This is a genomic window from Nonomuraea maritima (genome assembly GCF_900100395.1).
Classification (GTDB): domain Bacteria; phylum Actinomycetota; class Actinomycetes; order Streptosporangiales; family Streptosporangiaceae; genus Nonomuraea; species Nonomuraea maritima.
This window is the reverse complement of the sequence record NZ_FNFB01000001.1, coordinates 394,018-507,430: the sequence shown is the minus strand read 5'-3', so window position 1 is coordinate 507,430 and position 113,413 is coordinate 394,018. Positions and strand designations below refer to the sequence as shown.

General features: G+C 71.7%; 103 protein-coding genes and 1 tRNA gene (2 of these 104 running past the window's edge). 57 read left to right on the top strand and 47 right to left on the bottom strand.

All coding sequences use genetic code 11. The features are described 5' to 3' along the window. The 4 genes from BLR04_RS02405 to BLR04_RS02390 form a co-directional block, all read right to left on the bottom strand. A protein-coding gene (locus BLR04_RS02405) for a sensor histidine kinase (RefSeq protein ID WP_090759032.1) crosses the window boundary here: on the bottom strand, positions 1–562 show its start. Its footprint begins 782 nt before the window's first position; only the first 562 of its 1,344 coding nucleotides appear in the window; its start codon is at positions 560–562; its stop codon lies beyond the left edge, outside the window. Beyond that, the gene (locus BLR04_RS02400; protein ID WP_090759031.1) at positions 559–1,224 is read right to left on the bottom strand and encodes a response regulator transcription factor; all 666 of its coding nucleotides are present in this window, start codon (positions 1,222–1,224) and stop codon (positions 559–561) included. The genes BLR04_RS02405 and BLR04_RS02400 overlap by 4 nt, the downstream gene beginning before the upstream one ends. 11 nt (positions 1,225–1,235) lie before the next feature. After that, positions 1,236–2,549: an MFS transporter gene (locus BLR04_RS02395; protein ID WP_218128693.1), complete on the bottom strand. Its 1,314-nt coding sequence runs from the start codon at positions 2,547–2,549 to the stop codon at positions 1,236–1,238. A 111-nt stretch (positions 2,550–2,660) separates the two neighbouring features. Continuing rightward, positions 2,661–2,906 (bottom strand): DUF2630 family protein, encoded by a 246-nt coding sequence (locus BLR04_RS02390; RefSeq protein WP_090759029.1) that lies wholly within the window; start codon positions 2,904–2,906, stop codon positions 2,661–2,663. Positions 2,907–2,944: 38 nt separating this feature from the next. Between BLR04_RS02390 and ddaH (BLR04_RS02385) the strand changes: the two genes are divergently transcribed. Together ddaH (BLR04_RS02385) and leuA are read left to right on the top strand one after the other, a co-directional pair. Continuing rightward, positions 2,945–3,706 (top strand): dimethylargininase, encoded by a 762-nt coding sequence (ddaH, locus tag BLR04_RS02385; protein ID WP_090759027.1) that lies wholly within the window; start codon positions 2,945–2,947, stop codon positions 3,704–3,706. Positions 3,707–3,869: 163 nt separating this feature from the next. Beyond that, on the top strand, positions 3,870–5,576 hold the full coding sequence (gene leuA, locus BLR04_RS02380; protein ID WP_090759025.1) for a 2-isopropylmalate synthase: 1,707 nt from the start codon (positions 3,870–3,872) through the stop codon (positions 5,574–5,576). 216 nt (positions 5,577–5,792) lie between these two features. Here the strand turns inward: leuA and BLR04_RS02375 are convergent, their stop codons facing one another. Continuing rightward, on the bottom strand, positions 5,793–6,485 hold the full coding sequence (locus BLR04_RS02375; RefSeq protein WP_090759023.1) for a TetR/AcrR family transcriptional regulator: 693 nt from the start codon (positions 6,483–6,485) through the stop codon (positions 5,793–5,795). 118 nt (positions 6,486–6,603) lie between these two features. On the opposite strand from BLR04_RS02375, the gene BLR04_RS02370 reads away from it, so the two are divergent. The 3 genes from BLR04_RS02370 to BLR04_RS02360 are packed head-to-tail and all read left to right on the top strand — an operon-like array spanning position 6,604 to position 8,755. Then, positions 6,604–6,957 (top strand): YrdB family protein, encoded by a 354-nt coding sequence (locus BLR04_RS02370; protein WP_090759021.1) that lies wholly within the window; start codon positions 6,604–6,606, stop codon positions 6,955–6,957. A gap of 2 nt (positions 6,958–6,959) precedes the next feature. After that, positions 6,960–7,871 carry an NAD-dependent epimerase/dehydratase family protein gene (locus tag BLR04_RS02365; protein WP_090759019.1) on the top strand — a complete coding sequence of 304 codons (912 nt, stop codon included), beginning with the start codon at positions 6,960–6,962 and terminating at the stop codon, positions 7,869–7,871. Next, positions 7,868–8,755: a Gfo/Idh/MocA family protein gene (locus BLR04_RS02360; RefSeq protein WP_090759018.1), complete on the top strand. Its 888-nt coding sequence runs from the start codon at positions 7,868–7,870 to the stop codon at positions 8,753–8,755. Before BLR04_RS02365 ends, BLR04_RS02360 begins: the two co-directional genes overlap by 4 nt. On the opposite strand, the gene BLR04_RS02355 is transcribed toward BLR04_RS02360, so the two are convergent. From BLR04_RS02355 to BLR04_RS02340, 4 genes are read right to left on the bottom strand one after another with little or no spacing between them, the layout of a single operon-like run. Beyond that, complete coding sequence (locus tag BLR04_RS02355) at positions 8,739–9,563, bottom strand: trypsin-like serine peptidase (protein WP_176902897.1); 825 nt, start codon at positions 9,561–9,563, stop codon at positions 8,739–8,741. The genes BLR04_RS02360 and BLR04_RS02355 overlap by 17 nt on opposite strands. A 58-nt stretch (positions 9,564–9,621) precedes the next feature. Next, entirely contained in the window at positions 9,622–10,626 is a 1,005-nt protein-coding gene (locus BLR04_RS02350; protein ID WP_090759014.1) for an acetamidase/formamidase family protein, read from the bottom strand. Next, positions 10,623–11,990, bottom strand: a complete 1,368-nt coding sequence (locus BLR04_RS02345) for an APC family permease (RefSeq protein ID WP_090759013.1) — start codon at positions 11,988–11,990, stop codon at positions 10,623–10,625. The genes BLR04_RS02350 and BLR04_RS02345 overlap by 4 nt, the downstream gene beginning before the upstream one ends. A gap of 51 nt (positions 11,991–12,041) precedes the next feature. Further along, positions 12,042–13,121 (bottom strand): substrate-binding domain-containing protein, encoded by a 1,080-nt coding sequence (locus tag BLR04_RS02340; protein ID WP_090759011.1) that lies wholly within the window; start codon positions 13,119–13,121, stop codon positions 12,042–12,044. Between the two features lie 47 nt (positions 13,122–13,168). Here BLR04_RS02340 and BLR04_RS02335 point away from each other — a divergent pair, with 47 nt between their 5' ends. Next, the gene (locus BLR04_RS02335) at positions 13,169–13,615 is read left to right on the top strand and encodes a MarR family winged helix-turn-helix transcriptional regulator (protein WP_090759009.1); all 447 of its coding nucleotides are present in this window, start codon (positions 13,169–13,171) and stop codon (positions 13,613–13,615) included. A 162-nt stretch (positions 13,616–13,777) separates the two neighbouring features. Here BLR04_RS02335 and BLR04_RS02330 read toward each other — a convergent pair whose 3' ends face one another. Further along, entirely contained in the window at positions 13,778–15,055 is a 1,278-nt protein-coding gene (locus BLR04_RS02330) for a Glu/Leu/Phe/Val family dehydrogenase (protein ID WP_090759007.1), read from the bottom strand. Between the two features lie 214 nt (positions 15,056–15,269). Here BLR04_RS02330 and BLR04_RS02325 point away from each other — a divergent pair, with 214 nt between their 5' ends. Then, positions 15,270–16,823 carry an alkaline phosphatase D family protein gene (locus tag BLR04_RS02325; RefSeq protein ID WP_176902896.1) on the top strand — a complete coding sequence of 518 codons (1,554 nt, stop codon included), beginning with the start codon at positions 15,270–15,272 and terminating at the stop codon, positions 16,821–16,823. 5 nt (positions 16,824–16,828) lie between these two features. Beyond that, positions 16,829–17,548, top strand: a complete 720-nt coding sequence (locus BLR04_RS02320) for a class I SAM-dependent methyltransferase (protein WP_090759005.1) — start codon at positions 16,829–16,831, stop codon at positions 17,546–17,548. A gap of 120 nt (positions 17,549–17,668) precedes the next feature. On the opposite strand, the gene rocD is transcribed toward BLR04_RS02320, so the two are convergent. From rocD to BLR04_RS42225, 5 genes are all read right to left on the bottom strand, one after another. Beyond that, positions 17,669–18,883: an ornithine--oxo-acid transaminase gene (gene rocD, locus BLR04_RS02315; RefSeq protein WP_090759004.1), complete on the bottom strand. Its 1,215-nt coding sequence runs from the start codon at positions 18,881–18,883 to the stop codon at positions 17,669–17,671. A gap of 1 nt (position 18,884) precedes the next feature. Beyond that, positions 18,885–19,682, bottom strand: a complete 798-nt coding sequence (gene ddaH, locus BLR04_RS02310) for a dimethylargininase (protein ID WP_090759527.1) — start codon at positions 19,680–19,682, stop codon at positions 18,885–18,887. 127 nt (positions 19,683–19,809) lie between these two features. Then, positions 19,810–20,292, bottom strand: coding sequence for an Lrp/AsnC family transcriptional regulator (locus BLR04_RS02305; protein ID WP_090759002.1), 483 nt, complete (start codon positions 20,290–20,292; stop codon positions 19,810–19,812). Positions 20,293–20,417: 125 nt separating this feature from the next. Next, a complete protein-coding gene (locus BLR04_RS42230; RefSeq protein ID WP_090759000.1) occupies positions 20,418–21,137 on the bottom strand; it encodes a DUF5941 domain-containing protein in 720 nt (239 codons plus the stop codon). After that, the gene (locus BLR04_RS42225; RefSeq protein ID WP_090758998.1) at positions 21,134–22,669 is read right to left on the bottom strand and encodes a CDP-alcohol phosphatidyltransferase family protein; all 1,536 of its coding nucleotides are present in this window, start codon (positions 22,667–22,669) and stop codon (positions 21,134–21,136) included. The genes BLR04_RS42230 and BLR04_RS42225 overlap by 4 nt, the downstream gene beginning before the upstream one ends. A 152-nt stretch (positions 22,670–22,821) precedes the next feature. Between BLR04_RS42225 and recO the strand changes: the two genes are divergently transcribed. From recO to BLR04_RS02250, 9 genes are all read left to right on the top strand, one after another. Beyond that, positions 22,822–23,556: a DNA repair protein RecO gene (gene recO / locus BLR04_RS02290; RefSeq protein WP_090758996.1), complete on the top strand. Its 735-nt coding sequence runs from the start codon at positions 22,822–22,824 to the stop codon at positions 23,554–23,556. Then, positions 23,553–24,344: an isoprenyl transferase gene (locus BLR04_RS02285; protein ID WP_090758994.1), complete on the top strand. Its 792-nt coding sequence runs from the start codon at positions 23,553–23,555 to the stop codon at positions 24,342–24,344. Before recO ends, BLR04_RS02285 begins: the two co-directional genes overlap by 4 nt. A 314-nt stretch (positions 24,345–24,658) precedes the next feature. After that, positions 24,659–25,033 carry a hypothetical protein gene (locus BLR04_RS02280; RefSeq protein ID WP_090758992.1) on the top strand — a complete coding sequence of 125 codons (375 nt, stop codon included), beginning with the start codon at positions 24,659–24,661 and terminating at the stop codon, positions 25,031–25,033. 9 nt (positions 25,034–25,042) lie between these two features. Continuing rightward, the gene (locus BLR04_RS02275; RefSeq protein WP_090758990.1) at positions 25,043–25,924 is read left to right on the top strand and encodes a hypothetical protein; all 882 of its coding nucleotides are present in this window, start codon (positions 25,043–25,045) and stop codon (positions 25,922–25,924) included. A 13-nt stretch (positions 25,925–25,937) separates the two neighbouring features. Then, positions 25,938–29,162 carry a CHAT domain-containing protein gene (locus tag BLR04_RS02270; RefSeq protein WP_090758987.1) on the top strand — a complete coding sequence of 1,075 codons (3,225 nt, stop codon included), beginning with the start codon at positions 25,938–25,940 and terminating at the stop codon, positions 29,160–29,162. A gap of 101 nt (positions 29,163–29,263) precedes the next feature. Further along, positions 29,264–30,082, top strand: coding sequence for a helix-turn-helix transcriptional regulator (locus BLR04_RS02265; protein WP_090758985.1), 819 nt, complete (start codon positions 29,264–29,266; stop codon positions 30,080–30,082). A gap of 147 nt (positions 30,083–30,229) precedes the next feature. Beyond that, positions 30,230–31,096 (top strand): oxidoreductase, encoded by an 867-nt coding sequence (locus tag BLR04_RS02260; RefSeq protein ID WP_090758983.1) that lies wholly within the window; start codon positions 30,230–30,232, stop codon positions 31,094–31,096. Then, complete coding sequence (locus tag BLR04_RS02255) at positions 31,093–31,815, top strand: SDR family oxidoreductase (protein WP_090758981.1); 723 nt, start codon at positions 31,093–31,095, stop codon at positions 31,813–31,815. Before BLR04_RS02260 ends, BLR04_RS02255 begins: the two co-directional genes overlap by 4 nt. Positions 31,816–32,041: 226 nt before the next feature. Then, on the top strand, positions 32,042–32,461 hold the full coding sequence (locus tag BLR04_RS02250; protein ID WP_143021931.1) for a hypothetical protein: 420 nt from the start codon (positions 32,042–32,044) through the stop codon (positions 32,459–32,461). A 159-nt stretch (positions 32,462–32,620) separates the two neighbouring features. On the opposite strand, the gene BLR04_RS02245 is transcribed toward BLR04_RS02250, so the two are convergent. Then, positions 32,621–33,169 carry a CGNR zinc finger domain-containing protein gene (locus BLR04_RS02245; protein WP_090758977.1) on the bottom strand — a complete coding sequence of 183 codons (549 nt, stop codon included), beginning with the start codon at positions 33,167–33,169 and terminating at the stop codon, positions 32,621–32,623. A gap of 71 nt (positions 33,170–33,240) precedes the next feature. Here BLR04_RS02245 and BLR04_RS02240 point away from each other — a divergent pair, with 71 nt between their 5' ends. Further along, entirely contained in the window at positions 33,241–34,158 is a 918-nt protein-coding gene (locus BLR04_RS02240; RefSeq protein ID WP_245739968.1) for a DMT family transporter, read from the top strand. Here BLR04_RS02240 and BLR04_RS02235 read toward each other — a convergent pair. The 4 genes from BLR04_RS02235 to BLR04_RS02220 are packed head-to-tail and all read right to left on the bottom strand — an operon-like array spanning position 34,098 to position 37,061. Continuing rightward, positions 34,098–34,487: a Fur family transcriptional regulator gene (locus BLR04_RS02235; RefSeq protein WP_090758973.1), complete on the bottom strand. Its 390-nt coding sequence runs from the start codon at positions 34,485–34,487 to the stop codon at positions 34,098–34,100. The genes BLR04_RS02240 and BLR04_RS02235 overlap by 61 nt on opposite strands. Next, positions 34,484–35,356, bottom strand: a complete 873-nt coding sequence (locus BLR04_RS02230; RefSeq protein ID WP_245739998.1) for a metal ABC transporter permease — start codon at positions 35,354–35,356, stop codon at positions 34,484–34,486. The genes BLR04_RS02235 and BLR04_RS02230 overlap by 4 nt, the downstream gene beginning before the upstream one ends. Then, positions 35,356–36,135: a metal ABC transporter ATP-binding protein gene (locus BLR04_RS02225; protein WP_090759523.1), complete on the bottom strand. Its 780-nt coding sequence runs from the start codon at positions 36,133–36,135 to the stop codon at positions 35,356–35,358. The genes BLR04_RS02230 and BLR04_RS02225 overlap by 1 nt, the downstream gene beginning before the upstream one ends. Continuing rightward, positions 36,132–37,061 carry a metal ABC transporter substrate-binding protein gene (locus tag BLR04_RS02220; RefSeq protein ID WP_245739967.1) on the bottom strand — a complete coding sequence of 310 codons (930 nt, stop codon included), beginning with the start codon at positions 37,059–37,061 and terminating at the stop codon, positions 36,132–36,134. Before BLR04_RS02220 ends, BLR04_RS02225 begins: the two co-directional genes overlap by 4 nt. A gap of 543 nt (positions 37,062–37,604) precedes the next feature. On the opposite strand from BLR04_RS02220, the gene BLR04_RS02215 reads away from it, so the two are divergent. Continuing rightward, entirely contained in the window at positions 37,605–37,814 is a 210-nt protein-coding gene (locus BLR04_RS02215; RefSeq protein WP_090758969.1) for a hypothetical protein, read from the top strand. Between the two features lie 205 nt (positions 37,815–38,019). Here BLR04_RS02215 and fdhD read toward each other — a convergent pair whose 3' ends face one another. After that, entirely contained in the window at positions 38,020–38,853 is an 834-nt protein-coding gene (fdhD, locus tag BLR04_RS02210) for a formate dehydrogenase accessory sulfurtransferase FdhD (RefSeq protein WP_090758967.1), read from the bottom strand. Positions 38,854–39,054: 201 nt separating this feature from the next. After that, positions 39,055–40,032 (bottom strand): 2-dehydropantoate 2-reductase, encoded by a 978-nt coding sequence (locus BLR04_RS02205; protein WP_090758965.1) that lies wholly within the window; start codon positions 40,030–40,032, stop codon positions 39,055–39,057. A gap of 156 nt (positions 40,033–40,188) precedes the next feature. On the opposite strand from BLR04_RS02205, the gene BLR04_RS02200 reads away from it, so the two are divergent. The 7 genes from BLR04_RS02200 (at position 40,189) to BLR04_RS02170 (ending at position 49,605) form a co-directional block, all read left to right on the top strand. Then, positions 40,189–41,433, top strand: a complete 1,245-nt coding sequence (locus BLR04_RS02200; RefSeq protein ID WP_090758963.1) for a molybdopterin molybdotransferase MoeA — start codon at positions 40,189–40,191, stop codon at positions 41,431–41,433. Between the two features lie 66 nt (positions 41,434–41,499). Continuing rightward, positions 41,500–43,170, top strand: a complete 1,671-nt coding sequence (locus BLR04_RS02195; protein ID WP_425413421.1) for a thiamine pyrophosphate-binding protein — start codon at positions 41,500–41,502, stop codon at positions 43,168–43,170. Positions 43,171–43,182: 12 nt separating this feature from the next. Then, positions 43,183–44,406, top strand: a complete 1,224-nt coding sequence (frc, locus tag BLR04_RS02190; protein ID WP_090758960.1) for a formyl-CoA transferase — start codon at positions 43,183–43,185, stop codon at positions 44,404–44,406. Further along, positions 44,407–46,524, top strand: coding sequence for an acetate--CoA ligase family protein (locus BLR04_RS02185; protein ID WP_090758957.1), 2,118 nt, complete (start codon positions 44,407–44,409; stop codon positions 46,522–46,524). A gap of 164 nt (positions 46,525–46,688) precedes the next feature. Then, positions 46,689–48,095 carry an Nramp family divalent metal transporter gene (locus BLR04_RS02180; RefSeq protein ID WP_090758956.1) on the top strand — a complete coding sequence of 469 codons (1,407 nt, stop codon included), beginning with the start codon at positions 46,689–46,691 and terminating at the stop codon, positions 48,093–48,095. Then, positions 48,095–48,583, top strand: coding sequence for a hypothetical protein (locus BLR04_RS02175; RefSeq protein ID WP_090758954.1), 489 nt, complete (start codon positions 48,095–48,097; stop codon positions 48,581–48,583). Before BLR04_RS02180 ends, BLR04_RS02175 begins: the two co-directional genes overlap by 1 nt. Beyond that, positions 48,580–49,605, top strand: coding sequence for a TerC family protein (locus tag BLR04_RS02170; protein ID WP_090758953.1), 1,026 nt, complete (start codon positions 48,580–48,582; stop codon positions 49,603–49,605). Before BLR04_RS02175 ends, BLR04_RS02170 begins: the two co-directional genes overlap by 4 nt. Positions 49,606–49,661: 56 nt before the next feature. On the opposite strand, the gene BLR04_RS39500 is transcribed toward BLR04_RS02170, so the two are convergent. The 3 genes from BLR04_RS39500 to BLR04_RS02160 form a co-directional block, all read right to left on the bottom strand. Further along, positions 49,662–49,844 carry a hypothetical protein gene (locus BLR04_RS39500; RefSeq protein ID WP_143021930.1) on the bottom strand — a complete coding sequence of 61 codons (183 nt, stop codon included), beginning with the start codon at positions 49,842–49,844 and terminating at the stop codon, positions 49,662–49,664. 85 nt (positions 49,845–49,929) lie between these two features. Further along, positions 49,930–50,673, bottom strand: a complete 744-nt coding sequence (locus tag BLR04_RS02165) for a GntR family transcriptional regulator (RefSeq protein WP_090758951.1) — start codon at positions 50,671–50,673, stop codon at positions 49,930–49,932. Positions 50,674–50,927: 254 nt separating this feature from the next. Continuing rightward, on the bottom strand, positions 50,928–52,181 hold the full coding sequence (locus BLR04_RS02160; RefSeq protein ID WP_143021929.1) for an MFS transporter: 1,254 nt from the start codon (positions 52,179–52,181) through the stop codon (positions 50,928–50,930). A gap of 90 nt (positions 52,182–52,271) precedes the next feature. Between BLR04_RS02160 and sucC the strand changes: the two genes are divergently transcribed. From sucC to BLR04_RS02125, 7 genes are all read left to right on the top strand, one after another. Beyond that, positions 52,272–53,402 carry an ADP-forming succinate--CoA ligase subunit beta gene (gene sucC, locus BLR04_RS02155; protein ID WP_090758947.1) on the top strand — a complete coding sequence of 377 codons (1,131 nt, stop codon included), beginning with the start codon at positions 52,272–52,274 and terminating at the stop codon, positions 53,400–53,402. Then, entirely contained in the window at positions 53,402–54,283 is an 882-nt protein-coding gene (gene sucD, locus BLR04_RS02150; protein ID WP_090758945.1) for a succinate--CoA ligase subunit alpha, read from the top strand. Before sucC ends, sucD begins: the two co-directional genes overlap by 1 nt. A 16-nt stretch (positions 54,284–54,299) precedes the next feature. Continuing rightward, complete coding sequence (locus BLR04_RS02145; protein ID WP_090758943.1) at positions 54,300–55,064, top strand: hydroxypyruvate isomerase family protein; 765 nt, start codon at positions 54,300–54,302, stop codon at positions 55,062–55,064. After that, positions 55,061–55,921: a 2-hydroxy-3-oxopropionate reductase gene (locus BLR04_RS02140; RefSeq protein ID WP_090758941.1), complete on the top strand. Its 861-nt coding sequence runs from the start codon at positions 55,061–55,063 to the stop codon at positions 55,919–55,921. The genes BLR04_RS02145 and BLR04_RS02140 overlap by 4 nt, the downstream gene beginning before the upstream one ends. Then, positions 55,918–57,639, top strand: coding sequence for a glyoxylate carboligase (gene gcl, locus BLR04_RS02135; RefSeq protein ID WP_090758939.1), 1,722 nt, complete (start codon positions 55,918–55,920; stop codon positions 57,637–57,639). The genes BLR04_RS02140 and gcl overlap by 4 nt, the downstream gene beginning before the upstream one ends. Positions 57,640–57,648: 9 nt before the next feature. After that, complete coding sequence (locus tag BLR04_RS02130; protein WP_090758937.1) at positions 57,649–59,187, top strand: aldehyde dehydrogenase family protein; 1,539 nt, start codon at positions 57,649–57,651, stop codon at positions 59,185–59,187. Between the two features lie 114 nt (positions 59,188–59,301). Next, complete coding sequence (locus BLR04_RS02125) at positions 59,302–59,709, top strand: DUF3592 domain-containing protein (protein WP_176902895.1); 408 nt, start codon at positions 59,302–59,304, stop codon at positions 59,707–59,709. Between the two features lie 12 nt (positions 59,710–59,721). On the opposite strand, the gene BLR04_RS02120 is transcribed toward BLR04_RS02125, so the two are convergent. Next, positions 59,722–60,069 carry a DUF6703 family protein gene (locus BLR04_RS02120; RefSeq protein WP_090758933.1) on the bottom strand — a complete coding sequence of 116 codons (348 nt, stop codon included), beginning with the start codon at positions 60,067–60,069 and terminating at the stop codon, positions 59,722–59,724. 92 nt (positions 60,070–60,161) lie between these two features. Here BLR04_RS02120 and BLR04_RS02115 point away from each other — a divergent pair, with 92 nt between their 5' ends. The 5 genes from BLR04_RS02115 (at position 60,162) to ppdK (ending at position 65,663) form a co-directional block, all read left to right on the top strand. Further along, the gene (locus tag BLR04_RS02115; protein ID WP_090758931.1) at positions 60,162–60,449 is read left to right on the top strand and encodes an antibiotic biosynthesis monooxygenase family protein; all 288 of its coding nucleotides are present in this window, start codon (positions 60,162–60,164) and stop codon (positions 60,447–60,449) included. Positions 60,450–60,543: 94 nt separating this feature from the next. After that, on the top strand, positions 60,544–61,929 hold the full coding sequence (locus BLR04_RS02110) for a glycine--tRNA ligase (protein WP_176902894.1): 1,386 nt from the start codon (positions 60,544–60,546) through the stop codon (positions 61,927–61,929). Between the two features lie 171 nt (positions 61,930–62,100). Next, positions 62,101–62,370: a hypothetical protein gene (locus BLR04_RS41570; RefSeq protein WP_090758929.1), complete on the top strand. Its 270-nt coding sequence runs from the start codon at positions 62,101–62,103 to the stop codon at positions 62,368–62,370. Beyond that, complete coding sequence (locus tag BLR04_RS41565; RefSeq protein WP_176902893.1) at positions 62,313–62,879, top strand: hypothetical protein; 567 nt, start codon at positions 62,313–62,315, stop codon at positions 62,877–62,879. The genes BLR04_RS41570 and BLR04_RS41565 overlap by 58 nt, the downstream gene beginning before the upstream one ends. A 147-nt stretch (positions 62,880–63,026) precedes the next feature. Further along, complete coding sequence (gene ppdK, locus BLR04_RS02100) at positions 63,027–65,663, top strand: pyruvate, phosphate dikinase (protein WP_090759519.1); 2,637 nt, start codon at positions 63,027–63,029, stop codon at positions 65,661–65,663. 80 nt (positions 65,664–65,743) lie between these two features. Here the strand turns inward: ppdK and BLR04_RS02095 are convergent, their stop codons facing one another. Together BLR04_RS02095 and BLR04_RS02090 are read right to left on the bottom strand one after the other, a co-directional pair. Beyond that, positions 65,744–66,424: a protein-L-isoaspartate O-methyltransferase family protein gene (locus tag BLR04_RS02095; RefSeq protein WP_090758927.1), complete on the bottom strand. Its 681-nt coding sequence runs from the start codon at positions 66,422–66,424 to the stop codon at positions 65,744–65,746. A gap of 92 nt (positions 66,425–66,516) precedes the next feature. Then, the gene (locus BLR04_RS02090) at positions 66,517–68,010 is read right to left on the bottom strand and encodes a M48 family metallopeptidase (RefSeq protein ID WP_090758925.1); all 1,494 of its coding nucleotides are present in this window, start codon (positions 68,008–68,010) and stop codon (positions 66,517–66,519) included. A 78-nt stretch (positions 68,011–68,088) separates the two neighbouring features. Here BLR04_RS02090 and BLR04_RS02085 point away from each other — a divergent pair, with 78 nt between their 5' ends. Both BLR04_RS02085 and BLR04_RS02080 read left to right on the top strand, forming a co-directional pair. Next, positions 68,089–69,309 (top strand): deoxyguanosinetriphosphate triphosphohydrolase, encoded by a 1,221-nt coding sequence (locus BLR04_RS02085; RefSeq protein WP_090758923.1) that lies wholly within the window; start codon positions 68,089–68,091, stop codon positions 69,307–69,309. Positions 69,310–69,385: 76 nt separating this feature from the next. Next, positions 69,386–70,543, top strand: coding sequence for an NAD(P)/FAD-dependent oxidoreductase (locus BLR04_RS02080; protein ID WP_176902892.1), 1,158 nt, complete (start codon positions 69,386–69,388; stop codon positions 70,541–70,543). Here the strand turns inward: BLR04_RS02080 and BLR04_RS02075 are convergent. Then, positions 70,509–71,435, bottom strand: coding sequence for a M23 family metallopeptidase (locus BLR04_RS02075; RefSeq protein ID WP_176902891.1), 927 nt, complete (start codon positions 71,433–71,435; stop codon positions 70,509–70,511). The genes BLR04_RS02080 and BLR04_RS02075 overlap by 35 nt on opposite strands. A 205-nt stretch (positions 71,436–71,640) precedes the next feature. Here BLR04_RS02075 and dnaG point away from each other — a divergent pair, with 205 nt between their 5' ends. Both dnaG and rpoD read left to right on the top strand, forming a co-directional pair. Further along, complete coding sequence (gene dnaG / locus BLR04_RS02070; protein ID WP_090758918.1) at positions 71,641–73,485, top strand: DNA primase; 1,845 nt, start codon at positions 71,641–71,643, stop codon at positions 73,483–73,485. Between the two features lie 408 nt (positions 73,486–73,893). Beyond that, complete coding sequence (gene rpoD, locus BLR04_RS02065; protein WP_393491042.1) at positions 73,894–74,997, top strand: RNA polymerase sigma factor RpoD; 1,104 nt, start codon at positions 73,894–73,896, stop codon at positions 74,995–74,997. Between the two features lie 54 nt (positions 74,998–75,051). Here the strand turns inward: rpoD and BLR04_RS02060 are convergent, their stop codons facing one another. Then, positions 75,052–76,476 (bottom strand): GntP family permease, encoded by a 1,425-nt coding sequence (locus tag BLR04_RS02060; protein WP_090758914.1) that lies wholly within the window; start codon positions 76,474–76,476, stop codon positions 75,052–75,054. Positions 76,477–76,727: 251 nt separating this feature from the next. On the opposite strand from BLR04_RS02060, the gene BLR04_RS02055 reads away from it, so the two are divergent. Genes BLR04_RS02055 through BLR04_RS02045 form a run of 3 tightly spaced genes read left to right on the top strand, consistent with a single transcriptional unit; the run spans position 76,728 to position 79,669 of the window. Beyond that, on the top strand, positions 76,728–77,939 hold the full coding sequence (locus BLR04_RS02055; RefSeq protein WP_090758912.1) for a CaiB/BaiF CoA transferase family protein: 1,212 nt from the start codon (positions 76,728–76,730) through the stop codon (positions 77,937–77,939). Then, on the top strand, positions 77,940–78,866 hold the full coding sequence (locus BLR04_RS02050) for a hydroxymethylglutaryl-CoA lyase (protein ID WP_090758910.1): 927 nt from the start codon (positions 77,940–77,942) through the stop codon (positions 78,864–78,866). A 23-nt stretch (positions 78,867–78,889) separates the two neighbouring features. Next, entirely contained in the window at positions 78,890–79,669 is a 780-nt protein-coding gene (locus tag BLR04_RS02045; RefSeq protein ID WP_090758908.1) for an IclR family transcriptional regulator, read from the top strand. A 6-nt stretch (positions 79,670–79,675) separates the two neighbouring features. On the opposite strand, the gene BLR04_RS02040 is transcribed toward BLR04_RS02045, so the two are convergent. Genes BLR04_RS02040 through BLR04_RS40420 form a run of 7 tightly spaced genes read right to left on the bottom strand, consistent with a single transcriptional unit; the run spans position 79,676 to position 87,921 of the window. After that, complete coding sequence (locus BLR04_RS02040) at positions 79,676–80,488, bottom strand: transporter substrate-binding domain-containing protein (protein ID WP_090758906.1); 813 nt, start codon at positions 80,486–80,488, stop codon at positions 79,676–79,678. Next, positions 80,485–81,843, bottom strand: coding sequence for a hypothetical protein (locus tag BLR04_RS02035; protein ID WP_143021928.1), 1,359 nt, complete (start codon positions 81,841–81,843; stop codon positions 80,485–80,487). The genes BLR04_RS02040 and BLR04_RS02035 overlap by 4 nt, the downstream gene beginning before the upstream one ends. Further along, complete coding sequence (locus BLR04_RS02030; RefSeq protein WP_090758903.1) at positions 81,840–82,475, bottom strand: FHA domain-containing protein; 636 nt, start codon at positions 82,473–82,475, stop codon at positions 81,840–81,842. Before BLR04_RS02030 ends, BLR04_RS02035 begins: the two co-directional genes overlap by 4 nt. After that, on the bottom strand, positions 82,475–83,776 hold the full coding sequence (locus BLR04_RS02025; RefSeq protein WP_090758901.1) for a VWA domain-containing protein: 1,302 nt from the start codon (positions 83,774–83,776) through the stop codon (positions 82,475–82,477). Before BLR04_RS02025 ends, BLR04_RS02030 begins: the two co-directional genes overlap by 1 nt. After that, the gene (locus BLR04_RS02020; RefSeq protein ID WP_090758899.1) at positions 83,769–84,626 is read right to left on the bottom strand and encodes a PP2C family protein-serine/threonine phosphatase; all 858 of its coding nucleotides are present in this window, start codon (positions 84,624–84,626) and stop codon (positions 83,769–83,771) included. Before BLR04_RS02020 ends, BLR04_RS02025 begins: the two co-directional genes overlap by 8 nt. Beyond that, positions 84,623–86,761, bottom strand: a complete 2,139-nt coding sequence (locus tag BLR04_RS02015) for a serine/threonine-protein kinase (protein WP_090758897.1) — start codon at positions 86,759–86,761, stop codon at positions 84,623–84,625. Before BLR04_RS02015 ends, BLR04_RS02020 begins: the two co-directional genes overlap by 4 nt. Continuing rightward, on the bottom strand, positions 86,758–87,921 hold the full coding sequence (locus BLR04_RS40420) for a hypothetical protein (protein WP_090758895.1): 1,164 nt from the start codon (positions 87,919–87,921) through the stop codon (positions 86,758–86,760). The genes BLR04_RS02015 and BLR04_RS40420 overlap by 4 nt, the downstream gene beginning before the upstream one ends. A gap of 167 nt (positions 87,922–88,088) precedes the next feature. Here BLR04_RS40420 and BLR04_RS40415 point away from each other — a divergent pair, with 167 nt between their 5' ends. From BLR04_RS40415 to BLR04_RS02000, 3 genes are read left to right on the top strand one after another with little or no spacing between them, the layout of a single operon-like run. Then, complete coding sequence (locus tag BLR04_RS40415) at positions 88,089–88,247, top strand: hypothetical protein (protein ID WP_176902890.1); 159 nt, start codon at positions 88,089–88,091, stop codon at positions 88,245–88,247. Positions 88,248–88,279: 32 nt separating this feature from the next. After that, the gene (locus tag BLR04_RS02005) at positions 88,280–89,554 is read left to right on the top strand and encodes an amylo-alpha-1,6-glucosidase (protein WP_176902889.1); all 1,275 of its coding nucleotides are present in this window, start codon (positions 88,280–88,282) and stop codon (positions 89,552–89,554) included. After that, positions 89,551–90,024: a hypothetical protein gene (locus BLR04_RS02000; RefSeq protein ID WP_090758891.1), complete on the top strand. Its 474-nt coding sequence runs from the start codon at positions 89,551–89,553 to the stop codon at positions 90,022–90,024. The genes BLR04_RS02005 and BLR04_RS02000 overlap by 4 nt, the downstream gene beginning before the upstream one ends. 230 nt (positions 90,025–90,254) lie before the next feature. Here the strand turns inward: BLR04_RS02000 and BLR04_RS01995 are convergent, their stop codons facing one another. Next, positions 90,255–90,554, bottom strand: coding sequence for a YtxH domain-containing protein (locus tag BLR04_RS01995; RefSeq protein WP_425413420.1), 300 nt, complete (start codon positions 90,552–90,554; stop codon positions 90,255–90,257). Positions 90,555–90,693: 139 nt separating this feature from the next. Here BLR04_RS01995 and BLR04_RS01990 point away from each other — a divergent pair. Continuing rightward, positions 90,694–90,765: transfer RNA gene (locus BLR04_RS01990), tRNA-Asn, on the top strand. A gap of 703 nt (positions 90,766–91,468) precedes the next feature. Here BLR04_RS01990 and BLR04_RS01980 read toward each other — a convergent pair. From BLR04_RS01980 to cpt, 3 genes are all read right to left on the bottom strand, one after another. After that, positions 91,469–92,359: a DUF1963 domain-containing protein gene (locus BLR04_RS01980; protein WP_090758884.1), complete on the bottom strand. Its 891-nt coding sequence runs from the start codon at positions 92,357–92,359 to the stop codon at positions 91,469–91,471. 294 nt (positions 92,360–92,653) lie between these two features. Further along, the gene (locus tag BLR04_RS01975; protein ID WP_090759516.1) at positions 92,654–93,529 is read right to left on the bottom strand and encodes an aminoglycoside phosphotransferase family protein; all 876 of its coding nucleotides are present in this window, start codon (positions 93,527–93,529) and stop codon (positions 92,654–92,656) included. A gap of 59 nt (positions 93,530–93,588) precedes the next feature. Beyond that, positions 93,589–94,125, bottom strand: coding sequence for a chloramphenicol phosphotransferase CPT (gene cpt / locus BLR04_RS01970; protein ID WP_090758882.1), 537 nt, complete (start codon positions 94,123–94,125; stop codon positions 93,589–93,591). 335 nt (positions 94,126–94,460) lie between these two features. Between cpt and BLR04_RS01965 the strand changes: the two genes are divergently transcribed. Continuing rightward, complete coding sequence (locus BLR04_RS01965; RefSeq protein ID WP_245739965.1) at positions 94,461–95,591, top strand: nitric oxide synthase oxygenase; 1,131 nt, start codon at positions 94,461–94,463, stop codon at positions 95,589–95,591. Between the two features lie 72 nt (positions 95,592–95,663). Then, a complete protein-coding gene (locus BLR04_RS01960; RefSeq protein ID WP_090758878.1) occupies positions 95,664–96,437 on the top strand; it encodes an enoyl-CoA hydratase-related protein in 774 nt (257 codons plus the stop codon). 3 nt (positions 96,438–96,440) lie between these two features. On the opposite strand, the gene galK is transcribed toward BLR04_RS01960, so the two are convergent. Further along, positions 96,441–97,559, bottom strand: a complete 1,119-nt coding sequence (galK, locus tag BLR04_RS01955) for a galactokinase (RefSeq protein ID WP_090758876.1) — start codon at positions 97,557–97,559, stop codon at positions 96,441–96,443. Positions 97,560–97,602: 43 nt separating this feature from the next. Here galK and BLR04_RS01950 point away from each other — a divergent pair, with 43 nt between their 5' ends. Beyond that, the gene (locus BLR04_RS01950; RefSeq protein ID WP_090758874.1) at positions 97,603–98,400 is read left to right on the top strand and encodes a 1-aminocyclopropane-1-carboxylate deaminase/D-cysteine desulfhydrase; all 798 of its coding nucleotides are present in this window, start codon (positions 97,603–97,605) and stop codon (positions 98,398–98,400) included. Between the two features lie 54 nt (positions 98,401–98,454). Here the strand turns inward: BLR04_RS01950 and BLR04_RS01945 are convergent, their stop codons facing one another. The 3 genes from BLR04_RS01945 to BLR04_RS01935 form a co-directional block, all read right to left on the bottom strand. Next, positions 98,455–99,126 (bottom strand): DUF6766 family protein, encoded by a 672-nt coding sequence (locus BLR04_RS01945; RefSeq protein WP_090758872.1) that lies wholly within the window; start codon positions 99,124–99,126, stop codon positions 98,455–98,457. Between the two features lie 79 nt (positions 99,127–99,205). After that, positions 99,206–99,586: a hypothetical protein gene (locus tag BLR04_RS01940; RefSeq protein ID WP_143021927.1), complete on the bottom strand. Its 381-nt coding sequence runs from the start codon at positions 99,584–99,586 to the stop codon at positions 99,206–99,208. Between the two features lie 54 nt (positions 99,587–99,640). Continuing rightward, entirely contained in the window at positions 99,641–100,186 is a 546-nt protein-coding gene (locus BLR04_RS01935) for a hypothetical protein (RefSeq protein WP_090758868.1), read from the bottom strand. 123 nt (positions 100,187–100,309) lie between these two features. On the opposite strand from BLR04_RS01935, the gene BLR04_RS01930 reads away from it, so the two are divergent. From BLR04_RS01930 to BLR04_RS40410, 4 genes are all read left to right on the top strand, one after another. Continuing rightward, positions 100,310–104,122 (top strand): tetratricopeptide repeat protein, encoded by a 3,813-nt coding sequence (locus BLR04_RS01930; RefSeq protein WP_090758866.1) that lies wholly within the window; start codon positions 100,310–100,312, stop codon positions 104,120–104,122. A 108-nt stretch (positions 104,123–104,230) separates the two neighbouring features. After that, complete coding sequence (locus tag BLR04_RS01925) at positions 104,231–104,950, top strand: TetR/AcrR family transcriptional regulator (RefSeq protein ID WP_090758865.1); 720 nt, start codon at positions 104,231–104,233, stop codon at positions 104,948–104,950. Next, positions 104,947–107,439, top strand: coding sequence for a PEP/pyruvate-binding domain-containing protein (locus tag BLR04_RS01920; RefSeq protein WP_090758863.1), 2,493 nt, complete (start codon positions 104,947–104,949; stop codon positions 107,437–107,439). The genes BLR04_RS01925 and BLR04_RS01920 overlap by 4 nt, the downstream gene beginning before the upstream one ends. 56 nt (positions 107,440–107,495) lie before the next feature. Then, entirely contained in the window at positions 107,496–107,651 is a 156-nt protein-coding gene (locus BLR04_RS40410) for a hypothetical protein (RefSeq protein ID WP_176902888.1), read from the top strand. A 39-nt stretch (positions 107,652–107,690) separates the two neighbouring features. Here BLR04_RS40410 and BLR04_RS01910 read toward each other — a convergent pair whose 3' ends face one another. Further along, complete coding sequence (locus BLR04_RS01910; RefSeq protein WP_090758859.1) at positions 107,691–108,509, bottom strand: dioxygenase family protein; 819 nt, start codon at positions 108,507–108,509, stop codon at positions 107,691–107,693. Positions 108,510–108,713: 204 nt separating this feature from the next. Here BLR04_RS01910 and BLR04_RS01905 point away from each other — a divergent pair, with 204 nt between their 5' ends. After that, complete coding sequence (locus BLR04_RS01905; RefSeq protein WP_218128689.1) at positions 108,714–109,730, top strand: hypothetical protein; 1,017 nt, start codon at positions 108,714–108,716, stop codon at positions 109,728–109,730. 6 nt (positions 109,731–109,736) lie between these two features. Here the strand turns inward: BLR04_RS01905 and BLR04_RS01900 are convergent, their stop codons facing one another. Then, a protein-coding gene (locus BLR04_RS01900; RefSeq protein WP_090758857.1) for a caspase, EACC1-associated type crosses the window boundary here: on the bottom strand, positions 109,737–113,413 show its 3' portion. The gene runs 748 nt beyond the window's last position; the window shows 3,677 of its 4,425 coding nt (coding positions 749–4,425); its start codon lies beyond the right edge, outside the window; the stop codon is at positions 109,737–109,739.

Below are 113,413 nucleotides of genomic sequence, written 5' to 3'. Positions count from 1 at the left end.
TGACCGGCCGCAGGATCCAGCGGGCCAGCCGCCTGGCCGCGAACGCCGCGTACGCCAGCACGACCAGCGCCACGGCCGCCAGCGCGCCCCAGACCAGCGCGACGTCCAGCCGGGCCCGGCCGGCGGGCGCCTGCAGCAGCACCACGCCCGACAGCTGCGCGTCCCGGCCGGACGGCTCGGCCAGCAGCACGGTGTCCGGACCGAACGGCGTGACCAGCGGCAGCTGCTCGGTGGTGCGCCCGGCCAGCGCGAGCCGCACGGCCTCGCGGTCGTCGGTCTCGAACCGGCCCGCCGTGTAGAGGGCCACGCCGTCGCGGTCGCGGACGCGTACGGCGGCCCCGTACAGGTCGGCGTAGCGGTTCAGCTCGGAGGCCAGGCCGCTGCGGTCGTCGTCGCGGGCGGCCTGGTCGGCCAGCTCGGCGAACCGGGTGGCGTCGGCGCGGCGGTCGAGCAGCAGCCGGTTGGTGCGGTGGGAGGCGTAGGCGAGCCCCAGCGGCACCGCCAGTGCCGCCACGATGACCACGATCAGCGTGGTGAACGTGACCACCAGCCGGCTGTTCACGCCGGTGAGCCCAGTCGGTAGCCGGTGCCGCGCAGCGTCTCCACCAGCCCCGGCCTGCCGGTCTTGGCACGCAGGTTGGCCACGTGCACGTCGAGCGAGCGTGAGGCGGACAGCAGCGGGTCGCCCCACACCTCGTCGAGGATCTCCTCCCTGCCGCGCACCACGCCGGGCTCGCGGGCCAGCATCGCGAGCAGGTCGAACTCGCGTCTGGTCAGCGTCACCGCCTCACCCGCCACGGTGACCTGGCGCGCCTCCAGGTCGATGCGGACGTCGCCGACGCTCACCACGTCGTCGCGCCGCGGCCGGGGGCGGGTGCCGCGCCGCACCACCGCCTCCATCCGGGCCATCAGCTCGACCGTACGGAACGGCTTGACCAGGTAGTCGTCGGCGCCCGAGCGCAGGCCGCGCAGCACGGCCCGCTCCTCGGTGCGGGCGGTGACCACGATCAGCGGCACCGCGGATACCCGTCGCAGGCGGCGCAGCAGGTCGAGGCCGTCCATGTCGGGCAGGCCCAGATCGAGCAGGACGAACCCGACGCCGCCCGCCAGGCGCAGGGCCTCGACGGCGAGCCCGGTGCGGACCACCTCGTGGCCGTGGCGGGCCAGGGCGGTGCCGAGCGCCGAGGCGAGCCGATCGTCGTCTTCGACCAGGAGAACCCGCATGCCGCTCTAGGTTAGACGCGCTCGGCCACCGCCGCCTCGGCCGCCTGCTCGGCGCGGGAGAGGGCCACGTCCCTGGTCTCGCGCATCGTCAGGTAGACCACGAGGGACACGGCGGCGCAGCCGGAGACGTACCAGAAGAAGCCCGACTCGATGCCGCTGTCCTTGAACCACAGGGCGACGTACTCGGCGGTGCCGCCGAACAGGGCGTTCGCGATCGCGTACGGGAGCGCCACGCCGAGCGCCCGTACGTGCGTCGGGAACAGCTCGGCCTTCACCACGGCGTTGATCGACGTGTAGCCGGTGACGATGACCAGCCCGGTCAGCGAGAGCACCAGCCCGCCGCCGAACCCGCTGACGCCGCCGAGCGCCGTCATGAGCGGGACCGTGCCCACCATCGACCCGATCCCGAACGTGATGAGCAGCGGCCGCCGCCCGATCCGGTCCGACAGCGCCCCCGCCAGCGGCTGCAGGCACATGAAGACGAACAGCGCGCAGAAGCTCACCAGCGTCGCCGTCTCCTTGGCGAGGCCCGCGCTGTTCGACAGGTATTTCGTGAGGTACGTCGTGTAGGTGTAGTACGCGACCGTGCCGCCCATCGTCAGCGCGATGACGAGCACCGCCTCCTTCTTGTGGGCGAGCAGCTCGGCGATCGTGCCGCGCCTGGCGTTCTCGCTCGCGCGCTGCTCCTCGTCGTAGGCCTCGGTCTCCAGCAGGTTGCGGCGCAGGTAGAACACCACGGCGGCACCGAGCGCGCCCACCACGAACGGGATGCGCCAGCCGTAGGAGGCGAGCGTCTCGGCCGACATCGTGTTCTGCAGGACGATCTGCAGGCCGAGGCCGACGAGCTGGCCGGCGGTCATGGAGACGTACTGGAAGCTCGAGGCGAAGCCGCGCCGGCCGGGAGGGGTGGCCTCGGTGAGGTACGTGGCGCTGGCCGCGTACTCGCCACCGACGGACAGGCCCTGCAGCAGGCGGGCCACGACGAGGACGAGGGCGCCGGCGTAGCCCACGGACTCGTACGTGGGGGCGATCGCGATCAGCAGGGCGCTGGCCGACATCAGCGTGACGGTGAGGGTGAGCGCCGCCTTGCGGCCTTTCCTGTCGGCGTAGCGGCCGAGCAGCCAGCCGCCGAGCGGACGCATGAAGAAGCCCACGGCGAAGATGGCGGCCGTGTTGAGCAGCTTGGCGGTGTCGTCGCCCTCGGGGAAGAACGACGCGGCGAAGTAGACGGCGAAGCTGCTGTAGACGAACCAGTCGTACCACTCGACCATGTTGCCGACGGAGCCGCCGGCGACGGCCTTCCACGGCACGCGTGATTTGCTCACGGAGAACCTCCTGGGGGGTGTAGTCGCAGGTCAGAGCCTTACCCCAGAAGGTTGTTCGGGCAAGTGGGCCCGCCGGAGATCTAACCTCCGCTTAACATGCGGATCTCACGTTCACTGCCGGTAGTTCTCCACCTCGTCGGCGGGCCTGGGCGCCGCGTTGTCGGGGTCCTCTCCCACGCCGCGCCTCGCCCGGCGCTGCCGGAGCAGGTCCCAGCACCGGTCGAGGGCTGACTCCAGGTCCGCGATGCGTGCGCGTTCCTCGTCCGAGGTCACCTCTCCCTCGGAGAGCCGGGTACGCAGCTCGTGCTCCTCCGAGACCAGCGAATTGATCCTCGTGAGTATCTCGTCGTCCCGCATGCCCGTGACTCTACTCACCGCGTGATAGAACACGCCCTATGTACGGTATTGCGCTGGTAAGGAAGCCCGGCCCCCGTATCGCCGAGGGCATCGTCACCCACCTCCGGCGCGAGCCGGTCGACCCGGTTCTCGCGGAGTCCCAGCACGACGCGTACGTGGCCGCGCTGGCCGAGGCCGGCTGGCGGCCCGTGTACGTGCCCCCGGCCGACGACCTGCCCGACGGCCCGTTCGTGGAGGACACGCTGGTGGTGTCGGGGGGCCTCGCCGTCCTGACCAGGCCAGGGGCGGAGGAACGGCGGCCCGAGGTCGAGTCCGTCGCCCGGGCCGTACGGGAGCTCGGCATGAAGGCGGTCGCGATCGCGCGGCCCGGCACCCTCGACGGCGGCGACGTGCTGCAGACCGGATCCACCGTGTACGTCGGCAGGTCCGCCCGCACCAACGACGACGGCATCGCCCAGCTCGCCGCCCTGCTGCCGGAACGCAAGGTCGTGCCCGTGGAGCTGAAGGGCGTGCTGCACCTGAAGTCGGCCGTCACCGCGCTGCCCGACGGCACCCTCATCGGCGACCCGCGGCACGTGGACCTCCCCGACCTGCTCGTGCCCGAGGAGGAGGCGGGCTCCCACGTGGTGCCGCTGGGCGGCGACCGCGTCCTGATGGCCGCCTCCGCCCCCCGCACGGCGGCCGCGCTCGAGGCCCGCGGACTGTCCGTGACGACGGTCGACATCTCGGAGTACGAGAAGCTCGAAGGCTGCGTGACCTGTATGAGTGTGCTCGTCGCCGCCCAAGATCTCAGTATCTGAGATCAACGGCAGCGCATCCCGAGACGTCTGGTAACGTGCAAGACATGCTGCGCGGACTCCTTCTTAGCCGCCGCGGCGGGGGCCTCTAGGCCGGCTCCCTCGCCGCGGTGCGAGTCATGCGCGTCGGCCGCTTTCTTCAGCAGACCGACGAGGAGCATCCAGAATGACCGCCCAGCAGCCGAGCCGCATGCCGATCCAGCGCTACCAACCCTTCGAGCCGATCCGGCTGACCGATCGCACCTGGCCTGACCAGGTCATCACCAAGGCGCCCCGCTGGTGCGCGGTCGACCTGCGCGACGGCAACCAGGCGCTGATCGACCCGATGGACCCTCACCGCAAGCTCAAGATGTTCGAGCTGCTGGTACGCATGGGCTACAAGGAGATCGAGGTCGGCTTCCCGGCCGCCTCACAGACCGACTTCGACTTCGTCCGGCAGATCATCGAGGAAGACCGCATCCCCGGCGACGTGGTCATCCAGGTGCTGACCCAGGCGAGGCCCGAGCTCATCGAGCGCACCTTCGAGGCCATCGAGGGCGCCGAGCGGGCCATCGTCCACCTGTACAACTCGACCTCCACCCTCCAGCGCCGCGTCGTCTTCGGCCAGGACAAGGACGGCATCACCGCCATCGCCGTCGAGGGCGCCAAGCTGGTGAAGAAGCTGGCCGACGCCACCGACGTCGACGTGCACTTCCAGTACTCTCCCGAGTCGTTCACCGGCACCGAGCTGGAGTACGCGGTCGAGGTCTGCGACGCCGTCAACGACGTGTGGCAGCCCACGCCCGAGCGCAAGGTCATCATCAACCTGCCCGCCACGGTCGAGATGGCCACGCCCAACGTCTACGCCGACCAGATCGAGTGGATGCACCGCCACCTGCGGTACCGCGACTCGATCATCCTGTCGCTGCACCCGCACAACGACCGCGGCACCGCCGTGGCCGCCGCCGAGCTGGGCTACATGGCGGGCGCCGACCGCATCGAGGGCTGCCTGTTCGGCAACGGCGAGCGCACCGGCAACGTCTGCCTGGTCACGCTGGGCATGAACCTGTTCTCCCAGGGCGTCGACCCCGAGATCGACTTCAGCGACATCGACGAGATCCGCCGGGTCACCGAATACTGCAACCAGCTGCCCGTCCACCCGCGCCACCCGTGGGGCGGCGAGCTCGTCTACACCGCCTTCTCCGGCTCCCACCAGGACGCCATCAAGAAGGGCTTCGAGCACCTCGAACGCGACGCCGCGGCGGCGGGCGTGCCGGTCGACGAGTTCACCTGGGCAGTGCCCTACCTGCCGATCGACCCGAAGGACATCGGCCGCACGTACGAGGCGGTCATCCGGGTCAACAGCCAGTCGGGCAAGGGCGGCGTGGCCTACATCATGAAGGCCGACCACCAGCTCGACCTGCCGCGCCGGCTGCAGATCGAGTTCTCCAAGGTCGTGCAGGCACGCACCGACAGCGAGGGCGGCGAGATCACCCCCGCCCAGATGTACACGATCTTCCAGGACGAGTACCTGCCCAACCCGGCCAACCGGTGGGGCCGGATCAGCCTGATGGCCCACCGCTCCGAGTCGACGATCGACGGCAAGGACCGCATCAGCGCCGACGTACGCGTCGACGGCGAGATCCGCGAGATCGAAGGCGCGGGCAACGGCCCGATCTCGGCCTTCATCGACGCGCTCGCCGGCATCGGCACCCACGTCCGCGTCCTCGACTACGTGGAGCACGCGATGAGCGCGGGCAGCGACGCCAAGGCCGCCTCCTACCTGGAGTGCGAGGTCGACGGCAAGGTGCTGTGGGGTGTGGGCATCGACGCCAGCACCACCACCGCCGCGCTCAAGGCCGTGATCTCCGCGGCCAACCGAGCCGCCCACTGATCTCCCCCAGCCCGCCTTCCGGGCCCCGCACGATCTGCGGGCTCGCCCGGGCACTCGTGACGCGCCCACAAGGCACCTCACCCCCACCGCGCCCATAAGGCACCGGACACCACGCTCGACCGCGCCCTCCCACCAGGGGAGGCGCGGTCGAGCCGTTTTCATGCTCATCTCGCGGCTGTCGCGACGTCCGTGCCCCGAGCAGTGCCGGGGCAAGCGTCACTGAGCAAGGCCGAGGGTGGTGGCCGCCAGGCTCATGGCGTGGTCGAAGGCGCTGCGGTGGTGCTGGAGCGTGCCGGTGAACTGGCCGAAGACCTCGAAGCTGAGCCACCCGTACAGCGCGGTCCAGGACAGGACGGCCTGCCAGATCGCGCGGTCAGGAACGCCCGGCATGTGCTCGCGCAGCCCGGCGACGTCCGCGTCGAGCTCCGCGGGCGGGTCGGTCGCCGGCGGGGTGAGTGCGCCCGCGCTCCAGGCGTCGGAGACGATCCGGCCCAGCACCGCCACGTCGCGCACCCGGGCCGCGACGGTGTCCTGCGGGGCGTGGTAGCCGGGCACGGGGGAGCCGTAGAGCAGGGCGTACTCGTGCGGGTGCGCCACCGCCCAGTCGCGCAGGGCGTGGCAGGCGGCCATCCACCGTGCGCGGAAGTCGTCGCGCGGGCAGGCGGCCTCGGCCTGCTCGACGGCCTCCCCGACGGCGTTGTAGGCGTCGATGATCAGCGTGGTGAGCAGATCATCGCGGCTCGGGAAATAGCGGTAGATGGCGGACGACACCATGCCCATCTCTCGCGCAACGGCCCGCAGCGACAGGCCGCCGGCGCCTTCCGTGGCGAGCTGACGTCGCGCGATGTCGGTGATCTCCCGGGTGAGTTCCGCCCTGACACGTTCCCGGGCGCTGCGACTGGCTGTCATGCGTGCAGCCTAACAGAGCGGTGAAAGAAAACGAGAGCACTGCTCTTGACGATTGGCGCTCTGTTGAGAGAGCATTGCTCTCGAACGAGAACGCCACAGCCCTTCAGGAGCGCCCCTCATGCTTGCCGCCGCCAAGAACCTCAACGCTCTGCTGATGTTCGTGCTCGAAGTCGCCGTGCTCGCCTCCGTGGGGTACTGGGGCTTCACCGTGAGCTCCAACTGGGGCCTCAAGCTGCTGGCGGGCCTGGGCGCGCCGACGTTGTTCATCACCGTCTGGGCACTGTTCGCGGCGGGTGGCGGCGAGAACGCCATCTACCCGCTCACCGGCCTGGCGCGCGCCGCACTGGAGATCATCTGGTTCGGCGGCGGCGCCCTGGCTCTGTACGCCGCGGGCAGGACCGTTCCCGCGGTCGTCCTCGCGGCCCTCTTCGTCGTCAACGCGGTACTCCGCATCATCTGGAAGACGGTTTGATCATGGGTAAGCATGTCGTCGTCGGATCCGGCCAGGTCGGCACGCACCTGGCCCGCAAGCTCCTCCAACAGGGGCACGAGGTCACGGTCGTGACCAGGTCGGGCAGTGGTCCCGACGGGGCGCGCAAGGTCGCCGCCGACGTCGCCGACCGGGAGCGGCTCACCGAGGTCACCCGGGGGGCCGACGTCCTGTACAACTGCGTCAACCCGCAGTACCACCGCTGGCTCACCGACTGGCCGCCGATGGCCGCGTCGTTCCTGGCCGCCGCCGAGGCCACCGGCGCCGTCCTCGCCATCCTCGGCAACCTCTACCCGTACGGGCCGGTCTCGGCGCCGATCACGGAGGACCTCCCGCTCGCCTCCACCAGCCCCAAGGCGCAGGTACGGGCGCGGATGTGGACCGACGCGCTGGCCGCGCACGAGGCGGGCCGGATCAGGGTGACCGAGGTGCGCGGCTCCGACTACTACGGTCCTGGCGCCAGCGACCAGTCCTACCTCGGCGACCGCTTCCTGGTGCCGCTGCGGGCCGGGCGGCCCGTCATGCTTCCCTGGCCGGCCGACATGCCGCACAGCTGGACCTACCTGCCGGACGTGGCCGAGGCGCTGATCGTGGCCGGCTCCGACGAGCGGGCCTGGGGCCGCGCCTGGCACGTGCCCACCGCGGAGCCGCTGACGTTCCGGGAGATAGGGGAGCGGATGGCCGCCCTGCTGGGTTGCCCGCCGCCGCGACTGGTGACGCTGCCGTGGCCGGTGGTCAGGGCGGCCGGGCTGTTCTCGTCGATGCTGGGAGAGTTGCGGCACGTCCGCTACCAGTTCGTCGCGCCGTACGTGCTCGACTCCTCGGCCTTCCAGCGCACGTTCGGCGTCGTACCGACCACGATCGAGCAGGGGTTGAAGGCTACGCTCGACGGGTGAAGATTGCCATGATCGGCCTCGGCGACATCGCGGAGAAGGCCTACCTGCCGGTACTGAGCGCCCAGCCCGGCCTCGACCTCCACCTGTGCACGCGCGACATCGGGCGGCTGACCCGGCTGGGCGACGCCCACCGGGTCGCCACCCGCTCGACCAGCGTGGACGACGTGATCAAGGCCGGGGTCGACGCGGCCTTCGTGCACGCCGCCACCGCCGCCCACCCCGAGATCGTCGAACCGCTGCTCGCCGCGGGCATCCACGTGTACGTCGACAAGCCCATCGCCTACACGCTGGCCGAGTCGGAGCGCCTCGTCGCCCTCGCCAGGGCCGAGGGGCGCTCGCTCATGGTCGGCTTCAACCGCCGCCACGCCCCCGGCTACGCGGCGCTGGCCACGCTGCCCCGGCACCTGGTCGTCATGGAGAAGAACCGCGACAACCTGCCCGAGCCGGTCCGCCAGGCGATCTTCGACGACTTCGTCCACGTGGTCGACACCCTGCGGTTCCTCGTCCCCGGCCAGGTCACCGCCACGACGGTCCGCACGCGCGTCTCTGACGGCCTGCTCGAACACGTCGTGCTGCAGTTGTCCGGCGACGGCTTCACCGCCCTCGGCGTGATGAACCGGGTGAGCGGGGCGTCCGAGGAGAGCTGCGAAGTCATGGGCGACGGCGTCAAGCGCCGGGTGACCAACCTCGGCGACGTCGTCGACCACCGGGGCGGCGAGACGCTGACCCGCAGGCCCGACTGGGTGCCGGTGGCCCGGCAGCGCGGCATCGAGCAGATCTGCCTGGAGTTCCTCGAGGCCGTGCGCGACGGCCGCCGCATCGACGCGGGGGACGCGCTCGCCACCCACGCGCTCTGCGAGGAGATCGTCAGCCAGGCCGCCTGAGCCGCATCTCGCGGTCGGCCCTGGCGAGAAGTTCCTGGAACGGCCTGGTGCCCAGCCGGGTCAGCACGGTGTAGCCGTGCGCGTCCTTCATGGGGCTGGAGGACGACACGACGCCGGCCACCGCGCCGCCGTACAGCGCGGGGCCGCCGCTGCCGCCGGCGGCGGCGTGGCAGTTGTGGGTGACCATCAGCCCGGGGCCCTGCTTGACCGCCTCGACGGTGTCGCCGACGCAGCGGTAGAGCGAGGTTCCGGGGTAGCGCCGTCCGACGGGGTAGCCGAGCAGCTCCAGGCCGCGCAGGGCGGTGCCCCTGCGGGTCGGCATGGCGCGCAGCCCGCGGCCGGTGACCGCCTCCAGCGGCTTGTCGCCGCGCGCGACGCCCACCAGGCCGACGTCGTACGGCAGCAGGTCGGCGGAGTACGGCTGGTGGTGCCAGCGGGGCGGCACCCACGCGTCCACGGCCTGCCAGGCGCCGAGCGGCGGCCGGCCCCGGTCGAAGGCCGGCAGGAAGGTCAGGCGCTTGAGCATCCGGCCGTCACGGTAGATGCAGTGGGCAGCCGTCAGCACCAGGCTCCGGCTGCGCGAGTTGATCACCGTCCCTCCGCACTGGACGTCGCGGTTGCTGACCGGGTCGGTGCCGAGCAGCACCCCGGTCAGCCGCCGCGGGCCGACGTACGGACGCGGGACAGGCGCGTAGCCGAGACGGTCGCCATGGGGAGTGAGGATGTGAGGGTCAGCGACGTCGCCCTGGGACACCTCGGCGACGGCGGCGGGGTCGAGCAGGGCCAAAGACAGCACCAACCTGAGCACGATCACACTCTACGGGGACGATGATCAGTGCTCTGACCTGCGAGGTCAATCGTTTACCTCAACTTGTGTAGGCCGAACCCAGGGCACGCAACCGGGCGTGCGCGGAGTCGTAGACACCCGTGGCTCCGAGGTACGCCTTGGCCATTTTCGCGACCATCGTGTAGTTGGTGTCGCACACGTTGCCCACCGGCGCCTGCCCGGCCTGGCTGACGAGCTGGTAGGCGTCGAGGGTGTCGAGCCCGGTCAGCTCCGAGGTCCAGGTGACCAGGTCGTGCTGGCTGATCCGGTAGGCGTCCTCCAGCGGCCTGGCCGAGCCCGTGGACATCAGGTGCAGGTCGTCCTCCAGCCGCGGCCACGGCGTGGCCACGCCCTTGATCAGCTCGACCGCGACCACGGTGTTCATGGCCGACTCGACCGCGGTGCCGCACACCTCGCCGTGCCCCTGCAGACCGTGGCCGTCGCCGATCGAGAACAGGCCGCCCTCGACGTTGACCCCGAGGTAGACGGTGACGCCGGCGCGCAGTTCCGGCGTGTCCATGTTGCCGCCGTGCGCGTCGGGAGTGATCGTCATGCGCGCCTCGTTCGCGGCCGGGGCCACGCCGACCGTGCCGTGCATGGGGTCGAGCGGCAGCTCGACGTCGAAGTCGCTGTTGCGGGCGTGGTAGACGGCCACGCCCTTGGCCACGTCGATGTCGTAGCGCCAGACCCGTTCCTCCAGCGGCGGCTGGAGCATGGCCGTGGTGTGGGTGCCGGTCAGCGCGCCGAAGTGCGGGAACGTCGTGGAAACCGCCCAGTCGCGGGCCGGGGTGATCGAGATGAAGTGCAGGGCGAGCGTGTCGCCCGGCTCGGCCCCCTCCACGTGGAAGGGCCCGGTCACCGGGTTGAGGTACGGGAACTCGCACACCCGCGACGGCAGGTCGTCCAGGTCGCGGACCCGGCCGCCGAAGCAGTCCTCGGTGTACAGCTCCAGGATCGTGCCCGGCCGCACCTTGGCGAGCGCCGGGCGCCCGCCGAAGGTGAAGCTCAGCTCTTCGGGCTTGGGACGGAACGAGACGACGTTCACTGAGCCTCCGAGGGAAGGACGGGACGGCGGCCGGCCGCGTAGGAGAATCCGAGAACGACCAGGCCGATGAGCAGCCAGATGCCGCCCACCCACTGGGCCGCGACGTTCTGGTTGATCACGACGGAGACCAGGACGACGAAGCCGACCGCGGGCACGACGAGGTGCATCCAGTAGTTCTTGCTCCGCTTGCGTACCACGTAGTGCACCACCACGGCGATGTGCAGCAGCAGGAAGGCCGCCATGGCGCCGAAGTTGACCAGTGAGCTCAGCTCGTTGATGCCGTCCACCCTGGCGCTCATGAAGATGCCGATGACCAGCGAGATCCCGGCCACGAGGAAGGTCGCGTTCACCGGCACCTGGTGCTTGGGGTCGACCTTGGCGAGGAAGGAGGGCAGCTGCCGGTCCCGGGCCATCGCGTACAGCAGGCGCGACGTGGCGGCCTGGGCGACCAGCGAGTTGGCGAAGCCCCAGGCGATGGCGGTGGCCACGGCGGTGAGCACCGACAGCCACGGGCCGCCGGCGAACTCGGCCATGGTGTAGAACGCCTGTCCGGCGCTGTCGCCGTGGGCGATGAGCTCCTCACGGCCCGGGGTGAGCAGCGCCGCCATCCAGGTCTGCGCGACGAACAGCACGGCGGCGAGGCCGAGCGCGGCGATCATGGAACGGCCGAGCCGGCGGGCGTCCTCGCGGTTCTCCTCCGCCAGCGTCGAGATGCCGTCGAAGCCGAGGAACGACAGCACGGCGACGGACGCGGCCGCGAACACCACGCTCAGGTGGAACGACGAGGGCTCGAAGAACGGGGTGAACGCGCCGGTCTGCGCCTTGCCCTGCGTGAGCGCGATGCCGCCGACGATCAGGAAGATCGCCAGCACCACGAGCTCGGCCACCAGCATGACGCGGGTGATCTTGGCGGTCATCTGGATGCCCAGGTAGTTGACCACGGTGTTGAGCGCCACGAACGCCACCAGCCATAGCCATACCGGGATCACCGGGATGAAGGTGTGCATCGCCACGCTGGCGATCAGGTAGAGCAGGGACGGGATGAGGATGTAGTCGAGCAGGATCGCCCAACCGGCGATGAAGCCGACAGGGGCGGCGATGCCGCGTCCCGCGTAGGTGTAGACCGATCCCGCCATCGGAAAGGCGCGGGCCATCTGGGCGTACGACAGCGCGGTGAACGCCATCGCGACCAGCCCGACGACATAGGCCATGGCGACCATGCCATGCGAGATCGCAAAAACATTACCGAAGATGCCGAAGGGGGCGATCGGCACCATGAAGATCAATCCATAGATCATCAGGTCGGCGAAGCCCAGGCTTCTCTGGAGTTCCTGGCGATAGCCGAACTGTTCGATCGAGCTCATGCTGGCTCCTAGCTGCGTGTCTGGCGATATGCACCTTAGAGCCAAATTTTTCTATTGAAAAGGTTTCTCCAGAAAGAATTGCAATCCGTCCGCCCTGCCGAGGTGGACGAGGTGCCTCACCTGACGGTTGCGCAGCGTCAGCGTGCCCCGCGCGCTGGCGATCGTCGTGCCGTCTGACACGGCGTCCAGCGCGGGCACCGCGAGCGAACTCGCGCGGGCCACCAGCGCGGCCAGCATGGCGATCGCCTCGTAGCAGCCGTGGCCGTGGGCGTTGAGCATAGGGGCCTCGGGGCCGAACCTGGCCGTGTAGCGCTGCGCGAAGCGGACGCCCGCCTCGGTGGGCAGGCCGCGGAAGTAGCCCATCGACGCGTACAGCAGGCCGGTGGCGTCGCCGCCGATGCCCAGCAGGCCGTGCTCCTCGAGCGCGCCGCACAGCCGCACCGCCTTGAGCCCGGCGGCGGCGTACGCGCGGTTGAACGCCACCAGGTCGCTGCCGATCAGTGTCAGCAGGATCGCGTCGGGACGTGCGTCGGCCACCCGTCCCAGCTCCCGCACCGCCTGGCCGTGCCGGACGAGGCTCTCGCCCACCACCGTGGCCCCGGCGTCGCGCAGCTTCCGGCGGGCGCGGGCGTGCGCCAGGCGCGGCCAGATGTAGTCGTTGCCCATCAGGTACCAGCGGCGGGCCCGTCCGGTGCCGGCCAGCCAGGCGATGCCGGGCCCGAACTGCCGGTCGGGGGTCTCGCCGAGGAAGTAGACGCCCGGCGCCTGCCCCCCGCCCTCGTACGGCGGCGCGTAGACGAACGGGACCCGCCCGGCGATCGCGGCCACCACCGCGAGACGCACGTCACTGGCGTGCGCGCCCGCCACGGCCTGCACCGCGCCCGCCGCGACCAGCCCGGCCACCTCCGCAGCCACCTCGCCCGCGGGCCGCCCGCCGTCGACGAGCACCAGCTCGAGGGTCCGGCCGAGGACGCCGCCCCTGGCGTTGACCTCCTCGGCGGCCATGAGGGCGCAGTTGATCGCGCACGGACCCATCAGGCCGAGCACCCCCGACACGGGGACGACGAGAGCGATTCTCACCTGGTCGGAAGGAAGGAGCCGCGCTTCGAGCGGGTCGACAATCGCCGCCACGTTACGAGTATGCTCCTGGGTAACCCCCTGACGAAAGGACCGCCTGGATGACCGTCACCGGCCTCGGGTCCTCACTCGCCTATCTGCTCAGCCGTGCGGAGCGGGGCGTCAACCGCGGCCTCGCCGTGGCACTGGCGGGCGAGGACGTCACCGTGGAGCAGTGGCGCATCATGCGTGCACTCGCCGACGGCCGTGGCGAGTCGATGGGCGAGCTGGCCGAGGCGGTGCTCATGCCGCACCCGACCCTGACCAAGGCGATCGACCGGCTCATCGACCGGGCCCTGGTCTACCGGGGGCCGTCGAAGGGCGATCGGCGGCGGGTGGCGGTGTTCGTCTCCGAGCGCGGCGCCGAGCTGCTCGCCCGGATCGACGGAGCGGTGGCCGAGCAGCAGGGGGCGATCGCGCTGGCCCTCGGCCCCGACCGCACCGCCCGGCTCATGAGCGACCTCGAGGCCCTGGTCCAGGCCCTCGACGAGACCGAGTCCAAGGCCTGACGGCCCCGGTCGGGGCGAACACGCCCACGTGGTGCTGGTCGCCACCTTCCTGCTGGTCGCGGCGGCCCTGGCCCCTGCGAGCCGCCGCGGTGGGTGCTGGCCGGCCGACTCGTCGGCAGCCGGCACCCGCTCAGGTGACGGGCATGCCTGCGGTGCGGCGTGTCACGGGTAGAGGCCGCGCATCTGGTGGGCGTCGGCCACCCGGCCTACGCCGATGACGTGCGCCGCCTGGCGCAGCGTCATGGCGCGCTCGGCGGCCACCGACCGTACCTCGGTGAAGGCGTTCAGCAGGAGGTCGCGCATCTTCCCCTCGACCTCGCCGGCGCTCCACGAGTACGCCTGCATGTTCTGCACCCACTCCAGGTAGGACACGATCACCCCGCCCGCGTTGGCGAGGATGTCGGGCACGACCGTGGTGCCGGACGCGGCGAGGATCTCGTCGGCCGCGGGTGTCGTGGGCCCGTTGGCCCCTTCGACGATCAGCCGGGCGCGGATCCTGGGCGCGTTGACCTCGGTGATCGCCCCCTCCAGGGCGGCCGGGACGAGCACGTCGACGTCGAGTTCGAACAGGTCGTCGTGGCTCATCGCGTCACCGTGGTGGAAGCCCCGCACGCCGCCGGTCTCGGACACGTAGGCGCGCAGCCGGGCGATGTCGAGCCCGCCGCGGGCGTGAACGGCGCCCGTGACGTCGGAGACCGCCACCACCTTGCAGCCGGCGTCCGACAGGTGCTGCGCGGCGAGCGCGCCCACCTTGCCGAAGCCCTGCACGGCCACGGTGACGCCCTCGGGCGAACGGCCGAGCGCGGCCAGCGCCGCGATCTGCACGCCGAGCGAGGTCGCCCCCGAGCGGCCGAGCGAGCCGCCCAGCGTGGCCGGCTTGCCGGTGACCACCCCGGGCACCGCGTAGCCCGCGCTGACGCTGTAGGTGTCCATGATCCACGCCATGGTCTGCTCGTCGGTGCCGACGTCGGGCGCGGGGATGTCCTTCTCGGGGCCGATCAGCGGCATGATCTCGCTGACGTAGCGGCGGGTGAGCCGTTCGAGTTCGCGGGTGGTGAGCCCGGTCGGGTCGACGGCCACGCCACCCTTGGCGCCGCCGTACGGGATGCCGACGAGGGCGCACTTCCACGTCATCCACATGGCGAGCGCGGTGACCTCGTCGAGGTCGGTCGTGGGATGAAAGCGCAGGCCGCCCTTGGCGGGCCCGCGTGAGACGTTGTGCTGGACGCGGAATCCCTGGACGACGTCGAGCCGGCCGTCCTCGCGGCGCACCGGGACCGAGACGGTCAGGGAGCGGCGCGGCGTGGCCAACATCGTGCGGAGCCCGTCGTCGAGCCCCAGGTGTTCGGCGGCCTGGTCGAGCTGGTGTAGAGCGGAGTCGAGCGTTTGACGGCCCGGGGGGATCAGGGCCGGCGTCGTTGACGGCACCATGATGCTCATGGAAGAGAATCCTCCTGTTTGTACGCCCGTTTTATGGGAAAGGCGCCATTGCCTTCCCTATTTGGGCGATCTTGTTACGATCATCCTAGAGCGGGGCGTTTTACCTTGCCTAGTAATTGGTCGAAATCCAGGCCGATGACCGAGTGCTGTCCGTCCCTGCCACCTTCGCAGCCTCGCGAGTAAAGTGTGCCCGGATCGTCGAACAGGGGGTTGGATGCCCGCACTCGTGGTTGGGCCAATGCTGCGATACGTCGACTCAGGCAGCGCTTCGATCTGGGTGGAGACCGCCGAACCCTGCACGGTCGCCGTCGAGGCGGACGGCAGGACTTACCGGTCGCCTACCTTCACCGTGCACGGTCACCACTATGCGATCGTGGATCTCGTCGAACTGTCCCAGGATATCGCGTCGTACTCGGTCAGCCTCGACGGGGAGCAGGTATGGCCGGTGGCGGGTCGGCCGCCGAGCCGCATCAGGCTGCTGCCCCCGCAGGGCGCGCGCCGGTTGGCGTTCGGCTCCTGCCGCACGAGCGTCCCGCACGACGCCTCGAGCGTCCGCACCCACGGCCACGACGTGCTGCGTGCCTACGGGCGCACCCTCGCGGAGGCCGACGAGGACGACTGGCCCGACCTGCTGCTGCTCCTCGGCGACCAGGTCTACGCCGACAGCCCCTCGCCCGAGATGCTTGACTACATCCGCTCCCGGCGCGACACCGAGCCCCAGGACGAGATCGCCGACTTCGAGGAGTACGCCGAGCTCTACCGCCGGGCGTGGACCGACCCCGAGATCCGCTGGCTGCTGTCCACCGTGCCGACCGCGATGATCTTCGACGACCACGACGTCCGCGACGACTGGAACACCTCACAACCCTGGCGCGAGCAGATGGCCGCGACGCCGTGGTGGCGGCGCCGGGTGGTGTCCGCGCTCGGCGCGTACTGGGTCTACCAGCACCTCGGCAACCTCTCGCCGGCCGAGCGGGCCGAAGAGCCGCTGCTGCGCGCGCTCCTGTCGGGTGAGGGTGACGCCGACGCGGCGCTCGACGCGTTCGCCGAGAAGGCCGACACCGAGCCGAGCAGCAACCGCTGGAGCTACGCCCGCGACCTCGGCCCCGCCCGTCTGATCATGGTCGACACCCGCTGCGCCAGGCAGCTCACGCCCGGCGACCGCCGCATGCTCGACCCCGCCGAGTGGGAGTGGCTGGAGGAGCAGGTCAAACGGCCGGCCGAACGGCTCATCATCGGCTCTTCTATCCCGTTCCTGCTTCCCGAGGGCGTCCACGGCGTGCAGGGCTGGAACGAGGCGCTGTGCGACGGCAGGTGGGGGCCGCTGGTGCGGCGGTGGTCGGAGAAGTTCCGCCAGGCCGTCGACCTGGAGCACTGGGCGGCCTTCCACAAGTCGTTCGACGACCTGTCCCGGTTGCTGGTCGAGGCGCGGCGGCCGGTGCTGATCCTCTCCGGCGACGTGCACTTCTCCTACCTGGCCGAGGCCCGGGTAGGGCGCATCCACCAGATCGTGTGCTCGCCGATCCGCAACCCGCTCGGCCCGCTGCTGCGCTGGGCCAACGTGGTCACCCAGTTCGCCGTCGCGACGCTGGTCGGCGGCCTGCTCGCCCGCCTGGCGGGTGTGCCGCGCCCGCTGTTTCGATGGCGCATCACCAAGGGCCCCTGGTTCCAGAACGCCGTCGCCACGCTCACCCTGCCGGGCCGCGTCACCTGGTACACCACCGACGGTGAATCCGTCCAGCCCATGGGTTCTGCCGATCTACCCTGACCCTCATGTACGTTGACCCCCTCGCCGCCGCCGTACCGTTCTACGACCTCCTGCACGAGGACGGGCACGTGCCCCTCGTCCGCGAGCTGCTGCCGCCGCTGCTGGACGGGGTGCGGCACGGCGTCCTCGAGATCGGCGCGGGCACGGGGCTGGTCACCGAGGTCATCGCCCGCTCGGCCCCCGGCGAGATCTACGCCCTGGAGCCGTCGCTCGGCATGCGTTCCGTGCTGCTGTCGCGCCTCGCGGCCGATCCGCCGCTGCGCCGCCGGGTGACCGTCCTGCCGTGCGGCGCCCTCGACGCCGACGTGGACGAGCCGGTCGACGCCGTCGTGATGATCTCGGTGCTGCAGAACTTCCCCGCAGCCGAGCGGGCCGGGCTGTGGGAGGTGCTGGCCCGGCAGCTGCGGCCGGGCGGGCGGCTGGTGTTCAACTGGCGCGACCGCGCCGCACCCGTGCCGGGCGGGCTCGAGCCGATCGGCTCGTACGAGGTCGGGCGGCACACGTACGAGGTCGCGGCGCAGGTGCTGGACGTCGCGGGGGAGAGCGTCACGTCCCGGTTCGTGTACCGGGTCAGGCAGCGCGGGGTCGTGATCAGCGAGGAGGAGACGATCGGCACGAACCACCGGCCGCCGGCGGCGGTCCTCGCGACGGAGCTGAAGGAGCGGGGTTTCACCTGGTCGCCGGCCCCCGACGGCATGCAGCTGTGGCAGCTGCCCGGTGCCTGACCGGCCACCCGGACGGTGACCGGGCGCCGTCGCGGCGCCCGGTCATGGACGCCCGAGGAGCGTCTCCCTGGACGGGGCCCGGCCCCGTGCGGTGGGTGGGGCCGGGCCGGGTGACCGTGACTACGAGGTCTTGAGCTCGTAGATGGCGTCGGCGAGCTGGTCGATCGCCCAGAGCAGGTCGTCCTCCGAGACGACGATGGGCGGAGCCAGGCGGATCGTCGAGCCGTGGGTGTCCTTGGCCAGCACGCCGCGCTTCATCAGCGCCTTCGACACCTCGCGGCCGGTCGCGATCTCGGGATCGATGTCGACGCCCGCCCACAGGCCGCGCCCGCGGACCTCGACGACGCCCTTGCCGACCAGCTCGCGCAGCCGCGCGTGCAGGACCTCGCCCAGCTTCCCGGCCCTCGCCTGGTACTCGCCGGTGTTCAGCAGCTCGATGACGGCGATGGCGACCGCGCACGCCAGCGGGTTGCCGCCGAACGTGGAGCCGTGCTGGCCCGGGTGGATGACGCCGAGCACGTCGCGGTTGGCGGCGACGGCCGAGACCGGTACGACGCCGCCCCCGAGGGCCTTGCCGAGCACGTAGATGTCGGGCACGACCCCTTCGTGGTCGCACGCGAACGTCTGCCCGGTGCGGCCGAGACCCGACTGGATCTCGTCGGCGATCATCAGGATGCCCTCGGCCGTGCACAGCTCGCGCACGTCGGTCAGGTAGCCGTCCTGCGGCACGAGCACGCCGGCCTCGCCCTGGATCGGCTCGACCAGCACGGCGACGGTGTTGGCGTCGATCGCCTCCCGGATCGCCTCCGCGGAGCCGTACGGGACGATCCGGAAGCCCGGCGTGTACGGGCCGAAGTTGTCGTGCGCGTCGGGGTCGGTGGAGAAGCTGATGATCGTGGTGGTCCGGCCGTGGAAGTTGCCGTCCATCACGATGATGTTGGCCTGGTCGGGCTCGACGCCCTTGACCTCGTACCCCCACTTGCGGGCCACCTTGATGGCGGTCTCGACGGCCTCGGCGCCGGTGTTCATGGGCAGGACCAGGTCCTTGCCTGTCAGGTCGCCGAGCCCGGCGCAGAACCGGGCGAACTGGTCGTGGTAGAAGGCCCGGCTGGTCAGGGTGAGCCGTTCGAGCTGCTCCTTGGCGGCGTCGATGATCTTCTGATTGCCGTGGCCGAAGTTGAGCGAGGAGTAGCCGGACAGGCAGTCGAGGTACCGCTTGCCGTCGACGTCGGTGACCCAGGCGCCGTGCGCCTCGTGGATCACGACAGGCAGCGGATGGTAGTTGTGCGCGCTGCGGCGCTCGCTCACTTCGATCAGCTCTGCGCTGGTGATCATGTCAGTTGTCCCCCCTGATCTCCAGTGTGCAGCACTTGGGTCCGCCACCCGCCTTGCGCAGCTCCGACAGGTCGACGGGGATCACCTCGTACCCGCGCCGCTTGAGCTCCAGCTGGAGGTCGGCGGCCTCGGCGTTGATCACCACGTTGGTGCCGTCGCTGACCGCGTTGAGCCCGAGCACCTCGGCGTCCTCGGCGGTGGCGAGCACCGCGTCGGGGAACATCCGCCGCAGCACTTCCTGGCTGCCGGGGGAGAACGCGCCCGGGTAGTACGCGACGTTGTGCCCGTCGAGCGGGAACAGTGCCGTGTCCAGGTGGTAGAAGCGCGGGTCGACCAGGGTCAGGGAGACCACGGGACGGCCCAGGTACTCCTGCGCCTCCAGGTGGGCGACGACGTCGGTGCGGAACCCGGTGCCGGCCAGGACGACGTCGTCGAGGGTCAGGAAGTCGCCCTCGCCCTCGTTGACGTGGGTCGGCTCCATCGCCGGGTAGCCGCGCTCGGCGAACCAGCGCAGGTATGCGGGGCCCTCGGCGGCGCGCTCGGGGAAGGCGAAGCGGGCGCCGTACACCTTGCCGCCCACGACCAGGGCGCCGTTGGCGGCGAACACCATGTCGGGCAGGCCGTCGATCGGGTCGATCAGGCTCACCCGGTGACCGAGCTCCTCGTACGCCGCCTTCAGACTCTCCCACTGACGGACCGCCAGGTCACGGTCCGCGCCGGCCTCGGGGTCCATCCACGGGTTGATGGCGTACTCGACCGCGAAGTAGTCCGGGCGGCACATGAGGAAGTGTTTGGGCATGCAGGGCTCCATCACGTCAATGAGCAGGGAAGATTTCCGCACAGAAGGGATGGAGACAGAGTAGAAATGTCGGATTATGCACGCCAAGAGGGCGGCATTGCGTGTTGACGCGAGTCTGTTGCGACTTTCAGCTGATGACAGGTGATTCGTTGCGCGTGTCCGGGACGGCTCCTGGAGGCGTGTCCACGAGCCTCGACAACACGATGGAACTCTTGGTCCGCACCACGAACGACTCGGCCGCGATGCGCTCGATCACCCGCTCGACGTGGCGCACGTCGGTGGCCCTGATGTGCAGCAGCGCGTCGGCCTCGCCGGTGATCGTGGCCGCCGCCACCACCTCGGGGAAGCGGGTCACGGCCAGCGCGATGTCGGACGGCTTGGTCTTGCCCTGGCAGAACAGCTCGACGTACGCCTCCGTCGTCCAGCCGAGCGCCTGCGGCGCCACCCGCGCGCTGAAACCGGTGATCGCACCCGTCTCGCGCAGCCGGTCGACCCGCCGCTTGACGGCCGACGCGCTCAGGCCCACCTGCTGGCCGATCTCGGCGTAGGTGGCGCGGGCGTCGTCGACGAGCGCCGCGATGATGTCACGATCGAGCCGATCCAGTTCCACGCGCCCCTGTATACCGCCTGGCCAGCCCGGCGCGCGACGCGGCAGGCCCGAAGCGGCAGGGCTCGGGAACGACGAGCGGCGCCGCACCAGTGGTGCGGCGCCGCAGGAGGAAGCGACGGAGGCGCTCAGCCCTTGTCGGCCTCGCCGGTGGCCTGCTCCATGACCTCTTCTGGAGAGGCCTCGAGGTCCTGCTCGGCGTCGGCGCCGGCCTGGGCGGACGCCTTGTCGAGGCGCACCCAGCTGGTCACGCTCTCGACGGCGAACAGCACGAACAGGTAGGCCGTCAGCACCGCCAGCACCGGTGTGAGCACGCCGAACGCCGCGCCCACACCGATGATCAGCAGCCGCAGCTCCCAGCCGAGGCCGGCGCGGAACACCCAGGCGGGCGGCCAGATGCTCTGGCGGGTGCGGTAGACGGTGTCGTAGGTGTGGTAGCCGATCACGTAGACCAGGACGAACAGCAGCCACTTCGGCGCGTCGGCGGCGAGGCCGACCGCGATGATGGTGAAGAACTCGGCGGCGCGCACCAGCGGCGCGGTGAGCCAGTCGAGGCGGCCGAGGTGGTCGCGCGGCGCGGTGGGCAGCACGAGCAGCAGCACGATCGCGACCGGGACGAGCAGCACGGGGCCCGGCTTGAGCACGCCCGCGACCGCGACGGCGATCACGGCCAGCAGGGCCACGAGCGTGGCGGGTGTGGGGGACAGGCCAGAGCGGAGCTTGCCGGCGAGAGCGGTGGCGAGGGGGCCGTCGTCACGGTAGGCGACGAGGCGGGCTGTCTGGATGCGGCGGCGCTCCTCGTCGGGGTCCGGCGTGGGGGTGGCCATGGCCTGCGGGTGGGTGATCATACGAGCGACCTCATGAGGCGTCCGGTGAGGGTGTAAGCGGCAGCGACGGAGCCCCAGATCACCAGGGTGATGAAGGTGATACGGGCGTCGAAGAGGGCGGCGGTGATCGCGATGGCCGCGAACCGCTCGCCGATGGGGAACACGATCATCTTGCGTGCCCAGTGGACCGCCCGGAACCTGCCGGCCTTGGTCCATGCCTTCAGCACGGCCCGCAGACCCTGGTCGCGCTCGACCTTCCGGCGTACGAGCGCCTGACGCAGCTCGCGGTCGTCGGGAGCGTCGAGCGAGATCGTCGGCAGCTTGGCCGGGGGCTTGCGGCGGTTGGAGGCGCCGAAGGAGAAGTCGAGCAGGTGCCGTACGGACTGCAGGCCGAGGGCGGCGAGCGCGAGGATCCAGATGTCGTCGCTGTTGCCCGCGACCACGTAGCCGATGGCGAGCCCGGCGAAGACGACGTACTCCTTGAACCGGTCGAACGTGGCGTCGAGCCACGCGCCCAGCACGCCGAACTTGCGGGCGTAGCGGGCGACCTGTCCGTCGACGCAGTCGAAGACGAACGCGAAGTAGATCAGCACGCCGCCGAGCACCATCCACGGCCGGTCGCCGGTGGCGAACGCGGCCGCGGCGGCCACGCCGAGCGCGATCGAGATCATCGTCACCTGGTTGGGCGTGAGCCCGCGCCGGGCCGCCCAGCGGGCGATGAACCGGCTGTAGGTGGAGACGAAGAACGTGGTGAAGAAGCCGTCGGCGCCCTTGACCGCGTGGTTGAGCCGGGCGCGGTCCTCGTTGATGCCGACGATCTCGGCGCCCGCCTCGTTGACCTCCTCCTGGGTGGTCACGCGGCGGTAGAACAGGTCGCGGCGGCCGCGGATGCCGACCGACACGCCGTTGCGCACCAGGCCGAAGACGATGAGCTGCACCAGGTCGTCGTCGGGGCCGAAGCGGTCGGCCATGTCAGCGAGTGCGCGGCACGTCTCGGCCAGGATCGGCGCGTTGCGCGCGCTGACGTGGAGGGGACCGAGGACGACACCGTTGGGCCGGGTCACGGCATGGGTGGCGGTGCCGACGGAGACCACGCGGTTGGACTTGCCGATGCGGACGCGGACGGGCAGCCCCTCGACGCGGTTGTGACCGATCTCAGGTTCGGCCTCGTCGACGGGGATGCGCTCGACGACGGTGTCGTCGAGCTGGTCGCTGTCCTCCTCCTCGGTCGCCTGAGGACGCGGTTCTTTCGCGACGAGCGCCAGCGCACCGCGCTTGGTCTTGGTGATCTGGTAGATCAGCTCGTCGTGGACGACCGAGTTCTCCGGGATGATGAAGAGGCTTTCCGATGCGGACTCGGCGACATCGGCCACGGCGCGCAGAGCCGCGGCCACGTCACCCGACGGGATCGTGGCGAAGCGGGGATCCATGGCGGCGAGCTGACCGTGCAGTCGCTCGGCCACGGTGGGGTTGCCGGGCAGTGCGGCCAGCCTCAGGCCAGTCGGAGAGATGTCGGGGCCGGGCGAGGCGCCCAGCAGGACCACGCGGGTCATGACTCCCTTTCGAGGCGGTAGCGGGGGGTTGAACACCGGGTAATGCGGGGACAGAGGTCAAAGTCTAGTGAGACGGACGTAAAGTCGTGCCACTGGAGCATCCCGGTGCCGTCCGGGCCGCCCGTGACACCGGGCGGTCGTAAGATGTCCGAATGAGTCTCTACCGTGACGAAGGCGTGGTCCTGCGCACGCAGAAGCTCGGTGAGGCTGACCGGATCATCACCATCCTGGCCAGGCGTACCGGCAAGATCCGGGCCGTGGCGAAGGGCGTCCGGCGCACCACCTCGCGCTTCGGAGGCCGGCTGGAGCCGTTCACGCACGTCGACGTGCAGCTGCACACCGGGCGCACGCTCGACGTCGTCACGCAGGCGGAGACGATCAGGCCCTACGGAGAGGCGCTGGCCAGCGACTATCCCCGCTACACCGCCGGCAGCGCGATGCTCGAGACGGCCGACCGGCTGACCCACGGTGAGAAGGAGCCCGCGCTGCGGCAGTTCCTGCTGCTGGTGGGCGGGCTGCGCACGCTCGCCGAGCGCGAGCACGAGGCCAGGCTCGTCCTCGACGCCTATTTCCTGCGCTCGCTGGCCGTGGCGGGCTACGCCCCCGCGCTGGAGGCCTGCGCCAAGTGCCAGGCCCCGGCGATCAGGGCGTTCGCCATCGTGGCCGGTGGCGTGGTGTGCGGGGCGTGCAAGCCGGCCGGCGCCGTCGTCCCGGCAGGTGAGACGATCAGGCTCATGACGGCGCTGCTGCGCGGCGACTGGGCCACCGCCGACGCCTCCGAGTCACGCCACCGCGGTGAGTGCAGCGGGCTCGTCGCCGCCTACCTGCAGTGGCATCTCGAGCACGGCATACGCTCTCTTCGACACGTTGAAAGGGAGCCAGTGTGAACGTACGTCCTCCGACCCCGCACCCGTCCGGCGCGATCCCGCCGCCGATCCCCGGCGATCTCGTGCCCCGCCACGTGGCGATCATCATGGACGGCAACGGCCGGTGGGCCAAAGCGCGCGGGTTGCCCCGCACCGAGGGGCACAAGGCGGGCGAGGCCTCGTTGTTCGACGTCATCGAAGGAGCTCTCGAGCTGGGCGTCCCCTATCTCAGCGCCTTCGCGTTCTCCACGGAGAACTGGCGGCGCTCGCCCGACGAGGTGCGCTTCCTCATGGGGTTCAACCGCGATGTCATCCGGCGGCGGCGTGACGAGCTCAACGCCATGGGGGTGCGCGTCCGCTGGGCGGGCCGGCCCGGCCGGTTGTGGAAGAGCGTCATCGGCGAGCTGCAGGCCGCCGAGGAGATGACCGTCGCCAACACCAAGCTGACGCTGCAGTTCTGCGTCAACTACGGTGGCCAGGCCGAGATCGTGCAGGCCGCGCTCAAGCTGGCCGAGGACATCGCGGCCGGACGGGTCAAGCCGTCGAAGGTCGACGAGGACGTGTTCGCCCGCTATCTCGACGAGCCCGAGATCCCGCCGGTCGACCTGTTCGTGCGCTCGTCGGGTGAGCAGCGCATCTCCAACTTCCTGCTGTGGCAGTCGGCGTACGCCGAGATGGTCTTCCTCGACCGGCTCTGGCCCGACTTCGACCGCCGCGACCTGTGGGAGGCGTGCGAGATCTTCGCCAAGCGCGACCGCCGCTACGGCGGCGCCATCCCCAACTCGGTCACCCCTGCCGACCGCCGCTAGCCGCCGCCCCCGCCGCGCGGATTCTCGTCGGACGGTCTCTCCGCCCGTCCAGGAGCAGACATCGGCGGCGTGGCCGCCGACCCTCGGCCCTGAAGGTGGACGTTTCCCGCCCACCTTCAGGGCTCCTGAGCGGCGCGTTCCCGGCCTGGCCCGGCGGACGGGGACACGGAGCACCTGCTCGGACAGTTCCTGCGGGCCCGCCACGGCATGCCGGTCGGCGCGCGCCGCCGGCCGGCCGCTTCCCCCCGCAGGACCGCCGCAGCGCGGTTAGGATCTTCCTCGTCGTACGATCCGCGCGCGTCGGAAGGCGAGCCGTGTCCGCTCAGCCCGACCAGGAGCAGGCATTGGCGGCGTTCTGCGCTGCCGTGCCGCACTTACGGACGTTGTTACGCGGCCCCGCCTCGGCCGGCCGCCGAGCCCTCATGGCGCAGGTGTTGCGGGCGGCCCGCCGCGGCGAGCCCGTCGGTGCGCTGCTCGACCAGCTCGGCATCGACACCGTCCCCGCAGCCGAGGAAGTGGACACCCGATCCGCCCTGCCGACCCCGGTCGACGGCGAGCGCAGGCCGATCACGGGCGTGTATGTGTGCCCGAAGGAGACCTGTACGCGCGTCGTGCACCGCGAGGCCGACGCGGAGGTCCCGAGCTGCGAGATCCACGAGCAGGCGCTGCGTTTCTCGGCCGAGGGGTGAGCGCGCGCCATGACGGGCTTCCTCGCCGAACTCGGCAAGAAGGTCGCGGAGCGGTGGGTCGCGCTGCTCGTCCTGCCGGGGCTGGTGTTCACGGCCGTGGCCGCGGCGGCGCTGGTGCTGGGGCAGCGCGACTGGGCCGACACCGCACTGCTGTGGCGCAGGCTCCTCGCGCTCACCGCGGCGGCCGGCGCCCAGCAGGACGGCCCGCTGCGCACCGTCGTGGTGCTGGTCGGGCTGCTCGTCGCGGCCACGGCCGGCGCGTTCGTCGCCAGAGCGCTCGGCAGGCCGGTCGAGCACCTGCTGTCGGGCCGCTGGCCGTTCTTCGCGCGCCGGGCGGCGAGAGCGCTCACCGAGCGGCGGCGCGGGAAGTGGCGGCGGCTCGACCGGGAGTACCGCGACGCCCTGGACGGCGGTGATCACCCCCGCCTGGGCGAGCTCGCGGAGGCCAGGAACGCTGTCGCTCTCACCGAGCCTCGCTGTCCCACCTGGATCGGCGACCGGCTGCACGCTCCCGCGCGGCGGACGAGCAAGCAGTACGGCCTCGACCTCACCGCCGCCTGGCCCCGGTTGTGGCTGCTGCTGCCCGACTCGGCGCGCGAGCCGCTCACGGAGAGCCGGCGGCGGCTCGACGAGGCGACCGTGCTGGGCGGATGGGCCGTGCTGTACGCGGCGCTGGGCGTGGTGTGGTGGCCGAGCGCCGTCATCGGGCTGGTCGTGGGCCTGGTCGCGTGGCGGCGGTCGAGGGACGCCGCCGAGGTGTACGCCGAGCTCGTCGAGGCCACGGTCGACGTGTACCTGCACGAGCTGCTGGAACGGTTCGACGACGAGACCCGGCCGGTCCGGCCGGCTCGCGGGAAGACGGTCAGCGAAAGGTTCAGGAAGTCCACCTAACTGCGAGGCGCCCATGCGTGACCAGTTGCTCGCCACCCTCCAGGCCCGGCTGTTCACGCCGGGCGGAGTGCTCGAACCAGAAGCGCTGGACGAGGTCGAGCGGCTGCTCGACCACCTGCCCGTCCCTGACGGGGCGGACGGGCAGGTGCTCCACACGGCAGGCCTGGTGTACTGGCTGCGTGCCACCGCCCTGCCCGCCGCGCGTGAGGAGGACCGCGAGCGGGCGGCGCTGCTGCTCATGCCGCTCTACCTGTCACAGCCGGACACGCTGCCGGACGAGGTGCGCTCGTGGTTCGACACCCTGCAGCTGGTGGGGGAGGAGCTGCAGCACGCGTACCTCGAGACTCTCGCGGAGGTCGCGAGGTTCGTGCTGCGGCGCTCCGCCGACCGGGGCCGCGGCGAGGATGCCCCGTGGGCGGTCGCGCTGCTGCGCATGGTCGCCTCCAAGCTCCCCGTGGGATACCCGTACCGCCTGGTCGTCCTGTGCGATCTCGGGTACGCGCTCCTGCTGGGCCTTCCTGCGGAGCTGCCCGGCGACGTGCCTCCGGAGCTCGACGAGGCGGTCGCCGTCCTGCGTGAGGCGTTCGACGGCATGCCCGAGGGTGACGCGCACCGCGCGCGCTGCGCCAACGGGCTGGCGCTGGCGGTGCGGGCCAAGGCTGTCGCGACGCGCGACCCGGCGCTGCTGTCGCAGTCCGCCGCGTTCTCCAGGATCGCCGTCGACGCGGCGACCAGCCAGGACGGCAACCTGCCGCAGATGCTCGCCGACCTGGGCGCCACGCTGATGCTTCTGGCACGGACCGGCGACGGGCCGGCGGCAGAGGAGGCCGTCACCGTGCTGGGCAGAGCGATGCAGCTCACCCCTGACCCTGTGCGGCGGCAGGAGCTGCTGAGGAGGCTCGCTGCGGCGGAGCTGCTGCGGACCGGTCGGGCGGGGCCTGTCGCGCCGCGTCCCCCGCTCAGCGTCGACACCAGGCGGCAGATGGAGGAGATGACCGCCTTGTTCCGGCGGGTGATCCCGGCCACCGGCGACGGGGTCCCGGACGAGCCGGACAACTTGCTCGCCGTCATGCTGCGGTTGATCGGCATCGGGCCGTCCGAAGGCGAGGGGCAGAGCGCGCAGCTCATGGACGGCATGGCCCGCCTGCTGCGTACCTCGTCCGGCCCCCAGCTGGAGGAACTCGTCGACGAGCTCGTGGGCAGGCACTTGGGCCGCCTGAGCCCCGAGGACCGGCTCAGGGCCGTGCTGCGCGGCCCCGCCGACCCGCCGGAGGACCGCACGGACCACGCCGAGCTGGACGAGCTGCTCGACCTCCACGAGCGGCTCCTGCGCGAGGTGCCCGGCGACAGCCCTGAGCATTCCATGCTGGAGCTGGGCCTGCTGCTGACCCAGTTCTTACGGGCGCGCCAAGGCGGTCCTGACGAGCGGTCGTTCGCCCTGCTGCCCCGCATGATGGAGACGACCCAGGCAATCATGGCCAGGGCGGACCTGTCCGCGTCGATGCTGGGCTCGATGACGCAGATGAGCCAAGCTGTGGTGTCACCTTTCGAGACGCTCGCGGTGTTCGAGGACGCGGTGCGACGCCACCGCGAGCGGCTCGCCGCCGCGCCGGACGACCTGACCGCGCTGAAGGAGCTCAGCCTCACCCTCTTCCAGCGTTACCAGCTCACCTACGAGGAGCCCGCGTACCGGGAGGCCGTCCGGCTCGCCCGTCAGGTCGTCGCCCGGGACCTGACGCAGGCCGCGTGGGTCGTGTGCGTGTGGGGATCGGCGATGCGGCTGCGTGCCATGGGCGCCGTCCCCGACGAGGGGGACGAGCTCGGGTCGGGGCTGGCGCGCATGGCGTCGTACCAGGCCGCGGCCGCCGCCGACGGCGGCGACCCGGCCGCGGCGCTGGAGGCGCTCGAAGAGGGGCGCGGGCGGATGCTCACGAGCGCCGTCAACGCGCGCGTGGAGCTGGAGAACCTGCGAGCCGCGGACGCCGGCCTGGCCGCCCGGTTCGTCGCCGTACGGGAGCGGGTACGGCCGCTCCTCGAGAACCCGGGCCGCGAGGCGGGGCCCGGCGAGCAGGCGGCCCTACGCGCGGTGACCGAGGAGTGGACCGAGGTGTCCGGCCGGATCCAGGCGCTGCCCGAGTTCGGACGGTTCCTGATGCCGTTGCCGCTGGGCGTGCCCGACCTGCGGCCGGTCGCCGCCGATGGGCCGGTGGTGGTCGTCAACGTCAACCGGCGCCGCTGCGACGCGCTGATCCTGACGACCGACGGCGTACGGCTGGTGCCCCTGCCGTACCTGCGTGCCGCCGAGCTCGCTGACCAGGCCGAGGCGTTCCACGACGCCGTCCAGGCCGCGCACGCCTCTTCCGGGCTGCTGGCCGGTCAGGCGGAGCGGGTGCTGCTCGACACGCTCGGCTGGCTGTGGGACGTCGTGGCCGAACCGGTCCTCGGCGAGCTGGGCCTCACGGAGTCTCCTGAGGGCCTGCTTCGGCCGCGGCTGTGGTGGTCGCCCACCGGACCGCTCACCTTCCTGCCGCTGCACGCCGCGGGCCGTCCCGACGTGCCGGGCGCGTCCGTGCTCGATCGGGTGGTCCCGTCGTACACGCCGACGCTGCGGGCGCTGATGCACAGCCGCTCGCGCGCCGTGCCGGCGGCACGCAGCGGGCTGAGCGTGGCCATGCCGGTGACTCCGGGACAGGCGCCGCTGCCGCGGACGGCGGCCGAGGCGGTCGAGGTCGCCTCGCTCGTCCGCGGTGCGACGCTGGTCGGTCCTGACGCGTCCCGCGAGGCCGTGCTGGCGGCGCTGCCCCGCGCCGCCGTCGCCCACTTCGCCTGCCACGCCGGCAGCGACCCGCGCGACCCGTCGGCGAGTCACCTGCTGCTGCACGACGGTCCGCTCGGCCTCAGCGAGATCGGCCGGCTCCAGCTGGACGGCGCCGAACTGGCCTATCTGTCGGCCTGCGCGACCGCCCGCGGCGGGAGCTCGCTCGCCGACGAGGCGATCCACCTGGCCTCGGCCTTCCAGCTGGCCGGGTACGGGCAGGCGGTGGCCACGCTGTGGGAGATCGGGGACGACGTCGCCGCGCGGACGGCCGCCGCGTTCCACCGCGAGCTGGGTGCGGCGCTCGACGCCCCGGAGCGGCTTCCCGGTGCGCGGGCCATGCACGCGGTGACGCGCCGCCTGCGCGAGGCCATGCCGGACCGCCCGTCGGCCTGGGCGGCCTTCCTGCACGCGGGAGCATGACGGCCGCCCTTCCCGCGTGCGGTGCTGTGCTCTGAGGGTGGGAGTTTCCCGCCCACCTTCAGGGCTCCTGAGCGGCGCGTTCCCGGCCTAGCCTGGAGGACATGGACACGGAGAACCTGCTCGGGCAGTTCCTGCGGGCCCGCCGCGAGCTGCTCCAACCCGAGGACCACGGCATGCCGGTCGGAGCGCGCCGCCGGGTAACGGGGCTGCGCCGCGAGGAGGTGGCGCGGCTCGCCGGGGTCAGCACCGACTACTACATCCGCCTTGAGCAGGGCCGCGAGCGGCACCCGTCGGCCCAGGTGGTCGACGCGCTGGCCAGGGCGCTGAAGCTGGAGGACGACGCGACGGCCCATCTGCACCGGCTGGCCCACCCGGCCATGGAGGACAGGCGCCCGTCCTGCGGGCCTGAGCGCGTCGAGGACGCCCTGCTGCGCATGATGGCGGCCTGGGCGCAGACGCCGGCCGTGGTGCTGGGGCGCCGCATGACGGTGCTGGCCGCCAACGCGCTCGGTGAGGCCCTGTTCGCCGGGCACACCCACAGCGGCGATCTGATGCGGCTGGTGTTCCTCGATCCCGGCGCGCGCACGTTCTACCCCGACTGGCACCAGGTCGCGATCGACACCGTGGGCGGGCTGCGCTCGTCCATAGGCACCGACTACGACGATCCCGAGCTGGTCGAGCTGATCGGGGAGCTGTCGCTGAAGAGCACCACGTTCCGCGAGTTGTGGGCCCGCCACGACATCCGCCAGAAGACCCACGCGACCAAACGGTTCCATCACCCGCTGGTGGGCGAGCTGATCCTGCACTACGAGTCGCTGGCCGTGAACAGCGCGCCCGGGCAGCAGCTCGTCGTCTACCAGGCCGACCCGGGCAGCCCGTCGGAGGAGCGCCTTTCCCTGCTGGGCAGCCTCACGGCCTGACCCGCACCATCTGACCGACCCACGTTCACATCCGCGCGCGACCGCGACCGCCGTCGCGCCATCCCGGCATGCCCGCGTACCGACGACGACGCACCCGCGAGTGCGCCGCGGCGGTGCCGGCCGGTACCGACACCCCATTGGAGTCTCATGAGCATCGACCACACCCCTGTCTGGTTCATCACCGGCTGTTCGAGCGGTCTCGGCCGGGCACTCGCCGCCGCCGTGCTCGGCCGTGGCGGGCGTGCCGCCGTCACCGCCCGATCCCCCGAGCAGGTGGCCGACCTGGTGGCCGCGCACCCCGGCCGTGCTCTCGCCCTGCCCCTCGACGTCACCGACCGGCACCAGGTCGAGCGGGCGGTGAAGGCGGCGGCGGCCGGGTTCGGCAGCATCGACGTGCTGGTCAACAACGCCGGTCACGGCTATCTCGCCGCCCTTGAGGAGGGCGAGGACGACGAGGTCAGGGCGCTGTTCGCGACGAACGTGCACGGCCTGGTGGACGTCACCAAGGCCGTCCTGCCCGGCATGCGCGCCCGTCGCGCCGGCCACGTCGTGAACATCTCGTCGCTGGGCGGACTGGCCGCGTTCGGCGCGACCGGCTACTACCACGCCACCAAATTCGCCGTGGAAGGGCTGTCGGAGTCGCTCGCGGCCGAGGTGGGCCCGCTGGGCATCAAGGTCACGATCGTGGAGCCGGGCGCGTTCCGTACGAACTGGTCCGGGCCCTCGATGCGGCAGTCAAGGACCCGCATCGCCGACTACGACGAGACGGCCGGCGCCCGGCGCGCCTCCACCCTGGCCACCTACGGCAGCCAGCCCGGCGACCCCGATCGCGCCGCCGCGGCGATCATCACGGCGGTCGAGTCGCCGGAACCGCCGCTGCGGCTGCTGCTCGGCAAGGCCGCCTACGACGTCGCCACCAGGCGGCTCACCACTCTCAAGGCCGGCTTCGACGCCTGGCGCGAGCTGACGCTCAGCGCCGACTACCCGGTCGACGACTCGAAGGAGGAAGCATGAGCAAGGTCGTACTGATCACCGGCGCGAGCAGCGGCATCGGCGAGGCCACGGCGCGGCGCCTGGGCGCCGAGGGGCACGTGGTCGTGCTCGGCGCCCGCCGCGAGGACCGCCTCGCGGCGACCGCGAAGGCGATCGAGGCGGACGGCGGCACGGCCGAGGTGCGCCGGCTGGACGTGACCGACCGCCGGGACGTGGCTGCCTTCGCCGACGAGGCCGCCGAGCGGCACGGCCGCATCGACGTGATCGTCAACAACGCGGGCGTGATGCCGCTGTCCCGGCTGGAGGCGCTGCTGGTGGACGAGTGGGACCGGATGATCGACGTGAACGTGCGCGGCCTGCTGCACGGCATCGCCGCCGCGCTGCCGCACTTCCAGCGGCAGGGCTCGGGCCACTTCGTCACCGTCGCCTCGACCGGCGCGCACCAGGTGGTGCCGACGGGGGCGGTCTACTGCGCGACCAAGTACGCCGCCTGGGCCATCACCGAGGGTCTGCGCCTGGAGCTGGACCCGGCCATCCGCGTCACCACGGTCTCGCCCGGCGTCGTGGAGTCGGAGCTGGCCGACTCCATCACCGACCCGGGCGCGCGGGAGAAGATGCGGACGTATCGGGCGAACAGCATCTCGCCGGACTCCATCGCGGCCGCCATCTCGTACGCCATGGGCCAGCCGCCCGGCGTGGACGTCAACGAACTGATCATCCGCCCGGCCCGGCAACGCTGACCCCGTCGGCGTTTTCGCACGTGGGAGCCGTGACATCGGCCCTTTCCCGCGGCGTCCACGCGCCACGCTGACGTACGGACGAATGAGCTAAACGTCACATCATGGGATGATTGGGATTATCTACCTAAGAGGGTTGGTTAACCCCCCTGTAACACAACAACGTCGGCCCCCTGAAGCATCCAGAGCATCAGGAGTGGGTCGGCGTATCAAGGGGAAATTCGCGATCATGAACAAGATCGTTAAGCGTTTGAGCACGGCTGCCGCGACTCTGGCGGTCACGGGTGGCATTCTGATCGCCGGCACGGGGGCCGCGTCGGCGAGCACGAATGTCCGTGCGGGCGACAGCATCGTCGTCACCCACGTCGGGGACCGGCAGGAGTCCGCTCTCCGGCACTGGGACGGCCACCGGCAGTGGTACCGCCACAGCAGCCGCGGCTACTGGTACGGCACCGACCACGGTCGGAAGTTCCGCTACGACGGCCACCGCTTCTGGGTTTGGAGCGGCGGCAAGTGGCGTCCCGTATCGACGAAGTACGCGCTGCGCTACGCGCTGTACCGCTTCGGCGGCTACCACGGCGGCCACTACTACTACGGTGGCAACCACGGCGGCCACGGCAACGGCCACGGTCACCACAGCGGTCGCTGACCATGTGAACAACGGGGGTCGTCGGCCCGGCGTCCAGCCGGGCTCGACCTGACCGCCGGCCGGTTCCGGTACGGAGCCGGTCGGCACGTCGCCCCCCGAAGAGCCGTCCTTCCGTGACGGCACTTGATCGCCCGGGATGCGGGGGCATCCCGGGCGTTTTCATGCTCTGCGGCGGGCGCGGTAGGCGGCCACGTGCATCCGGTTGCCGCAGGTGCGGCTGTCGCAGTAGACGCGCGACCGGTTGCGTGACTCGTCGACGAAGACCCGGTCGCAGTCGGGGGCGGAGCACGTGCGCAAGCGCTCCGCCTCTCCCTCCACCAGCAGATGGGCCAGCGCCACCCCGCAGTCGGCGGCCACGTGCTCGGCCAGCGTCGCGTCGTTGGCGAAGTAGTGGACGTGCAGCGCGTGCCCGTCGTGCTCGGTCAGCCGGGGCGTGATGCGGGTGCCGGCCAGCAGGTTGTTCAGCGTGCGCACCGCCGTTGGCTGGTCGGTCGCGGTGAAGACGCGGTGGAACGCCTCGCGGACGATGCGCACCTGGCCGAGGTCACGCGTCGTGAGGGTGTGGACCCCGCTGATCTCACGGGACTCCACGAACGCCTGCAAGTCGGCCAAGCTGGACAGCCCCTCGTCGCCGCGTGTGCTGGGTGAGGTGTTGACCAGCTCCACCACGGTGGCCAGAGAGTGGACCATGTCATGGCCGAACGGCATCTTGACTCCTGTCTGCGCCGGGTCCTAGCGTGATCGCAGCGTATCTCGTACGCGGGCATCGGGGGGTTTCCGTGCGTGCACATCGCCGTACCGTGCTGATCGCGATCGTGGGCGCACTCGTCATCTCCACCTCGGGCCCGCTGGTCCGTCTGTCCGAGGTAACCCCTGCCACCTCGGCGTTCTTCCGCTGCCTGTACGCCGTACCGCCGATCGTGCTGCTCGCCTGGCTGGAGCGGCGCAGGCTCGGGCCGATGCCGGGCAAGGCCGCCGCCGCGGCCTGGGCGGCCGGGCTGATGTTCGCGCTCGACCTGCTGTTCTGGCATCACGCGATCGAGTACGTGGGCGCGGGCCTCGCGACCGTGCTGGGCAACCTTCAGGTGTTCATCGTGGCGTTCGCCGCCTGGGCGCTGTTCAAGGAGCGGCCGTCGCGGCGGTTGATGATCGGCACTCCGGTGGTGTTCACCGGGGTCGTGCTGATCTCCGGGGTGTTCGACAGCGCCGCCTACGGCAGTGATCCCGCGGCGGGTGTGCTCGCGGGCGTGGCGACGTCTCTGTGCTACGCCGTTTTCCTGCTGCTCATGAAGGGGTCCTCGGGTCGCGCGGCTGGGCCGCTGGCGCACGCGACGGTGGTGGCCACGGTCGTCATCGCGCTGCTCAGCCCGATGTTCGGCGGCGCCGACTTCGTACCGCGATGGCCGGCCCACGGCTGGCTGCTGCTGCTCGCGCTGGGGCCGCAGGTGCTGGGATGGTCGCTGATCACGTTCTCGCTGCCGCGCCAGCCCGCGGCACTCACCGCGCTGCTGCTGCTCATCCAGCCGCTGACCACCGTGGGGATCTCGGCGCTGGCCCTCGGCGAGCACCCGTCGCCGCTGCAACTCGCCGGGTGCGCCGTGATCGTCCTCGGGGTGCTCTACGGGTCGCGCCGTCCTCAGCCGACCTTGGCCGGCGCGGAGCAGGACGCGCAGGTGCCGAAGACCTCGACGGTGTGAGTGATCTCGGTGAACCCGTGCTCGCTGCCGACCATCTCGGCCCAGCGCTCGACGGCGGGCCCGGCCACCTCGACCGTACGGCCGCACCGGCGGCACACCAGATGGTGATGGTGGGTGTCGGTCGCGCACGCGCGGTAGACGGACTCGCCGTCGTCGGTCCGCAGCACGTCGACCTGGCCGCCGTCGGCGAGCGCCTGAAGGGCGCGGTAGACGGTGGTCAGACCGATCTTCGCGCCGTGCAGGCGCATCTCGGCGTAGACGTCCTGCGCACTGCGGAAACCCTCGCTCCTGCGCAGGGTGTCGTGCACGGCATCGCGTCTCGTCGTCATACGACCTCCTCGACGCGCGCCTGCGGTCGATCTGTCACGGTTGACTCCTGAGTCCGGCTTCGCCGTACGAATTTACCGACCCCGAGCGCCAGGACGAAGCCTGCGAGCGCAAGTAGCACGATCGCGGCGCCCGGCGGGACCTTCGCCGAGTACGTGGAGGCGAGCAGCCCGCCCACGGAGGCCAGCACCCCGAACAGCATGGCCAGCCCCATCGTGGTGCGAAAGCCCCGGGTGAGCTGCTGGCTGGTGGCCACCGGGATCACCATGAGCGCGCTGACGAGCAGCAGGCCGACCACCCGCATGGCGATCACCACGGTGAGCGCGGCGGTGACGGCGATGAGCAGGCTCAGGAAGCGCACCGGCAACCCGCTCGCCCTGGCCATCTCCTCGTCCTGGCAGAGCACGAACAGCTCCCTGCCGAAGACCACGACGACGCCGATCACGGCGACGGCCAGCGCGGCGATGACCCAGATGTCCTGCGGGGTGACGCTCGCGATGGCGCCGAACAGGTAGGAGTTGAGCTTGGCGTTGCTGCCGCCCGGCGCGATGGCCATGAGCATGACACCGCCCGCGATGCCGCCGTAGAACAGCAGGGCGAGCGCCACGTCGCCGCTCGTGCGTCCGCGGGCCCTGACCAGCTCGATCGCCACGGCCCCCGCGACGGACACGAGCACCGCGGTGAGCACGGGAGCGGTGCCCGTCAGGAAGCCGAGGGCCACGCCGGTGAGCGCCACGTGCCCGACGCCGTCGCCGAGCAGCGCCAGCCGGCGCTGCACGATGAACGTGCCGACGGCCGGGGCGCACAGCCCGACCAGCAGCGCCGCGACCAGCGCGAGCTGGAAGAGCTGCTCCTGCAGAAGTTCAATGATCATCTCGGGTCCCCCTGCCACCCGGTGAGCGGTCCCGCGACGGACTCCGTCGCGTGCGGGTGCTGGTGGTCGTGCCCCGGGCGGGCGCACTCGCCCTCGGGACGCGGCGGCGGGCCGTCGTGGGCGACGACGCCCTCGCGGATCAGCACGCCGCGCGTGATGATCGGCTCCAGCGGGCCCAGCTCGTGGACCACCAGCACCACCGTCTTGCCACCGAGCACCAGCCCGGCCAGCGTGTCGGCGAGCAGCTGCTGCGTCTCGGCGTCCACCCCCGCCGTGGGCTCGTCCATCACGTACGTGTCCGGCTCGCCGGCCAGCGCGCGGGCGATGAGCACCCGCTGCTGCTGCCCGCCGGAGAGCGACTGGACGGGGTCACCCGCGCGGTCGCTCAGCCGTACGGCCTCCAGCGCGTCCGCCACGGCGGCCCGGTCGGCGGCGCTCGTGCGGCGCAGGCGGCGCTGGCGGGCGATCCTGCCCGAGGCGACGACCTCGCGTACGGTCGCCGGCACGCCGCCGCCCACCTGGAGGCGCTGCGGCACGTAGCCGATGCGCCACCAGTCGCGGAACCTCGCCGGAGCGGCGCCGTAGATGAGGGTCCGGCCGCCGCTCAGCGGTGTGAGCCCGAGCAGCGAGCGGACCAGCGTGGACTTGCCCGAGCCATTGGCGCCCAGCAGCGCCACGACCTCCCCGGAACTGACGGTCAGGTTGATCCCCCGAAGGACGGGCTTGCCCTCGAAGGAGACCCGGCCGTCGGTCATCGCGAAGGCCGTTTCGCTCATGCCGTACACCCCAGTGCTGTTTGAAGGGTTTTGAGGTTATCGCGCATGGCGGACACGTAGTCGCCCGAGGGCTTGCTCTCCAGCGGGTCGAGCACCGCGGTCCTCGCGCCGACCTGGCTCGCCAGCACCTCGGCCACCTTCGGGCTGACCAGCGACTCGGTGAAGATGGTGGTGACGCCCTCGGTCTTGGCGAGCTTGGCCACCTCCGACAGGCGCGCGGGCGACGGCTCGCTCTCGGGGTCGAGGGTGATGCCGACCTGCTTGAGCTTGTAGCGGTCGGCCAGGTAGCCGAACGCCTCGTGCGCGGTGACGAGCGTCTTCGTGCGGCACGACGCGAGGCCGCGGCCGAACTCCTGGTCGAGGTCGTTCAGCGTGGCGGCGGTCTTGGTGGCGCGGTCGCGGTAGCCCTGGGCGTGGGCGGGGTCGGCGGCGGCCATGCGCTCGCCCAGCTTCGCGGCGACGGTGGCCAGGCGGGAGGGGTCGAGCCACAGGTGCGGGTCGTAGGGGACGTCCGCGTGCTCGTGTTCCTCCTCCTCGGCGTGCTCGCCGGCGGGCAGCGTCGTGACGGCGGTGGCCGCGTCGAAGCTCGTGTCGGGCTCGACGGCGTCGTCCACCGCGGGCTGGACGCCCTTGATGTAGACGGTCAGCGCGGCGTCCTTGAGGTCGGTGACCTGCTTGATGGTCAGCTCCAGGTCGTGCGGCTCGACGCCGGGGGCGGTCAGCACGGAGACCTGGGCGTCGGGACCTCCCACCTGCTCGCTCAGCCACTGCAGCGGGTAGAACGCGGCGATGACCTGCGGCTTTCCGCTCGCGGATACATCGGTGGCGGAACCGGTGCCGCAGGCCGCGGTGGTGAGCCCCACCGTCAGCAGTACGGCTCCGGCCAGGGGACGAGCGGCGTAAGACCGGGAAAATCCTGACATCATGTGACCCAGTATGCGCTGAAATGAAAACGGTTGTCAAAATCCATCCAACCTGCCTGGCCAACCACGCTAGTGCTCCCATTTCCCCAGCTCACCAGCGGGGTCGGCATTGTTGTCGGCAAACCCGACCCACACGGGGCAACCGGATTCCCGCCGCTGGATCGCCGCTCGGACGGGCGTGAAGCAGGGCCGCGCACCCTGAGAGGCGGCCCCCGGATGGCGCTGACCGCGTGGCGGTCCTCCCGTCCATCGCGGCAATGGTGATCCTCTCGGGCATGGCGAAGGTCTGGAAGGCCGGCGCGAGCTGGAACGACGGCAAGCCGCTGATGCGTGACGTCGTGGCCGCCAACGTGCGCTACTGCGCCGAGGTCACGCACGCCGTGCCCGCCGACGCCGCCCCTGGCTCCGCCCGCGGCGCCGGCTCCACCAGCTCCGACCTCGCCGGGTGGTGCGGCTCGTCAACACCCTGCGCGGCTCGTACTCCTCGGGCAACCCGGCCAAGTACGGGCGGTCACGCTCACCGAGCACGGCCACACCCCGCTGACGGTGTCCGGAGCGGCGACGCTCGGCAGGGACAGCGTCCTGGAGATCCGCCTCGACCACCTGCGCCCGCACGGCAGGCACGCGACCGTCCCGGTCATCGCCGCCCGCCGCCTGCGCGGCAGGATCGGCAGGGTGAAGGTGCACGGCGGCGCCTACCACGCGGTGCCCGTGCACACCGCCCGTGGCCTGTCGGTACGGATCACCGCCAGGTAGGCCCCCGCGAGGGAGCCGCCGTCGCCTGGAGGAGCGGGGGAAGGCGGCGGCATTCAGGGGCGACCGAGCCGGCCCCGCGGAGCGGGGCCCATCAGACACAGAGATGCCGATCGGCGGCTGGGGGCCCGGCGCGCCGATCGGCATCCCTTCATCACCCCGGTGTTCTCGCGCCGGCAGAGCCGTTGCCGACGCCCGGGGTGAAGCCCTACACGGCCACGACCGCGCTGTCGCGCAGCCGCGGCTCGCCGGTGTAGACGTTCATGGAGTTCCCGCGTAGGAAACCGATGAGCGTCAGCCCTTCCTCGGCGGCGAGTTCCACCGCGAGGGAGGACGGAGCGGAAACGGCGGCGAGCACCGGCACGCCGCCCATGACCGCCTTCTGCACCAGCTCGAAGGAGGCTCGCCCGGACACGGTGAGCACGGTGCCGCGCAGCGGCAGGTGCCCGTTGCGCAGTGCCCAGCCGAGCAGTTTGTCGACGGCGTTGTGCCGGCCGACGTCCTCGCGGACGCACAGGGGCTCGCCGTCGGCGGTGAACAGGCCGGCCGCGTGCAGGCCGCCGGTCCTGTCGAAGATCCGTTGGGCCGCCCTGAGGCGGTCCGGCAGGCTCGCGACGGTCGTCTGCGCGACCTCCACGGGGTCGTCGGCCACGCTCCAGCGAGCCACGGTGCGTACCGCCTCCAGCGACGCCTTGCCGCAGACGCCGCAGGAGGAGGTCGTGTAGAAGTTGCGTGGTTCCGGCGCAGGGACGCCCGGCGCGAGTCGTACGTCGAGGACGTTGTAGGTGTTGCCGCCGTCGGCGGTGGCGCCCGCGCAGTAGCGGATGGTGGCGATGTCGTCGGCCGAGCCGACCGCGCCCTCGCTGACGAGGAACCCGGCGGCGAGGTCGAAGTCGTCGCCGGGGGTGCGCATGGTGACGGTCAACGGCGTCCCGTCGAGCCGGATCTCCAGCGGTTCCTCCGCAGCGAGGGAGTCGACCCGCTCGACGCGGGCCGACTCCTTGACGCGCAGGATGCGGCGCTTGACGGTGACTCTAGGCATGACCTGACCAGGGACGGCCGGTCGTCGTACGCGTGGACCAGGAGGACCGCGTCCGGGCGCCGGGTTCGTGCGGGTCGCGGAGAAGACCCGCTGCCGGCTTGTCCAGAGCATCCTCCCAGGTGGCATGACGTGCAGGTGGACGGGTCAGGCGGTCAAAGCTCATGATCCCTCCATGCAGTATGCAATGTACGGTATTCCGCGCTAACTCGCACGTACAAGACTTTCGTTCAGCAGGTCGCTCACCGCGTGGATCGCACGCAGCGTCGGGACGTCGGCGCCGGTGAGGTCGGCCAGCTCAACCACGGCCGCCAGGAGGACGTCGAGCTCCAGCGGCTTGCCCTTCTCGACGTCCTGGAGTGTGGACGTCTTGTGCTCGCCCGCCCGCTCGGCCCCCCGGATGCGGCGTTCGATGGAGATGCCCGGGTCGCAGCCCACGCGCCGGGCGACTTCGACGGTTTCCTCCATCATGGCGACGACCAGCCCGCGGGCGCCGTCGTGGCGGCAGATGCCCGCCATGGTGGCCCGGGCGAGGGCGCTGATGGGGTTGAAGGCGATGTTGCCCATGAGTTTGATCCAGATGTCCCGGCGGAGGTCGGTCTCCACCGGGCACTTCAGGCCGCCCGCGACGGCGGCCTCGCTGAAGGAGGCACAACGTTCCGTCAGCTCGCCTCTGGGCTCGCCGATGGAGAAGCGGGTGCCTTCGAGGTGGCGGATCACGCCAGGTTCCTCGATCTCGGTCGCGGCGTAGACGACGCATCCGACGGCGCGGTGCAGCGGCAGTGACGCCGTCACCGAGCCTTCGGGGTCCACGCTCTCGATGCGGTAGCCCTCGTAGGGTCCCTTGAGCCCGTGGAAGTACCACCACGGGATGCCGTTCTGTGCGGCGATGATGCTCGTGGTCTCGTGGAGAAGCGGCCTGATCATGGGGCCCGCGGCGGCGTAACTGTTCGCCTTGAGGCCCAGGAAGACGTGGTCCACCGGACCGACCTCGGTCGGGTCGTCGGTGGCATGTGGATGGGCGGTGAAGTCGCCCCTGGGGCTAAGCACCCGGACACCTGCGCGGCGTATTGCATCGAGATGCGCACCTCTCGCGATGAGATGCACCTCGACTCCCGCCCTGTGGAGGGCGGCCCCCACGTATGCGCCGATGGCGCCGGCGCCAAGAACAGCCACCTTCATGCTGCGCTCCGTTCTCGCGTCGGAGGGTTGAACGGGCCCGTTACGGCAATGGGCCGCTAGATGCGGCCCACCGTGTATTCGGTATACAGTATGGAAAAAGTCGGGTCAAGGAGTGTGCCTGTGACCGTTCTGCGCCATGCGGCAGTGGTCGGAGCAATGCCGTGGGCGTCGGCGCGCGCGGTCGCGGCGCAGGCGGCGAGCCCGCCCGCGCCGGCGTGGCAGCCGCTGTCCGAGGCCCTCGGCTGCCGCCTCGCCGCTCCACTGCGGGCCTTGGTGGCGGTGCCCGGCGTGGACGTCTCCGCCATGGACGGCTACGCGGTGGCGGGTCCCGGCCCGTGGCGGATCGCCGGGCGCGTACTGGCCGGAGGGGCTCCGTACGGGGCGGCGCCGGCTCCTGGCGAGGCGGTGGAGGTGGCCACGGGCGCGCCCGTGCCCGAGGGCGCGGAGTCGGTGCTTCCGTACGAGCTCGCGGACGCCGACGGTGTGCGGGTCGCGGGCGACCCCGAGCCGGGCAAGCACATCCGGCGGCGCGGCGAGGACGTCGCCGAGGGCGCCGTCGTGCTGTCTCCCGGCACGGTCGTGACCCCCGTCGCGCTCGGCCTGGCCGCCGCGCTCGGTCACGACGAACTCCTCGTCCGCCCCCGCCCCAAGGTGGCCGTGGTGGTCACCGGCGACGAGGTGGTGGACCGCGGGATCCCCGGGCCCGGTCGGGTGCGCGACGCCATCGGCCCGTTCCTTCCCGGGCTGGTGGCGTGGGCCGGCGGCCGGGTCACAACCACGACCCGGCTCGCCGACGGGCCAGAGGCCCTGTTCGCCGCCCTCGACGGCGAAGCGGACGCCCGCGCCCCGCGCGCCGCCGAGCGCGGCCGCGGGGGCGCGCGCGGGTCCGTGCACGGCCGTCTCGTCGATCCCGTCTCGGAGGCCGGGGTCGTCGTGGTGTGCGGGGCCTCGTCCAGGGGTCCCGCCGATCACCTGCGCGCGGTGGTCGCCGAGATCGGCGCCGAGGTGCTGGTCGACGGGGTGGCCGTACGGCCCGGCCACCCGCAACTCCTCGCCCGTCTGCCCGGCGGCCCGCTGCTCGTGGGCCTTCCTGGCAACCCCTTCGCCGCCCTGTCCGCGTCGCTCACGCTGCTCGTCCCGATCCTGCGGGCGCTGACCGGCGGGGCCACCGCCCACGGGACGAGCGCCCTGGCCGGCGTCGTACGTCCCCACCCGCACGACACCCGCCTGGTGCCGGTGCGGCGGTCGGGCAGGGGAGCGGTTCCCGTGGGGCACGACCGGCCCGGATCCCTCTGGGGAGCGGCCCTGGCCGACGCGCTGGCGGTCGTCCCGCCGGGGTGGTCGGGTGGCCAGGTGGAGCTCATCGAGTTGCCCCAGGGGGCTGGACAGTCCGTTCAGTGAGGAGTAAGCATTGCGTTCATACGGTATGCAGTATGCGGAAGACAGTCGCCGGGAAAGGGTGGCATGATGTCAGAAACGATCTCTGGCGGTCATCTCGTGGCCAAGGCCCTCAAGGCCGAAGGCGTGGATGTGATCTACACGCTCTGCGGTGGTCACATCATCGATATCTACGACGGTTGCGTCGATGAGGGCATCGAGGTCATCGACGTACGTCACGAGCAGGTTGCCGCGCACGCGGCGGACGGTTACGCGCGCATCACCGGCAAGCCCGGCTGCGCGGTGGTCACGGCGGGTCCTGGCACCACGGACGCGGTGACCGGCGTGGCCAACGCCTTCCGCGCGGAGAGCCCCATGTTGCTGATCGGCGGCCAGGGCGCCCTGAGCCAGCACAAGATGGGCTCGCTGCAGGACCTGCCCCACGTGGACATGATGACCCCGATCACGAAGTTCGCGGCCACGGTGCCCAGCACGGAACGGGTGGCCGACATCGTGTCGATGGCCTTCCGCGAGTGCTACAACGGCGCCCCTGGGCCGTCGTTCCTGGAGATCCCGCGCGACGTGCTCGACGCGAAGGTCCCCCTGGAGAAGGCGCGTATCCCGCAGGCCGGGCAGTACCGCGCCTCCACCCGTCAGCTGGGTGACCCCGAGGCGGTCGAGCAGCTCGCGGACCTGCTCGCGCACGCCGAGAAGCCGGCGATCCTGCTCGGCAGCCAGGTATGGACGTGCCGGGCGACCGACGCGGCCATCGACTTCGTCCGGGCGCTCAACATCCCGGCGTACATGAACGGCTCGGGCCGCGGCACCCTCCCGCCGGGAGACCCGCACCACTTCCAGCTCAGCCGCCGCTACGCCTTCACCGAGGCCGACCTCATCATCATCGTCGGCACCCCGTTCGACTTCCGGATGGGCTACGGCAAGCGCCTGTCGCCGACGGCCAAGGTCGTCCAGATCGACCTCGACTACCGCACGGTCGGCAAGAACCGCGACATCGACCTCGGCATCGTCGGCGACGCCGGCCTCATCCTCTCGGCCGCGGCCCAGGCCGCGAGCGGCCGCATCGAGAACGGCGTGGCCCGGCGCAAGGCGTGGCTGGACGAGCTGCGCGCGGTCGAGACCGCGGCGTACGAGAAGCGTCTGCCCCGCCAGCACTCCGACGCCCAGCCCATCGACCCGTACCGGCTGGTCCACGAGATCAACGAGTTCCTCACCGAGGACACGATCTACATCGGCGACGGCGGCGACATCGTCACCTTCTCCGGCCAGGTCGTTCAGCCCAAGTCGCCCGGCCACTGGATGGACCCGGGACCGCTCGGCACCCTCGGCGTCGGCATGGCCTTCGCGATGGCCGCCAAGCAGGCCCGTCGCGACAAGGAGGTGCTCTGCCTCTTCGGCGACGGCGCCTTCAGCCTCACCGGCTGGGACTTCGAGACGATGGTCCGCTTCGACCTGCCGTTCATCGGCGTCATCGGCAACAACTCGTCGATGAACCAGATCCGCTACGGCCAGGCGGCCAAGTACGGCGAGGACCGCGCCCGCATCGGCAACACCCTCGGCGACATCCGGTACGGCGAGTTCGCCAAGCTGCTCGGCGGTTACGGCGAGGAGGTGCGCGACCCGGCCGAGATCCGTCCCGCCCTGGAGCGGGCACGGGAGTCGGGCAAGCCCTCGCTGATCAACGTCTGGGTCGACCCAGAGGTCTACGCCCCCGGAACCATGAACCAGACCATGTACAAGTAGGGGAGTCCCGACATGAAGGCTCTCGAAGGTGTTCGCGTCCTCGACATGACCCATGTCCAGTCGGGCCCGTCATGCACCCAGCTGCTGGCCTGGCTGGGCGCCGACGTGGTCAAACTGGAGGCCCCGACCGGCGACATCACCCGGCAGCAGCTCCGCGACGTGCCCGGCGCCGACAGCCTCTACTTCACGATGCTCAACTGCAACAAGCGCAGCATCACCCTCAACATGAAGAGCGAGCGCGGCAAGGAGATCTTCACCGAGCTGGTGAAGGAAGCCGACATCCTCGTCGAGAACTTCGGCCCGGGCGCCGTCGACCGGATGGGCTTCCCGTGGGAGCGGCTCCAGGAGCTCAACCCGCGCCTCATCTACGCCTCCATCAAGGGCTTCGGCCCCGGCAAGTACGCCAAGTTCAAGGCGTACGAGGTGGTCGCCCAGGCCATGGGCGGCTCCATGAGCACCACCGGCTTCGAGGACGGGCCGCCGCTCGCGACCGGCGCGCAGATCGGCGACTCGGGTACCGGCGTGCACGCGCTGTCCGGCATCCTGGCCGCCCTCTACCAGCGCACCAACACCGGGCGCGGCCAGCGCGTACAGGTGGCCATGCAGCACGCCGTGCTGAACCTGTGCCGCGTGAAGCTGCGCGACCAGCAGCGGCTGTCGCACGGGCCGCTCAACGAGTACCCGAACGAGCAGTTCGGCGACGAGGTGCCCCGTTCCGGCAACGCGAGCGGCGGCGGGCAGCCGGGCTGGGCGGTCCGCTGCGCCCCCGGCGGCCCGAACGACTACGTCTACGTCATCGTGCAGCCCGTCGGCTGGAAGCCCATCTCGGACATCATCGGCCGCCCCGAGCTGGCCGAGGACCCCGAGTGGGCGACGCCGGAGGCGCGGCTGCCGAAGCTGGACAAGATGTTCCAGCTCATCGAGGAGTGGACGATCCAGCACGACAAGTGGACGGTCCTCGACCGGCTCAACGCGGCGAACATCCCCTGCGGGCCGATCCTGTCCACCAAGGAGCTGGTCGAGGACGAGAGCCTGCGCGAGGAGGGCATCGTCGTCACCGTCGACCACCCCGAGCGCGGGGAGTTCGTGACCGTGGGCAGCCCGCTGCAGCTGTCCGACTCGCCGGTGGACGTGCGCACCCCGCCGCTGCTCGGCGAGCACAACGAAGAGATCTACGGCCGGCTCGGCGTGAGCGCCGAGGAGCTGGCCGAACTGAAGTCGAACGGAGTCATCTAGGTGAGCACTGTCAGGGAAGTCATCGACAAGGCGCTCGCGGAAGGCCGCACGGCCCTGACCGCCCCCGAGGGCCGGCTGCTGTGCGAGGAGTACGGCATCGCGACCCCGGGCGAAGGTCTCGCCACCTCGGCCGCCGAGGCGGTGGAGCTCGCCGAGAAGATCGGGCTCCCGGTCGTCCTGAAGATCGTCTCACCGGACATCCTGCACAAGACCGACGCCGGCGGCGTGCTGGTCGGCCTGAAGACGGCCGAGGAGGTGCGCGACGGCTACGAGACCATCCTGGCCAACGCCCGCGCCTACAACGCCGACGCCAAGATCGACGGCGTACAGGTGCAGCAGCTGGTCGGCGGCGGGCACGAGGTCATCATCGGAGCCGTCACCGACCCGACGTTCGGCAAGGTGATCGCCTTCGGTCTCGGCGGCGTTCTCGTCGAGGTTCTGAAGGACGTGACCTTCCGGCTTGCCCCGGTTTCGGGTAATGATGCTCTGGCGATGCTGGACGACATCAAAGCGGCGGAAGTTCTTCGCGGGGCACGCGGGGCCGAACCGGCCGACCGGGAGGCCTTAGCGTCGATCATCGAGCGCGTCGGCAGGCTCGTCACCGACTACCCCGAGATCACCGAGGTCGACCTCAACCCGGTCTTCGCCGACGCGAACGGGGCCGTCGCGGCCGACGTCCGCATCCTCATCGGCGACAAGCCCGCCGAGGTCAGCCGGCTGTCGCGGGAGGAGATCCTCCGGCAGATGACCCGGATCTTCAAGCCGCGCTCGGTCGCCGTCATCGGCGCCTCGGCCGAGGACGGCAAGATCGGCAACTCGGTCATGAAGAACCTGATCAACGGCGGCTACCGGGGCCAGATCTTCCCGATCAACCCCAAGGCCGACGAGATCCTGGGACTGAAGGCGTACAAGAGCGTCTCCGACGTGCCCGGTGACGTCGACGTGGCCGTGTTCGCGATCCCCGCCAAGTTCGTGGCGTCCGCGCTGGAGGAGGTCGGCGCGAAGGGCGTGGCAGGCGCGGTCATGATCCCGTCGGGCTTCGCCGAGACCGGCAACGTCGAGGGCCAGCAGGAGATCGTCGAGATCGCCAGGCGGCACGGCGTGCGCATGCTCGGCCCGAACATCTACGGCTACTACTACACGCCCGAGAACCTCTGCGCGACGTTCTGCACCCCGTACGACGTCAAGGGCAGCGTGGCGCTGACCTCGCAGAGCGGCGGCATCGGCATGGCCATCCTGGGCTTCAGCCGTACGACGAAGATGGGCGTCTCGGCCATCGTCGGCGTCGGCAACAAGGCCGACGTGGACGAGGACGACCTGCTCACCTTCTTCGAGCAGGACGAGAACACCAAGGCCGTGGCCATGCACCTGGAGGACCTCAAGGACGGGCGCGGCTTCGTCGAGGCCGCCCAGCGGGTCGTCAAGGAGAAGCCGGTCATCGTCCTCAAGGCGGGCCGCACCGCCATGGGCGCCCGCGCGGCCGGCTCGCACACCGGCGCCCTCGCCGGCGACGACAAGGTGTACGACGACATCCTCCGCCAGGCCGGCGTGGTCCGCGCGCCCGGCCTGAACGACATGCTCGAGTACGCCCGCGCGCTGCCCATCCTGCCCGCCCCCAAGGGCGAGAACGTCGTCATCATCACCGGCGCCGGCGGCTCGGGCGTGCTGCTGTCGGACGCCATCGTGGACGCCGGTCTGACCCTCATGGACATCCCCGAGGACCTGGACAAGGCATTCCGCGCCTACATCCCGCCGTTCGGGGCGGCGGGCAATCCCATCGACATCACCGGCGGCGAACCCCCCTCGACCTACGAGAACACGGTCCGCCTCGGCCTGACGGACGAGCGCATCCACGCGCTGGTCCTCGGCTACTGGCACACGATCGTGACGCCGCCGATGGTCTTCGCCGAACTCATCGCCCGCGTGGTGGAAGAGGAGCGAGCGAAGGGCAATGTCAAGCCGGTCGTGGCGTCCCTCGCCGGCGACACCGAGGTTGAGGAGGCATGCGAGTACCTGTTCGAGCATGGCGTGGTCGCGTACCCGTACACGACAGAGAAGCCCGTGGCGGTCCTCGGCGCTAAGTACCGCTGGGCCAGGGCGGCCGGTCTGCTGAGCTAAGAGCCGAGCGCAGCAGCATCAGGCGAGGGGGCAATTCGGGGCGCAAAGGTAAGGCAACACACCCCCCAGGAGGTCCGTAGGTGGACACATCGAACACCCCGCCGGCGACGGCCACGCCGCCGGTCGAAGATGGACGAGTATGGAAAGCGGGCCGGCTCGAGCCGATGCCCATCAGGAAGCTCCCCGATGCGCCTCCCTCGGTGCACCTGCTCGGGCCGACGGTCTTCCTCGTCGCACTCGGCGTGGGCATGGGCGAGTCGTACATGTGGCCGCGCCTGGTGCTGCTGTTCGGCCCTGAGATCAGATGGCTGTTCCTGGTCGGCGTCACGCTCCAGGCCGTGGTCATGCTGGAGATGGCCCGCTACGCCATGGCCACCGGCGAGAGCATCTTCACCGGCGCCGCCAGGGTCTTCAAGCCGCTGATGTGGTTCTTCTTCATCGTGGCGATCGCCGTCTACATCTGGCCGGGACACCTCTCGGCCGGCGCGGCGGCACTGGAACAGATCACCGGAATACCGTGGATGATCACAGCGATCTGCGGTCTGCTCCTCGTCGGCGTGGTCTTCACTCTGGCGAAGGTCATCTACAACCTGCTCGAGAACGTGCTCTCGCTGCTCATCGGGGCGCTCGTGCTCGGCACCGCCATCGTCGCGGCCATGGTCGGTCAGTGGTCGGACGTGGTCAGCACGATCAGCGGCATGTTCGCGGTCGGCTACCTGCCGGACGAGGCCATGACGGCCGCCTGGTTCCCCGTCATCGTCGGCGCCTGTGCGTTCGCCGGTCCTTCGGGCATGCAGCAGATGTGGTACACGCTGCACCTGCGTGACTCCGGGGCCGGCATGGGCGCGCACATCCCCAAGGTGCGCGGCCTGCGGCACGCCGGCGAGGAAGAGGAGATGCCGAACCGGGGCTTCATGTTCGACACCGAGGACCCGGCCGAGATGGCGAAGTGGAAGGGCTGGCGGCGCTGGGTCACCTTCGACGCCCTCCTGCTCTTCTGGGGCATCACGATGCTGGTCACGATCTCCTTCACGGTGATCGCGCAGTCCGCCGCACGACTGAACCCGGGCGTGCGCGAGGCGCTTCTCGCGGACGACCAGGAGGCGGCGCTGACCGCGATGTCCAACGCCGTCTCCTCGGCGGGCAGCTCGGTGCTCGGGGTGGTGTTCCTCGGGTTCATCGCGCTGATCGGCCTGAACGCGACGCTGGGCCTGTTCGACTCGTTCTCCCGCGGTCAGGCGGACATGACGTTCAACTTCGTCCCGGGGGCGAAGAAGCTCGGTATGTCGCGCCTCTACGCGATCTTCCTGTGGGCAGTGATCGCCTTCGGCATCCTGATCCTGCTCTTCGGACCGGCTGACGGGCCGGCGTCGATCCTGGACACGCTCGCGTTCCTGTCGACGTTCGCGATGGGCGCGTACTGCGTGACCCTGCTGCTGGTGAACAACCGCATGCTGCCCAAGCCGATCAGGCCGAAGTGGTGGAGCAACGCGATCATCGGGTTCGGCGCGGTGTTCTACCTGGGCATGCTCTTCTACAGCATGGTCGCCTTCGGCGTGGTCGTGGGCTGATGATCGGACGGCACAGCCTCGAACTCGCCCTGCCAGGGGCGTCGATCGGAGCCGTCGCCGGTGCTGTGGCCGGTGGGCTGACCCTGTTCGCTGGGGCGCCCACCGGCATGGCCACCCTGTCGGCCCTGGCGCTCGCCGTACCGCTCGCCTTCTTCGGCGGTCTGTACGGCGTGCTCCTCGGCCACGGTGTGTTCCGCCCCGGCACCTTCGGCCCCGTCGGTTTGTACTGGATGGCCGCCTTCCCCGTCTCCCGGCTCGTGCAGGAGACCCTGTACGGCGTCGGCACGGCGGACGGCGTGCTCACGTTCCTCGCCTACCAGGCGATGGTGAGTCTCGGTTTCGCGATCGGCTTCCTCTGGATGCACGAGCGGCTCATGCCGCACTGGCTGATGCGGCGGGCCGCCGACAACCCGATCGCCGAGCAGTTGCTCGGCACCTACCTCCGCTACGCCCGGCTGGTCTCGGCGCGGAAGGGGGCACGTAAGTGAACCTGCCCATGTGGATCTGGCTGGCCACGATCGGCGGATTCTGCCTGGTCCTCGCGTTCGACTTCTATCTCGTCGCCCGCAATCCCCACGAGCCCGGCTTCAAGGAGTGCGTCGGCTGGGTGTCGTTCTACGTGGGCCTGGCCGTGGTGTTCGGCATCGGTCTGCTGGTGCTCTCGGGCCCCGCCCATGGGGGCGAGTTCTTCGCCGGCTGGATCACCGAGTACTCGCTGAGCGTGGACAACCTCTTCGTCTTCCTCCTGATCATGAGCCGGTTCCAGGTGCCGCGGCAGTACCGCCAGAAGGTGCTGCTCATCGGTATCGTCCTGGCCCTCGTCCTGCGCGGCGCCTTCATCGCGGCCGGCGCTGAGGCGATCACCAGGTTCGACTGGCTCTTCTACATCTTCGGCGCCTTCCTGATCTACACGGCGTGGAAGCTGATCGGGCACGAGGAGGAGGAGGCGGAGTTCTCCGAGAACGTCGCCCTCCGCACGATCCGCAAGGTGCTCCCGACCACGGACACCTACCAAGGCGCCCGCGTCACGGTGCGTCACCTGGGCCGCAGGATGGTCACCCCGATGCTGATCGTCATGGTCGCCATCGGCACGACCGACCTGCTGTTCGCGCTCGACTCCATCCCGGCGATCTTCGGTCTCACCAAGGAGCCGTACCTGGTGTTCACCGCGAACGCCTTCGCCCTCATGGGGCTGCGGCAGCTGTTCTTCCTCATCGGCGGGCTGCTCGACCGGCTCGTCTACCTGAGCAAGGGCCTGTCGGTGGTGCTCGCCTTCATCGGTGTGAAGCTGATCCTCGAAGCCCTGCACCACGACGGCGTCTCGTGGGCGCCCGAGGTACCGATCCTGGTGTCCTTGGGGGTCATCGTCGGCACCCTGGCCATCACCACGGTGCTGAGCCTGATGAAGTCGTCGCGTGACACGAAGGCCGAGGCGGCCGGCTCCGAGAACGGAAAGCCTGAGCAGGCCGGGGAGGACGAGCCTGCGGGGGAACGTTCACACGGGCGCTGAACCGGGCCGCGTGCGAGGGGTGAGGGCTGCCACGCGGCCACGCCCCTTGCCGCGGCTCAGTGCCGCGGGCTCTTGCGGAGCTCGTGCTCCGCGCTCCACTGATCCAGGTGACGTTCCGCGTCGTCCGCGGAGTAGTACTTCTTGAGCGCGGCGCTCAGGCCGATGCCGATGGACCGGCCGTCCGCGGGGTGACCCGGGGGATCACTGATCAGAAAGCGCCAGAACGCTTTCACTGTCATGCACCTCCAAGCGGTATGGCTCCCACCCTCTACCCCGGGTGTTTCGGAGCATGTCGTCTTCTGTGAACATCACGTCAACCGACGATCATCGCGCGTACGGGGTGCGCGGACGCCGCCGGCGGACGGGCTTGGGCGCGGGCTCGACCGGCTCGTTCTCGCGCTGTTCCATGTAGGAGGCGCGGGTGTGCTCGGTGTGCTCGCGCATGATCTTCGCGGCCCGGTTGTCGTCGCCGGCCTCGATCGCGTCGATCAACTGGGAGTGCTCGACCCACGAGGCCATGCCACGCTGACGGGCCACCGGCGTGTGGTACCACCGCACCCGCCGGGCCACCTGGGAGGCCAGTTCCGCGAGGACGCTGTTGCCCGACAGGGCCGTCACCAGGGCGTGCAGCTCGGAGTTGAGCGCCACGGCGGTCTCGACGTCGTCGTCCTCGACCGCGGCGATGCCACCCTGGCACAGCTCGCGCAGCCGCCGTACGCCGTCCTTGCCGGCGTGCTTGGCGGCGAGCCTGGCCGACTCGGTCTCCAGCAGCGCGCGCACGGCCAGCAACTGGTCGGCCTCCTGGACCGTCGGGACATGGACGAACGCGCCCTGCCCCGGATGGAGATCGACCCAACCCTCACCGCTGAGCTGCTGCAGAGCCTCGCGGACGGGCTGCCGGGACACGCCGAGCATCTCGGCCAGCTCGCTCTCGACCAGGTGCTGGCCGGGCTTGAGCTGGCCGGAGACGATGAGTTCCTGAATGGCCTCGATCACGCTCTCACGGAGCGTGGCCGGGCGGGGAATCTTGGCGGCCGCCGATCGACCGGCTTGTTCCGACAGCAACATGGGTCACATCTCCATAAAGTAACGGTCAAAGGTATTTGGTCGACTGCCTACAGCATACCGTTCGGGGTGGCCGAACGATGGTGAGTCTCATCACAGAGTGCGATGTGTGACACTCTCATGCGCCTGTTGGTGCTGCTGTGACATGCGCGAACGCCCCCTGTTGCGCATCAAGTGTCTCATTTCGCGGTGCCCCCGTCCGCGAAACGGTCAGGGGGAGCGCCGGGCACTCACCCGGCGCCCGCCGTACAGAAAGGTCACAGAGGGATGGTGGCGGGCAGGCCGGGCAGCCGTAGCCGGGGTGCGGCCAGCGCCGGCAGGGCCGCGAGCGCGGCGGCGGCGAGCAGCGCGCCGACAGGAGCCGTCAGCGCGGTGAGGGCGAGCACCACCGCCACGACGCCGGCCACGGCCTTGGCGCTGTAGACGACCGCGTGGATGTCGCCGCCCCGCTCCGCGCCGAAGAACTCGCGGACGAGGCCGGCGAGCAGCGGGTAGAACGCGCCCCCGCCCAGCCCGGCCGCGACCGCCCCCAGCCACAGCGCCGCCGCCGCGGCGGCGTTCTCGGCGGCGTTCTCGACGGCCACGGCGAGCAGGACCTGGCCGAACGCGAGCGAGCCGAACACGGCGGCGAGCACCCGCCGCCTGCCGAACAGCTCGGAGGCCCGCACGGCCACCGAGCGGCCGGCGCCGTTGAGCGCCACGAGCAACGCGACCGCGCCCCACGACCCCGTGCCGGCCACCACGATGACGTCGAACATCGACACCGCGCCCGCGCAGGTCAGCAGCAGGGCGAGCGTCGGCATCGTACGCGTCCGCATCGCCTGGGCGAGCCCGAACTGCCGGACCGACTCAGGAGCCGTGCGCAGCCGGGCCGCGTCGAGGGCGTGGGTGCGCGGGTCGACGTCGTCCGGCCACCACAGGGGCGGCGGCAGCCGCAGGTGGACGGCGGCGACCGCGATGACGGCCGTCGCGAGGGCCGCGGTGACGAGGAAGGCGGCCGTCGTGGCACCCGGGGCGATCCCGGCCCACAGCAGCAGGGGGACCGCGCCGTACCCGAAGGCTCCGGTGATGAGGCCCACCCGGGCGGCGGGGCGCTCGGGGAACCACAGGGAGACGACCTCGCCGCAGATGCCGTAGACCAGGCCGCCGCCGAGGCCGCCGAGCAGGGCGTAACCCACGAGGGCCGGCGGTCCGAGCCCACCGGACAGCGCGGCCGTCGCCAGGCCGACGCCGCTCAGCAGCGCTCCGGCTGCGAGGCCGGCGCGCACGCTCAGGCGCCCGCGGCGAACGAGACGGAGCGCGGGCAGCGCACCCGCTGCCTGGCACGCGATCCAGACGGCGAGCAGGGTCAGGCCGCCGGGCTCGCGGGCGAGCAGCGCCGCGTAGCCGTACTGGAGCGGGCCGATGGCGGCCATCGCGGCCAGGGCCAGCCAGAACAGGCGCATCCGGTCGGCGGGGACGGGCCCGGGACGGTACGGGCGGCCCCGCCAATCTCTGATTGCATTCTCCATACTGTATGGAATATCCACATACGCCGACGCCTGTCGAGACCCTAGACGGAGGATACTCCATACGGTATACCGTAGACAAAGGAGGCTCGAATGGACCTGTACGAGTACCAGGCGAAGGAGCTCTTCGGGCGTCACGGGATCCCCGTTCCCGCAGGCAGGGTGGCGACCACGCCGGCCGAGGCCCGCGCGATCGCCACCGAGCTGGACGCGCCCGTTGTCATCAAGGCTCAGGTGAAAACCGGAGGGCGCGGCAAGGCGGGCGGCATCAAGCCCGCGGCTGGACCCGCGGCGGCCGAGACAGCGGCCGAGCACGTCATCGGAATGGACATCAAGGGGCACATCGCGCGCCGCGTGCTGGTCGAGGCCGCGACCGTGCCGTTCGAGGAGTATTACGCGGCGTTCTTAGTCGACCGGGCCGAGGGCGGATTCCTGGCCATGGTGTCGGCCCAGGGCGGCATGGAGATCGAGGAGCTCGCCGCGCGTGACCCCGACGCCATCGTGAAGCTGCCCATCGACCCCGTGGCGGGCGTGGACGCCGACACCGCCCGGCTGCTGGCCGGCAAGGCGGGCCTGCCCGAGCAGGCGGCCGAGGTGCTCGAGAAGCTGTGGCGGGTGCTGGTCGAGGAAGACGCCGTGCTCGTCGAGGTGAACCCCCTGATCAGTACGACCGACCAGCGCGTCATGGCACTCGACGGCAAGGTCACCCTGGACGACAACGCGGCCTACCGCCACTCGTGGGAGTACGCGGACGAGTCCGTCACCTTGGAGGCCCAGGCCAAGGCCAAGGGGCTGAACTACGTCAAACTGGACGGCAAGGTCGGCGTGATCGGCAACGGCGCGGGGCTCGTCATGAGCACGCTCGACGTGGTGGCCGGAGCCGGCGCCGCACCCGCCAACTTCCTCGACATCGGCGGCGGCGCGTCCGCCCAGGTGATGGCCGACGGCCTGGAGATCATCCTCGCCGACCCCGACGTGAAATCGGTGCTGGTCAACGTCTTCGGCGGCATCACGGCCTGCGACGCGGTGGCGAACGGCATCGTCACCGCACTCCAGCTGCTCGGCGAGCGCGGCCACGGCCGCCCGATCGTCGTACGGCTGGACGGCAACAACGCCGAGGTGGGACGGCGCATCCTCAGCGACGCCCGTCACCCGGCGGTCCGCCAGGTCTCCACCATGGACGGCGCCGCCGAGCTGGCGGCCAGACTCGCGGCAGGTGCGTAATGGCGATCTTTCTGACCAAGGACAGCCGGGTTCTCGTCCAGGGCATGACGGGCGCGGAAGGCACCCGGCACACGGCCCGCATGCTCGCCGCGGGGACCGACGTCGTGGCCGGCGTCACCCCCGGCAAGGGCGGCAGGTCGGTCGACTTCGGCGAGCGCACCGTGCCGGTGTTCGGCTCGGTCGCCGAGGCGGCCGAGGAGACCGGGGCCGACGTGTCGGTGGTGTTCGTGCCGCCGAAGTTCACCGCCTCGGCCGTGGAGGAGGCCGTCTCGGCGCGGGTGCCGCTGTGCGTGGTCATCACCGAGGGCGTCCCCGTGCACGACGCCATCCGGTTCCGCGCGCTCGCGGCGGCCGCCGGCATCCGGATCATCGGCCCCAACTGCCCCGGCCTGATCAGCCCCGGCCAGTCGTCGGCCGGCATCATCCCCGCCGACATCACCTCGGCCGGCCGCATCGGCCTGGTGTCGAAGTCCGGCACGCTGACGTACCAGCTCATGTACGAGCTGCGCGACCTCGGGTTCTCCACCGCCGTCGGCATCGGCGGCGACCCGGTCATCGGCACCACGCACATCGACTGCCTCCAGGCGTTCCAGGACGACCCGGCCACCGACGCCATCGTCATGATCGGCGAGATCGGCGGCGACGCCGAGGAGCGGGCCGCCGCCTACATCGCGGAGAACGTCACCAAGCCCGTCGTCGCCTACGTGGCCGGCTTCACCGCGCCCGAGGGCAAGACCATGGGCCACGCGGGCGCGATCGTGTCCGGTTCGTCCGGCACGGCCCAGGCCAAGAAGGAAGCGCTGGAGGCGATCGGCGTCCGGGTCGGCAAGACCCCCACCGAGACCGCCCGCCTCATGCGCTCGGCCCTGGGCTCCCGGTGAAGGGCGGTGTGCGCCCGTGAGGGCTGACGTCAATCTGTCGATCCTGTTCACCGACCTGCCGCTGCTCGAACGGCCGGCCGCGGCGGCCAAGGCCGGGTTCGACGCCGTCGAGCTGTGGTGGCCGTTCTCCGGTCCGGACCCGTCCGGCGCGGAGCTGCTCGCGCTGCGGCAGGCCATCGAGGACGCCGGGGTGCAGCTGGTCGGGCTCAACTTCGACGCCGGCGACATGGCTGCGGGCGAGCGCGGCCTGCTGGCCCGCCCGGACGGCTCGGCCCGCTTCCTGGCCAACATCGACGTCGCGGTCCAGCTCGCGGGGGAGCTGGGCTGCGGCGTGCTCAACGCCCTGTACGGCAACGACCCCGGCACCGACCGGGAACTCGCCGTGGCCAACCTGCGCAGGGCGGCGGACGTGGCGGCCGGCATCGGCGCGACCGTGGTGGTCGAGGCGCTCAACTCGCACGAGAACCCGCACTACCCGATCACGTCGTCGCAGCAGGCCTTCGACCTGATCGACGAGGTGGGCAGGGACAACGTGGCCTTCCTCGCCGACCTCTACCACCTGAACCGGATGGGCGAGGACGTGCTGGAGCTCATCGACCGGCACACCCCGCGCTTCGGGCACGTGCAGATCGCCGACGACCCCGGGCGGGGACGGCCGGGAAGCGGGCGGATGCCGTTCCCGGAGATCTTCGCGCGGTTGGAGGCGGCGGGCTACCGCGGCCACATCGGCCTGGAGTACCGGCACGAGGGGCCGGGCGCGTTCGACTGGAGGCACCAATGAACATCGGGTTCGTCGGCCTGGGGATCATGGGCAGCCCCATGGCCGCCAACCTCCTCAAGGCCGGACACTCCGTGACCGGGTTCGACGTGAGCGCCGAGCGCGTCGAACAGCTCTCCGGCCTGGGCGGCAAGGGCGTCACGGGCGTCGTGGACGCGGTCGCCGGCGCCGACGTGGTGATCACGATGCTGCCCGACTCGCCGCAGGTGGAGCAGGTCGCGCCGCTCGTCATCGAGTACGGCAAGCCCAACCTGCTCTACATCGACATGAGCACCATCAGGCCCGAGACGTCCCGCTGGGTGGCCCGGGAGGCGGCGGCGGTGGGCGTACGCGCTCTCGACGCCCCGGTCAGCGGTGGCGAGCGCGGCGCGATCGACGGCACATTGTCGATCATGGTCGGCGGCGAGGCCGAGGCCTTCGAGGCGGCCGTGCCGGTGTTCGACGCGCTCGGCAGGACCGTCGTCCATGTCGGTCCGGCCGGTGCGGGCCAGACCGTGAAGGCGGCCAACCAGCTGGTCGTCGGCGGCATCTACGGGCTGGTGGCGGAGGCGATCGTGCTGCTGGAGGCGTCCGGCGTGGACGCCGTCGCCGGGCTCGACGTCCTCGCGGGCGGCCTGGCGGGCTCCCGGATCCTGGAGCTCAAGCGGCACACCATGGTCAAGCGGGAGTTCACCCCCGGCTTCCGCATCGACCTGCACCACAAGGACATGGGCATCGCCGTCGCCGCCGCCCGCGAGGCGGGCGTCAGCCTGCCGCTCACCGGCCAGGTCGCCCAGCTCGTGGCCGCCGCCCGCGCCCAGGGGCACGGCTCGCTCGACCACTCCGCCCTGCTCAAGGTGATCGAAAGGCTGAACGGATGACCCGCGTCCCCTGCATGGAAGCCGTGGTCAAGGTGCTGGAGTCGGAAGGCGTCGACACCGTCTTCGGCATCCCAGGCGCGGCCATCCTGCCGCTCTACGCAGCCCTGCAGAACAGCTCGATCCGGCACGTCACCGTACGCCACGAGGAAGGCGGCACCCACGCCGCCGACGGGTGGGCGCGGGTGACGGGCAACGTCGGGATCTGCATCGGCACCTCGGGCCCGGCCGGCACCAACATGATCACCGGCCTCTACACCGCGATGGCCGACTCGATCCCGATGATCTGCATCACCGGCCAGGCGGAGACCTCCAAGCTGCACCAGGAGGCGTTCCAGGCGGTCGACATCGTGGAGATCGCCCGGCCGGTGACGAAGTGGGCGGTGCAGCTCAAGGAGCCCGCGCAGGCGCCGTGGGTGTTCCGCGAGGCGTTCCGGATCGCCCGCTCCGGCCGGCCGGGGCCGGTGCTCATCGACCTGCCCATCGACGTCCAGCGCGGCACCTGCCTGTACGACCCCGCCCTGGACGGGCCGCTGCCCGTCGAGGTGCCGGAGCCGCTGCCCCAGGCCGTGCGGGCCGCGCTCGACATGGTCGAGCAGGCCAAGCGGCCGATCATCCTGGCCGGCGGCGGCGTGATCAACGCCGACGCCTGCGACGAGCTGCGCTCGCTCGCCGAGCACCTCCAGGTGCCGGTGCAGGTGACGCTCATGGGCAAGGGCGCCTTCCCCGAGGACCACCCGCTGTTCGCCGGCATGGCGGGCATCCAGACGCAGACCCGCTGGGGCAACGCCGCGTTCCTGGAGAGCGACCTGGTGCTCGCGGTCGGCGCCCGCTTCGGCGACCGCCACACCGGCAACCTCGACGTCTACCGGCGCGACCGCAGATTCATCCACGTGGACATCGACCCGCTGCAGATCGGCCGGGTCTTCGAGCCCGACCTCGGGGTCGTCGGGCACGCCCGTCCGGTGCTCGCGCAGCTGCGCGACGAGGCCCGCCGCCGCGGCGGCCCGCGCGAACCTGGCAAGTGGGTGCGCAAGGTCGGCGAGCTGCGCAGCACGCTGCTGCGGCGCGACGACTTCGACGACGTGCCGATCAAGCCGCCCAGGGTGTTCAAGGAACTGAACGAGTACTTCCCGCGGGACACCACGTTCGTCACCGCCATCGGGCTCTACCAGATCTGGTCAGGCCAGTTCCAGACGACGTACCTGCCGCGCCGCTACCTCGTGTGCGGGCAGGCGGGGCCGCTCGGCTGGGAGGTGCCGGCCGCCATGGGCGTCAAGATCGCGCATCCCGAGCGGCAGGTCGTGGCGGTGTGCGGCGACTACTCCTTCCAGTTCCTCATGGAAGAGGTCGCGGTGGCCGCCCAGTACCGCATCCCGTTCGTGATCGTCATGGTCAACAACGAGTACCTGGGCCTCATCAGACAGGCCGAGCTCCCGTACGGCATGAACTACGCCGTGGACCTGCACTACGGGGAGGGTGGCATCGACCATGTCAAGGCGATGGAGGCGTTCGGCTGCCCGGCGCGCAGGGTCGAACTGCCCGGCGACATCCGTGACGCGCTGGCCTGGGCGTCCGCCGAGGCGGAACGCGAACGGCTGCCGGTGCTCGTGGAGGTGATGGTCGAGCGTGAGGCGAACGCCGCCATGGGGCCGTCGCTGGAGGCCGTCAAGGAGTTCGAGCCGCTGCCCGAGCTCATCACCGCCGACTGGTCCGACTGAGGAGGAAGCATGCAGTTGAAGCCGGGGACGTCCTGGCGGGACACCTACGAACGGTGCTGCTCCGTGGCGCCGGAAGCGTTCCACGACGACCGGGTGCTCAACCACTGGGGCGGCATCTGGCACCGCGACGGGCGCCCCGTGCCCGGCTTCTCCCCGCTGGACGGCACCGCCATCGCCGGCCTGCCCCGCCTCGACCGGGCCGGTGCCGGGCGGGCCGTGGCGGGCGCGGTGGAGGAGCACCAGCGCTGGAGACACCGGCCGCTGGCCGAGCGCAAGGCGATGGTGTCGGCCGCCGTGGAGTCGATGGCCGCCCACCGCGACCTGCTGGCCATGCTGCTGGTCTGGGAGATCGGCAAGCCGTGGAAGACGGCCTGCGCCGACGTCGACCGCTGCCTCGACGGCGTGCGCTGGTACGTCGACCACATCGACGACATGGTGGCCGGGCGCACCCCGCTGCCCGGCCCGGTCAGCAACATCGCCAGCTGGAACTACCCGATGAGCGTGCTCATGCACGCCATGCTCGTGCAGGCGCTGGCCGGCAACGCGGTCATCGCCAAGACGCCCACCGACGGCGGGCTGTGCTGCCTCACCCTCGCCACCGCGCTCGCTGTACGGGAGGGGCTGCCGTTCACGCTGGTCAGCGGGGGAGGGGCGGAGCTGTCGCCGGTGCTGGTCGGCGGCCAGTCCCTCGGGTGCGTGTCGTTCGTCGGCGGACGCGACGCGGGGGCGCAGGTCTCCACCTCGCTCGCCGACCTCGGCCGCCGGCACGTGCTGGAGCAGGAGGGCCTCAACTGCTGGGGCGTGTGGGAGTACGGCGACTGGGAGCTGCTCACCAGGCAGATCCGCGGGTCGTTCGACTACGGCAAGCAGCGCTGCACCGCCTACCCGCGGTTCGTCGTGCAGCGCTCGCTGTTCCACGAGTTCCTGGGCGCGTACCTGGAGGCCGTGCGGTCACTGCGCTTCGGCCACCCGCTCGCGGTCGCCGACCCCGGCGATCCCCTCCCGCAGCTCGACTTCGGCCCCCTCATCAACGCCTCGAAGGCCAAGGAACTGGCCGACCAGGTGGACGAGGCCGTGGCCAGGGGCGGCGTGCCGGTCCACCGGGCGTCGCTGGAGGCCGGACACTTCCTGCCCGGCCAGGACACCTCCGCGTACTTCGCCCCGACGGCGCTGCTCAACCCGCCGCGTTCGTCGCCGCTCCACCACGCCGAGCCGTTCGGGCCGGTTGACACGATCGTGCTGGTGGACACCGAAGCCGAACTGCTGGCCGCCATGAACGCCAGCAACGGCGCCCTCGTCGCCACCCTCTCCTGCGACGAGGAGGAGACCTTCGACCGGCTGGCGCCCGAGGTGCGGGCGTTCAAGGTGGGTCACAACAGGCCGCGCTCGCGCGGCGACCGCGAGGAGCTGTTCGGCGGGCTCGGGGCGTCGTGGCGCGGCGCGTTCGTCGGCGGCGAGCTGCTCGTGCGCGCCGCCACCGCCGGCCGCGACGGCGAGCGCCTCCCGGGCAACTTCCCCAGCTACACCCTGCTGCCGGGCGCCGCCTGAGCGGCCGCTCCCAAGAGGTTCCGCGCTGGTGCGGCGGTGACGCGACGCCGCCGGCCGGCGCGGAATCCGGGGCCGACCCCCGGTAGGTACGCCGGTGACAATACGGTACAAACCGTGTCACAAACCACCATTACTATCCTCGTCGGCTGCATCGGCCTGCTCTTCGCTCTGGTCGGGGGCAAGCTGACGATCGGCGCCCTGAACTTCCGCAAGCGGGCCCGGCGAACCCACGGCCAGGTCGTGGGGCTGCGGCCGCGACGATCCGGTCAGGGCGTCACCTATCACCCGATCGTCAGGTTCGTCACCGCGTCCGGCATCCCGGTGGAGGCGGAGACGCCCTCCAGCGGCAACCCGCCGCCCGCGCGGCCCGGCCAGCAGGTGGCCGTGCTCTACGACCCTGACGCCCCCACCAGGATCCGCCTCGACACCGCGACGGGAGACGGGTTCCTCTTCAGCCTGATCTTCCTCGGCATCGGGATCGTCCTGCTCGTCTTCGCGGTCGTCACCGCCTTGACGCGGTGAAGGACCGCGCGCCTAGAAGGCGCCGAAGCGGGTCGCCACCAGCAGGACGAGGAACGCCAGCATGGCGACCCGCACCAGCTTGGCGCCGAGCCCGAGCGACGGCCACGACAGGTAGGCCAGCCAGCCGACGAACGCGATGACCGGCAGCACGGCCACGCCGCCGAGCGGGTTGGCCACCGCGAACCCGACGAGCAGCAGGATCACCAGCAGCGCGGGCGCCACCCACCGGGGCACCTGCGAGAACAGGAACGCCATCGGCACCGCGCTGCGCCGCTCGACGGCCTTGCGCAGGCCGGTAGCGCCAGGCGTGAAGAACTGCTCGCCCTGGGGCAGCGGGCGGCGCTTGTTGTCAGGGGCCACGTCCCGAGCCTACGGGAGATCGCGCATGGCCGGGCGGGTTGGGCACGGACGACCGGATGTGGCGGGCCGCTCGCGCCTCTAGGCTGTGTCGCGTGCTCGCCGTCATCCGCTACACCGTCCCCGAATCGCAGTCGCAGGACTTCACCGAACAGGGCAGGACGATCCTCGACACGTTCGCCGACCAGCCCGGCTACCTGCGCGGCAGGCTGGCCCGCTCGGTCGACGAGCCCAACCTGTGGGCGCTGGTCTCGGAGTGGGAAGGCGCCGGCTTCTACCGCAGAGCCCTCTCCGCGGCACGCATGGTGATGTATCCGTTGATGACTCTCATGGTCAACGAGCCCAGCGCGTACGAGGACGTCTACCCCCGCGACGGGGCGTAACATCTACTCGCGCGCCAGACAGGGGGCCCTTCCCCTAAGCTGGGAACTCATCACCAGCCTCGCCGACCTCCAGCCGGAAAGAGAACCTACCGAAATGGCACGACGCAACGACGTCATGGACACCATCGTCAGCCTCGCCAAGCGCCGCGGGCTCGTATACCCGTCGAGCGAGATCTACGGCGGACTGCGCGCGTCGTGGGACTACGGTCCGCTGGGCGTTGAGCTGAAGAACAACGTCAAGCGGCAGTGGTGGCTGTCGATGGTCCAGGCGCGCGAAGACGTGGTGGGCCTCGACTCCTCGGTCATCCTGGCTCCCGAGGTGTGGCGGGCCAGCGGCCACGTCGACACCTTCACCGACCCGCTGACCGAGTGCCTGTCCTGCCACAAGCGCTTCCGCGCCGACCACCTCGTGGAGGCGTACGAGGAGAAGCACGGCAAGGAGCCCGAGGGCGGCCTGGCCGAGATCACCTGCCCCAACTGCGGCAACAAGGGCACCTTCACCGAGCCGCGGCAGTTCAGCGGCCTGCTGAAGACCTTCCTCGGTCCGGTAGAGGACGAGTCGGGCCTCGCCTGGCTGCGGCCCGAGACCGCGCAGGGCATCTTCATCAACTACCTCAACGTGCAGCAGTCGGCCCGCAGGAAGATCCCGTTCGGCATCGGCCAGATCGGCAAGTCGTTCCGCAACGAGATCACGCCGGGCAACTTCATCTTCCGCACCCGCGAGTTCGAGCAGATGGAGATGGAGTTCTTCGTCAAGCCCGGCACCGACGAAGAGTGGCACCAGTACTGGATCGACGAGCGCTACCGCTGGTACCACGACCTCGGCATCAACAAGGACAACCTGCGCCTCTACGAGCACCCGAAGGACAAGCTGTCCCACTACTCCAAGCGCACGGTCGACGTCGAGTACCGCTTCAACTTCGCCGGCTCCGAGTGGGGTGAGCTCGAGGGCATCGCCAACCGCACCGACTTTGACCTCACCGCCCACTCCAAGGCCTCGGGTGTCGACCTCAGCTTCTTCGAGCAGGACACCGGGGAGCGCTACGTCCCCTACGTCATCGAGCCCGCGGCCGGTGTCGACCGCGCCACGCTGACGTTCCTGCTCGACGCCTACAGCGAGGACGAAGCGCCCAACGCCAAGGGCGTCATGGAGAAGCGCACCGTCATGCGGCTCGACCACCGGCTCGCGCCGGTCAAGGCCGCGGTGCTGCCGCTGTCGCGCAACGCCGACCTGTCGCCGAAGGCCCGCGACCTGGCCGCGCAGCTGCGCCGCCGCTGGAACGTCGAGTTCGACGACGCCGGCGCGATCGGCCGCCGCTACCGCCGCCAGGACGAGATCGGCACGCCGTTCTGCATCACCGTCGACTTCGACACCCTCGACGACCACGCGGTGACGATCCGCGAGCGCGACACCATGAACCAGGAGCGCATCGCGATCGACGGCGTCGAGTCCTACCTGCGTCAGCACCTCAACGACTGACCGTACGCACTGAGGAAGGGCCGCCCGCCGTACCCACGGCGGGCGGCCTTTCCTATGCCGCCGAATGATCGTGTCAAGGCGCCGGTTACCGGTCATGGCCGAGGGCCAGGTCAGCATCGGCGGCGTCACCCACAGGTCGTCACGCTGCAGCGCCGGGCCGAGGATGTCTTCGTGCACGACGCGGTCGTCGAGTACGCCGTCCGCCCGGTGTACGCCACCCGGGAACCGGAACGCCTCGGCGTGCCCGACGTACGGCGGCTGCCGGCCTTCGGCGCCGGCCCGCGCGCCACGCTCGGGCCGCTCGCGGCCGGACGGGCCCCGGCCCTCATACGCGGCCGGACGGGCTCCGGCCCTCGTGCGCGGCCGGATGGGCTCCGGCCCTCGTGCGCGGCCGCGACGGCGTCCTGCCCGAGGACGTACGGGACCTGGCGCACGACGTGATGGCACACCGCCTCGTGCTGTCCTTCGACGCGCTGGCCGCCCGCGTACCGGCGCGGGAGATCGCGGACCGGCTGACGGCCGCCGTACCGCCGCTGATCATCGCTCCTTGGCCGCCGACCGCGAGCTGGAGGTCTGGGCGCTGCTCGACGCCACCGAGGAGCTGCTGGAGCGCGTCCCGGACGAGCACGCCGCCCCGTTCACCAGCACCGTCCGGGCGACCGGTCGCACGGGGCCGCGTGGTGGTGTACTCCCGTCTCGGCCAGGGCGCCATGTCGTCCGCTGGCTCCAGCGCCGCGACAGCACCCCACCGAGCCCCCGAGCCACAACCCACTGGAGAAGCGAAGGCCCCGGAACAGCGCCGCCTGGTCACGACGTGCCGGAATGCGCAGTGGCCCGGAACAGCAGCCTCACTGGTCACAGGCCGCTCGTCCGGCGCGCCGGAATGCGGAGGGGGCCCCGCGCGGGCATTCTTCGCGCGTTTGGAAATTGGTTTAAACCAATTGGTCTAATCCAATTCCCGGCGAGCGGGCATACAATTGGATTAGACCTCTAAGGCGGCATTCACCTGCGGGAATGTCAATTCAAGGGAGTGGTGCAGTTTCATCATCAATTTCACCGGTAGAGTCCGGGGCAGAGGCGTTTGATTGGAGCTGGTGGTGGCCAAGTACGTTTACGACTTCACCGAGGGCAACAAGAATCAGAAGGATCTGCTGGGTGGTAAGGGCGCGAACCTTGCCGAAATGACGAACCTCGGGCTGCCCGTCCCCCCCGGTTTCACGATCACCACCGAGGCGTGCCGCCACTACCTGGCGGAAGGCGCCGTACCGGACGGTCTGGACCAGGAGGTGGCGAAGCACCTCTCGGCACTCGAGACGGTGATGGGCCGCAAACTCGGGCAGGCGGACGACCCGTTGCTCGTGAGCGTCCGCTCGGGGGCGAAGTTCTCGATGCCGGGGATGATGGAGACGGTCCTCAACATCGGACTCAACGACGAATCGGTGCACGGCCTGGCCAAGCAGGCGGGCGACAACGAGCGCTTCGCGTGGGACTCGTACCGCAGGCTCATCCAGATGTTCGGCAAGACGGTGCTCGGCATCGACGGCGACCTGTTCGAGCGCGCGCTCGACGCGCTCAAGGGCGAGCGCCAGGACACCGAGCTCGGCGCGGCCGAGTTGCAGCGGCTCGTGGAGACGTACAAGGGCATCGTGCGCGAGCGGACCGGCAGGGACTTCCCCACCGACCCGCGCGAGCAGATGCGCCTTGCCGTCATGGCCGTCTTCGACTCGTGGAACGCCCCGCGCGCGATCCTCTACCGCCGCCAGGAGCGCATCCCCGCTGACCTGGGCACAGCCGTGAACGTCATGGCCATGGTCTTCGGCAACTACGGCGACGACTCCGGCACGGGCGTCGCCTTCACCCGCGACCCCGGCTCAGGCCGCCGGGGCGTCTACGGCGACTACCTGCAGAACGCCCAGGGCGAGGACGTGGTGGCCGGCATCCGCAACACGATCCCGCTGCAGGAGCTGGAGCGCATCGACAAGCACTCGTACGACGAGCTGCTCGGGATCATGGAGGCCCTGGAGAACCACTATCGCGACCTGTGCGACATCGAGTTCACGATCGAACGCGGCAAGTTGTGGATGCTGCAGACCCGGGTCGGCAAGCGCACGGCGGCGGCGGCCTTCCGCATCGCGACGCAGCTCGTGGACCAGGGCCTCATCACCATGGACGAGGCGGTCATGCGGGTCACCGGCGACCAGCTCGCGCAGCTGATGTTCCCCCGCTTCGACGAGGGCGCCGACAGGAAGCGGATCGCCAAGGGCATGAACGCCTCGCCGGGCGCGGCCGTCGGCAGGGTCGTCTTCTCCTCCGAGCGCGCCGTCGAGCTCGCGGGGCAGGGCGAGGACGTCATCCTCGTCCGCCGCGAGACGAACCCGGACGACCTGGCGGGCATGATCGCCGCAAGGGGCGTCCTCACCAGCCGGGGCGGCAAGACCTCGCACGCCGCCGTGGTGGCGCGCGGCATGGGCAAGACCTGCGTGTGCGGCGCGGAGGAACTCGACGTCGACACCGCGGGGAAGCGGTTCGTCGCCCCCGGCGGCGTGGTGGTCTCAGAAGGGGACGTGCTCTCCATCGACGGCACCACGGGCGAGGTGTTCCTCGGCGAGGTGGCGGTGGTCGACTCGGCCGTGGTCGAGTACTTCGAGGGCGCCGAACCCGCTGACGACCTGGTCAGGGCCGTCGACCGGATCATGCGCCACGCCGACGGGGTCCGCCGGCTGGGGGTGCGCGCCAACGCCGACACGCCGCAGGACGCGGCCCGGTCCCGCCGGTTCGGGGCCGAGGGCATCGGGCTGTGCCGTACGGAGCACATGTTCCTCGGCGATCGCCGGCAGCTCGTGGAGGAGCTGGTGCTGGCCTCGACCGCCGAGGAGCGGCGGTCGGCGCTGGACAAGCTGGAGCCACTCCAGAAGTCCGACTTCATCGGGATATTTCAAGCGATGGAGGGTGCGCCGGTCACCATCCGCCTCATCGACCCGCCGCTGCACGAGTTCCTGCCCGACATCGTGGACCTGTCCGTCAAGATCGCCACGTCGCGGGACGTCACCGACAAGGACCACCGGCTCCTCGCCGCCGTCAAGCGCCTGCACGAGCAGAACCCCATGCTGGGCCTGCGCGGCGTACGGCTCGGCCTGGTGATCCCCGGCCTGTTCGCGATGCAGGTCAGGGCCATCGCCCAGGCGGCCGCCGAGGTGCCGGGGGCGCGACCGGAGATCATGATTCCGCTCGTGGCCTCCGTACAGGAGCTGGAGGCGGTACGCGAGGAGGCCGTCAGGATCCTCGCGGAGACCGGCGTGGAGGCACTGATCGGCACCATGATCGAGGTGCCGCGCGCGGCCCTCACAGCGGGGCGGATCGCCGAGGCGGCGGAGTTCTTCTCCTTCGGCACCAACGACCTGACCCAGATGGCGTGGGGCTTCTCGCGCGACGACGTGGAGGCGTCGTTCTTCTCCCGCTACCTCGAGCTCGGCATCTTCGGCGTCTCCCCGTTCGAGACGCTCGACCGCGAGGGCGTGGGCCGACTCGTGGAGATCGCGGTGCGGGAGGGCCGTGCCGCGCGTCCCGACCTGCATCTCGGCATCTGCGGCGAGCACGGTGGCGACCCCGACTCGGTGCACTTCTGCCACGAGGTCGGCCTGGACTACGTGTCGTGCTCGCCGTTCCGCATCCCGGTGGCCCGCCTGGAGAGCGGCCGCGCGGCTCTGTCAGGAGGCGACTCCGACACCCGCTGACGACAGCCGCGCGGCTCTGTCAGGAGGCGACTCCGACACCCGCTGACGACACGGGCGGGGGTCCGCAGGGCCGGCCCCCGTCACGTGCCGGGCTCGGCCACCACGAAACGGGTGGCCGTGTCGTCGCCCTCGACGACCACCGCGCCCGGCCGGGCCTGCTCGACCCATTCGCCCGGCACCGCGGACAGCACCAGCACCCGGTCGTACGGCCCCTTCGCCGGACGGTCGCGCCCGTCGCCCACCAGCAGGTGCGGACGGATGCCCGCCGCCGCCAGGTTGCGGGCCGCGGTCTCGGCGACCTCGGGATCGGGCTCGACCGACGTCACGTTGCCCGACGCGCCCACCAGCCGGCAGAGCAGCGCCGTGATCCAGCCGCTGCCCGTGCCGACCTCCAGCACCTGCTGGCCGGGCCGCGGGTCGAGGAGTTCGAGCAGGTCGACGACGGCGCTGGGCGCCGGATTGACGCACGTGTACGACGAGCCGCCCACGCGGGCCGCGATTGGCCTGCCCGAGTAGACGGCGTCCCACCAGGCCGGCGGATCGGTGTCGCGGTCGATCGGCACCGCCCCGCCGTCGTCGTCGAGCGCGAGGCCGACAGAGGGGACGAACCAGTGCCGGGGGACCTTCCGCAGCGCCTGCGCTATCGCGCCGGTGGCGGGCGCCCGGCGCTCGGCTATGGCCGCGATCATCGCCTCGAGCCGCCACGCGATGTGCGGAAGCATCGCCGGGCGCCGCTGGGTCTCGCCGTCCTGCCTGTTCACAGCGCCTCCTCTTGACCATGCGAACGCTAAGGGTGACCGTATGGCCACGCATCGCGGTGTGCAAGGCGCTCAGCGGAAACCGGTTGCCGCATCTACCGGACGGCTGCGGGCGTCAGCCCGGACGGGATGTAGTCGTGGCGCATGCCGTGGTCGCCGAGCCAGCGCCGCAGCCCAGGCACGGCCCCCGGGTCGGCCGCCACCTGGGCGGCGTACTCGGCGAGCGCGACCTCCTCGCCGTCGTCGTACAGCAGCCGCGCGGGGCCCGACCACGACAGCGTCCACCGGGCCTGGCCGAGCTGGATCAGCACCGCCTCCAGCGCCTGCACCAGCACGTCGGCCAGCAGCGTCTCCGACGGCTTCCAGTCCAGCTCGCGCAGCTGCGCCTCCAGCTCCGCCTGCCGCCCCCGGGCGATCGCCTCGAACGCCGCGTCGAGGTACGGCAGCGACGCCCCCATGACGCGCTGCCCGGCGAGGGCCAGGTCGTGCAGCGCCTCGGCGTTGCGGACGGCGTACATGCCCTCGGCCACCAGCTCCTCCCACGACACCGGGCGCAGCTCCTGCAGCGCCTGCGGCGTCCACAGGGAGTGCTCGACGGCCTGCATCGCCACGTTCGGGTCGCGCAGCAGCGCCAGGGACGAACGCGGGTCAGGGGTGTGCGGCAGCTCCGGCAGGCGCTCGATCGCGGCCAGCCGCTCCTCGAGGCTCGGGTGCGAGTCGTACGGGGACACCTCGGCGGGCCGCCGGTCGAGCTCCGCGAGCTGGGTCTGGCGGACGGGATCGCTCAGCAGCTGGTGGAACCCGCCGAACACGGTCGCCGGCCGGACCCCGCCGACGCCGGCCAGGCCGAGGTAGCCGGAGACGTACACGTCCCAGGCGAGCGCGGTGCTGTGGACCTTGCGCAGCGCGCTCGTCATGGCCTGCCGCCCGCCGATCGCGACGGCGAACTCGTCGGCCTCCAGTTCCTGCCTGCGCGAGACGGCCTGCGAGACGCGTAGGTAGAACCGGGCGTACATGGCGAAGACGCGGCGGATGACCGGGTGGTCGCCGAGGCTCTCCACGGCCGCGACCAGCGCGACCCGGCCCCGGTAGACCGCGCCTCCGAGGCGGGTGTGGGCCCGGCTGTAGTGGCCGAGCTCGTGCCCGAGCACCGCCCTGAGCTCGTCGACGGTGAGCGTCTGCAGCAGCGGCAGCCCCACGTACATCCGGCGGCGCGTCGCCCGCAGCCCCAGCAGCCGGGTGTCCTCCGACACCGCCGCGTTCACCTCGGGGACGAGCCGGATCTCGGCGGGCGGCGCCGTGCGCACCTGCTGGGCGAGGTCCTCGACGGTCTGCCAGAGCACGGGCTCGTGCTCGCGTCCCACCGCCACCCCCGGCTGCTCCCCGCCGCCGCGGCCGGCCACGATCAGCGCGCGCACGAGGCTCGCCGCCGCCAGGCTCAGCGTCAGCGCGAACGCGAGCATCCGCGGGTGGAAGTCGACGAACAGCATGACGTCGAGGAAGACCGCTGCCGCCAGGACGAGGCCGACAAGCACGGAGAAACCGGTGAGCAACGCGAACGCCAGCACCGCTCGTAAGGCTGTGGTCATGGGGGAGTCGCTCCGGGGAAGGGGTTCTTCCGAGCTGACCTTAGCGGACACCTGAAACTCGATAAAATCACCCGACCGATGCGTACATACGACGAACACGACCAGCAACGCTGGGTTCCGGAGTCCTCCGGCAACCCGCGGCGATCGGCGTTCGAACGCGACCGCGCCAGGGTGCTGCACAGCGCCGCGCTGCGCAGGCTGGCAGCGAAGACGCAGGTCGTCGGCCCCGGCGAGACGTTCGGCGGCGGCCAGCACATCCCGCGCACCCGGTTGACCCACTCCCTCGAATGCGCCCAGGTCGGCCGCGAGATGGGCGCCGTCCTGGGCGTCGACCCCGACCTGGTGGAGACCGCCTGCCTGGCCCACGACCTGGGGCACCCGCCGTTCGGTCACAACGGTGAGGTGGCGCTCAACGCGCTCGCGGCCCTGTGCGGCGGCTTCGAGGGCAACGCGCAGAGCCTGCGCCTGCTGACCAGGCTGGAGGCCAAGGTGCTCACCGAGGACGGGCGCAGCGCCGGGCTCAACCTCACCCGCGCCGCTCTCGACGCCTCGATCAAGTACCCGTGGACGCGCGGCGCCTCGCCCAAGTTCGGCGTGTACGACGACGACCTGCCGGTGTTCCGGTGGATCAGGGAGGGCGCTCCCGAGGGACGGGTCAGTTTCGAGGCGCAGATCATGGACTGGGCCGACGACGTGGCGTACTCCGTCCACGACCTGGAGGACGCCCTGCACTCGGGCCACGTCGTCCCTGAGGCGCTGCTGTCGCCCGACGAGCGCCGCGAGGTGTGCAGGACCGCCCGCACCTGGTACGCCCCGCAAGCCGACCTCGGCGAGCTGGAGGACATCTTCGCCCGCCTGATCACCCACCCGCTCTGGCCGCGCCGCTTCGAGGCCACCCTCGCCGACCTGGCCGGGCTGAAGGCGCTCACCAGCGGCCTCATCGGCCGGTTCTGCACCTCGGCCCAGGCCGCCACCGAGGAGGCGTACGGCGCCAGGCACCGGGCCGACCTCGTCGTGCCGGACGTGACGAGGCTCGAGTGCGCGCTGCTGAAGGGCGTCACCGCGCACTACGTGATGACCACCGAGGGCCACCACGCCAACCAGGCCAGGCAGCGCGAGCTCATCACCGAGCTGGCCTCTCTGGTCATCATCGGCGCGCCGGGCACGCTGGAGCCCGCCTTCCGTCCCGCGTGGGGCGCGGCCACGGACGACGCGGCCCGGCTGCGCGTCGTCATCGACCAGATCGCCTCGCTCACCGACACCTCGGCGGTGGCCTGGCATCGCAGGCTCCGCCACTGACCAAGCTTCGTCCACGGAGGCGGTGATTCGGCGCAACCCGCTACCCGATCGGGCACGCCGGGCGGATACTGCGCCCATGGCCACATTTGTGATCGTCGGCGCTGGGCTCGCCGGGGCGAAGGCCGCGCAGACGCTGCGCGAGGAGGGCTTCGCCGGGGAGGTCGTGCTGATCGGCGCGGAGAGCGAGCGGCCCTACGAGCGGCCGCCCCTGTCCAAGGAGTACCTCCAGGGCCGGGCCGAACGCGACACGATCTACGTGCACGAGCCCTCGTGGTACGTGGACAACGCCGTGGACCTGCGGCTCGGCACGCGGGTGACGCGCATCGAGCGGGATGACCACCTGGTCCGGCTGGACGACGGCTCGCGGCAGCCGTACGACAAGCTGCTCATCGCGACGGGCGCGGTGCCCAGGCGGCTGCCCGGCCCCGCCCACTACCTGCGGACCGTCGAGGACAGCGAGGCGCTGCGGCAGCGCTTCGCCCCTGGCGTGAGCGTGCTCGTCGTGGGCGCGTCGTGGATCGGGCTGGAGACCGCGGCGGCGGCCCGCACGGCGGGCTGCGACGTCACCGTGGTCGAGCCGGAGCCGACCGCGCTCAACAAGGCGCTCGGCCCCGAGCTGGGCGCCATGTTCGCCCGCCTGCACGCCGGCAAGGGCGTCGAGCTGCGCTTCGGCACGGCGGCGGCGGAGGTCACCCCGACCGGGGTGCGGCTCAGCTCGGGGGAGCGGCTCACCGCCGACCTGGTGGTGGCCGGCATCGGCGCGGTGCCGGAGGTCGGTCTGGCCAGGGACGCGGGGCTCGACGTGGGGCAGGGCATCCTGACCGACCCGGCGCTGCGCACCTCGCACCCCGACGTGTTCGCCGCGGGCGACGTGGCGGAGTTCTTCCACCCCCTGTACGGACGGCACATCCGCGTCGAGCACTGGGCCAACGCGCTGCACGGCGGCCCCGTCGCGGCCCGCTCGATGCTCGGCCATGAGGTCGTCCACGACCGGCTCCCGTACTTCTACACCGACCAGTACGAGCTCGGCATGGAGTTCTCCGGCGACGTGGAGGGCCACGACGAGGTCGTCTACCGCGGCGACCCCGCGAGCCTGGAGTTCGTCGCGTACTGGCTGCGCGAGGGCCGGGTGGTCGCCGGGATGAACGTGAACGTCTGGGACGTCGTGGACGAGATCCAGGAACTGATCAGGTCGGGCGTCAGTGTAGACCGAACGAGTCTATGGAAGGGGTGATCACGACCACGGCGCCGCCGCCGTCGTCGCCCCCGCCGCGCTTCTTCTTGCGCGTGGGACGCGGGGTCGGGGTCTCGCTCGGCTCGGTGGTCGTCGCCGGCGGCTGCACCGACGCGCACATCACGGTGCACGGCGGCGTCTCGCCGAGCTTGGCGCGCAGCTTGAGCGTCTCGGCGCGGGGGGAGAGCGTGCGGTTGCCGCTCTTCCACGCGTCGAGGTAGTCCCAGGGCTCGACCATGCCCCGGCGCACCCACCAGGAGGAGGGGCCGGTCTTCCACGAGATCGCGAAGTAGAGGTTGGACGCGGTGTCGCGGGCGTTGCCCGACCGTCCGACCCGGCCGAGCACCCGCCCGGCCTTGACCCGCAGGCCGGGCTTGACGCCCTTGGCGATCGAGTCGAGGTGGCCGCCCAGGTAGCGGACGCCGTCCTCGCCGATGATCGTGACGAACTTGCCCTCGCGGTCGGGGCCTGCGTCGGTGGCCGGGTTCCACCGGTTCTCCGTGTTGACCTCGTCGACCACCCCGTCGACGGGCGCGACGAACGCGCACCCCTCCTTGGCCCAGATCGTCGTCTTGGGCAGGACGAGGAGCTTGCGCTGGTAGGTCGTCTTGCAGTCCTTCACCGGGAACGTGTAACTGTGCTCCGACAGCTTCGGCGGCGGCACCATGACCGGCGCCTCGCCGCCGGGCGGCCGCTCGACCGCGCCTGCCTGGTGCTCGGCGACCGGAGTCGCTTCAGCGGTGGGTGCGGTGGTGGCGGGTGCGGTGGTCTGCTGGGCCGTCACGGGCGACGTCGCGCCGACGCCCGCCACCCCGCTGACCTGGCTGCAGGCGCCGGTCAGCAGCACGGCGCCCGTGACGGCCGCCAATCGTCCGATACGCCCCGAATGCATGGTCTCCACCTGTGCTCACTGTTTTCGCCGGTTCCACCGGCAACTTTTACCTTTGTAGCCCACCCGGAGCCCCCGCAGAGCCGCTTTCGGTCTTTAGCGGCCTGCGGGTAACCTTCGCCTTCCCTCCCGGCCGCCAGGACGTACCGCGTACCCGGAAACACCCGGCGCGTCGGAACCGTCGGCCGGGCGGAATAGACTCACCGACGTGGCTGGCCGGATCCGAGATGTCGACATCGCACTCGTGCGCGAGCGCTCCCCCATCGCCGAGGTCATCGGCGAGCACATCCAGTTGCGCAACGCCGGAGGCGGCAACCTCAAGGGGCTGTGCCCCTTCCACGACGAGAAGAGCCCGTCCTTCAACGTGACCCCCGAGCGGGGGATGTTCTACTGCTTCGGGTGTTCCGAGGGCGGCGACGTGATCACGTTCGTCGAGAAGATCGAGCACCTGTCGTTCGGCGAGGCCGTCGAGCGGCTGGCCCAGCGGGCCGGCATCCAGCTGCAGTACGAGCAGGGCGGCTACGTCCCGCGGCGCGACCACGGCGAGCGCGCCCGGCTGATCGAGGCCCATCGGGCCGCGGCCGAGTTCTACGTCGGCAAGCTGATGAGCCCCGAGGCGGCGCCGGGCCGGCGCTTCCTGTCCGAGCGGGGCTTCGAGCGGGCCGACGCCGAGACGTTCGGGGTCGGCTACGCGCCCAACGAGTGGGAGGCGCTGGCCCGCCACCTCATGGCCCGCGGGTTCAGCGCCGACGAGCTGGTCAAGGGCGGCCTCGCGAAAGAGGGCCGCAGGGGGCCGATCGACCGGTTCAGGGGGCGGCTGATCTGGCCCATCAGGGACGCCACGGGCGATGTGATCGGATTCGGCGCACGCAAGCTGCTCGATTCCGACGACGGGCCGAAATACCTGAATACCCCTGACTCCCCGCTTTACAAGAAGAGCCAGGTCCTTTATGGAATCGATCTCGCCAAACGCGAGATCTCCAAGCGGGCGCAGGCCGTGATCGTCGAGGGATACACCGACGTGATGGCCTGTCATCTCGCCGGTGTCCCCACCGCGGTCGCCACCTGCGGCACGTCGTTCGGCGAGGAGCACATCAAGATCCTGCGCCGTTTCCTGTTCGACCAGGCCGAGTTCCGCGGCGAGGTCATCTTCACCTTCGACGGCGACGCGGCGGGGCAGAAGGCGGCGCTGCGGGCGTTCGCCGACGAGCAGAAGTTCGTCACACAGACCTACGTCGCCGTGCAGGGTGACGGGCTCGACCCGTGCGACCTGCGCGTCAAGCAGGGCGACGCGGCCGTGCGCGACCTGATCGCGAGCCGCGAGCCGCTGTTCCAGTTCGCGATCAGGAGCACGATCGCCCGCTACGACCTGCGCAGCAACGAGGGCAAGATCGCCGCTCTCGACGCCGCCGCGCCCATCGTGGCCTCGATCAAGGACGTCGGGCTGCGCAAGCGCTACGCCATCGACCTCGACCGCTGGCTCGGCTTCATGGACGAGCGGTTCGTCATGCAGCGCATCGCCGAGGCGCCGGGCGTCCAGCAGGGCCGCCGCCGGAGCGCCCCCCAGGCCGCGCCGCTCGACCCGAGCGTGCGCGTCGAGCGTGAGCTGCTGAAGCTGGCCGTCCAGCGTCCCGCGCTGCTCGGCCCCTCGTTCGACGCCCTCGACCCGCAGGCGTTCACCACGCCCGACCACATCGCCCTGCACAAGGTCATCACCGCCGCCGGAGGTCTCGCGGGGGCCGCGCACGGCGGCCGCGAATGGGTCGACCGGCTGCTGGAGCACGCCTACGAGGAGGGGTCGCGGGTGCTCGTGACCCGCTTCGCGGTCGAGCCGTTCCAGGCGGACGCCGAGGTCGAGCAGCGGTACGCCACGGGCATCCTCGCGCGGGTCGAGACCATGGCGGTCGACCGCGCCATCGCCCAGGCCAAGTCGCGCCTGCAGCGCATCAACCCGGTCGACGACGACCAGGAGCACCGCCGCCTCTTCGGCGAGCTGCTCGCGCTGGAGAAGCAGCGCAAGGTGCTGCTGGAGCGGGCGACCGGCAACCAGTGACCTTTTCCGCGGCCCGCCCCGCCGCGTGACGGCGGGGCCGGGTGCCGTGCGCAGAAGCGGGCCCGCGTGGTGTCCGCCGGGTAACAGTTCGGCTGCGCAGATAGCTGGGCAACCGGCCAGTTCAGTCGGGAATGTGGCGCGTTCCCATGCCCGCAGGCGGCGATATCGGGGCAGGTCAAGCGTGGCGTCCGGCTCGGGGGACCGCCGGACGCGGGAATGCCGACCGCGTAATTCACTTTACTTTCCTGATCAAACTCAGGTTAAACCTTTTATCGATCTCAATTCGGTGGGGACTGCGGCCTTACCTTCGGTGACAAAAATGGGTCTGCCATTTGCCGGAACCAATACTGCAGACTGTGTCCCGTGGGTGCATCGGTGCTGTCAAGCGGACCGCCATCGGTCGATCAGGTGGCGGACCTCGTCGCGAAAGGAAGAGAGCGCGGAAGCGTAACCGTCGATGACGTCGCAGCCGCGCTTGACCGATCCGAGTTGCCGTCCGACGCGCTGGAACGCGTCGTGCGCATGCTCGCCGAGAACGGCGTGGAGGTCCTCGAGCCCCAGGGCGACGAGGAGTCCTCCCGCGCCGATGAGGAGGACGTAGGCAAACGGGCGCCGACCAGCGATCTGGTCCGCATCTACCTGCGGGAGATCGGCCGCGTGCCGCTGCTCACGGCCGAGGAGGAGGTGGAGCTCGCCAAGTCGATAGAGGCCGGCCTGTTCGCCGAGGACAAACTGGCCAACGGCGTCTCGCGGCTGGCCTTCCCCGAGTTCCGCGAGCTCGTCTGGCAGGGCACGAGAGCCAAGCAGCGGCTCATCGAGGCCAACCTCCGGCTGGTGGTGTCCATCGCCAAACGGTACGTGGGCCGCGGCATGCTGTTCCTGGATCTCATCCAGGAGGGCAACCTGGGGCTCATCCGGGCGGTCGAGAAGTTCGACTACACCAAGGGTTACAAGTTCTCCACCTACGCCACCTGGTGGATCCGGCAGGCGATCACCCGGGCCATCGCCGACCAGGCGCGGACGATCCGCATCCCGGTGCACATGGTGGAGACCATCAACAAGCTCGTACGGGTCCAGCGGCAGCTCCACCAGGATCTCGGCCGCGAGCCGATCCCCGAGGAGATCGCCAAGGAGATGGACCTCCCGGTCGATCGTGTGGTGGAGATCCAGCGCATCGCCCAGGAGCCGGTGTCGTTGCAGTCGCCGATCGGCGAGGAGGACTCCGACCTCGGAGACTTCATCGAGGACGCCGACGCGGTGGTGCCGATGGAGGCCGCGGCCTTCATCATGCTGCAGGACCAGCTCGACGACATCCTGGCCACGCTGTCCGACCGCGAGCAGCGCATCATCCAGTTGCGCTTCGGCCTGGCCGACGGCCATCCGCGCACGCTCGAAGAGGTGGGCAGGGAGTTCGGCGTGACGCGCGAGCGCATCCGCCAGATCGAGTCGAAGACGCTGGCCAAACTGCGTCACCCGACCCGCGCCCAGATGCTGCGCGACTACCTCGACTGACCCGGCCGACCGCCGATCCGATGGCCCGCTCCGGCGGGCCATCGGCATGTCCGCTCAGAAGAGGGCACTGATCGGCAACAGCAGGAGCAGCGCCACGACCGAGGCGACGGAGACGGCGAACGTGGTGGTCTTGAGCGCGCCCCTGGTGGTCTGGCCGAGCAGCGACTGCAGCAGCCAGAACGTGTTGCTGGTGACGTGGACGCAGAACAGCGAGCCCGATCCGGCGGCGAGCGCGATCAGCACGGGGTCGACGCCGAGGGCGGGCGCGACGGGGGCGAGGATGCCCGCCGCGGTGATGGCCGAGATGGTGACCGAGCCCACCGCGACGTGCAGGACCGCGGCGACCAGCCACACCGTCAGCAGCGGCAGGAACCGGTCGGCCTCGAAGTAGTGCCGCAGGATGTCGCCCAGGCCGCCCGCCGCCACGACGGCGGCGAGCGAGCCTCCGACCGCCGTGAGGATGAGGATCTGACCGCTCTCCTTGAACCCGTTGGCGACGGCTCTGTCCACCCCGCTCCTGCCGAGGGACAGGCGGGTGACGACCAGGGTGCCGATGAGGCCGATCAGCAGGGCGACCACGGGGTCGGAGAAGAACGACACGACGGCGTTCTCCCGGTTCGCGGCCTGGGCGACGGCACCGCCCGCGATCAGCAACAGGGCGACGACGAGCGGCGCGAAGCAGGCCGACAGGCGGGGACCGGCGGCGCCGCCGCGCGGGCCGGCGGGAAGCTCGGCGCCGCCCCGAGCCGGGACGCCGGGCGCCCCGCCCCCGGCGACTCCCACGCCGACAGGGGTTCTGAGCTCTTCCCGTACCTGCTCCGCCGGGACGGGTTCGGCGATCTCGTCGCCGGCGACGTCCCAGAACCCGTGGCGGAACAGGAAGGTCATGATCGCGACGGAGATGACGATCGTCGGGACGACGAGCAGCAGACCCCAGAGCAGCATCGTGCCGAGCGGCACGTCCAGCAGCGCCGCCAGTGCCAGGGTGCCGACGCCCGGCACCATCAGCACGATCCCGCACTCGAGCCCGATCGCCATCGAGGCGGCCATGCGCGGCGTGCCGAGGGGGCCGATCTGGCGCGCGGCGGAGCGGGCCAGTGGCGCCGAGATCACCAGCAGCACGTCCAGGTAGATCGACTGCAGCAGCGTGCCGATCGTCAGCGACATCGAGTACGGCAGCCGCCCTGGCCCGAAGACCCGCAGCAGCCGGTCCACCAGGCGCTCGATCGCGCCCATCTCCTTGAGCATCGAGCCCATGAGCACGCCGAAGGCGATCAGCAGGCCGACCTCGGCCATGATGTCGCCGAACCCCTTGGTGATGGTCTCGACCGTCCTGCCGAACCCCAGGCGGTTCATCAGCCCCAGGGCGAGCGACCCGAGCACCAGTGAGATCACCGGGTTGACGTGGCAGCGCACGATGAGCACCACGACGGCGACGATCGCTCCTGCCGTGCTCGCGAGTACGGCGACGTCTGACATCCGCTGCTCCTTCGATGGGAGGCAGGGGGGCGGCGGCGGCTTCTCGCGTGCGGTTCACGGCGGGCAAGCAGTCCACGACTGGGATGAGAACCCATCATGCGGCCGATCGAAGAGCACGGTCAAGGGGAGTTAAGTGCTGGTTTTGCATGTTTTAATCCCATTTTTTACATATAGGAGCACTTGACGGCTCGGATGGCAAACTCGCATGCTGGGATACAAACCCACATCGTGGGCCAAAGGGGAGGGTCGTCATGGGTGATCATGGCAGCGGGGCACTGGCCGGGGTGCGCGTGCTCGAACTGGGCAACTTCATCGCCGCCCCCTCGGCCGGCCGCCTCCTGGCCGACTTCGGGGCGGACGTCGTCAAGGTGGAGCGCCCCACCGGCGGGGACGAACTGCGCCGGTGGCGGCTCCACGAGGGCGAGACCTCGCTGCTGTTCCGCGTACTGAACAGGAACAAGCGCTCCGTCACGCTCGACCTCGGGCATCCCGAGGGGCAGGCGGTCGCGCTGGAACTGATCCGCCGCTCCGACGTCGTCCTCGAGAACTTCCGGCCCGGCACCCTGGAACGCTGGGGCCTGGCCGTCGAGCGCATGCGCGAGGTGAACCCCGACGTGATCGTCGTCCGCGTCTCCGGGTACGGACAGAGCGGCCCGTACCTCGACCGGCCGGGGTTCGGCGGCGTGGCCGAGGCGGTCGGCGGGCTCCGCAACTTCACCGGCTACCCTGACCGCCCGCCCACCCGGGTCGGCATCAGCCTCGCCGACTCCGTCGCCGGCCTGTACGCCGTCATCGGCGCCCTGATGGGCCTGCACCGCCGCACCGCCACCGGACAGGGCGAGGTCGTGGACGTGGCCCTGTACGAGGCGGTCTACTCCCTGATGGAGTCGCTGACCCCCGACCACGACGCGTTCGGCGTCGAACCGGAGCGGGCCGGCAGCGCGCTGCCGGGCATCGTGCCGTCCAACACCTACCTGTGCGGCGACGGCCGGTACGTCGTGATCAGCGGCAACGGCGACGCCATCTTCCGCAGGCTCATGCGGGTGATCGGCCGCTCGGACCTGGCGACCGAGCCGCGGCTCGCCGACAACGCCGGCCGGGTGGAGCACGCCGCGTCCATCGACGCCGCCATCGCGGCCTGGACCCGGCTGATGCCGCACGAGGAGGTCCTCCTGCGGCTGGGGGACGGGCAGATCCCCGCGTCCCCCATCTACACGGCGGCCGACATCGCCAAGGACCCCCATTACGCGGCCCGCGGCATGCTGGAACGGCACCGCGTCAGGATCGCCGCGGGCGACGAGCGCGAGGTGCTCTTCCCCGGGGTCGTGCCGAAGCTCGCCGAGGAGCCCGGGCGCACCCGGTGGCTCGGGCCGGAGCCGGGCGAGCACACCGACGCCGTACTGGCCGAACTCGGCATCGACGACGCCCGCCGCGCCGCCCTGCGAGAGCTGCAGGTGATCTGAGTGGACGCCACCGACCAGGTCCTCATCACCGACGTCCTGCTCAGGGACGGCTTCCAGATCGAGCCGGTCGTCATCCCGACCGCCGACAAGCTCCGGCTGGCCTACGGGCTGATGGACGCGGGGCTCACCTCGCTGGAGGTCGGCTCGTTCGTCCACCCGGACAAGGTGCCGCAGATGGCCGACACCGACACGCTGGTCCGCCGGCTGCGGCCGGGGGAGTCCGTGGCGCTGCACACCCTGGTGTTCAACGAACGCGGAGCGCTCCGGGCGCTCGCGGCCGGAGCCCGCCACGTCCGCTTCGTGGTCTCCGCCTCCGACGGCCACAGCAGGGCCAACGCCGGAGTGCCCACCCGGGACGCCCTCGCGCGCCTGTGGCCGGCGGCCGGGCTGCTGAGCGAGGCCGCCGTCCATGTCGAGGCGACCATAGTCACCGCGTTCGTCTGCCCGTTCGACGGCGAGACCGGTCCCGACCGGGTGGTGGAGGTGGCCGAGGAGCTGATCGCACTCGGCGTCAAGGTGATCCACCTCGCCGACACGATCGGCGCGGCCGGTCCAGCGCACATCCGCAGGACCGTCACCGCCGTGCGCGCCGCCTTCCCTGAACTGCCGATCGGCCTGCACCTGCACAACACGTACGGCATGGCCTCGGCGAACGCGTGGGAGGCGCTGCGGCTCGGCGTCCGGCGCTTCGACGCCTCACTCGGCGGCGTCGGCGGCTGCCCGTTCGCCCCCGGGGCCGCCGGCAACATCGGCACCGACGACCTGGTCAACCTCTGCCACCAGGTGGGCGTCGCCACCGGGATCGACCCCGGCAAGCTCGTCGCCGTCCGGGACGAGCTGCGCGCGCTGCTGGGCCGCCGCCTCGACTCCGCGCTGTCCGCCGTACCGGCCTGGCCGGTTGCGCTGCGCCCGGGGCCGGGCGCGTGACATGGGGTAGGTTCGCGTAGGTGATGGGCGAGAACGACGAGCGGGGCGCCGCGTCGGTGCTGGTCCTGCGGAAGGTCCGCCAGATCCTCGAGTGCTTCACCATCGAGCGCGCCGAGCTGACCCTCCAGCAGATCACCAAGGCCACCGGGCTGCCCGCGAGCACCTGCCAGCGGCTGGTGACCAGCCTGGTGCGCGAGGGCTTCCTCGACCGGCACGGCGACGTCTACCGCATCGGCCTCGCGCTCGTGCGGTGGGCCGCCCCCGGCACGCTCGGCCTCGACATCGTGCAGCTCACCCGTCCGGCGATCCAGTGGCTGCGCGACCGCACCGGCGAGTCCGCCTGCCTGTACGTGCGCGACGGGCCCTTCCGCACGGTGGTGAGCCTCGCCGAGACCCGCGCCGCCGTCATGCGCATCGCCACGGTCGGCATGGTGATGCCGCTGCACGCGGGCTCGGCCGGCAAGGTCTTCATGGCCTTCGACCCCGAGGCGCGCCGCGCGGCGGTCGGCCACGGTCTCGTCCGCCACACCGCCCGCACCGTCGTCGACATCGACGTGCTGGACGAGCAACTGGCCGAGGTGCGCAGGAACGGCTATTCAGCGACGTTCGAGGAACGCGACGCGGGCGCGGCCTCCATCAGCGCCCCCGTCTTCGGCAGCTCGGGCGAGCTGGTCGCGGTCCTCGGCATGCTGGCGCCGACGCAGCGGCTCACCCCCGCCGACGTGGGCGAGATCGCGCCGCAGGTCGTGGCCGCGGCCGAGGACGCCTCCCGGCGCCTCGGCCACCGCCCGGCCGCCGGGTGACCGCACTCAGGAGCAGCCCTCGAACTGGGGGACGGCGATCGTGCTGAGGTCCAGGCCCGACGCGTCGAACCACGTGTGCAGCAGCTTCGCCGCCGTCCCGTCCTGGTACATGTCGGTGATCGCCCGGTTCACCGCCTCGCACCCCGGCACGTCGCCCCGGGGCAGCCCGATGCCGCTGCGCTGCTCGTTGAACCGCGCGTTGCTCAGCCGCAGCCCCGACCCGTCCTGCATGGCGAGGCCCGCGAGGATGACGTCGTTGGTGGTGACGGCGTCGACCTGGCGGTTCTTCAGCCCGGCCAGGCACGCCTGGTAGTCGGCGAACGGCACGACCTCCGCCGCCACCTTCCGCTCCTCGACCACCCGCTGGGCCGCGTTCGCCCCTCGCACCTCGCAGATCTTCCGCCCAGCGAGCTCCCGCACGTTGCCGATCGGGTCGTCCCGCCGCGTCAGGATGTCCTGGTACGAGATGTGGTACGGCCCCGCGAACAGCACCGTGGCCTTGCGGTCCTGGCTGATCGTGTACGTCGCCACCACCATGTCGGCCCGGCCGTCCACCAGCACCTTCTCCCGGTCGGCCGCCAGCACGGGCACGAGCGAGAAGTCCTTGCCCAGCTTGCCGGCGACATAGCGGGCCACGTCCACGTCGAAGCCCTCGAAGGAGCCGTCCGGCTTGCGGAACCCGACGTACGGCAGGTCCGAGCGCACCGCGATGACCAGGGTGTCCTTGTCCACGATCGATTCTGGGCCGCCCGTCCCGCAGCCCGCGACCACGGCGACCATGGCGACAAGGGCGGCGACCGCCGACAGCGCGCGCTTCACCGGTACTCCTTGAGTCGAGGCCACACCCCGGTGACCACCAGCAGGCCGATCACGCCGGCCGCGAACGGCAGCAGCAGCCACAGGCCGCCCAGCGTGCTCTCACCGCGGTCGATGGCGCGGTCGAACACGCTCTCGTGCTCGTCGGCCAGCGCCACGAGGGAACGGTCGTAGGCGCCGAACGCCGCGCTGACCGGGTCGAGCCGCGCCGCGACCGCCTCGCCGACCCTGCCGTCCGCCGCGAGGGTGCGGAAGGTCGTGTCCGCGGCCTGGAACCGCTGGTACGCCTCCTCGACCTGCGCGCCCTTCGCGCCGACCAGTTCGGGGCCGAGCAGGCCGCGGAAGCCGCCCGAGTTGTCGGCCACCTTGGCGTGGTAGGTCTCGAGATTGCCCGCCTCGACGTACAGCAGCGACAGCGACTTGTCCAAGTACGTGTGCTCGTAGGTGTCGGCGCGCTCCTTGTCCAGCAGGTAGCGGCTCTGGTCGCCCTGCATGCTGTTGCTGATCGCGCGGGCCCTGGCCAGGGCCAGCACCGAGTCGAAGCCCGCCGACTTGGCCTCCCGCAGCGCCTGCTCGTTCTGCCCGAGCGCGGCCGCGCCGACGACCGTGGACGCCGCGACCGCGAGCGTGGCGATCAGCAGCGCGGGCCCGAACACCCGCCGGAACCTCCTGGCCAGGTACACCTGCAGCCAGACCAGGCAGCCCACGGCGAGCAGCCCGGCCAGCACCACCGTGCCGCGCAGCAGCGGCACCGTCGTCGCCTTGTCGTCGTAGGTGCGGCGCACGATCGTGCCGTTCTCCAGCGTCAGGTTGTACGCCTGCGGCAGCAGCATCAGCCGCATCAGGTCGGTCGCCTGCCGGTAGAGCCTGACGACGGCCTCCGGCGGCGGCCCCGGCGGGTGCGGCGACCGCTCGTTCAGCAGCAGCGCCTGCCCGGCCAGCCGCTCGTACGCGCCGAGCCCGTCGAGCACCGACTGCACCGTCCGCCGCTCGGCCTCGTTGTCGCCCGACAGCTCGAACGCCTTCAGCAGCGCCTGGTTGGCCTCCGACCGGCGCTGCTCGTACCGGGCGGTGGCCTTGTCCCGCTCCCGCTCGTACGCGTCGCCCATGACGAGGACGTCGGCCACCACGGCGTCCATGTCGCTCAGCGCCAGGTACAGCCCGGCCGTGGCGACGACCTGCGGGCCCGCGTCGCGGCCGATCACCTGCAGCCCGTCGCGCACGGTCAGTCCGCCGGCCGCGAGCGCCGCGAACAGCAGCACCAGGCAGCCGGCCGTGACGCCGGAGATCACCCGGATCCGTCCGGGAACGCTGCGGCGCGCGGGTGCGGGGGGAACGCGCACGCTCACGACCGTCACGGCGCCCCCTCCCTCAGGGTGAGGACCGTCCACGCGCCGAGGTGGATGCGGTCTCCCGCGCCGACCGGGACCGGCACGTTGACCCCGATCGGACGGCCGTTCACCTGGGTGCCGTTGGCCGAGCCCGGGTCCACCAGCAGCCAGGTGCCGTCCGGCTGGGCCAGCAGCACGGCGTGCAGGTGGGAGATGCCGGTGTCCTCCGGCGGACCGGTGAGGTCGATCTCGGGGGTGAGGTTCCTGGCCCGGCTGCGCCGTCCGATGCGCACCTGCTCGCCCTCCAGCGCGAACGAGCGCTCCGGGCAGTAGGGCGGGAACGACACCGCGCCGGCGTCCGGACCGCCCGCGCCGACGACCCGCTGGTAGTAGGCGTGATCGGCCGCGGCGACGGCCTCCCACCGCACCTGCGTGGCGAATGACGGGGTGTTCGCGCCGGTGCCGGCGTAGTCGTGGCCGCACACCTCGCAGAACTGTCCGGCGCGCGGCGCCCGGCAGACGGGACACTCGGCGGGCGGCGTCTCCGGCGCCAGCACGCTCGTGGGCCCGCCCCCGGGTGTGCCCGCGCTCATGCGGGCCCCGCAGACGTCGCAGTAGTCGTCGGCGCCGGACGCGTGCCCCTGCGGGCAGGTGGCCATCAGCGGTCAGTCCCCTCGTTCCGCTCACGCAGCCTGCTGGTCCGCACCGACCCGGTGTCGAGCGCGATCGCGTCGGCCTTGGCCACGTCCCTGCGCAGGCGGGCGGTTCCCGTCTCCGGGTCGCGCTCGATCACCTTGTTCAGCAGTCGCAGGGTGTCCTCCCTGCCGGTGTTCTCGGCGATCTGCCGCGCCTCGGCCAGGCGGGCGGTCGCGGTGTCGACGTCGCCGGCCGCCCGCGCGCCGAGTCCCTCCTGGATCAGCTCGTGCAGCTCTTCCTGGCCGGTGTAGTGGGCGACCTTCCGGTTGATCCGGGTCGACTGCGCGAGGTCGTCGCTCCACTGCGCGAGCACGTTCCCGCCGGCCAGGACCTCCTCGGTGTCGGGGCGGACGAGCTTGATCCAGCTCGCCCTGATCTCCTGGCCGACCTGCCCGGTGGGCACCTCGACGCAGACGTGGTACTCGCGCTCCTCCGCGCCCCACGAGCCGGTCGGGTAGTCGCCGGTCAGTGGGTTGACGTCGGCGCGTTTGCCCGTCAGGTCGAGCAGCGTGGGGGAGACCTGCTTGACGTACTTCAGCACGGCGGCCTGCGGCACCCACACCCGCAGCGACACCTCGGCCACCGTCTTGCTCATCGACGTCTGCGTCAGCCGCCGGAAGTACTCCGGCAGGTCGGCCTGGTCACGGACGAAGTCGAACGTGCCGAGCAGCGCCTCGGCGACCTTGCGCAGTTCGGCGGGCACCCAGTCGTCACCGACGCCCAGCGCGTCGCACACGAACGCGCCGCTCCACGAGCGCAGCACGGAGTCGAACACGTCGGGGCGCTCGTTGTTCTGGCCGTCGGTCATCAGCAGCGCGTGCCGGATCGCCGACGGGCGCGTGCTCAACAGGCGTCCCGCAAGGTCGAGCCACGAGCCGATGGCGGTGCCGCCGTGCGCCAGCAACCGGCCGATGGCCTGCTCGGCCTCGGCCCTGGTGGCCCGGTTCGCCTCGACCAGCCCGGCGCCGCGGCCCGGATAGACCAGGTGGGCCGACTCCGTCCCGGCCACCACGGCGAAGTGCACCCCGTCGCGCAACGTGCGCACCGCCGTCGCCGCGGCCTGCCGCGCCTCGCGGATCTTGCTGCCGCTCATCGACCCCGACGTGTCAATGATGATCACTTCAGCGGCCTCGGCGGGCACGTCCTGACGCACGACCGGGCCGCCCGCCGACGCGACCGTCACGATCGCGTGCACCTCGCGCCCGCCGAGCGGCAGGTACTTGTTCTGGTCGATGGTCATGGTGAAAGCGGGCTGGTCAGTCATGCACTTCTCCTCGGGGGATCAAGGCGATCGTCACGTTGTCCTGGCCGCCGCGGTCCAGCGCGTGGCGGAGCAGTTCGCGGGCCGTCTCGACGGGCGTCCCTGCGGCGGGGACGGCGTAGCCGTCCAGGTAGCGCCACAGCCCGTCGCTGCAGACGAGCAGCAGGCCGGGTTCGGGCGGGACCAGGGTGCGCACGTGGGGGCCGACCGCGCCGGCGTCGGCGCCCAGCCAGGCGGTGATCTCCCCGGTCGCCACGGTGTCGTCCACGGTCAGCGGCACGGGTGCCCCGGAACCGCCGGGCAGCCAGTACGCGCGGGAGTCGCCCGCCCAGGCCAGCGACACCCGCCCGTCCGGCTCCACCACGGCGGCGACGTACGTGCAGGCGGGGGCGTCCTCGGGGGAGGTGGCCAGCTCGGCAACCGCGCGGGCGGCCAGCCCGAACGCCTCCGCCTGCGACACGCCTCCGGCCAGCGCGGCGGACGCGGTCCCGGCCGCCGCCGCGGACGCCTCGTCGGCCCTCGGCGACGACCCCACGCCGTCGCACACCACGACCACGACGGCGTCGCCCGCCTGGACCAGGGCCACCGCGTCCTCGTTGCGGGGGCGGCGCAAGCCCCTGTCGGTCACCGCCGCGGCGCCCCCGTCCAGCGTCGTCTCCACGTGGTCGCGTCCGGACGGCTGGCGAAGGCCGCACCGCTCGCAGTAGCCCTCGGCGTCCACCGCAGGAGCGCCGCACGAGACGCAGGCGGGAGCGTTGAGCGCGTGCCCGCACGCCTCGCAGTAGGAGTCGCCCACGAGCACGGGAGCGCCGCACACCGGGCAGCCCGCCGCCTCCTGGGCTGCGCCCGTCACAGCCAGGTCCTCGGCCGTACGGTGTTGGCCCGGTCGACGAGGGCGTGGCGCTCCTCGCGGGAGCCGGCCGCGAGCGCCAGCCGCCGGAAGATCGTCTCCAGCCGCCGCCGCAGCCCCACCTCCGTGAACGGCGCCCCGGAGAGCTCACCGAGCTTCGGCGGTGGGTTCGACTCCAGCCACGTCAGCGCCCCTTGCAGGATCTCGGCGGTGAGCAGGTCGCGGCGGCGGGTGTCGAGGTTCGTCTGCGCCGCCAGCCGGCCGGCCGCCCGCGTCAGCTCGTCAGGACCCAGCGCGGCCACGTCGGGCCGCCGCACCGCCGAGGCCGCGAGCGCCACCTGCGCCGCCGTCCGGTACACCGACGAGGCGGGCACCTCGTCGAGGACGTCCATCCGACCCGCCCTCGCCAGCCCGAACGCCGCGCTGACGAAGGAGCGGTCGGTCCGCCAGACGAGGTCGTACCAGGAGGCGGCGGGCCGGCCCGCGCACTCGAGCGCGAGGCCGAGCGCCAGCTTGGGCGCGAGCTCGCCGGGCAGCTCCGACAGGCACGCGTCGAACAGCGCCACCGCCTCGTCGTGGTGGGCCGTGGTCAGCGCGAGGACCGCCCGGTACCACGTGACCCGCCAGTCGCCGGGCAGGTCCCTGCTGAGCTCGTCCAGCTCCGTGACGGCCTCGGCCGCGCCCTCCTCGGCCAGCAGCCGCGCCCGCGTCAGCCGCGTCTCCGGCGTCGGCGGCAGCTTCGCGAGCTGCTCGACGAGCTCCCTGCCGTCACGCCCGGCGAGCCCCACCAGCGCGCCGGCTCCCGGGTCGGACGGGTCGACCTGCGGAGCGGGCAGCGCCGTCGCCACCGCCACGGGGTCGAGCGGCCCGAACACCTCGTGGGGGTCCTGCGACAGCGCGGCGCCGACCGCCGCGCGCTCCGGCCCGAAGAACCGCGACAGTGCGGGGTACGGCACCCCGGCCTCGAGCGCGCTGATCTCCCGCAGCACCCCGAGGAGCTGCTCCTCCATCTCCCACGCGCTCTGGAACCGGTCGGCCGGGTCGGGCGCGGTGGCCCTGCGCAGCAGCCGGGTGAACGACGGGTGCCCGCAGTCGGCCGGCAGCGGTGCGGGCCCGCCGCCCTGCCACGGGCTGAACCCGGGCACCGCCAGCACCGCGAGCGTCCTGCCCACGGTGTAGAGGTCGGCGGCGACCGACTGCGGACGGTCGCGCAACTCGGGCGCGTGGTAGCCGGGCGTGACCCACGACGAGCCCACCGGGGAGCCGAGCTGCTGCACCGCGCCCAGGTCGATGAGCTTGAGCCGCCGGCCGACCCTGATCACGTTGGCCGGTTTGAGGTCGCAGTAGACCAGGTCGCTCTCGTGCAGGTACGCGAGCGCCTGCAGGATCTCGCGCCCGTACACGAGGGTCTCGCGCAGCGAGAGCGGGCCCTGGAGGCGCAGGTCGTGCAGCGACTGCCCGCCCAGGTACTCCATGACGATGTACCCGAGTCCGGACGAGCGCTGGAAGTTGAAGATCTTGACGATGTTGGGGTGGTCGACCGTGGTGAGGAACTTCCGCTCGGCCTCCGCCGCCGCCAGCGCCTCGGCGTTCATGGAGTTGAGCAGGCCCTTCAGCACCACCCAGCGGCCGTCGAGGTTCTCGTCGGAGGCGAGGTAGATCCAGCCGAGCCCGCCGTGCGCCAGGCAGCCCAGCACTCGGTACTGGCCGCCCACCAGATCCCCTTCGCGCAGCTTGGGGGTGAACGAGAAGCGGGTACGGCAGTGCGGGCAGAACCCCTCCGTCAGCCCCGGCCGCCCGTCACGGGACCGGCCCACCTCCTTCTCGCACGCGGGGTTCGCGCAGAACCGCTTGTCCTCCGGCACCTGGGGGTCGTCCAGCACCGCGTCCGCGGGGTCGCGCTCCGGCACCGCCGGCAGGTCGGCCACGGTGTCGGGCACGCCCGTCCGCGACCGTCCGGTGCCCCCGGTCGGCCTGCCCGCGGGACGCGTCTCAGGTCCGGACCCCGGGTCAGGCCGCGACGGGAGCGACGACGGCTGTGACGACGGGAGGGGCGGCGGGCTCTCGGCGTGGCCGCACAGGTCGCAGTAGCCCTCGTCGATCGTTCCCGCGCAGCCGGGCTGCGTGCAACGGCTCATGCGGCACCTCCGTGGATCGCGCGCCGGTAGTCGTCGACCGCGGCCGCCGCACGCGTCAGGTCGCAGGGGGCGCTCCACAGCAGCGCCCTGGCTCGCTCGTACAGGCGGGTGGCGTCCGGGGCCTCCGCGAGCCCCTTGCGCGCCGCCATCACCTGGAAGGCGCCGAGCCGGCCGCGTAACTCGTCGCGGCGGACGAGCAGCCCGTACAGTGCCTGGGCGGCGGCCCGCGCCTGGCCGGCGGCCTCGCGGGTCTCGTCCTCCAGCGCCGCCAGCCGCCGTCCCCGCCGCACCCAGGGTTCGGCTGACACGTCCAGCGCGTCGAGCGCGGCGGCCAACGCGTCCACCCGGCTGCGCGGCTGGGCCTGCGGCGGCAGGGCGATCTTGACGACGACCTTGCCGTGGGCCAGCCGCGCCTCGCTCTCGGCCGCCCGCACCTCGTCGAGCGCGGCGGTCAGGTTCTCGCGCCGCTCGGCGTACTCGTCCCTGGCCGCGCGCGCGAGCTCCAGCTCCGCGCGGCGGTCGCCGAGCAGCCGGACCAGCCGGTCGAGGTCCTGCTCGACGGACGGCCCGAGCGGGTCCTCCACCACCGCCGCCCGCAGCCGGGCCGGTTCCTGCGTCGCCTCCAGCGTGGCGTCCTCGCCCAGCAGGGCCGCCAGCTCGCCGATCGCGCGCAGGTCGGCCTCGGCGGCGTCGAGACGGGGGAGCAGGACGTTCCAGACGGCGTCGATGTCGTTCAGCGCGGACGTGACCTCGCCGAAGGCGCCGTTCATCCGGACCACCGCCTCGTCGAGGGTCAGCCGCTCGTCCACCGGAGGGAGGAGCGAGCGCCGCTCGACCGGCTCGACGGCGGCGGGCAGCACCACGGACGGGCCCGACAGCAGTTCCGTGAGGCGGGCGAGCTGCTCGGCGCCCATCCGCTCGCGCTCGGCCCTGACCCGCTCGGCCTCCCGCAGCACGGCCCGGTAGGCGTCGTTCAGCACCCACAGGACGGCCAGCGACTCCTGCGCCGCCGCCCACCGCCTGCGCGTCTCGCCGCGCAGGGCCGCGCCCTTGAGTAATCGGTACGTCGTGTGGGACTCGAGGTCGAGCAGGTGGCCGGAGACGCGGTCGCGTTCCTCGGCACGGAGGCGCAGCGCGTGCTCCGCGCCCTCTCTGCTCATCGGCGATCTCAGGATCATCACGCTCCCGTGGAGGCGGCCCCCCTGCCTCACCGGATCAACGGGCGGTACGGCTCGTCGGTTCCTTCGGTAGGGATAGCCCTGGTTCGTCCCTGATTCAACCCTGGACCGCCTGCAATCCGCTTAAAAGATCTCATAACGTTCGAGTCATGGGACGCATTCTTCTGATCGTCGCGGCCGTCGTGGCCGCGCTCTTCCTCCTCGGGCCTCTCGTGGGCCTCCTGTTCACGCTGCTCAAGTGGACCCTCATCGCCGGTCTCGTGACGCTCGGCGTCGTCCTCGTGGCGAAGTGCGCCAAGAGGACATAGCGTCCGAGGGCATCGCCGGTCATAGTTGGGTGATGGAGGCTCGGCCCGCGGTCGACGACGCCGCACTCGGGCGAGAGGCGATGGCCGTGCTCGAGGCCAACTGGACGGGCTGCGGCACCGTGCCCGCGCCAGGTCTCTACCCGCACCAGTGGGGCTGGGACTCCGCGTTCGTCGTCATGGGCCTGGCCCGCCACCATCCCGACCGCGCCCGCGCCGAACTGCTCAGCCTGCTGCGCGGGCAGTGGGCGACCGGGATGCTGCCGCACATCGTCTTCCACACCAGCGAGGCCTACTATCCCGGCCCAGCGGTGTGGCGCTCGCAGGAGCACGAGTCCGCGCCGAAGGTGCTCACCTCAGGGCTCACCGCGCCACCGCTGCACGGCCTCGCCCTCTGGTGGCTGTACCGGCACACCGGCGACGCGGCGTTCGTCCGGCGGGCCTTTCCTGCGCTGAGCGCCCAGCACGACTGGCTCGCCGCCACGCGCGACCTCGGCGGCGCGGGGCTGGCCGCGATCGTCCACCCGTGGGAGTCCGGCATGGACGACAGCCCCGCCTGGGACGACCCCCTCGCCGCGCTCCCCGCCACCGGGTACGGCCGGCCAGGTGCCGACCCGGCCGGCGGCCGCCCCGACAGCGACCACGACCGCTACGTCTGGCTCGCCATGCGCTACCGGGACGCCGGGTACAGCCCCGCGTACCTGCGCGACGAGCATCCGTTCGCGATCGAGGACCCGTTGTTCAACGGGATCTGGCTGGCCTCCTGCCAGGCGCTCGCCGACCTCGCCCCGCTGGCCGGCGCCGACCCCGCGCCGCACGCCGAACGGGCCGAGCGCATCAGGCGGGCGCTCCTCGACCGCCTGTGGGACGACTGCTTCTACGCCAGGGACCTGCGCGCCGACCGGCTGATCAGGGTGTGCACCGTCGGCTCGTTCGGGCCGCTGCTCGACCCCGGCATCTCATCCGACCACCTGCACGCCGCCCTGGACGTGCTGGAGTCGGCCAGGTTCATGGGGGCGACCGGCTACCCCGTCCCGAGCTGCGAGATCCGCGCCACCCAGTTCGACCGCACCCGCTACTGGCGCGGCCCCTCATGGGTGAACACCAACTGGCTGTTGCGCCGGGCCGCCGCCGTCCACTCCCTCGACCAGCTGGGCCGCCAGCTCACCAACGGCACCCTGCGCCTCGTCCGGCAGGCCGGGTTCCGCGAGTGCTTCGACCCCTTCGACGGCAGCGGGCGCGGCTGCCGCGACTTCTCCTGGAGTGCGGCTCTCACCCTCGATCTGCTCGCGGATACCGTGGTGGAATGAGTTTTTTCCACCGCCTGCCCGGTGAGGCGCGCCGATCCCTGCAGCTGGAGCGCGGGGAGCGGGTCCTGACGTTCGCCGCCTCGAAGGACGGCCACGTGGTGGCCACCAACCTGGCCCTCCACCTCTCGGACGGGACACGCGTGCCGTACGAGACGATCGACAAGGCGTCCTGGGACGAGGACGGCGTGCGCGTGCTCACCGTCGACGGCCTGTGGCACGCCGAACGGATCGCCGAGCCGCGCATGCTGCCGGAGACCGTACGCGAGCGGGTGAACTCGACGATCGTGGTGAACAAGCACGTGAGCCTGCCCGGCAGGGGTGGGGTGCGGCTCGTGGCCAGGCGCCCGCCCGGCGGCGAGGTGGCCGGCTGGACGTTCGTCTTCGACGACGGCCTCGACCCCGACGACCCCGGCCTCCGCGCTCAGGCCGAACAGGTCCTGGAAGGCGTACGCCGCAGCATGGGCGTCTGACCCTTGAGACTCACGCCGCAGGCCCGCACGGGCCTCCGGCGAGCACGTGCCACAGCCTGCCCGTCCGGATCTTGCGGTGAGGAAGCCGCCTCACCCAGCCGACCTCGAAGGACGCGCCGAAGTGTGCGGGTCCTGAGGCCTGCGGTGGGACGTGGATGCGGCGGTGTGCCGAAGGGCCGGGCGGTGTGCCGAGGGCATGGGGCCGGCGACCGGCCCCATGCCCTCGTGCGTCAGTAGGGGATACCGCTCTCGCGGGTCCTGGTCTCGGCGACCTCCTCGTCGGGCCACCCGGTGCCGGTGTCGTGATCATGACCTCCGAGGAACGGCATGCGCTGCTGCAGCGTGTCGCCCATCCTCGACCGGACCATCCCCGCGTACTTCGACGCCTGTGCCCCCATCACCCCGGCCATCTCCTGCATCCGGGGATTGTCGGCCACGCGCTGCGCCACTCGCTTGATCTGCTCGTAGCGTTCCCGCCCCGCCCTGCTGCCCAACACGTACCCGACAGCCAGGCCAACGGCGAATGTCATCCGATAACGCATGTTGCACCTCCGCTGTTTCCGGGCCTACCCCGCTCACGATGCGACACGCACTCCAAGAGTGCGCTAATCTATTCCTGCGCGCCACGGAGGGGCCCGAAAGGGCCCGCCGAAGTGCGCAAACGAGCGGTCCCGCGTAGCTCAATGGCAGAGCAGCCGGCTGTTAACCGGCAGGTTATTGGTTCGAGTCCAATCGCGGGAGCTTCGTCAGAACTGAGAACACACGGCTCGGGCCCCTTTCCTGGATCAAGGAACAGGGGCCTGAGTCGTTCCGGGAGTCACCCGGGGAGCCGCTGTCGGGTTCGGTCACTGCCGAAGACGGCGTCCGTGGTCTCCGCTCCACGGACGATCACGGGCCTGATCTGGTGTCGATGGACGGTCTGGGTCGGGTGCCCGACGAGATCAGCGATCCGTTCCGCTGAGGCGTCCCCGTCACTCAAGATCGAGACGAAGGGGTGCCGAAGCTCCCGGACCTTCCAGCGGCTTCCGATGCCCGCCTGATCACTCGCGGGCCCACCACGCAGCGCACGCATGGGATCGCGCAAGATGTCCGCCCGTTCCGCCGTCCGTCCCGGTCCTTCGCGCCGATCGGGTCGGGGGGGGACACCATGGCGTGGAGACCTGACCCAAGGAGAAGGTCGGGTATCACCGCGGTCGCGCCGGACGTGTCGTGGTGCGGCGACGTCACCGAGATCGTCACCGGCGAGGGCCGGCTCACCGCGCGGGGCGAGGGCTCCACCTGGCCACGGCGGAGGATCTTTTCTCCGCCGGCTGCTCGGTTACGCCATGTCCGAGCATCGGGGCGCCGACCGTCGCCTCGCTGCAGAGGGCCGCCGTCACCTGCGGCGGGATGCACTGCCCGCGACAGTGAATACAGTGCCGCGCGCTTCGAGGACGCCTGCCGGTTACTCGGTGAACGCGGGGAATGAGCGCATCCTGTCGAAGCGGCCGGCGGCCAGGTCGTCGAATCTGATCAAAAAGCGTCCGAAATGACAGAAGTGTTCGGTGGGGAACTGGGCGAGCGGCACCCATTCCCGAATCAGCCGGGATTCCTCTTCGCGGCGCCAGCGGATCCTCTCGGGGCGCGGAAGGTCAGGCTCGGTCTCCAGCCGGGCCCGGAGGCCGGCACGCGCCATCTGCTCCTCCGGAGCGTACGAGCCTCCGATTCTTTTCGTGTATCCACCGACGTACAGGGATGACAGGCCCGTCTCCGTCGGCCAGAGATCCTGGACCAGTGCGATGAGTTCTTCGGTATGCGTCAGCTCACCGACCAGCTGCTTCACGGTGTCCGACGCGAACATGAGGCGGTCGTTCATGTCCTCGTCGTCGGGCTCGAGCCCGGGGGGCAGCTGCGGCACGACCTCGGCATGAAGCCTGTACTCGGGGTAAGGGACCTCACCGTCGGACGGCAGCTGCCGGACCGCTGTCTCCGTGCCTGCGGGGACGTACAGGACCCGCGCGAACGCGTCGTAGCCGCGACTGCACGCGTCGAAGGCTTTCTCGGGATCCAGGAAGAAGAGCAGCGAGCCGTCCACCGGCAGGGGAAGCTTCTCGACCCTCGGTAGGGCCGCGCAGTCGAGGGATGCGACGAACGGCAACGGAATCCCTTGCTCGGACGGCCACTCCGTGCCGGCAGGTAGCCGGGGCAGCCCGCCGCTCTGCCCGACGACATCCTCGCCGCGGTCACCGCCACCTAACCAGATCGCGAATCGCAGCTGCTCGGCGAATCTGTCAATCTGATCCGCCGGAATGCCCCGCTCAATCGCCTCGCGGCGAAACCGCCCGTATCGTTCCATAGCGGAGCATCATCGCAGACGGCTGTTCCGGTTCCGCCGCAGGCCGATCAGGCACTTCAACACGGCCCCTGGATCTGATGGATGCGCACTCCGCCTCAGGTGGCATTCTGTTGTTGCGTCTGCGGAGCCGCGGAGGCTGCTCTTCGCCAACGACCCGTTGGTCCGGCTCCGGGCGCCATGGGTTCTGCACATGGCCGAGCACAGCGAGCATCGGGTTACGCGCACCAGCCGGCGGCGTCGGCTCAATGCCGGGTAAGGGACCTGCCGGGTCTCACTTGATGCTTGACAGGGCGGTCAGGCGAGCGCCAGGCGTTGCAGGGTGCGGCGGCCCATGCGGGCCATGGCCGGGTTGGTGGTGTCGTAGTACCAGACGAGGCCCATGGCCTGCTGGAACGCCCACGCCTTGCCGCGTTCCCACTCCACCTCGCCGCAGTCGAGCTCCTTGCGGAGCACCTCGCGCGGCCCCTCCTCCAGCAGGTGCCAGGCGCTCACGAGGTCGAGTGCCGGGTCGGCCGGGCCGAAGCCGCCGACGTCGAGCACCCCGGCCAGCCGTCCGCCGGAGACGAGGACGTTGCCGGGGATGAGGTCGCCGTGGTTCATGACGTCGGGACCGGTGGGCGGCAGCTCGCGCAGGCGGGCCCACATCGCGCGCAGGCGCGGGACGTCCAGCAGGTGCTCGCTGTGCCGGAAGCAGGTCTCCATCCACGCATCGTGGTCGCGCAGGTCGCCGCCGCGCCCCCGGCCGGGGAACGTACGGCCCCGCGTGTCCACGGCGCGCAGGTCGGTGATGAGGGCGGCCAGGTCGACGGCGAACGCCTCGGACCATCCCGGGTCGTCGTCGGTGGCCACGACGCCGGGAAGCCAGGTCTGGACCGCCCACGGCAGCGGATAACCCGCTCCTGGCTCGCCGATCGCGACCGGCTCGGGGGTGGGGAACCGGGTGCGGCCCGCCAGCTCGCGGGCGGCGGCCGCCTCGGCCTCGAGCGCGTCCCTCGTCCAGCCCGGCTGGAGCGGGAAGCGGGCGCAGAGCCGGTCGCCGAGGCGGAACAGCGCGTTGACCGTGCCGCATGAGGTCACACCGCTGACGGGCAGGTCGCGCCACTGCGGGAACTGCTCCTCGACGAGCGCCTGAACCGTCGCGACCGAGATGTGCAGCTGGTCTTCGTGCATGTTCACGCGGTGCAGGCTCTCGTGCCGTCCGTGCTCCAGGCAACCGAATTCATCGCGGGCTAGCGGCGGACACGGTCGGCGACGGTGCGGGCGCACGTCAGGGACTCGGTGTGCGTGGTGTCCACCACCAGGTCGTAGCGCACGCCTTCGTGGACGATCTTCGCCTGTGACTCGGCCATGCCGACGACCCGGTCGCCCCGGGCCTTCTCACGGCCGGCGGCGGTCGCCGGGTCGCACGTGACGCCCACCCACAGGACGTCCAGTCCGTCGAGGGCCCGCTGCCACCGCTGCTGGGACGCCGCCCCGCCGAGGAAGACGTCGTCGATGATCACCGGAGCCCCGGCGCGGACCGTCGCGGTCAGGCCCTTCATCCAGGCCGCCTCCAGCGTCCGGAACACGGGGCCCACCGTGATGCCGCCGTCGGGGGCGAACGCGATCCCGGCGTCCGACTCCTGCATGGACAGGGGCAGTGCGTCGACGAACGAGTCGACCCCGAACGCGAGCCACGGCTCGGGCAGGACCTCCTGGAGATGCCGGACGATCGACGTCTTTCCCGCGCTGGAGCCGCCGTTGAGCACAATCACCTGAGTAGCCACGGCGGCCAGGTTAGAACCGCCGCCCGCCGCGACGCGACCCGATTTCCCCCGAGAGCCGGATACGCCCGCCCCGTCCGGCCCGCTACGCCGAGCCCCTACGCACGGCAGAGGGTGGCGCGGGCTGGTATTTCACCCTATGTGATTCGTTCATCACATGATTTCTGCATTTCTGGGACAAGGAGGCGTGAGGCGGGTGAAGATGAGGGCGCCGGTTCCTCGGGGCCGGTGCCGCGGGAGTGTCGTGATGGGGGCGAGGAGAGGGCGCCACCAGCAAGGACGTGTCGCCGACCCGGAATCGGCGGGGCGATCCGATGACGGAGAGTGCTGATTGCCGCGTGCCTACCTGGATCAGGTCCCTGCGTCCCTTCGACGTGCCCGCCGCCCGCCCGGTGGCCGCACGCTCCATCGACCTCCGCGAGGCGGAGCGCTTCATCAGGCTCTACCACGCCGAGAACCCCTCCGTAGGGGGTCTGCACGCTCGCCTGCGCGACATCGCCAGGGACGTGGCCCGCTACGGCACCTACACGCACTCCTTCGAGGAGCTCGAGTTCGGCGCCAGGGTGGCCTGGCGCAACAGCAACCGGTGCATCGGCCGGTTGTACTGGCGTTCGCTGAAGGTCCGTGACCGGCGGCTGGTGAGCGCGCCCGAGGGCGTGGCCCTGGAAAGCGTCGCCCACCTGCACGAGGCCACGAACAAGGGCAAGATCCGTCCGACCATCACCATCATGGCCCCCGACACGCCGGCCCTGCGCGCCCCGCGCATCCGCAACGACCAGTTGATCCGCTACGCCGGATACCGCACCGAGGACGGCGTCGTGGGCGACCCGCGCAACGTCGACCTCACCGAGTACGCCCAGAAGCTGGGCTGGGAGGGCAAGGGCGGCCGCTTCGACGTGCTGCCGTTGATCATCGAACCGCCGTTCGGCGAGCCGCTGCTGTGTCACCTTCCGGGTGACGCCGTGCTGGAGGTGCCGATCGTGCATCCCGAGTACGCCTGGTTCGAGGAGCTCGGGCTGCGCTGGCACGCCGTACCGGCTATTTCGGATATGTGTCTGGAGATCGGCGGCATCTGCTACCCGTGCGCGCCCTTCAACGGGTGGTACATGGGCACCGAGATCGGCGCCCGCAACTTCGCCGACACCGACAGGTACGACCGGCTCGGGGCGGTGGCGGAACGGCTCGGCCTGGACACCTCCACCGAGCGCTCGCTGTGGCGCGACCACGCCCTGGTGGAGCTGAACGTGGCCGTGCTGCACTCGTTCGAGCGGGCGGGCGTCACGATCACCGACCATCACACGGAGTCGCGCCGTTTCCTCGCCCATCTGGCGAAGGAGGAGAAGGCGGGACGGGTGTGCCCGGCCGACTGGTCGTGGATCGTTCCGCCGATGTCCGGCGGCGTCACGCCCGTCTTCCACCGCTACTACGACACCCGCGAGCTGACCCCCGCGTTCGTCCACCATCACTAGGCATCCGGCGGGGGCCGCGCGGCCCCCGCCGCTCCTTGCCTTCGAGGGCTAGAACATGATTCTGTACGAGGCATGGCGGAACTCGTGCTCTCGACGCTCGACCGGGGCGTGCTCACCCTGACCTTCAACCGTCCCGAGAGCCTCAATGCCTGGACCGACGCGATGGGACGGCGCTACTTCGACCTCCTGGCCGAGGCCGAGGCAGACCCCGAGGTGCGGGCGGTGGTGGTGACCGGCGCGGGCAAGGGGTTCTGCGCGGGTGCCGACTTCAAGACGCTCACCGCCATCCAGGCGGGCTCGTACGAGGAGAAACCCGACCCCCGCCCCGCCACGTTTCCCACGACGCTCGGCAAACCGGTCATCGCCGCCGTCAACGGCGCCTGCGCCGGCCTCGGCATGGTGCACGCGCTCGTCTGCGACCTCGTCCTCACGGCGGAGGAGGCCAAGTGGACGACGGCCTTCGCCCGCCGGGGCCTGATCGCCGAGTACGGGCTGTCGTGGGTGCTGCCGCGGATCATGGGCCAGCAGCGCGCCATGGACGTCCTGCTGTCGGGGCGGATCTTCACCGGGCGTGAGGCGTACGAGCTGGGGCTGGCCAACCGGGCGGTGCCTGGGGAGTCGCTGCTGGAGCAGGCGGTGTCCTACGCCAGGGAGCTGGCGGCGCACAGCTCGCCGGCGTCGATGGCGGTGATCAAGCGGCAGCTCTGGCACGACTGGGACGTCACGCTGGAGGCGTCGGCCAAGGCGGCCACCCAGGAGATGGCCGCGTCGTTCCGGCGCCCCGACTTCGCGGAGGGCGTCGCCAGCTTCCTCGAGCGACGCCCGCCGAACTTCCCGCCCCTGTAGGGGTCAGGACACCCCGACGCGGTGCGCGCCCTTCGCCGGGACGGCGGGCAGGAAGCGAGGGGCGCTGAACCCGCGCTCGTCGTACGCGCGCGACACCGACTCCTTGACGCTGTCGAGCCGCTCGACCGGCACCAGCGCGATGGCGGAGCCGCCGAAGCCGCCGCCCGTCATCCGCGCGCCGCGCGCCCCGCCCCTGACCGCCGCCTCCACGGCGACGTCGAGCTCGGGGGAGGACACCTCGTACTGGTCGCGCAGCGACAGGTGGGAGGCGTTGAGCAGGGCGCCGATCTCGGTGACGGCGCCCGCCCGCAGCAGGCCGATGAGGGCCTCGACGCGGTGGTTCTCGGTGACGACGTGCATCACGCGCTTGCGCTCGTCGCCCTGGAGCTGCTGGAGCGCCCCTGCCAGGTCGGTCACGTCGCGCAGCGCGGCGACGCCGAGCTTGCGGGCGGCCGACTCGCACTCGGCGCGGCGCTTGGCGTACTCGCCGTCGGCGAGCTCGTGGTGCACCTGGGTGTCGATGATGAGCATGCTCAGCCCGTGGGCGCCCAGGTCGAGCGGGATGTTGCGGGAGGCGAGCGAGCGGCAGTCGAGGAACAGCGCGTGGCCCTCCTGGCCGAGCGCGGAGGCGGCCTGGTCCATGATGCCGCACGGTATGCCGACGAAGTCGTTCTCGGCCTTCTGGCTGAGCAGGGCGAGCTCCATCGGCGTCATGCCGAGGTCGAGCGCGTCGTTGAGCGCCGAGGCGACGGCGACCTCCAGGGCGGCGCTGGAACTGAGCCCGGCGCCCTGCGGCACGTCGCCGTCGACGACGATGTCGGCGCCCGACACCGCCTCGCCCATCATGGCGAGGACGCCGACGACGTAGCGCGTCCAGCCCTTCGACTGGTCGTAGCTGGTGAAGGTGGCCGGCTCGCCGGGCGACTGCAGCGACAGGACCCGGACGACGCCGTCGGTGCGTGGCGTGACGGCCGCCGTCACGCCCCACGGCACCGCGAACGGCAGCACGAAGCCGTCGTTGTAGTCGGTGTGCTCGCCGATGAGGTTCACCCTGCCGGGAGCGTGCCAGACGGTCTGCGGCGACCCGGCGTAGGCATCACGAAAAGCTTCAACAACGCGCATGAACCAACACTCCTCAACAAGGACCCGTCCGTAGACTAGCGCCATGGAGGAGCTGGTGGAGCCGGGTCTCGGGCCGGTCAGGGTGTTCCTGATGCACGACGACAACAAGCCGCGCAAGCTCAGGTACAACCTGGGGCACCGGCGGCTGCTGACGTTCGGGGGGGCGTACTCCAACCACATCAGGGCCGTCGCGGAGGCGGGGGCGCGGCACGGCATCGAGACCGTCGGCGTCATCCGCGGCGAGGAGCACCTGCCGCTCAACCCCATGCTCGCCCGCGCCGCGGCCTGCGGCATGACGCTCACCTACCTCGACCGGGCCACCTACCGCCGCAAGCACACCGAGGAGGTGCAGGCGCGGCTGCGCGCCCGCTGGGGGGCCGACATCGCGATCCTGCCCGAGGGCGGGAGCAACGCAGCCGCCGTACGCGGCTGCGCCGAGCTGCCGGGGGAGATCACCGTCCCGTACGACGTCGTCTGCTGCCCGGTCGGCACGGGCGGGACGCTGGCCGGCATCGCGGCCGGGCTGCCGGACGGCAAACGGGCGCTCGGCTTCGCGGTGCTGAAGGGCGCCGGATTCCTGGAGGACGAGGTCGCCCGGCTGCAACGGGAGGCGTACGGGCGGACGTGGTCGAACTGGTCGGTCAACCTGGACTACCACTTCGGCGGGTACGCCAAGTCGACGCCCGTCCTTGACGCCTTCATCGCGAAATATCGGGTCGAAGGGGTCTATGTGGCGAAGATGCTGTACGGCATCCTCGATCTCGCCCGCCAGGGTGCTTTCCCCGCGGGCACCCGCATCGTCGCCGTGGTCACCGGCCGCCCGCAGCCCGTCGGCCCGTAAGGACTTCTCCGGTCGGACCGCGACCTCACGCCACCTCCCCGGGTGTCGTTCCGGTCAGCCCTCGACCCCGGTCGAGGAGTGCGCCGCGCCGACCGGCTTCGACTCCGGCGAGCCCCGCTGTCGCAGGTAGATCGACAGCACCACCATGGACAGCACGGCCAGCATCTCCGACTGCCAGTTCTGCAGGCTGCGATTCCAGAATTCCGCCGAGGTCACGTACGAGCCCCAGGGGACCGGGTCGAGCAGGTCGACGAGCCGCTCGGAATTGTAGGCCACCTGCCCGCCGACCGACTGCGCCAGCCACGACAGCACGAAGATCGTCCCCATCACGATCCCGAGCGAGTTGCTCAGCAGCCACAGCCGGATGCCCGTGGCCCGGGCCCAGCTGGGGGAGTTCTCGTCGGCGTAGCGTCCGATCTGCTGGCGTTCGTCGGACTCGGCTCCGGCGGCGTCCATCTCCTTCGACTCCGGCGAGCCCTTCTGCAGCAGCCAGACGGTGAGCATGATGAAGAGGAAGAACTGCAGGTACTCCGACTGCCAGTTCTCGGCCACGTCGACCGCGTACGGGGCGGACGTCACGTAGTCGAGGAAGGAGATCCGGTCCAGGTGCTGCGCCAGCTGCTGGTCGTTGAAGTCGTGCCAGCCCGCCACCGCCTGTCCCCCCACGCACGCCAGGAACAGGATCAGGAACGTCAGCGACAGCGAGTTCTCCTTGAGCCACCTCACAGCCTCGACCACCCCAGCACGAAGGCCCAGATCAGTCCGGCCGCGATCAGCAGCAACGTCAGCGTGAACATCACCCGCATCAGTCCTCCACCTCGCAGTCGTACGGCAGGTCGCGCACCGACTCGCAGCCCGCGGCCCTGACCCGCCAGACGTCGCCGAAGCGGTGCAGGAAGAGCGTGTCGCCGGTCAGTCGCACCTGCGCGTCACCGCCCCAGACGGACACCTCGGTGACGTCGCCGCCGGGGCGGAGGCGCAGGGCGCGCAGGGCCTCGGCGCAGCTCTGGCCGGGGCCGGGCAGCCTCTCTGCGGTCTCGGCGGAGAGCATCGCGCACGCGTTCTCCATCTGCCCCGCCGAGACGGCGGTGTGGAAGCGCACCGCCGTCCGCGCGGGAGCGGTGGTGTCGACGGCGCAGCCGGTGACGAGGAGTGCCGACGCCAGCACCATGAGCCGCAGTCTCATGGCAGGCTGCTACCCGCTGCCGTTACCGGCATGCTGCCCGATCACCCGGATGGATCAGCCGAGCTGGTCGAGCACTGGGGTCACGAGCGCGTTGAGCTCGCGGGCCAGCACCGTCACCGCCCGGTGGGCGCTCTGCTCGACCTCCTCGTGCGGGCCCTCCGGCTCGGGCGGCAGGTCGTCGAGCGGCAGCGGGGCCTCGACCAGCAGCGTCGCGCGCAGGAACGGGCTGCGCGCGAGATCCTGCTGGGTGGGCTCGACGTACTGGCCGAAGGTCTCCTGCCAGCCCTGCCAGCCGCGGTCGCGCCACCAGGTGCGCGAGCGCCGTAGTTCCTCGGGCAGCGGCGAGACGATCCGGACGCGGGCGTAGAGGGTGCCGTCCCAGGTGTTGCGGTGGCAGGTGGCCTCGAGCACGCGGCGGTCCCACCGGACGAGGCCGGGGTCGAGCGACGGCGGCGTGGCGAGCCGCCAGGCCGTGCAGGCGAACCGCACGGGCGCGATGTCGCCCCACTCGAACTCGTCGAGGTTCTTGCGCACGTGCACGGCGTAGCGCCCGTCACGATCCCTGTCGAACTCCTGGTCGATCCAGAACGCCTTGGACATGGCCTCTACGCTACGGCGCTCGCCGCCCGTACCGGACCAGGATGGGGAGATCTCGGAATGCGCTGTGACGCGGCTCTCACATATGTAGCTTTTTCACATTATTGGACGGCATTGGGGTGACGTATGGCGTCAGAGCAGCTCGACGCGGCCATGGACCACTGGAGAGCGGGTGATCTCGACACGGCCGCCGCGCTGTTCCGGGAGATCGCGGCCACGGGCGATCCGGAGGCGTCCCACCTGCTGGCGGGCCTGCTGCACGAGCAGGGCGACCTGGACGGGGCCGAGGCGGCGCACCGCTCGGTGGTCCAGTCGGGAGACCCGGTGTTCGGGCAGCGTTCGGCCATGGCCATGGGGATGATGTTCATCCACGCCAAGGAGTGGCCCGCCGCGCACCGCGTGCTGTCGATCGCCTCTGACGGGGCCGACTTCGAGGTGGCCGCGCTGGCCGACACGGCGCTGGTGCTGGTCTGCTCCCAGCTGGGCGACGCGCGGGCCGCGCGCGAGGCGCTGGAGCGGGCCCGCAGGTGCGACAGCCCGGCGGTGGTGGAGCTGTCCGCGCGGCTGGAGCTGCCCGACTTCCCCGACGAGCGGGTCCCCGCCCACGACCGGTACGCCGCCGCCGAGGACGAGGACGACTTCCTGGCGCTGCTGACGTGCGGCGACCCCGAGGTGGTGGCGCTGGCGTCGTTCCGGCTGCACCGGATGTACGCGGACGCCGGCCGGTTCGCCGCCGCCCGCGAGGTGCTGGAGCACGCCGTCGCCGCCGGCGACGAAGGCCACCGGGCCGAGGCGTACGGGCTGCTCGGCGCGGTGCTGGCGGAGCTCGGCGAGGACGGCGAGGCGGCCGCCGCCTACCGCGTGGCCGCCGAGGACCCGCGGCCAGGTGTCCGGCTGCCCGCCATCGTCGAGCTGGCCGAGGTGACCGCGCGGCTCGGCGGCGAGGGCGAGGCGCGGTCGCTGCTGCACCGGGTGGTCGCGAGCGGCCACGCCGAGCACGGCGTACGCGCCCGTGCCGTCCTGGCGCGGATGCAGGCCGAGACCGGCGAGGCGGCCGCGGCGCTGGCGTCCGTGCGGGCCGTGCTGGAAGCGGCGGACGGCACCTGGGCGCCCGCCTGCGTCGCCCTGCTGGCCACGCTGCTGGAACGGGCGCCGGACGCCCGCGACGAGATCGCCGAGCTGGCCAGGACCGCCGCCCGCCACCCCGCCCGCGACGCCGCGTTCCTCGGCGCGCTGCTGCTGGGGCACGACGCCCTGCGCCCGCCGCCCGACGCGCCCGCCGAGGGGCCCGCGCTCCCGGACGTCGACGCGGGGCTCGAGCGGTTCAGGTCAGGCGACCTCGACGGCGCGCGGCGGTTACTGCGCCGGGCCGCCGACGCCGGCGCGCCCGTCCAGGCGCCGCGCGCCATGCTGGCGCTGGCCGAGCTGGAGATCGGCGCGGGCGACCGGGAGCAGGCCGAGGAGCTGCTGACGTACGTGGCCGAGGGCGACGACGTGGCGCAGGGCTTCCAGGCGGCCTTCCTGCTGCACCTGCTGCGCCTGTCGGGCGAGCAGCCGCACCCCGTGCTGGGCGCGCTGCTCGACCGCCGCCGGCTGGGGCGCGAGGAGTGGCTCGCCCGGCACCGCGCGGTCGCGCGGCACCCCGACCCGGCCGTCTCCGCGATCGGCGCCGCCGTCTGCGGGCACGTCCTGGCCTCCAGCGGGTACGACCTGCCGGGCGCGGCGGCGATGCTGCGGGCGGCGGCGGACGACGGCGACCCGCTGGCGCTGTCGTACGCGGCGGTGGCCTGCAAGGACGCGCCGGGCGAGGCTTCCGCGCTGCTGCGCCGGGCCGGGCAGGGCGGGCATCCCGCGCTGGCGCCGTGGGTGGCGTATCTGCTGGGCGGGCTCGTCGCGACCGGCGAGGCGCGCGAGGCGTACGGACCGGCGCTCGAAGCGGGCAGCCGCGGGCTGCGCGTCGCCGCGGCCACCGAGCTGGCGGCCAGGTACGAGCGCGAGGGCGACCTGGCGGCCGCCTGCCCGATGTACGAGCGGCTGGCCGCCGAGGGGGAGCCCGCGCTCGGTGCGCTGGCGCTGGCCCTGGTCAGGCTCGACGACCTCGAGGGCGCGCGGGCCGCGTGCGCGCGCGACTCAGGGGCGGTGGCCGCGTTCGGCGCGCTGCTGCTCGACCGGGACTTCGCGGGCGCGGCACAGGCGTTCCCCGCCGGTGACGCGACGGCGACCGCGTTCGCGCTGGAGTGCGCGTACGCCTGGCACCGCGCGGGCGACGCACCCGCCACCGCCCACACGCTGACGCTGCTCGCCCCGGTCGCCCCGGTCGCCCCGTCGCGGACGGAGCCGCCCGCCGAGCAGTCCGTCGCACCGCTCGCGCCCGGCGACCGGGCGCGGACCTGGTCGCCTGCCGCGCTGCTCGCCGGGCTGTTGGAGGAGCGCGGTGACGTGGCCGGGGCACGGCGGGTGCTGGGCGAGGCCGCGGCGGGCGGTGACCTGGCATGCCGGCGTCGGCTCCTCGTCCACCTGCTCGTCCAGGGCGACCTCGACGCCGTGGTGGCCGAGGCGGAGCGTGCCGTGGCGGGCGGTGACCCCGAGACGACGGCGACCGGCTACCGGACGTGGGGCGCGGCCCGACGGGCGAGCGGCGACCTGGAGGAGGCGGCCCGCCTGTTCCGCAGCGGTGTCGCGGTCGGCTTCCCGGACGCCACGCCGGGGCTGCGCGTCGAGCTCGCCCGCGTGCTGCGGGAACTCGGCGACCACGCCGGGGCCGACCGCGAGATACGCCTGGCCGTCGAGTCGGACGACCCCGCAGCGGTGGCCGGGGGCGGGGTGCTGCTCGGCGGCTGGCTGCGTGAGGAGGGCGACCTGCACGGCGCGGCGCGGGCGTTCGCCGCGGCGGCCGGGGCAGGCGTCGGCGGTACCGCGCTGGACGACCTCGACGCACTCGCCCGCGAGGCGTGCCTGCGCGGCGACCACGGGCTGGCCCTGGACGTGCTTGATCTGCTGGGCACACACCTGCGGGCGGGTGTCGCCGGGCTCGCCGTCGAGCTGGGCGACATGTGCGCGGACCCGGCCGCCGTACGGCGCTATTACGAACTGGCCGGTACGGACCCGTTCACCGAGCTGAGGGCCGCCGAACGCCTGGAGGAACTGGGCGAGGCGGCGCAGGCGCGCGCCGTCTACGCGCGGCTGAGCGACCACGAGGACGCCGACGTGCGCTTCGTGGCCACGGGCGCACTCGCCGCCCAGCCCGTGATCCCCGCCCCGCCCGTGATCCCTGTCGCGCCCATCATTCAGCCCGTCGTCCCCACGACACCCGTCGCCCAGCCGGTCACCCCCGGCGCGCCCGTCGCCGTGATCGTGCCCGAGGCGGCCGTCAGCGGGGAGGGAGCGTTCGACCGTGCCGGGGACCTGCTGGGCGGCGGGCGGGTGGAGGAGGCCCGGCGGGTGTACCTGGGGCTGGTGGACGGGCCCGACGGCGACCTCGCCGTACGGGCGATGATCGCGCTGGGGCGTACGTACCGCGACGAGGACGCCGACCGGGCGCGCGCCTGGTACCTGAGGGCCGTGGAGGAGGGCGGCGGGCACGAGGGCGCGATGCACCTGGGCGCGCTGGCCGAGCGCGACCACGACTTCCCCGAGGCGCTCACCTGGTACCAGCGCGTCATCGACGCGGGCGGCGAGCAGGCGGGGTCGGCGGCGGCGCACCTCGGCGGGCTCTGCTACCACCTGGGCGACCGCGACGGCGCGCTGCGCTACTACGAGCTGACGCTCGGACTCACCGAACAGGGCGACCTGGTGGCCGAGGCCGCCTGCCGCCTGGGCGAGATCCGGTACGAGCGCGGCGACCTGGAACCGGCCCGGTACCTGCTGCGACGAGCGGCGGCGACCGGCCACGCACCCTACGCGACCGAGGCCACGACCCTGCTGACCAAACTCACCTGACCCCACGTCCGCCTTGGCGGGGGTCCACGGACCCCCGCGTGAGCGCTCGGTGGATGGCGGCGTACTATTCAATGACCGGATGAAGTCATCCGGTCAAACAATGGAGGCATGGTGACAGGGCGACCGCCGCTTGATCCCGTTCGCCAGATCGAGCGGGCGCACCGCATCCTCGACGCCGTGAGCGAGCTCGTCCTGCGGTGGGGCTACGACAAGACCACGATCGACGACATCGCCAAGCGCGCCGGCGTCGCCAAGGGCACGATCTACCTGCACTGGAAGACCCGCGACGACATCTTCGCCGCGCTGCTGCGCCGCGAGCGGGTCCTCATGCTGGCCGAGGTCCGCGAGCAGGAGCCGGCCACGCCTGGCGAGCTGTTCGGCGGCTACGCCAGGGCGCTGCTGCGCCGCCCGCTGCTCCAGGCGGTGCTGTCCGGCGACTCGGAGGTGCTCGGCAAGCTGGCCCGACAGAAGCGGCGCGCAAGGGGCACACCGCCGGTCGGCTCGGTGTTCGCCTCTTACGTGACCGAGCTGGTCAAGCACGGCGCGATGCGAGAGGACCCCGGAGACCACCTTGTGGTCCTCAGCGCGATCCTCAACGGACTGCTCATTCTGCCGGACGGCCTGCCCGAGGAGCTCAAGCCCTCCGACGACCGGCTCGCGGAGCTGGTGGCCGACACCGTCGAGCGCACGCTCGGCACCGGCCGCACGCTCCCACCGGCCGCCGCCGACGCCGTCGCGCGCGCCACCCTCGACTTTCTCGACGCAGCGGAGGACGTCGCCCGCGACAGGCTGGCCGTCTCCCTGTGCTCAAAGGAGGCTTCGTCATGAAAACCGTTCTCCCGCTGGACGACGCCGCGGCCGACCTCGCGACCGCCGGCGGCAAGGGCGCCTCCCTCGCGCGACTGGCCAGGGCCGGGCTGCCCGTGCCCCGCGGGTTCCACGTCACGACCCACGCCTACCGGACGTTCGTGGCGGGGTTCCGCGCCGAGGTCCTGCGCGCGGCCGCCTCCGGCGATCCCGAGGTGATCCCGGCACTGTTCGCCGCGCACGAGGTGCCCCGCGAGTTAGCCGCCGACATCCTGGCGGCCTACGCCGAGCTGGGCGAGGACGTGTCCGTGGCGGTGCGGTCCTCCGCCACGGCCGAGGACCTGCCCGGCATGTCGTTCGCCGGGCAGCAGGACACGTACCTCAACGTCAGGGGCGACGGGCTGCTCGACGCGGTCCGGCGGTGTTGGGCCTCGCTGTGGAACGCCCGCGCGATCGCCTACCGCGAGCGGAACGGCGTCCCGCACGATGACGTGGCTCTGGCCGTGGTCGTCCAGGAGCTGGTGGACGCGGACGCGGCCGGCGTCATGTTCACCGCCGACCCCGTCACGGGCGCCCGCGACAGGACCGTGATCAACGCGTCGTGGGGGCTCGGCGAGGCCGTCGTCGGCGGCCAGGTGACCCCCGACACGGTCGCCGTGTCCGGGGGGACGGTCGTGGAGTCGCGCATCGGCGACAAGACGGTCATGACCGTTCGCACCCCGGACGGTACGGAGGAGCGCCCCGTCCCCGGTGCCCTGCGCGGCGCCCCGGTGCTCGACGACGCCGAGCCGGTCGAGCTGGCCCGCATCGGCGCACGTGTCCAGGACCTGTACGGCGTCCCGATGGACGTCGAGTGGGCCCGCCGCGACGGCGCGTTCGCGATCCTGCAGGCCCGGCCGATCACCGGCCTGAAGCAGCAGGTCGAGGAGTGGAACGACAGCCTCGAAGGCGGCTACCTGTGGACCGGCGGCAACCTCGGCGAGGCCATCCCCGACGTGATGACACCGATCACGTGGTCGTTCGTGCGCATCTTCATCGGCGAGGCGATGCCCTCCTCGGCGCTGCCCGGCGTCGACCTGGTCGGCAACATCGGCGGCCGCTTCTACATGAACCTCAGCGCCGTGCACTCCATCGCCGTGGCGGCCGGCATGCGGAGCCGGATCAGCGCCGTCGAGCAGGTCTTCGGCACGCTGCCGCCCGGCTTCGACGTGCCGCTGGTGAACCTCTCGCGCTGGGAGATCATCAAGCGGGTGGCCCCCCTGGCCGTGCGGGTCCAGCTCCGCGTGCGCCGCACCGTCAAGGGCCTGCCCGCCTTCCTCGCCACGGCGCGGCGCACGTCCGAGGACCTGCGCGAGCGCATCGCCGCGACCGGCTCCGGCCACGACCTCGCCCTGCTCGCGGAGCGGGAGGCGCTGCCGCACCTGGTCACCGCGAGCCGCATGCTGGAGGCGGCGGGGCGCCAGGGCGGGTCCACCCTGGTCTTCACCCGGGACCGGCTGCGCCGGATGGTGGGCGACGTCGACGCCGAGGCCATGCTGACCGGTGTCAACGCCGACGGCGAGCTGGCCAGCCTGGGCCCTGTCATGGGGCTGACCCGGCTGGCCCGCGGGGAGATCACCAGGGACGAGTTCGCCCGCGCGTACGGGCACCGCGGCCCGCACGAGTTCGAGGTGTCGATCCCGCGTCCCGGCGAGGACCCGGCCTGGATCGACGCCCAGCTGGCGGGCCTGGCCGACGTCACGGCCGGTACCGATGCGCTGCTCGAACGCCAGCGCCGGGCCAGGGAGGAGGCGTGGGCCCGCTTCGCCCGGCGGTATCCCGGCAAGGAGGCCAGGATGCGCGCCCGGGCCCGGCGGTGGAACGCGGTCGTGCGCGACCGGGAGCAAGCGCGCTCGGAGGTCGTCCGGGCGTTCTGGGTGCTGCGGGCGTTCGTCGTGCGGGCGGGCGAGCTGACCGGGCGCGGCGACGACGTCTTCCACCTCCACCTCGACGAACTGCTCGCGTTGCTGCGAGGCGACGAGGACGTGCTGGGCAAGGTTCCCACGCGGCGGGCCACGTACGAGCAGTACGCCTCGCTGCCGCCGTACCCGCCGCTGATTGTCGGGCCCTTCGACCCCGTGCGCTGGGCGGCCGACCCCGAGCGGCGCTCCGACCTCTACGACGCGCGCGGCGGCAGCGCGCCGGTGAGCGACACCGTGACCGGCTTCCCCGGAGCGCCCGGCGTGGTCGAGGGCATCGCCAGGGTGCTCTCCGGGCCGGAGGACGGCGACCGGCTCAAGCCGGGCGAGATCCTCGTGACGACGCTGACGAACGTCGGCTGGACCCCGATGTTCCCGAGGGCCGCCGCCGTGGTGACCGACATGGGCGCGCCGCTGTCGCACGCCTCGATCGTCGCGCGGGAACTCGGCATCCCCGCCGTGGTCGGCACCCGCAACGCCACCACCCGCTTACGCGACGGCGATCTGGTCAGGGTGGACGGCGAGCGGGGCACGGTCGAGTTGCTGACGTGAAAAGTCTCGGCCAAGTCGTGCCTGCCGGGGGCCGCCGGGAGATCACCCTGGTGCCCATGATCGAACGATGGGTCGTCGAGGACGAACGCGAGCTGGAGGCGCGCTGCGCCCGGTTCAGGATCGCCAAGCTGGCGCTGGACCGCAGGAACGACGTGCAGGACATGGTGGACGCCGCCGGGCGGGCCGCCGACGAGGGGAGTTCCGCGGCGTGAGCCGCCCGTCCTGTCCGGGTGGCGACCCGTGGAGGACGGTCAAACGGGATCGGCGGACAGGATGATGGCGCCCACGTAGCCGTCGCCGTCGGGGACGACGTTCATGAGCATGCTCTCGTCGAAGTCCTCGTCGGCGGCGTTGCCCGTGTCGGGCAGGCCATGCGCGGCGTACGGCGGCATGGCGAGGACCCGTTTGCTGAGCTCCTCGTCGAACATCAGCTGCGTGGTGAGCACCCGTCGCCCGGCGGCGTGCACCATGGCGTGGATGTGGACCGTGCGCCCGTGGTACCAGCCCGGCCAGACGGTGGCGAACTCGACGACGCCGTCCGCGTTCGTCACCTGGGTGCCCCGCAGGTAGCGCGTGCGGTCCAGGGGCTTCATGTCGGTGAACCGGCCGTTCTCGTCCGGCGCGAACGCGGCGCTCAGGGCCGAAGCGGCGGACGCGGCCTCGGCGCCGGAGTACAGCCCTGCCGCGTCGCAGTGCCAGATCTCCACCACGGCGTCGCGCAGCGGCCGGCAGGTCGCCGCGTCCTGCACCTTGATCGCCACCCGTAGCGGCACGCCCGGCTTGCCCTCGCGGATGTCGCTGCGGACCCGGCCGGCCTCGAAGTAGAAGGGGCCCTGCGTGGCGGCCGCCGTCAGCTTGCAGGTGCGGGCCTCGGCGAACAGCGCGTCCAGGTCCGCAACCGGCGCGACCGTGGCGGTGGGGGAGCCCGTCGGGGTCGGGACGGGTGTCGTGGTGGGGGCCGTCGTCGTGCCCTCCGCGCTCGCGCACCCGGCAAGCAGCCCGCCGAGTCCGATCGAGCTCATGCCGGTGATCAGCCCTCGCCGGCTGACGCACTGATCGTCGTGTCCCACGGTGCTCCCTTTCCGTGCTCCGATCCGGGGCTCCGGGGGGTGCTTCGATGCTAGGGAGCGCGCGGCCGTGACCGCGTGAGGAAATACGGTGTCACCTGCGGCTTTGGCCGGATCTTTGGGTGCGATCCGCTCAACGCCGCGCACAGGTGAAGGGACATGTGTCCGATACCGGGAGATTACTCTGCGTCCCCTAATCTGTGCAGGGTGTCCATCCATGCTGTTCACCTGGTCGGCAGCGTCCCCCTGCACGACGCCGAGCAGGTCTTCCGTACCGTCTCCGCCCGGCTCGGTGACAACCTGCGGCGGATCCCGGACGGAGAGACCGACGGGCGGGCCGACTGGACGTCCTGGCACAGAGCGCTGTTCGACCGCACCCCCGGCCTGGTCGCGGACGAGCACGGACACGGACACGGACACGGCGGCCCGGCGCGGTACCGGTTGAGCGGCGGGCCCGGCGACCTGCGCTTCGGCGAACTCGGCCACGCGGCGGCGGCCAGGACGTCGTGGCAGGTCTTCCAGCGCCTGCGGGCCGAGGGCGTGCTGCCGGACCTCCGCTTCCAGGTGTGCCTTCCGACGCCCGTCGCGCCCGTCGCGCTGTACGTCGACCCGTGCGCGCAGGCCGCGGTGGAACCGGCGTACGAGGCGGCCGTGCTGCGTGAGCTGCGCCTGATCGCCGACGTCGTCCCGCACGACCGGCTCTCCGTCCAGTGGGACACCTCGGTCGAGTTCGGCATGCTGGAGGGCGTCGTGCCGAGTTGGTTCCCCGACGTCGAGGACGGCGTACTCAACCGGTTGAGCCGCCTCTTCGAGGCCGTGCCCGCCGACGCCGAGGTCGGCTACCACCTGTGCTACAGCGACCCCGACCACGGCCTTTTTGCCGAGCCGCGCGACGCCGGGCGCCTCGTGGCGGTCGCCAACGCGCTGACCGACCGGCTCGTACGGCGGGTCGGCTGGATCCACCTGCCCGTCCCGGCCGGCCGGACCGACCCCGCCTACTACGCCCCGCTGCACGACCTGTGGCTGCCCATCGGCACGGAGCTCTACCTCGGGCTCATCCACGCCGAGGACGGCCTGGACGGCGCGCGACACCGCATCGAGGCGGCGCGGACGGTCGTCAGCGCGTTCGGGGTGGCCGCCGCGTGCGGCCTCGGCGGCCACCCGCCAGAGGCGGTCCCCGGCCTGCTCGACCTGCACGCGGCGGTGGCCGCGCTCTCTGACTGACCGCCCTCAGTTCGCCGCCGCGCACGGAGGCGCGTACGGACGTCCGGGCACGTACCTGGACCATTCGTCGCGCGTGATCGGCGGGCCGGACGCCTCGCACACGTGCGCGCTCGCCTGCTCGACGTTCAGCCCCCACAGCTGCGCGGCCGTGCCCGACGCGCTCACCAGGAACGTGCCGTCGGGGCCGAACTCCACGTCGCGCTGCACGTCACGCCCGGACAAGACGGCCCAGAGCGCCGGACGGGACGGGACGGCCACGTCCCACACCCGCATGGACATGTCGCGCGAGGCCGTGACGAGCGAACGGCCGTCGGCGGCGAAGGCGACGGCGGAGACGTCCGCGGAGTGCCCGGGAAGGTCCACCAGCCGCTTCGGGGCGCGCGGGCGGCTGACGTCCCACAGCCGGACGCCGCCGTCGGACGCGGTGGTGGCCAGGCTCCTGCCGTCGCGGGCGAAGCCCAGGTCGGTGACGCCGCCCGTGTGCGCCGCGAACCCGCTGAGCGCGCGCGGCTCGGCCGGGTCGGAGACGTCCCACAGCCGTACGGACGAGGTGCCCGAGCCGACGGCGAGCACCTTGCCGTCGGGGCGGAACACCGCCGCGCTGACCCGCGCGTCGGCCGGGCCCGGCGCGGCCACCCGCTGCGGCGCGGCCGGGTCGGAGACGTTCCACAGCAGGGTCCTGCCGTCGCGGCCGGTGGTCACGACCAGCCGCCCGTCGCCGCTGTAGGCGACCGTGCGCACGCCGCCGGTGTGCCCGGTCAGCGTGCCGAGGTGTCTCGGGGCCGCCGGGTCGGACACGTCCCAGACGCGGCCGGTGCGGTCGAGGGAGACGGTGACGAGCCGGCTGCCGTCGGGGCTGAACGCGGCCGCGGTGACCTGGCCGGTGTGCCCGCTGAGCACCGACAGCGGCCTGCTCACCGCGGGGTCGGAGACGTCCCAGAGGCGTACGGTCCTGTCGTCGGAGGCGGTCGCGACGACGCGGCCGGCCCTGTCGATCGCGAGGCCGCCCACCGGGCCGGTGTGCCCGGCCAGCCGGGCGCGCGGGGTGACCCGGGCGGTGTCGGCGGCGTCCCAGAGGCGGGAGACGCCGTCGGCGGACGACGTGGCCAGGTGCCGGCCGTCGGGGCTGAACGCCACCCCCGTCACGGCGTCGGGGAAACCGGCCAGCGACGTGACGAGTTCGGGCGCGCCGGGGTCGGTGACGTTCCACAGACTCACCGTGGCGTCGGCGGAGGCGCCGGCCAGCATGTCGCCGTCGGGGCTGAAGGCGATGTCGTCCACGGAGCCGTCTGGCCCGCGCGCCGTGCCGACGAGCCTGGCCGCGGTGACGTCCCACAGTTCGACGGCCCCCGTGCCGGAGGAGGTGGCGAGGTGCCGCCCGTCGGGCGCGAACGCGACGCCGCGCACGCCGCCCTGGCCGGAGGTCAGCACCGCCAGGCTCTCTGGCGCGGCGGGGGTTCGTACGTCGAGGAGCGTGACGGTGCCGGCGGCGGACGTGAGCGCGACCATGCTGCCCTCGGGACTGAAGGCGGCCCTGGCGAGGCCGGACGGCTGGGCGCGGACGGAGACCTCGCGGGCGCGGGCAGGCGCGGAGACGTCCCACAGCCGCATCGACCCGTCGAGTGACGCGGTCGCGAGGGTGTCGCCGTCAGGGCTGAACGACACCGAGGCGACCTCGTCCTTGTTCCCCTTCAGCGTGGAAAGGGCGCGCGGCGCGGCGGCGTCGGAGACGTCCCAGAGGCGGGCCGTGCCGTCGGCCGACCCGGTCGCGAGCACCCGCCCGTCAGGGTCGAACGCCGCCGCGACCACGCCCGCGGTGTGCCCGTGAACCACGCCGAGCGCCTTCGGACGCAGCACGTCGGCGACGTCCCACAGGCGGGCGGTCGAGTCGGCGGAGACGGTGACGGCGACGCGGCCGTCGCCCCGGTAGGCCACCCGCCGCACCGGCGCGGTGTGCCCGACCAGCCGGGCGCCGACCGGGCGGGAGAGCGCGCCGAGCAGCGCTCCGCGCGCCTGCGGCGTGGCCGACAGGCGGTAGGCGGCCAGGGCGAGCTGCGCCCCGAGCGAGGTGTCGCGCGCGGTGCTCGCCGCGGCGGCCACCTGGCGGGAGAGCGCCTGGTCGCGCTCGGCGGCGGCCGCGGCCGCCCGGCCCATCGCCTGCCTGCCCTGCACCAGCGCCCCGACCGCGCCCGCCGCCGTCAGCAGCGCGAGCGTGGCGAGCGCGGCGATCACGCCCCGCGCCGTGCGCGAACGCCGGTGCCTGCGCACCCGCGAGGCGTCCAGGAACTCCCGCTCCACCGCGCTGATCCCACCGCCGTCGCGCCCCGGGCGGCCCGCCGGCTCGCCCACGACGGCCTGGACGGTCGCCAGGCGGTCACCCGAGTACAGGTACGCCGGGTCGCGGCTCTCCCGCTGCCACAGCTCCGCGTCCTCGGCGAGGCGGCCGCGGACGAGCAGCGCGGCCCGGCCGGTCTCGGCCCAGCCGCCGAGCCGGGGCCAGGCGCGCAGCAGCGCCTCGTGGGCGATCTGCGCCTCGTCGCCGTCGACGGTCACCAGCCGCGCCCGGACGAACTCCGCCAGCACCTGCCCCTCGACGGAGTTCTTGCCCGCCCTCAGATCGGCCAGCGGGACCCGGCGCCGCGAGCCGCTGCCGCGCGCGTCCACGTGCACCAGCCGCACCAGCAGGGACCGCGCCACCGGTTCGTACTCGGGGCCGAGCCGCCGCAGCGCCTCCTCCCCGCTCATCGCGACCGCCCGCGCGACCCCGCCGGCCGACCGGTAACCGGCCATGGTGAGCACGCCGCCCGTACGGCGCCGCCAGGTCGCGAGCAGCGCGTGCGACAGCAGCGCGAGCAGGTCGTCGGCGCCGCGCAGGGCGCGCAGGTCCTCGAGGATGAGGTCGGTGAGCCCGGGCTCGACGGACAGCCCGGAACGGGTCGCGGGCTCCTCGATCGCCCGGCGCAGCTCGGCCTCGGTCATCGGCGCGACGACCTCCGGCTCGCGCACCGCCTCCAGCAGGCCGGGGTAGGCCGCGCAGTGGCCGTAGAAGTCGCCGCGCACGGCGATCACCACGGCCGCCGACCGCGACAGCTCGGCGAGCGTCTCGGCGAAGCGCCGCCGCTCGGCCTCCTCCGAGCAGGCGGTGAAGACCTCCTCGAACTGGTCGACGACCAGCAGCATCGGGCCGGGCAGCCAGCGGCGGGCCGAGCCGGGGTCGGACTCCATGACCGTCCGCAGCCGCTCGGGGTCGCCGTCGCCGGACGCGGCGATCGCGCGGGCCAGCGCGGTCAACGGTCGCGCGCCCGGGGTGAGCAGGGCGCGCGGCGGCTCCTGGCCGCGGCCGTCGCGCAGCGCGGGGATCAGCCCGGCCCGCAGCAGCGACGACTTCCCGCAGCCCGAAGGTCCGGTCACGAGGATGGGGCCGCCGCTCTGCTCCTGCCTGGTCACCACCGGGGGCGCGGCGTCGCGGAGCGCCCGCCGCACGCGCGTGGCCAGCGCCCTGGCGGGCTCCTCGCGACCGAAGAACAGCCCGGCGTGCTCCGGCTCGTACGCCGCCAGCCCGCGGTACGGGCTGTTGCGGTCGCCGGGGGAGGAGCTGGGCGGGTTCCGCCGCCTGCGCGGCCCCGCCTGGGCGGGGTTGGACGCGAGCGGCGGCAGGCCGTCGGGGTCGCCCGCCAGGCGGC

Excerpts from the sequence above, each read along its gene's own strand:
- BLR04_RS02400 (WP_090759031.1), bottom strand. The coding sequence starts at position 1,224 with ATGCGGGTTCTCCTGGTCGAAGACGACGATCGGCTCGCCTCGGCGCTC.
- BLR04_RS02390 (WP_090759029.1), bottom strand. The coding sequence starts at position 2,906 with ATGCGGGACGACGAGATACTCACGAGGATCAATTCGCTGGTCTCGGAG.
- ddaH (WP_090759027.1), top strand. The coding sequence starts at position 2,945 with ATGTACGGTATTGCGCTGGTAAGGAAGCCCGGCCCCCGTATCGCCGAG.
- leuA (WP_090759025.1), top strand. The coding sequence starts at position 3,870 with ATGACCGCCCAGCAGCCGAGCCGCATGCCGATCCAGCGCTACCAACCC.
- BLR04_RS02375 (WP_090759023.1), bottom strand. The coding sequence starts at position 6,485 with ATGACAGCCAGTCGCAGCGCCCGGGAACGTGTCAGGGCGGAACTCACC.
- BLR04_RS02370 (WP_090759021.1), top strand. The coding sequence starts at position 6,604 with ATGCTTGCCGCCGCCAAGAACCTCAACGCTCTGCTGATGTTCGTGCTC.
- BLR04_RS02365 (WP_090759019.1), top strand. The coding sequence starts at position 6,960 with ATGGGTAAGCATGTCGTCGTCGGATCCGGCCAGGTCGGCACGCACCTG.
- BLR04_RS02345 (WP_090759013.1), bottom strand. The coding sequence starts at position 11,990 with ATGAGCTCGATCGAACAGTTCGGCTATCGCCAGGAACTCCAGAGAAGC.
- BLR04_RS02335 (WP_090759009.1), top strand. The coding sequence starts at position 13,169 with ATGACCGTCACCGGCCTCGGGTCCTCACTCGCCTATCTGCTCAGCCGT.
- BLR04_RS02330 (WP_090759007.1), bottom strand. The coding sequence starts at position 15,055 with ATGAGCATCATGGTGCCGTCAACGACGCCGGCCCTGATCCCCCCGGGC.
- BLR04_RS02325 (WP_176902896.1), top strand. The coding sequence starts at position 15,270 with ATGCCCGCACTCGTGGTTGGGCCAATGCTGCGATACGTCGACTCAGGC.
- BLR04_RS02320 (WP_090759005.1), top strand. The coding sequence starts at position 16,829 with ATGTACGTTGACCCCCTCGCCGCCGCCGTACCGTTCTACGACCTCCTG.
- rocD (WP_090759004.1), bottom strand. The coding sequence starts at position 18,883 with ATGATCACCAGCGCAGAGCTGATCGAAGTGAGCGAGCGCCGCAGCGCG.
- ddaH (WP_090759527.1), bottom strand. The coding sequence starts at position 19,682 with ATGCCCAAACACTTCCTCATGTGCCGCCCGGACTACTTCGCGGTCGAG.
- BLR04_RS42230 (WP_090759000.1), bottom strand. The coding sequence starts at position 21,137 with ATGATCACCCACCCGCAGGCCATGGCCACCCCCACGCCGGACCCCGAC.
- BLR04_RS42225 (WP_090758998.1), bottom strand. The coding sequence starts at position 22,669 with ATGACCCGCGTGGTCCTGCTGGGCGCCTCGCCCGGCCCCGACATCTCT.
- recO (WP_090758996.1), top strand. The coding sequence starts at position 22,822 with ATGAGTCTCTACCGTGACGAAGGCGTGGTCCTGCGCACGCAGAAGCTC.
- BLR04_RS02275 (WP_090758990.1), top strand. The coding sequence starts at position 25,043 with ATGACGGGCTTCCTCGCCGAACTCGGCAAGAAGGTCGCGGAGCGGTGG.
- BLR04_RS02270 (WP_090758987.1), top strand. The coding sequence starts at position 25,938 with ATGCGTGACCAGTTGCTCGCCACCCTCCAGGCCCGGCTGTTCACGCCG.
- BLR04_RS02265 (WP_090758985.1), top strand. The coding sequence starts at position 29,264 with ATGGACACGGAGAACCTGCTCGGGCAGTTCCTGCGGGCCCGCCGCGAG.
- BLR04_RS02260 (WP_090758983.1), top strand. The coding sequence starts at position 30,230 with ATGAGCATCGACCACACCCCTGTCTGGTTCATCACCGGCTGTTCGAGC.
- BLR04_RS02255 (WP_090758981.1), top strand. The coding sequence starts at position 31,093 with ATGAGCAAGGTCGTACTGATCACCGGCGCGAGCAGCGGCATCGGCGAG.
- BLR04_RS02250 (WP_143021931.1), top strand. The coding sequence starts at position 32,042 with ATGAACAAGATCGTTAAGCGTTTGAGCACGGCTGCCGCGACTCTGGCG.
- BLR04_RS02245 (WP_090758977.1), bottom strand. The coding sequence starts at position 33,169 with ATGCCGTTCGGCCATGACATGGTCCACTCTCTGGCCACCGTGGTGGAG.
- BLR04_RS02235 (WP_090758973.1), bottom strand. The coding sequence starts at position 34,487 with ATGACGACGAGACGCGATGCCGTGCACGACACCCTGCGCAGGAGCGAG.
- BLR04_RS02225 (WP_090759523.1), bottom strand. The coding sequence starts at position 36,135 with ATGAGCGAAACGGCCTTCGCGATGACCGACGGCCGGGTCTCCTTCGAG.
- BLR04_RS02220 (WP_245739967.1), bottom strand. The coding sequence starts at position 37,061 with ATGATGTCAGGATTTTCCCGGTCTTACGCCGCTCGTCCCCTGGCCGGA.
- fdhD (WP_090758967.1), bottom strand. The coding sequence starts at position 38,853 with ATGCCTAGAGTCACCGTCAAGCGCCGCATCCTGCGCGTCAAGGAGTCG.
- BLR04_RS02205 (WP_090758965.1), bottom strand. The coding sequence starts at position 40,032 with ATGAAGGTGGCTGTTCTTGGCGCCGGCGCCATCGGCGCATACGTGGGG.
- BLR04_RS02200 (WP_090758963.1), top strand. The coding sequence starts at position 40,189 with ATGCCGTGGGCGTCGGCGCGCGCGGTCGCGGCGCAGGCGGCGAGCCCG.
- BLR04_RS02195 (WP_425413421.1), top strand. The coding sequence starts at position 41,500 with ATGTCAGAAACGATCTCTGGCGGTCATCTCGTGGCCAAGGCCCTCAAG.
- frc (WP_090758960.1), top strand. The coding sequence starts at position 43,183 with ATGAAGGCTCTCGAAGGTGTTCGCGTCCTCGACATGACCCATGTCCAG.
- BLR04_RS02180 (WP_090758956.1), top strand. The coding sequence starts at position 46,689 with ATGCCCATCAGGAAGCTCCCCGATGCGCCTCCCTCGGTGCACCTGCTC.
- BLR04_RS02175 (WP_090758954.1), top strand. The coding sequence starts at position 48,095 with ATGATCGGACGGCACAGCCTCGAACTCGCCCTGCCAGGGGCGTCGATC.
- BLR04_RS39500 (WP_143021930.1), bottom strand. The coding sequence starts at position 49,844 with ATGACAGTGAAAGCGTTCTGGCGCTTTCTGATCAGTGATCCCCCGGGT.
- BLR04_RS02165 (WP_090758951.1), bottom strand. The coding sequence starts at position 50,673 with ATGTTGCTGTCGGAACAAGCCGGTCGATCGGCGGCCGCCAAGATTCCC.
- BLR04_RS02160 (WP_143021929.1), bottom strand. The coding sequence starts at position 52,181 with ATGGAGAATGCAATCAGAGATTGGCGGGGCCGCCCGTACCGTCCCGGG.
- sucC (WP_090758947.1), top strand. The coding sequence starts at position 52,272 with ATGGACCTGTACGAGTACCAGGCGAAGGAGCTCTTCGGGCGTCACGGG.
- sucD (WP_090758945.1), top strand. The coding sequence starts at position 53,402 with ATGGCGATCTTTCTGACCAAGGACAGCCGGGTTCTCGTCCAGGGCATG.
- BLR04_RS02140 (WP_090758941.1), top strand. The coding sequence starts at position 55,061 with ATGAACATCGGGTTCGTCGGCCTGGGGATCATGGGCAGCCCCATGGCC.
- gcl (WP_090758939.1), top strand. The coding sequence starts at position 55,918 with ATGACCCGCGTCCCCTGCATGGAAGCCGTGGTCAAGGTGCTGGAGTCG.
- BLR04_RS02130 (WP_090758937.1), top strand. The coding sequence starts at position 57,649 with ATGCAGTTGAAGCCGGGGACGTCCTGGCGGGACACCTACGAACGGTGC.
- BLR04_RS02110 (WP_176902894.1), top strand. The coding sequence starts at position 60,544 with ATGGCACGACGCAACGACGTCATGGACACCATCGTCAGCCTCGCCAAG.
- BLR04_RS02090 (WP_090758925.1), bottom strand. The coding sequence starts at position 68,010 with ATGACCACAGCCTTACGAGCGGTGCTGGCGTTCGCGTTGCTCACCGGT.
- BLR04_RS02085 (WP_090758923.1), top strand. The coding sequence starts at position 68,089 with ATGCGTACATACGACGAACACGACCAGCAACGCTGGGTTCCGGAGTCC.
- BLR04_RS02080 (WP_176902892.1), top strand. The coding sequence starts at position 69,386 with ATGGCCACATTTGTGATCGTCGGCGCTGGGCTCGCCGGGGCGAAGGCC.
- BLR04_RS02075 (WP_176902891.1), bottom strand. The coding sequence starts at position 71,435 with ATGCATTCGGGGCGTATCGGACGATTGGCGGCCGTCACGGGCGCCGTG.
- BLR04_RS02060 (WP_090758914.1), bottom strand. The coding sequence starts at position 76,476 with ATGTCAGACGTCGCCGTACTCGCGAGCACGGCAGGAGCGATCGTCGCC.
- BLR04_RS02055 (WP_090758912.1), top strand. The coding sequence starts at position 76,728 with ATGGGTGATCATGGCAGCGGGGCACTGGCCGGGGTGCGCGTGCTCGAA.
- BLR04_RS02045 (WP_090758908.1), top strand. The coding sequence starts at position 78,890 with ATGGGCGAGAACGACGAGCGGGGCGCCGCGTCGGTGCTGGTCCTGCGG.
- BLR04_RS02030 (WP_090758903.1), bottom strand. The coding sequence starts at position 82,475 with ATGGCCACCTGCCCGCAGGGGCACGCGTCCGGCGCCGACGACTACTGC.
- BLR04_RS02025 (WP_090758901.1), bottom strand. The coding sequence starts at position 83,776 with ATGACTGACCAGCCCGCTTTCACCATGACCATCGACCAGAACAAGTAC.
- BLR04_RS02015 (WP_090758897.1), bottom strand. The coding sequence starts at position 86,761 with ATGAGCCGTTGCACGCAGCCCGGCTGCGCGGGAACGATCGACGAGGGC.
- BLR04_RS40420 (WP_090758895.1), bottom strand. The coding sequence starts at position 87,921 with ATGAGCAGAGAGGGCGCGGAGCACGCGCTGCGCCTCCGTGCCGAGGAA.
- BLR04_RS40415 (WP_176902890.1), top strand. The coding sequence starts at position 88,089 with ATGGGACGCATTCTTCTGATCGTCGCGGCCGTCGTGGCCGCGCTCTTC.
- BLR04_RS02005 (WP_176902889.1), top strand. The coding sequence starts at position 88,280 with ATGGAGGCTCGGCCCGCGGTCGACGACGCCGCACTCGGGCGAGAGGCG.
- BLR04_RS02000 (WP_090758891.1), top strand. The coding sequence starts at position 89,551 with ATGAGTTTTTTCCACCGCCTGCCCGGTGAGGCGCGCCGATCCCTGCAG.
- BLR04_RS01995 (WP_425413420.1), bottom strand. The coding sequence starts at position 90,554 with ATGACATTCGCCGTTGGCCTGGCTGTCGGGTACGTGTTGGGCAGCAGG.
- BLR04_RS01980 (WP_090758884.1), bottom strand. The coding sequence starts at position 92,359 with ATGGAACGATACGGGCGGTTTCGCCGCGAGGCGATTGAGCGGGGCATT.
- BLR04_RS01975 (WP_090759516.1), bottom strand. The coding sequence starts at position 93,529 with ATGCACGAAGACCAGCTGCACATCTCGGTCGCGACGGTTCAGGCGCTC.
- BLR04_RS01960 (WP_090758878.1), top strand. The coding sequence starts at position 95,664 with ATGGCGGAACTCGTGCTCTCGACGCTCGACCGGGGCGTGCTCACCCTG.
- galK (WP_090758876.1), bottom strand. The coding sequence starts at position 97,559 with ATGCGCGTTGTTGAAGCTTTTCGTGATGCCTACGCCGGGTCGCCGCAG.
- BLR04_RS01950 (WP_090758874.1), top strand. The coding sequence starts at position 97,603 with ATGGAGGAGCTGGTGGAGCCGGGTCTCGGGCCGGTCAGGGTGTTCCTG.
- BLR04_RS01940 (WP_143021927.1), bottom strand. The coding sequence starts at position 99,586 with ATGAGACTGCGGCTCATGGTGCTGGCGTCGGCACTCCTCGTCACCGGC.
- BLR04_RS01935 (WP_090758868.1), bottom strand. The coding sequence starts at position 100,186 with ATGTCCAAGGCGTTCTGGATCGACCAGGAGTTCGACAGGGATCGTGAC.
- BLR04_RS01930 (WP_090758866.1), top strand. The coding sequence starts at position 100,310 with ATGGCGTCAGAGCAGCTCGACGCGGCCATGGACCACTGGAGAGCGGGT.
- BLR04_RS01925 (WP_090758865.1), top strand. The coding sequence starts at position 104,231 with ATGGTGACAGGGCGACCGCCGCTTGATCCCGTTCGCCAGATCGAGCGG.
- BLR04_RS01920 (WP_090758863.1), top strand. The coding sequence starts at position 104,947 with ATGAAAACCGTTCTCCCGCTGGACGACGCCGCGGCCGACCTCGCGACC.
- BLR04_RS40410 (WP_176902888.1), top strand. The coding sequence starts at position 107,496 with ATGATCGAACGATGGGTCGTCGAGGACGAACGCGAGCTGGAGGCGCGC.